Below are 109,451 nucleotides of genomic sequence, written 5' to 3' on the forward strand. Positions count from 1 at the left end.
AGAGGAAGGACAACCACAGCTCGACGATCAGCAGATGACTGAAGCTGGGGTTGGCCACCAGCCAGGACAGCGCCGGGTAAGCGGTGAAGATCGCCAGGATGGTTGCGCCCAGCAGCAGTGGCTTGCGGCCGATCTTGTCTGACAGCGAACCCATCACTGGCAGCCAGAAGAAGTTCGACAGGCCGATGCACACGGTCACCAGCAGCGCGTCGAAGTCCGACAGGTGCAGTTCGGCCTTGCCGAAAGTTGGGGTATAGGCGGTGATCAGATAGAAGGACACGGTGGTCATCACCACCAAGGCCATGCCGGCGATGACGATGCCAAAGTTCTGACCGATGGAACGGACAATTTCCTGCAATGTAGGGCGATGCTTGCGGGCCTGGAATTCCGGGGTTTCCTCCAGCGAGCGGCGGATGATGAAGATCGCCGGAACGATCATGCAGCCCACCAGGAACGGCACGCGCCAGCCCCATTCACCCATTTGCTCGGGGCTCAGCCAGTGGTTCAGGCCCACGCCCAGCAAGCCGGCGAACACCACCGCGGCCTGTTGACTGGCCGACTGCCAGCTGACGAAAAAGCCCTTGCGGCCCGGAGTCGAGATTTCGGCCAGGTACACCGATACGCCACCCAGTTCGACGCCTGCGGAGAAGCCTTGCAGCAGCCGTCCCAGCAATACCAGCAGGGGCGCGGCGACACCGAGGGTGGCGTAGCCTGGCACGCAGGCAATCAGTACCGTGCCTGCGGCCATCAGCGCCAGGGTGATGATCAGGCCCTGGCGACGACCGTGGCGGTCAATGTAGGCGCCGAGGAAGATCGCCCCCAGGGGACGCATCAGGAAGCCGGCGCCGAAGGTCGCCAGGGACAGCATCAACGAGGCGAAGGCACTGTCGGCAGGAAAGAAGGTCTTGGCGATTGCCGTGGCATAGAAGCCATAGACCATGAAGTCGAACATCTCGAGAAAGTTGCCGCTGACAACGCGAAAGATCGCCTTGCCTTTGCCCGTGGTCGTGGACATTTTTTTCACTCACTTTGGCTGTCTTATTAGCAATCCCTGGTCGTAAGGCGTCCCTTACTGCAAAGTCGGGGCACAGGCCTGCACGCTGAACAGTTTTGTAACGATATGTGTATGAAGGCTATCAGGCAACTAAATCTCTTGTTGGGACTGCGGGGGCTCTGGAATAGGGTTTTGACTGTGAGCGAGACAGGCTTCCAGGTGCGTGGGTGGGTGCCGTCTGTCACATAATGGCGTTTTGCATCACGAAGTGGCCCTTGTGGGGTACTTGATTGGGAGAACGAACTGTGTGGGCAAGCCATTTCTGGCGGGGTGTCGCGTTATGGGGCGCGACTGCGCTGTTGGCGGGTTGTGGGGGCGAGCGCATGGAGAGTATCTCCGGGCCGACCATGGGCAGTACCTATTCGGTGCAGTACGTGCGGCGCGCCAATGGCCCGGCGGCGTCTGTGGTCAAGAACGAAGTCGAGGCCATTCTCGCCGAGGTCGATCGGCAGATGTCCACCTATCGCAGTGACTCGGATATCGAGCGCTTCAACGATTTACCGGCCAACAGCTGTCAGTCGATGCCGGAGCCGGTGCTGCAGTTGGTGGGTGTGGCGGAGCAGTTGTCGCGTGACAGTGATGGCGCCTTTGACCTGACGGTGGAGCCGCTGCTCAATCTCTGGGGCTTTGGTCCCCAGGGGCGCGAGGAGAAAGTGCCGAGCGCGGTGGAGCTGGCGCAGGTGCAGCAGCGGGTCGGGCATGGTCACCTGCACATCGACGCTGGGCAGTTGTGCAAGGACGCGGCAGTGGAGGTGGATTTCAACAGTATTGCCGCCGGTTATGCCGTGGATCGTATCGCCGCCCGGCTCGTGCAGTTGGGTGTCGACAGTTTTCTGGCCGAGGCCACTGGCGAGCTCAAGGCGGTGGGGCGCAAGGCAGACGGTTCACCTTGGCGCATCGCCTTGGAAGAGCCTCGCGATGACCGGCAAGTGGCCCAGCGGGTGATCGCGCTGGATGGTTATGGTGTATCCACGTCCGGCGACTACCGTAACTACTTCGAGCAGGATGGACAGCGCTACTCCCACACCTTCGACGCTCGAATCGGCAGGCCCATCAATCACAGGCTGGCGTCGGTCACGGTAATTCATCCTTCGGCGCTGATGGCCGATGGCCTGTCGACGCTGTTGCTGATTCTCGGCCCCGAAGCCGGCTGGGACTACGCGGAAAAACACCGGATCGCCGCATTTTTTGTGATGCGTGCCGATACAGGCTTCGTCACACGCAGCAACCCGGCCTTCGATGCGTTGTCGGCGGGGGTAAAACAATAAACCGGCACGCTTCACGAACGCTGTAGTGCAGGCAAAAGTAGCCTACGACGCGACCAAGGGTTAATGTGCGCGGCGTTGACGCTTCTATAGACTGTGCCCGGGTTCGTAACCGAGCCAAATTGATCCTTCATGCCGCTGGCCGCGGCATGATTTAGCCGGAGATGCCAGAAGGGCATCTCGGCCTGTTCTGAGGAGTACGCATGGCTGTCTACAACTACGACGTAGTGGTGCTGGGCTCGGGCCCCGCTGGAGAAGGTGCGGCGATGAACGCCGCGAAAGCAGGACGCAAAGTGGCGATGGTCGATAGCCGTCGCCAGGTCGGCGGCAACTGCACCCACCTGGGTACCATTCCGTCCAAGGCCCTGCGTCACTCGGTCCGGCAGATCATGCAGTTCAACACCAACCCGATGTTCCGGGCCATTGGCGAACCGCGCTGGTTCTCCTTCCCGGACGTGCTCAAGAGCGCCGAGAAGGTCATCTCCAAGCAAGTGGCTTCGCGCACCGGCTACTACGCCCGCAACCGGGTCGACGTATTCTTCGGCACGGGCAGCTTCGCCGACGAGCAGACCGTGGAAGTGGTCTGCGCCAATGGCGTGGTGGAAAAGCTGGTCGCCAAGCACATCATCATCGCCACCGGCTCACGCCCTTATCGCCCGGCGGATATCGATTTCAGCCACCCGCGTATCTACGATAGCGACACCATCCTTAGCCTCGGCCACACCCCGCGCAAACTCATCGTCTACGGCGCCGGAGTCATCGGTTGCGAATACGCCTCGATCTTCAGTGGCCTTGGGGTGCTTGTGGAGCTGGTAGACAACCGTGGCCAGTTGCTGAGCTTCCTGGACTCGGAGATTTCCCAGGCCCTGAGCTACCACTTCAGCAACAACAACATCACCGTGCGCCACAACGAGGAATACGACCGCGTCGAGGGCGTCGACAATGGGGTGATCCTGCACTTGAAATCCGGCAAGAAGATCAAGGCCGACGCCTTGCTCTGGTGCAACGGCCGGACCGGCAACACCGACAAGCTGGGCATGGAGAACATCGGGGTCAAGGTCAACAGCCGCGGCCAGATCGAGGTCGACGAGAACTACCGCACCTGCGTGCCGAACATCTACGGCGCCGGTGACGTGATCGGCTGGCCAAGCCTGGCCAGTGCCGCCCATGACCAGGGTCGCTCCGCTGCCGGCAGCATTGTCGACAACGGCAGCTGGCGCTTCGTCAACGACGTGCCGACCGGGATCTACACCATTCCGGAGATCAGCTCGATCGGCAAGAACGAGCAGGAGCTGACCCAGGCCAAGGTGCCGTATGAAGTGGGCAAGGCGTTCTTCAAGGGCATGGCCCGCGCGCAGATCGCCGGTGAACCGCAAGGCATGCTGAAGATCCTGTTCCACCGGGAAACCCTGGAAGTTCTCGGCGTGCACTGCTTCGGCTACCAGGCTTCGGAAATTGTCCACATCGGTCAGGCGATCATGAACCAGCCGGGTGAACACAACACCCTGAAGTACTTCGTCAACACCACCTTCAACTACCCGACCATGGCCGAAGCCTATCGGGTAGCGGCATACGACGGCCTCAACCGGCTTTTTTGAGCGGCTCCGGCCGGTGGCCTGAGCCGGCCGGGGAGACCGATTTCAGTAATTCTCGAGGGTGGCGCTGGCCAAACCGGGAAAGTCTGTAATCAGGCTATCTACGCCGAAGTCGGCGAGCCTGCGCATCAGCGCGGGCTCGTTGACCGTCCACACCGACACATGCAAGCCCTGACGCTGCGCCCGTTGCAGACGCTCCGGGGTGCACAGGGTCCAGTTCAGCGCCAGAATCTCGCAGCCGTAGCTCTGGGCGACCTTCAACGGGTCGAGCCAGGCGTATTCGGCGACCAGTCCGCGAGACAGGTCCGGGGTCAGCTCGACCGCCGCTTTCAGCACTTCCCGCGAGCTTGAGGTCACGGTGACCTTGTCCAGCAGGCCGAAGCGCTGGGCCATTTCCCGAATCGCCAGTACGGTGGTGGCGGCGCGAGTGCGCGAGGCGCTCTTGACCTCCAGCTGCCAGTGCTCGAAGTCACACTTCTCGAACAGCTCTTCCAGGCGCGGAATAGGGCAGGGGCTGACCCAGCCCGGGCCGCCCTTGCGCGCGTCGTAGGTCACCAGTTCCGCGGCGGAATGCTCCACCACCTTGCCGCGCCGGTCGGTGGTGCGCTTGAGGGTCGGGTCGTGAATCACCATCAACTCGCCGTCCATTGACAGGTGCAGGTCGAGCTCGCAACGGCGCACGCCGTGCTTGAGACATTCCTGAAAACTGGTCAGGGTGTTTTCCGGTGCTTCGCCTTTAGCGCCGCGATGGCCATAGATCAGGGTCACAATTGCTCCTTCACGGATGTTGTTTCACAAGAGGTGGGGCGGGCGTATTGCTCAGCCGGCGGCGGGGTCGCTCTGCTCCCGGGCCAGGCGGCGTTGCTGGGCCTGTTTTTGCAGGATATAGCGTGCCAGCAGCTGGCGTTGGGCATCGGTCAATGCTTCGAACTCGGTGCCGATCTCGAAGGTGCCGAAGCTTTGTGGCTCGCAGTGAATGACCTTGGCCCGCAGCAGTAGGCCCAGGGCCTGGGGCATCAACAGCAGCTTCACGGCCAGATGGCTGCCCTTGGCGTAGCTCAAGTGGTGGTTGAACTCGATGCCACCTTCGGAAAGGATCACCCGCTGCGGTTCGCCGAACTTGCCGAACACGGTCTGCGCCACCACTTGGCTGAGCAGGTCGATGCGCTTGTTCATGGCCTTGAGGTAGCTGGCCAGGGTGCGATCGCGCTCGCTGACCTGGCGCAGCAGGTGCTGGGATTCGAATTCGCTCAGGTGCAGTTCGCTGAGCAGATTGAACAGCGGAGACTCATCCTGCAACACTTCCTTGCTCGCCGCGTCGTGGGCGGACAAGGGGCTAATTTCCAGTGCGATCGCGTCCTCGATACGGTAGTATTCGCGGCGATCTTCTTCATCTAATGTCGACATGGCGAACCCATGGTAGAGGCAGTGGTCTGAGTGTAAAGCTGCTTACCAGGCCCCGCCACAAGGACGTCTTCTTTTCCTCTGCACAAGCCCCGACATGTTCAGACCTCTGTTTGCTTTTATCGGCACGCGTTATACCCGTGCAAAGCGTCGCAATCATTTTGTGTCATTCATTTCCCTGACCTCGATGATCGGACTCGCCCTCGGCGTGATCGTGATGATCGTGGTGCTGTCGGTGATGAACGGCTTCGATCATGAGATGCGCACCCGCGTGCTGGGCATGGTGCCCCACGCCACCATCGAATCCGGCGAGCCCATCAGCGACTGGCAAAGCCTGGCCGACAAGGTCAGGCAGAATCCGAAAGTGCTGGCAGTGGCGCCGTTCACCCAGATGCAGGGCCTGCTGACCAACAATGGCCAGGTGCAGAAGGTGTTGCTCAACGCCATCGATCCGCAGCAGGAACGGCAGGTGTCGATCATCGACCACTTCATGCAGCAGGGGCAGTTGGACGCGCTGGCGCCCGGCAGCTTCGGCATCGTCATCGGTGACAAGGCGGCCGCCAAGCTGGGCGTCGGCCTGGGCGACAAGCTGACCTTCGTCGCGCCGGAAGTCACGGTGACCCCGGCCGGCATGTTTCCGCGCATGAAGCGCTTTACCGTGGTCGGCATCTTCCACGTCGGCGCCGGCGAGATCGACGGCTACCTGGGCCTGACCAATCTGGAAGACCTGGGCCGCCTGCATCGCTGGAAGCCGGATCAGGTCCAGGGCCTGCGGCTGAAGTTCGACGACCTGTTCCAGGCCCCGCGCACCGCTTGGGAAATTGCCCAGCAGTTGGGCGAAAACCATTTCTACGCCCGTGACTGGACCCGTACCCACGGCAACCTGTACCAGGCCATCCGCATGGAAAAAGCCATGATCGGCTTGCTGTTGCTGCTGATCGTCGCGGTGGCTGCGTTCAACATCATCTCGACCCTGGTGATGGTGGTGAACGACAAGAAAGGCGACATCGCCATTCTCCGTACCCTGGGCGCTACACCGGGCACCATCATGGCGATCTTCATGGTCCAGGGCACCGTCATTGGTGTGGTTGGCACCCTGATCGGCGCGGTGCTGGGGATGCTGGCGGCGTTGAATGTCAGTGCTGCGATCTCCGCCCTCGAAGGCCTGATCGGCCATAAATTCCTGAATGCCGACGTGTACTTCATCGACTACCTGCCGTCGCAACTGATGGCCGAGGACGTGTTGATGGTCTGCGGCGCGGCATTGGTCCTGAGTTTCCTCGCCACCCTGTATCCAGCCTGGCGTGCGGCGCGCACCCAGCCTGCGGAGGCGCTACGTTATGAGTGAGTTGGGCATGAGTGAAAAAGCAATCCTGAGCTGCCGTGACCTGGGCAAGTCCTACGAGGAAGGCCCGGAATCGGTGGTGGTCCTGTCCGGCCTGCAACTGGAACTGCATCCGGGGGAGCGAGTGGCCATCGTCGGTACCTCCGGCTCCGGCAAGAGTACCTTGCTCAACTTGCTGGGCGGCTTGGATACGCCGTCCAAGGGCAGCGTCTGGCTGGCCGGCGAGGAGCTCTCGGCGCTGGGCGAGAAGGCTCGCGGTCAGTTGCGCAATCGCGCCCTGGGCTTCGTCTACCAGTTCCACCACCTGCTGCCGGAGTTCACCGCGCTGGAGAACGTCTGCATGCCGCTGCTGATCGGTCGCACGCCGATCCCGGAAGCCCGTCAGCGTGCTACCGCGCTGCTGGAGCGGGTCGGCCTTGGCCATCGCCTGGAACACAAGCCGGCCGAACTGTCCGGCGGCGAGCGCCAGCGGGTGGCGATTGCCCGGGCCCTGGTGAACAAGCCGGGGTTGGTGATGCTCGACGAGCCCACCGGCAACCTCGATTCGCACACCGCCCAGGGCATTCAGGACCTGATGCTGGAGCTCAGCACGTCGATGCGCACCGCCTTCCTGGTGGTGACCCACGACATGAACCTGGCCCGGCAGATGGATCGCGTACTGCACCTGCAAGAAGGTCACCTGGTCGCCATCTGATGCGGCCGCACGCGGCGTTGGCGGCTGGCCCGCCGACGCCGGGTCATTAATTTTTCCAGGGTGCCTTGCCCATGTTCAGACCCTTATCGATCTTTATCGGCACGCGCTACACCCGCGCCAAACGGCGCAATCGCTTTGTCTCGTTCATTTCCATGACCTCGATGATCGGCCTCGCCCTGGGCGTGCTGGCGATGATCGTGGTGCTGTCGGTGATGAACGGCTTCCAGCGGGAGATGAGTTCGCGGATCCTCGGCATGGTGCCGCACGCCACCATCGTTGGAGTCAAGCCCATCGATGACTGGCAGCCGGTGGCCGCAGCGGCCCTGAAGAACCCGCAAGTCACTGCCGCGGTGCCCTTCACCGAGATGGAAGGCATGCTCTCCTACAAGGGTGCGATGCAGCCGATCCAGATCAGCGGCATCGACCCGGCTCAGGAGGGCAAGGTCTCCATCGTCACCCAGCACATTGTCCAGGGCAGCCTGCAGGACCTGAAGCCTGGTGAGTTCGGTGTGGTCATTGGCGAGATTACCGCCCGGCGCTTTCGCTTGAATGTCGGCGACAAGCTGACCCTGATCGTGCCCGAGGTGAGCAGCGCGCCAGGAGGCATCACCCCGCGCATGCAGCGTCTCAACGTTGTCGGTGTGTTCAAGGTCGGTGCTGAACTGGACGGTTCCATGGGCCTGATCCACGTGGCCGATGCCGCCGAGATGCAGCACTGGCAGCCGAACCAGGTGCAGAGCGTGCGCCTGGCGGTCAAGGATCTGTATGCCGCGCCGCAGGTTTCGGCGGATATCGCCAAGGGCCTGGGGGCGGACTTCCGCGCCGACGACTGGACCCACACCCAGGGCAGCCTGTTCAGCGCCATGAAGATGGAAAAGACCATGATCGGCCTGCTGTTGCTGATGATCGTCGCGGTGGCGGCGTTCAACATCATCGCCACCCTGATCATGGTGGTGAACGACAAGGGCGCGGATATCGCGATCCTGCGTACTATCGGCGCCACGCCGCGGCAGGTGATGGCGATCTTCATGGTCCAGGGTACTGTGATCGGGATTGTCGGCACTCTGATCGGCGGGGTGCTGGGGGTGATTGCGGCGTTGAACGTCAGCGAACTGGTGGGCTGGCTGGAGCGGATCAGCGGTCAGCAGATCTTCAGCTCCGATGTGTATTTCGTCAGCAACCTGCCTTCCGAGTTGCAGGGTGGCGATGTCGCCTTGATCTGCGGCGCGGGTTTTGTCCTGAGCTTCCTGGCCACCGTGTATCCGGCCTGGCGCGCATCCAAGGTCGAGCCGGCCCACGCCTTGCGCTACTCCTGATATCCGCTGTTGCCGGCAAGCCGGCTCCTGCCTGATTAGTGTAGGAGCCGGCTTGCCGGCGAACACAGCCTCAATCTCATTTCGGCAACTCGATCACAAAGCGGGTCCAGCCCGTCGCCGATTCGCAACGGATCTGCCCGCCATGGGCGCGAATGATCGACTGAGTGATTGCCAGCCCCAGCCCCGCATGTTCGCTACTGCCTTCGCGCCGCGCCGGGTCGGCCCTGTAGAAGCGATCGAACAGCCGTGGCAGCGCCTCCTGGGCAATGCCTTCGCCGCTGTTCTCGATGTTCAGGCTCAAGTGCTGGGCGCTGTCGTTGATCCGCACCTTGATCGAGCCTCCAGCCGGGGTGAAGCGCAGGGCGTTGTCCAGCAGATTGGACAGCGCGCGGCGCAGCATGCTGCGGTCGCCGGCAAAGCCGGCGTGGCCTTCGCGGGTCAGTTCGACCTGGGCGTCTTCGGCCAGCGGCGCATAGAACTCCAGCAGCATGTCGATTTCCTGAGCCAGCTCCAGCGCTTCGCGCTTGGGGTTCAGCAGGCCGTGGTCGGCCTTGGCCAGATAGAGCATGTCGTTGACCAATTGCGCCATCCACTGCAGCTCTTCGAGGTTGCTGTGCAGGGCTTCGCGGTAATCCTCAAGCGTCCTGGGCCGGGTCAGGGTGACCTGGGTGTGGGTTAGCAGGTTTGACAGCGGCGTGCGCAGTTCATGGGCAATGTCGGCGGAAAACGCCGAGAGGCGTTGGAACGACTCTTCAAGGCGCGCGAGCATGGCGTTGAAGGTGCTGGCCAGCTCCGCCAGTTCGGCGGGCATTTGCTCCTGGGGCAGGCGCTGGGTCAGGGAGCTGGCGGACACGCCGGCAGCCACCGCGCTCATGCGCCGCAACGGGCGCAAGCCGCTGCGGGCGGCCCAGGCGCCGAGCAAGGCGGTAGCCAGGGCCGACAGGCCCACGGTCAGCCAGATCAGATGCTGCATGCGTTGCAGAAAGTGCTGGTGATGGGTGATGTCGAGGATCAGGGTCAACTGCGCCGAATCGGGCTGGCCGGGATTCAGCGCGGCGCTGTAGATCCGGTAGGCGCTACCGGCCTGGTTCAGGCTGTGCAAGCTGGTGCTGTCGGGCAGCGAGGCGGGCAGGCTCGGGGCGCTGTCGAACCACAGCCGGCCGTTGGCGTCGCTGACGCGTAGCTGCAAGTCCGGCTGATGGCTCAGCTCGTCCTGCAACCTGGCCTGGTGCCGGGAGAATTCCGCGGCCTCGCTGACATCCTGCAGGACGCTGCGCAGGGCCAGCAGCTTGCCGTCCAGCAGCTGCTGATCCAGTTCGATGAAGTGGGCTTCGCTGGCACGGCTGAACAACACGCCTGCCAGCAGTGAGACGACCGCAGTGCATGCGGCGAACAGCAGAGCCAGGCGTCGGCTCAGGGACAGGCGGCGCATCAGGCCTGGCGCTCTTCGAGCACGTAGCCCATGCCGCGCACGGTATGGATCAGCTTGTTCGGGTACTCGTCATCGATCTTCAGGCGCAGGCGGCGGATCGCCACTTCGATGACGTTGGTGTCGCTGTCGAAATTCATGTCCCAGACCTGGGAGGCGATCAGCGATTTGGGCAGGACTTCGCCCTGGCGCCGCAGGAGCATTTCCAGCAGGGCGAACTCCTTGGCGGTGAGATCGATGCGCTGGCCGCTGCGCTCCACCCGACGGCGGATCAGGTCCAGGCGCAGGTCCGCCAGTTGCAGGCTGGTTTCCTGGGCGACGCTGCTACCGCGGCGCAGCAGGCTGCGCACCCGCGCCAGTAGTTCGGAGAAGGCGAAGGGTTTGACCAGGTAATCGTCGGCCCCCAGCTCCAGACCATGCACCCGGTCTTCCACGGCATCTCGGGCGGTCAGGAACAGCACCGGGATTTCCAGGCCGGCACCGCGTACCGCCTGGAGAATCTGCCAGCCGTCGCGCCCCGGGAGCATCACGTCGAGAATCAGCAGGGCGTAGTCCCCGGTCAGCGCGAGGTGTTGGCCAGTATTGCCATCAGCCACCAGTTCGGCATTGAAGCCGGCTTCGCTGAGGCCCTGGCGCAGGTAGTGGCCGGTTTTCGGTTGGTCTTCGACGATCAGCAGTTTCATGGTGCGACTCATGGCTTATGGAACCCGGGCTTTATACCGTGCAGGGAGGCAGGGCAGGTCAAGCTGACAAAGTTGTAATCTGGCTGTCAGCTGGCTGGCAGCGGTAGCTCGCTAGAGTGTGGCATATGCTCAAAACGGTTTTTGGAGCCTGATAATGAATGTGCAAAATCTGCTGTTGCGCAGCCGCTTGATGCTTGGCGGCTGTTTGATGTTGTTGAGTGCGCCGCTTTGGGCCTCGTCGGCGGGGTCCTATGATTTTGGTCGGCCGGCCCCGGCAGCCACGGCCACCCGTACTGTCGAGGTGGTGATGGGCGACATGTCGTTCAGCCCCAAGGCTCTGGCGGTCAAGGCGGGCGAAACCGTGCGTTTCGTGTTGATCAACAAGGGCCAGTTGCTGCACGAGTTCAACTTGGGCGATGCGGCAATGCATGCCGAGCACCAGCAGGAAATGCTCAAGATGCAGCAAGGCGGGATGCTCACGCCCACCGCGATGAAGTCGATGGATCACGCTGCCATGGGGCACGGCTCGATGGCGGGCATGGAGCATGGCATGCAGCATGACGATCCCAACAGCGTGCTGGTGGAGCCGGGCAAGCAGGCCGAGCTGACCTGGACCTTCACCAAGAGCGGCAGCCTGGAGTTCGCCTGCAACATTCCCGGGCACTATCAAGCCGGGATGGTGGGCAAGCTGACGGTCACTCCCTGAGGTTCGGGGCTCAAAGGCGGGAGCAAAGGCTGGTAGAATCCGCTGATTCTTCAGTCAGGTTTCCGCCATGCATCCCGCAGCCGAACATTCGCCGCTGGGCAAGTCCAGTGAATACATCTCCACATACACCCCGTCCCTGCTGTTCCCGATTCCTCGGGCGGCGAAATGGGCCGAGCTGGGCTTGAGCGCCGATACCCTGCCTTATAAAGGTGTGGATTTCTGGAATTGCTTCGAGTTGTCCTGGCTGCTGCCGTCGGGCAAACCGGTGGTGGCCATCGGTGAGTTCAGTATTCCTGCGGATTCGCCGAATATCATCGAGTCCAAGTCCTTCAAGCTCTACCTCAATTCGCTGAACCAGACGCCGTTCTCCGATCGGGCGGCGCTTGAAGCGACCTTGCGCGAGGACCTTTCCGCCGCGGCAGGCAAGCCGGTGGCTGTGCGTATCCGCAGCCTGGGCGAGGTCGAGGCGGAAGGTGTGGTGGCTCTGCCAGGGGTGTGCATCGATGACCTGGATATCAGCGTCGACAGCTATGCACATCCGCGCCCGGAGCTGCTGCGTTGTGATGCCTCGCGAGTGGTGGAGGAGAGCGTGCACAGCCATCTGCTCAAGTCCAACTGCCCGGTGACCAGCCAGCCGGACTGGGGCAGCGTCGTGGTGGAGTACCGGGGGGCGGCGCTGGATCACGCCAGCCTGCTGGCCTATCTGGTGAGCTTCCGTCAGCACTCGGATTTCCATGAGCAGTGCGTGGAGCGGATTTTCCTGGACCTGCAACGCCTGCTCAAGCCGGAAAAGCTTACTGTCTACGCGCGTTACGTGCGTCGTGGCGGGCTGGATATCAACCCGTACCGCAGCACTGAAACGGCGGACTTCGCCAATCAGCGACTGGTTCGTCAGTAAACAGAAGCCCCGCACACAGTGCGGGGCTTTGGTTTCAAGGGAAGGGTGTTATCGGGCGCTGCTCAGATGCCGATATTGCCCAGGGTCTGAACGATGTTGCGCAGGGTTCCGGCGATGGCCGGGTGCTCCAGTTCGAAGCGTTCCACCGCCAGATTGACGCCGTCAGCGAGGCTGGCGTCATGGGTGCTGGTTTCCAGCTTGAGTTGCAGTTCGATCTGCTGCATCAGGTCATGCAGGTTGGCGCGCTCGGCTTCCGAAAGCGGTGGGTTCTGCTCCAATTGCTCGCGCAGGGTGTCGAGTTGTTCTTGCAGTTCGCGGGCAGGCATGGCGTTCTCCCTTCAATGATAGGCACAGGGATGGACCGCGCGATTACAGCAAAGATCCATGCCCACGGCTTAGAGTAATCCACTACCAGGCACTGTGCATGATCCTGATCAACAGGCTTATGTCAGGGCTTTTCACCCTTGAGTCGACGTTGTTCGATGTCCGCCAGGCAGGTCTGCAATTCCCCCAGGTGGTCAATCACCGAGTGCACGCCCAGGCCGAACAGTTGCACGGTGGCCTTGCCCCGTTTGAGCTCGCGCTGCTGTTGGCTCAGCGCCTGCCATTCGCTGGGTGTCATGCCGCACAGCGAGCCGCAGGAGGCCAGGCCTATGGTCCAGAGGCCGGCGTTGAGCCCCGACTGCAGAAGCTGGGGTTCGCCGCTGACCAGCACGCAGCCATCAAGGCGCGACACCTTGAGCGACATCAGCGCCTGCCAGCAGGCATCGGGTGCGGGCCATTGAGCGGGGACGATAGGGGTGGGCTTGATCCATTCCGGCAGCGCTGCGGCTAGCTGGTGGGCGCTGGCAGGCGGTAGTTGCTCCAGCCATGCGCAGGGAATGCCTTGCTGTTGCAGGTGCTGCAGGGTTGCCAGGGCGCCCGGTGTGGCTTGGGCCTGTTCCGGGCCGGGTCTGGTGGAGCCGTGCTGGCGCGTACGCGCACCAAAATCCACCAGGCAGCCGCTGAGGCCGAAGAGTACGGCGGTCAAGGGCGTGGCAATCTGGGGTGAGGCGTCGGCTTGGGGCATATCAACGTCCTTGAAATACCCGGCGAGGCTAGCGGGAAAAGGTGACATGCAGGTGACAGTCGGGTGAAGGTGAGCTGCACTGGCGGTCCGGCGCGTTCAGCCTGATTGCAGTGATGCTGCCTAAACCGGCGTATCCGTTTTATACTCCCGAGCCTAACCTCAGGGCATAGCCCCAAGAGAGAACAACCCAAGGAGTTTCCTGCTATGCGCTGGAGCCGTTATCTAGTTCCGCTATGTATGAGTGCCGGTGTGACGCTGGCTCCCCTGGTCGTCCAGGCGGCTGAAGAGGATCCGTGGGAGAGCATCAACCGTCCCATCTTCACCTTCAACGATACCCTCGACACTTATGCCCTGAAGCCATTGGCCCAAGGCTACCAGGCGGTCACGCCTAAGTTTCTTGAAGATGGCATCCACAACATGTTTCGCAACCTCGGTGACGTCGGCAACCTGGCCAACGACATCCTTCAGGCCAAGCCGCGTGCAGCCGGTGTGGATACCGCGCGCCTGCTGATGAACACCACCCTGGGGGTCGCGGGTTTTTTTGACGTCGGCACCAAGATGGGCCTGCAGCGCAACGATGAAGATTTTGGCCAGACCCTCGGTTACTGGGGCTTGGGTAGCGGCCCTTACGTGATGCTGCCGTTTCTGGGCCCAAGCACCTTGCGTGACGCGCCGGCCAAGTATGTCGACAGCTACACCGAACCCTATCGCTACATGAATGATATTCCTGCGCGTAACACCACTATTGGCGTAGACATCATCGATACCCGTGCCAGCCTGCTGTCTGCGGACAAGCTGATACGGGGCGACAAATACACCTTCATTCGTAATGCCTACCTGCAGAATCGTGAATTCAAGGTGAAGGACGGTAAGGTCGAAGACGATTTCTGATCGAACAGCTGTCCGGTAGCAACTAAAAAAGGCGGCCATTGGGCCGCCTTTTTCATGGGGGGATTTTTACTTCATCTTAAGGATTGTAAGACCAAGTTTCTGACCGCCTCCGTCCAGCCCATTGACCCAGACCACTTCGGTCTCTGCTTCCAGCCCTTTCAAGGCTGCATGTTCGGAGTCGATACGCACGCTCAAGTGATCGCCGACCTGGAATGAGCGGGGTGCCTGAACCTGCATGCCGCTGCTGGAAAGGTCGATGCAGACCGCTTCTATCACCTGTCCTTGGTGGATCAGCGTGACCTCGGCATCCACCCGCATGCGGATGTAATCGCGCTTTTCGCTGTAGTCACGCTGGTTTTGATTCATGGGTTCCATCCTGCGATTGAGTTGCGGTTTTGGCGGTTTTTATAACTCCCGGTGATTTGCGATGTAAAGACGTCAGGCGACCATCGGCATGAGCTTGAAACGCCCCGCGGATGGGAGTACCGTCTGCGCCTTAGAAGGGCACCTCTGATAGGCGGGCGTGCAGGGCTGAAGGTCCTGGCTCCACTTCCAGAGTGGCTAGAAAGCGAATCCAGTAGCGTGCGCCAGGCCCCCGGCCAAGCCAGCTACGCCAACCTAATTCTGGCGCCGTTTGCCCACATGCAAAAAACCAGTGCCACGCTGCTGATAATCGATGACGACGAAGTAGTACGCGCAAGTCTCGCGGCCTATTTGGAAGACAGTGGCTTCAGCGTACTGCAGGCTGCTAACGGCCAGCAGGGTCTTCAGGTATTCCAGCACGACCATCCCGATCTGGTGATCTGCGATCTGCGCATGCCGCAGATGGGCGGTCTCGAATTGATCCGTCAAATAACCGAACAGTCGCCGCAAACCCCGGTGATTGTGGTTTCGGGTGCGGGCGTGATGAACGATGCGGTCGAAGCCCTTCGGCTGGGGGCGGCTGACTACTTGATCAAGCCGCTGGAAGATCTGGCCGTGCTCGAGCACTCCGTGCGCCGAGCCCTCGATCGAGCGCGCCTGCTCCTGGAAAACCAGCGTTATCGGGAAAAGCTCGAAGCCGCCAATCGCGAACTTGAAGCCAGCCTCAATTTGCTTCAGGAAGACCAGAATGCCGGTCGCCAGGTGCAGATGAACATGCTGCCCAGCAGTCCCTGGTCGATCGACGAATTCAATTTTGCGCACCAGATCATCCCGTCGTTGTACCTGTCGGGTGATTTCGTCGATTACTTCCGCGTCGATGAGCGTCGTGTCGCCTTCTACCTGGCGGATGTTTCTGGTCATGGCGCCTCATCAGCCTTTGTCACCGTGCTGTTGAAGTTCATGACCACGCGACTGTTGTTCGAATCCAAGCGCAACGGCACCTTGCCGGAATTCAAGCCTTCGGAAGTGCTAGGCCATATCAACCGTGGCCTGATCAGCTGTAAGCTGGGCAAACACGTCACGATGGTCGGTGGAGTCATCGACGAGGAGACTGGTTTGTTGACCTATAGCATTGGCGGGCATTTGCCGTTGCCGGTGTTGTACACCCCGGACAGTGTGCGTTACCTGGAAGGGCGTGGTTTGCCGGTGGGTCTGTTCAACGAGGCGACCTATGAGGACCATGTTCTGGAGTTGCCACCGGTGTTCAGCCTGACGCTGATGTCCGACGGGATTCTGGACCTTTTGTCCGAACCTACACTCAAAGAAAAAGAAGCGGCCTTGCCCGAGCGGGTGAGAGCGGCGGGCGGCAGCCTGGATGGCCTGCGGCAAGTTTTTGGATTGGCCACGCTAGGGGAGATGCCGGATGATATCGCCCTGTTAGTGTTGAGCAGGAACCTTTAATGAGTACCGGTAGAATCCAGTTCGCCGAGCAGGATGGCACCTTCGTCCTGAAGTTCATCGGTGAAGTGCGCCTGACCTTGTGTTCGGCGCTGGATGCGACTATTGAGCGGATTTTCACTGCGCTGAATTTTTCGGCGATCGTCATCGATCTCACCGAAACCCGTAGCATCGACAGCACCACCCTGGGCCTGTTGGCCAAGTTGTCGATCCTGTCACGGCAAAAAGTCGGTCTGTTGCCCACTGTCGTCACCACCCACGAAGACATTACCCGGCTATTGCAGTCCATGGGCTTCGATCAGGTGTTCAACATCGTCGATCGTCCAATACCTTGCCCGGAATGCCTGACCGACTTGCCGTCCCAGGATCAATCCGAGGAAGTGGTGCGGATCAAGGTCCTGGAGGCACACAAGATCCTCATGGGCCTCAATGATTCCAATCGCGAAGCGTTCCATGATCTGGTGAACGCTCTGGAGCGTCATTGATCGACTGAGGCGCTCGCGCATGAAAAAGGGCGAACCTGTGAGGGTTCGCCCTTTTTGCATTGCTGCAAAGCTATCAGAACTTGGCGGCCAGCAGGGCTTCGAGCTTTTCCTGGTCGCGGGCGAACTGGCGAATGCCCTCGGCCAGTTTTTCGGTGGCCATGGCGTCTTCGTTGGAAGCCCAGCGGAACTGCGCTTCGTTCAGGCTCTGACGGGCCTCACCGGTCTTGCCAGGACTCAATTTGCGTTCCAGCTTGCCGGTGTCGGTGGCCAGCTTCTCGATCAGGTCCGGACTGATGGTCAGGCGATCGCAGCCAGCCAGTTGCTCGATCTGGTTCAGGTTGCGGAAGCTGGCGCCCATGACCACGGTCTTGTAGTCATTGGCCTTGTAGTAGTTGTAGATGCGGGTTACCGACTGCACGCCAGGATCGTCGGCGCCGACGTAATCGTTGCCGGTGGCTTTCTTGTACCAGTCGTAGATCCGTCCCACGAATGGCGAGATCAGGAACACACCGGCTTCAGCGCAGGCGATGGCCTGGGCGAAGGAAAACAGCAAGGTCAGGTTGGTCTGGATACCTTCGCGTTCCAGTTGCTCGGCAGCGCGGATGCCCTCCCAGGTGGAGGCGATCTTGATCAGTACCCGGTCGCGACCCACGCCGGCCTTCTCATAGAGTTCGATCAGGCGATGGGCGCGCTTGAGCATGGCCTCGGTGTCGAACGACAGGCGGGCATCCACTTCGGTTGAAATGCGGCCGGGAATGACTTTGAGGATCTCTTGGCCAACCGCTACGCCAAAACGATCACTGGCCAGGCCGACATCGCCTTTGCAATCGCTGACGCAAGCGTTCAGCAGATCGGCATAACCGGGAATGGCCGCGGCCTTGAGCAGCAGCGATGGGTTGGTAGTGGCGTCCACCGGCTTGACCCGGGCGATGGCCTCGAAGTCGCCGGTATCGGCCACCACGGTGGTGATGTTCTTCAGTTGTTCCAGCTTGGAAGTCATGAGCGTGCTCTGTCCTATGGGTCTGATGACATTACCCGAGCGCCGGCAGGCGCTCAAGGGCGCGAAAGGCTTACGGCGCCGCTGGGGGCGGCGACCTGAAAACAGCTGTCTGAATGCGGGACAGATTTCAGGTTATTCAGATATCAAAAGCCGCATCAGGTTCAATCCGCTTGACGGTTAACGTCCTTCAAGCAGTTGCCCGGCCTGATCCAGCAATCCCAATGGGTCCTGGGTCTTATGGATATCCACCGACAACAACTGGCGGAACTTGCGTGCTCCGGGGAAGCCGGTCCCCAGTCCCAGTACATGGCGAGTGATGTGGTGCATGGCGCCGCCGCTTGCCAGATGCTCGGCGATATAGGGCCGCAGTTGCGCCAGCGCCTCGGCACGGGAAATCACCGGCGCGTCGCTGCCGAACAACTGCTGGTCCACCTGTGCCAGCAGGTAGGGATTGTGATAGGCCTCACGCCCCAGCATTACCCCGTCAAAGGTCTGTAGATGCTCATGGCAGGCCTCCAGGGTCTTGATGCCCCCATTGAGGATCACCTCCAACTGCGGGAAGTCCGCTTTCAATTGCGCAGCCACGTCGTAGCGCAGCGGCGGAATATCCCGATTCTCCTTGGGCGACAGCCCCTCAAGGATCGCAATGCGCGCATGTACGGTAAAACTGGTGCAACCCGCCTCATGCACCTGGCCGACGAAATCACACAGCTCGGCATAACTGTCGCGGCCATTGATGCCGATCCGATGCTTGACCGTCACTGGAATCGACACGGCATCGCGCATGGCCTTCACGCAATCGGCCACCAGTTCCGGGTGCCCCATCAGGCAGGCGCCGATCATATTGTTCTGCACCCGATCGCTAGGGCAGCCGACATTCAGGTTGACCTCGTCATAGCCATGTTCCTGAGCCATTCGTGCACAGGCCGCAAGATCCCCCGGAGTACTGCCGCCCAATTGCAGCGCCAACGGATGCTCGCTCTGGTGGTAGCGCAGAAATCGCTCATGATCACCGTTGAGCAACGCGCCGGTGGTGACCATTTCGGTATAGAGCAAGGTGTGTTTGGACAACAGACGCAAGAAGTAGCGGCAGTGGCGGTCCGTCCAATCCATCATAGGTGCAACGCTAAACCGCCGGGACAGCGTAGGGCTTGAGTTTACTGGGGTTGTAGCTGAATTCTGGACCATTTTGCTCTACGTGTTTAAGGCGTGTTCTAGGGGGTAAGTGTGCGTTTTCTGAAGGGCGTTGGCTCAAGCTGCAATCGCTTTGCGCTTGTATCACAAGGCGCTTGCCATGATCAGGGGCGCCAACGCACCGATCGCTGCATTGGCTATTCGGCATGGACAAGTGTGATTTGCAATGGGCGCGAGTTTACCAAGAGACTCAAACCTTCGCCCGAAAACCGGCCGTTATGGTTTTTTATGTCGGGGGCGCTTATGTGGCGCGGCGTGCAGATTGAGGTTGCTTGCTATCCGTCGTGCAGTGGCGAGTCACCCGTCCGTGGTTGGGCTCCAGGCATTCGAGCATGTCATGAGTCTCTGCCTTTTCTTCAGGCGGGCCTGTAGCGACATGCAAGGCTTCGTCGACGATGGTTGGCACTACCAGCTCTGCCGTGCATGCAGTGGTAATGCAGTTAAAAAGCAGCCGTGTATTTGTCGCCTGGCCTACGACTACATTCTTTTGCGGATGTTCGGCGCGGCTGGGGGCTAGGTCGTTATCAGGCATTACGGTGCTCCCGCGGCTAGCTGTGCTCTGTACACTGTTGCCCGAATACCGTTGCCAGAGTTCCCCGATGCTCGGTTTTGCGTGTTCAGTGGGGCTTGGGGCGGATCAGGTGCTGGTGGCAGCGCGGTGTCGGCGGATTGTCAAATGTGCTTGTAGTCGACGTTGCGCGCTTCAGGCATCGCCCTTTGCGGCCGATAACCCTGGCGTGGGGCAGGCCATGTGCAGGTACGTGAGAGCCTTGCCTGTGTTCAAACGTCACGCAAATGATGCTTCGCAGGGCGCTGGTCGTTGCGCCAGTCATGAAAACAACCAGGAATGTGCCTTGTTGCCCAGGCCTTTCCCGTCAGGAAGACCCTATTGCCTGTCCCCATCTACGATCCTCAGCATGCCCCCGGCGGCAACCTCAAGCGCCTGCCGCTGCTCAAGGCCGCGGTAGCCTTCATTGCCACGGTGTTCCTGTGCCTGTGTGGTTTGCTGTTCCTGCAGTTGGAGCAGTCCTGGCGACATGACCTGGCTCAGGCTGAGGTCAACTCCACCAACCTGACCCGGGCGATTGCCCAGCAGGCCGAAGACACCTTCATGGAGGCCGACCTGGTGTTGATGAGCCTGTCCGAGTGGATCCAGGCCCTGGGGGATGAGCCCCGGCAGCGCCCGCGCCTGCAGCAGATCTTTGCCCGACGGGTGCAGGCCCTGACCCAACTGAGCGGGGTCTTTCTCTACGACAAGCAAGGCCAGTGGCTGGTCAGTTCGTTCAACGAGTCGCCCCACGGCAAGGATGTCGCCGATCGCGACTACTTCCGCTTTCACCAGCAGAACGCCTCGCTGCAGGCCCATATCAGCCCGGCGATTCGCAGTCGCGCCAACGGTGAATGGATCATTCCCATCTCGCGCCGGATCAATGACCGGGACGGCAATTTCCAGGGCGTGCTGATGGCCGGTATCAAGCTGGCGTATTTCGATCAGTTCTTCAAAAGCTTCAATATCGATGAACAGGGCGCGATGTTCCTGGCCCTGTCCGATGGCACCCTGATTGCGCGACGGCCATTCGAGGAGCGGCAGATCGGCGCTTCCCTGTCCCGCGGCGAGATCTTCAGCAAGTACCTGCCCGAGGCCACTTCCGGCAATGCCATGATCACCTCGATTGTGGATGGGGTGACGCGCCTGTATGGCTATCGCCAGTTGCAGGCCTACCCGCTGGTGGTGGCCGCGGCAAACTCCAAGGATTCGATTCTCAAGGGCTGGTACGCCTCGGCTTATCAATCCTCGGCCATCGTCGCTCTGGTGCTGTTGGGGGTAGGGCTGTTCGGTTGGGTGTTCGTCAGTCAGGTGCGCAACAACGAGCGGATCGAGATGGACCTGCGCAATGCTCAGGAGGCGCTGGAGGTGATTGCCACCCATGACAGCCTCACCGGTCTGGCCAATCGACGTTTGTTCGAGCGTTCCCTGATGATCGAGTTCGGCCGTGGTGCCCGACAACACAGCCCGTTGAGCTTGATCATGGCCGATATCGATTATTTCAAGCGCTACAACGATACCTATGGCCATGTGGCGGGCGATCACTGCCTGACGGAAGTGGCCCAGGCCCTGAAGAACTGTTGCCAGCGCAAGGCCGATCTGGCTGTGCGCTACGGCGGCGAAGAGTTTGCGGTGTTGCTGCCTGATACCGATATCCACGGCGCGCTGGCCATGGCCGAACAGATTCGTTGCAGTGTCATGCAGCGTGACATTGCCCACTCCGGCTCCCCGGTGGGGTGCGTGACGGTCAGCCTGGGCTGCTATTCCTTCGTGCCCAGCGGACGCGACAGTATCGAGATGTTTATCGAGCGTGCGGACGAGGCGCTCTATCAGGCCAAGGCCATGGGTCGTAACCGAGTCATGGCCTTGCCAGCGGAGCGCACCGGGGAACCCTTGCAGCGTTCCGATCGTTGAGGTGCTAGCAACGCTTGCAGAACACCTGATTGGCATAGGCGTTGCCCCCAAATTCATACGCTGTGCGGCCGACGCAGGCATACCCCAGGGCTTGATAAAAGGCCTGTGCCCGGTGGTTCTCTGACCAGACGGCGAGCCACAGGCATGGGGTATCGCTGTTTTTCACCAGGCTTTCCACCTGTTGCAGAAGCGCCTGGCCAACGCCTTGCCGGTGAGCATGACGCTGCACGTACAGGCGCACCAGTTCCACGGCGTCGGATAACCCTGGCAGCGGCGCTCGGGCCTGACGGGCGAATTCCGCGAACCCCAGCAGGTGCCCGTTGCGTTCAGCCAGCAGGAGGGTTCTTGCGGGGTCTTCGAGGCGCTGGCGGAACTGCTCCGGGGCGTAGACGCTCAGGGCCTCCTCGGCCAGGTCGCTGCGCATGCCATCGGTGGCGTAGGTGTCGAGAAAGACCTGGGTGGCCAGGCCACTGATGCACAGCGCATCCCCGTGCTCAGCGTGGCGTAGAGTGAAATCGACCGGCATGGCTACATCCTTGTAAAGGGGTTGGATTGAAGGTTCAGGATCGGCTGGGGCGTTGTTGCAGGTACTGGTGGATCGCACGGAGGGAGGGCTATTACAGGGTCGTCCACGGCGCTTGGCAAGGTCCAATCCAGAGCCACCGCAATAAAAAATATCAACCGAATTCATTGTCTGGATTTCCCGTTTCTGGCTTATACATAAGCCCGACCTGCCAGGGTCGGTTGTGACCCTGGGCGACCCTCATTTCAAGGATTTGTGCATGAGCCAGCCGCACCTGATGGACTTCGACCTGTACCTGCAGCAACTCGGCTACTCACGCCCCCCAGCGCCGATCCTGGAAAACCTGCGGGAGCTGCAATGGCGTCATGTCTGTCGTTTTGCCTTCGAAAGCCTTTCGACCCTGTTACAGGTGCCAGTGCCCATCGATCTGGCGTCCGTGGAGCGCAAGATTCTCCACGAGGGTCGCGGCGGCTACTGCTACGAGCTCAACCAGAGCTTCCTGGCATTGCTGCAGCACCTGGGCTATGAGGCCCGGGGCATCACCGGGCGGGTAGTGATGGGAGGGCCGGAGGATGCGCTCACCGCTCGCAGCCATCGGCTGACCCTGTTGCATCTGGACGGCCAACGCTACATCGCCGACGTCGGCTTTGGCGGCATGGTGCCCACCACGCCTTTGCGGCTGGACACCGAAGAAGAGCAGGCCACGCCCCATGAGCCCTATCGCATTACCCGGCGCGAGGGCAGCTACACCTTGCGTGCCAAGGTCGCGGAGCAATGGCGGGCTCTCTATGTCTTCGATCTGCAGGTGCAGGGCGATGTGGATTACGAGATGGGCAACTGGTACGTCTCCACTCATCCGGATTCACCTTTCCTTGGCCAGTTGAAGGTGGCGCTGATAGGGCCGGGAGTGCGCCGCACGCTGAACAACGGCAGCTACGCCCTGCATCGGATGGGGCAACCCAGCGAGCGACGGGAGATCACCGAGGCCGGGGAGCTGATGCGCCTGCTGCAGGATGAGTTCGCCTTGCGCCTGCCCAATCATCCGGAGCTGCGGCGGGTGATCGGACAATTGCTTGAGTCCTGATTCTTTGGGCTTTGCAGTGCGCGCCAGGGCGGGGGCGGAATCGATTCCCGGTTAAATCTGCAGGCTCCTGCTCCTTAGACTTCACCGGCAAGCCGGTCATTTCTCAAGGAGAGAATCATGCACAAAACACCCCGTTCAAATCTGCTCGACAGCGCTGGTGCATCACTGAGGCGCTTCCGGGCAGGGCTGCTCGCAGCCCTGCTGATCGTGCTCGGCCTGTGTTCCAGCGCCAGCTACGCAGTGCCCAATCCCGACGGCAGCTACAACCTGAGCATGGACGCCCGTGCCGGCTCACCCTATCCGCCGTCGAACAACTACAACGCCGATCTCACGGCTTCCGGTGTCGGAGCGGCGTACACCGTCCCGGTCAGTCGTCATCACATCATTGCCTACAACCAACTGCGGGATTTCTACATGTCCGTGGTGCAGCGTGGGCATCTCAAGGAGCTGAAAGGGTTCTGGGACGGCTTCGGCGGGCGCTTCCTCAGCTATGGACGGGACAACCAGGTCAACGTCACCCCGGCGGTGCAGGCCGACTACGACCAGGCCAAGACCCTGCTCGAAGAGATCGGTCGGGGCGTGGTGCGGGCCAACGCCGGCGTGCCGCCACGGCCGTTGGGCTGGGACACCTTCCATGGCTTCTACACCTGGATGCCGTGGAACCTGTTCCTCGGGCCAAACGGTCGCAATGACGACCCGGGTGAGGAGTTCGAACGCAACGCCCAGTACATCGTCAACAACACCGACACCTGGAACACCATCGTCAATCTGCGGGACAACATGCTGAGCTATACCCGTGATGGCAACGTCAAGACCCTGGCCACCATCAACTCGCAACTGCTGCGTCTGTCGGCGCGGACCAAGGTCTATCCATTGGTCAGTGATCAGTGGGTTCGTGTCGCGCCCAATGTGTACAAGATCCGGGTTCCGGCCCAGTAATTGTTCCTCGGGTGCGAGGTGTGAGCCGATCCGGCAAGCGGATCGGCTTTTTTAATCCTGTTTTTCAATTCCTGGAACCGCGTGGAAAAACTCGCGCGAGGGCGCCGTTCCTGCCCGGTGCTGAGTTGAGCGACGGCTCTGGGACGGCTTTTCAGGCTGGGGCGGGGGCGATAGTCGAGGGCTTTGCACGGGTTGTCCGCACGCGGGGGCCGCAGAAATCCCGAGTGGAAAACTGTATACAATCCTATGGACAGTTGTCTTTGATGTTGCATACAGTGTGCGCATAACAAAAACAGGGAACCCCACACCATGAATACGCCCCAGGTTTCACAGCAACGGCCCGAAGATGAAAATTTGGGTATTGGCGCGAATATGGCTTATGGCCTGCAACACGTGCTGACCATGTACGGCGGTATCGTTGCAGTGCCCTTGATCATCGGCCAGGCGGCCGGCCTGTCGCCGGCGGAGATCGGCCTGTTGATTGCGGCCTCGCTGTTCGCGGGAGGGCTGGCGACCTTGCTGCAAACCCTCGGCGTGCCGTTTTTCGGCTGCAAGCTGCCGCTGGTGCAAGGGGTGTCCTTTGCGGGGGTTTCAACCATGGTGGCGATTGTCACCAGTACCGGGGAGGGGGGCTTCCAGTCGGTGCTCGGGGCCGTGATCGCCGCCTCGCTGATCGGCCTGCTGATCACCCCGGTGTTCTCGCGGATCACCAAGTTCTTTCCTCCCCTGGTCACCGGCATTGTCATCACCACCATCGGCTTGACGCTGATGCCGGTCGCGGCGCGCTGGGCCATGGGCGGCAACAGTCGCGCGGCGGACTTTGGCAGCATGTCGAACATCGGCCTGGCGGCCTTGACGCTGGCCCTGGTGCTACTGCTGAGCAAGATCGGCAGTGCGGCGATTTCCCGGCTGTCGATTCTCCTGGCCATGATCATCGGCACCGTGGTCGCGGTGTTCCTGGGCATGGCGGACTTTTCCGGCGTCAGCCAGGGGCCGATGTTCGGTCTGCCCACGCCTTTCCATTTCGGCATGCCGACCTTCCATGTCGCGGCGATCCTGTCGATGTGCATCGTGGTCATGGTGACGCTGGTGGAAACCTCGGCGGACATCCTTGCGGTGGGTGAGATCATCCACACCAAAGTCGACTCCAAGCGATTGGGCGACGGCCTGCGTGCCGACATGCTGTCGAGCATGATCGCGCCGATCTTCGGCTCCTTCACCCAGAGCGCCTTTGCCCAGAACGTCGGGCTGGTGGCGGTCACCGGGATCAAGAGTCGGTTCGTGGTCGCCACCGGCGGGCTGTTCCTGGTGATTCTCGGTCTGTTGCCATTCATGGGGCGGGTGATTGCCGCGGTGCCGACCTCGGTGCTCGGCGGGGCCGGTATCGTCCTGTTCGGCACCGTGGCTGCCAGTGGCATCCGCACCTTGTCCAAGGTCGACTACCGCAACAACATGAACCTGATCATCGTTGCCACCTCAATCGGCTTCGGCATGATCCCGATTGCCGCGCCGAGCTTCTACGACCATTTCCCCAGCTGGTTCGCGACGATCTTCCATTCGGGCATCAGTTCCTCGGCGATCATGGCGATCGTGCTGAACCTTGCGTTCAACCACTTCACTGCAGGCAACTCCGACCAGCAGTCGGTGTTCGTCGCCGGCACCGAACGCAGCCTGCGTTTCCAGGACATTGCTGCGCTGCGTGAAGGGGACTATTTCAGCGGTGGCAAGCTGCACGATGCCGAAGGCAATGAGGTGCCGCTGGTGGCTGAGGTTTCGGGTCAATCGTCGCCGCAGTCCGGGGACGGTGCTGCGCCAAGCCATGCCCGCGGCAGTGCCGAAGCCACGCATTGAGTGCAAGTGTCACGGCATGAAAAAACGGCGCCCTGAAGGCGCCGTTTTTTATCGAGCCGTGATTATTCGAGGTTTTCCAGGGGTTCCAGGGCCTGCAGGACCTCGGGGTTGTCCTGGTACTGGCTGCGCAGGGCGGCGAGCTGGCGATCGTGGCCGGCACAGGTTTGATTGACGGCTTTCTCCAGTTCGGCCCGGCGCTCTTCGTCGTAGGCCTCCTCGCCGGCAAAGTGCAGGCAATCCTCGTGGCGCTGGATAAAAGTCGTGACCTCGCCGGGAAGTTGTGGACCGCCGTAATGACTGCCCAGCTGCAGGCGCTTTTCCTCGACCCAGCCGCTGTAGTCCTCACCGTCCTTGGCGATGTACATGACCTGGGCCCAGCCACTGTCGCTGGAGGAGTACACCGTCAGGCCGTCGCCAGGGATCACATAGAGTTTCTTGTCGATGCAGGCGGCGTCTGGTCCGCTGTGGAAGTGCAACCGTCCTTCGCCGATGACCTTGGCCTCCAGGGGCGGACGGTATTGGCCGGCCTCCAGGGAGGCGTTGTCACTCAGGGCGGCGCAGTCCACCGGTGGGCTGGCCAGGGCCGGCAGGGGCAGCAGTGACAGCAGTCCACACAGAGGTAGGAGGCGCAGAGCTCGGTCCATTGCAGGGTTATCCGTTGGGGGGCTTCGAAGGGCGCGATGGTAATGACAAAAACGCGGCCTGTGAATGACCTGCGGCCGCGTCGGCAGGGGACGATCCTGCTATTGCGCAACGTTGTCCAGTTGCTCCTGGCGCACCAGGGACAAGGCAAACCCTACGACCACTGCGGCGGCCACCGCCAGGGTCAGTGGCAGGCCATAGCTGCCACCGCTCATGGCGGCGCCACTGAGTAGAGGGCCGAGCAGGCTACCGATACCCCAGAGCAGGCCGGCACTGGCATTGGCGGTGACCAGGTCCGCTCCGCTGAAGGATTGTCCGATCAGCACGATGGCCAGGGTGTAGATACCACCAGCCGCCGCCCCCAGGATGACCAGGCTCGGCCAGAGCAGGGTGGGAGCGGTCATCAGCAGCGGCAGGCACAGGCCGATCAGCAGGGCGATGCAACCGCAACCCAGGTAGATGCCGGGGCGTCCCAGCTTGTCCGAGAGCCAGCCCAGGGGAAACTGGAATGCCGTATCCCCCAGGAGAATGATGGTCACCATCAGCGCCGCCAGCTTGATGCTGTAGCCGTGGCCGGCTGCGTACACCGGAAACAGCGACAGCACCACGCTGTCGAAAAAGGCGAAAAACAGAATGCCCACGCACAAGGCCGGAGCGATGCGGATAAAGCCCAGAACCGAGAAGCTCCGGCTTTCCTCATGGAAGTCCGAGGCGTCTGCCTGTGGCAGGGTCAGCCAGACCACGGCAATCGCGATGGCGTAGCCGACGCTGACGATCGCCAGTACCGCCGGCCCCTCGGTGCCCAGCAAGGACACCAGCCCTGGGCCCAGCAACTGGAAGAAAGTGAAGCAGGTGGTGTAGACCGCCACCAGTCGTCCGCGGCTGGCGTCCTCGGCCATTTCATTGACCCAGGTTTCCCCGAGAATGATGATCAGCCCGGCCCCCAGGCCCATGGCGACCCGGGCCAGGCCGAGGCTGTAGAGACTGGCGTCGGGCAGTTCCAGAGCCGCCACGCTCAGCGCACAGAGGCTGAAGCACAGCAGATAGATCTGGCGCCGGGTCAGGCGCTGGCCCAGGGCATTGACCAGAAAGGCCGAGAGCATCATTCCCGCCGCAGGCAGTGCCGACATGATGCCGATCTGGTTGTTCGAAGCGCCGGCCTGATACAGGCGCAGGGCGAGGATCGGCACTGTGGAGCCTATGCTCAGGCCGACAATGGAAATGCCCAGGATCAGGGCGGCTAACAAGGCTTTGTTCATGGTCAAGGCTCGCGCCTGAGAGTTCAGGCGGCAAAAAATAGAGGTGTTGCACACGCTGCGTAACAACGTGCGCCGAGATACGGGCGATGGCCTGCGTGTGGCATTGGCCTGGGCGTCGGCTTGTCGGCGAAGCGCTCAATGAGTGCTGAGTGGCTCTTGAGGACGTCTTCGCTGGCGAGCCGATGCCGGGCTCAATCGCAGCTAGCGAGTGCCGCGATGCGGAGAGAAGGTGAAGGCAAACAGGACGCTACGACGCCGACGATTGATCGCGCAGTCATGCTGAGCAACGGCCAGTGTTGCCGAGGGGCTCATCGAGGGGGAGGGGCACGGTGACTGTGCTGGCAGAAACATCACATCGTCTGGCTGTTTGGATAAAGAGGCGCACAGCCTACGTCAGGCCTTTGCGGCAACGCAACAGGTCGGAGGGCTTGGATTTCTGCGGAGAAACGGCGATGCATCCGTAGGTCTGACTGGCAAGCGGATCATCTCGAAGTTGAGGGGCTTGAACTGATTGGACGCAAGAGTCGGGCGCTCTTTTGGAGATAAAGGCAAATCAGTGTAGGAATATGGCTCATGACCTGGAGTCGAATATAAGAATAACCTACTGTTTTTTAAGATAAATCATCCATGGCTCCAAAATTATTATCCCTGCGGCTATCCCAGTTAAGCCCGCATTTTATGTAAATTTTTTCGTTACTCAACGAGCCAGAATTGGCCGGTTTTTGCCCGGTGCGAAAGACGGTAACCGACCCCAAAGAAACCATGCTCACGGGCTAACCAAGGATTAGCCGTGTTCAGGTTTTCCAGCATTTTTAATCCAGCTATCAAGCTCTGTGACCATTTTGTTGACCTCGCTGTCCTCTCGTTCCGAGGGACGAACTATGGCGTTCCAGGCGATGTCGAGGCCGTCGTTCAGGGCGGCCCACGCAAGCTCCCCACGCTCGAGGCTGGGGGTCACCAGGTCCCGTTGCAATATGCTGATTCCGTAGCCTGAACGAACCAGTTCAACGATGGCTTCGATCAACTCCACCGTTATCATGCGGCGCGGCAGGATGCTGGCGGGAGCGAAGAACCTGTCGTATTCCCAGCCACTGGCGCGATCGGTTGAGTACGTCACCAGGTTGTAAGTCTTGAAGTCCTCCGCGTAGATGTTTTTCCTGCTTGCAAGAGGATGATCGGTCGCCATGATCGCAATCAGGTCGTCCCGAAACAGCGGCAGTCTTGCTACGCCACTGGGCACCATGCCGTCATCGATGATGGACACATCTAGCCGTCCTTGCATCAGGCTTGCGTAAACATCATCGCGGGGAACGGTCACCAGTGTGATTTCGATGTCAGGCCGAAGGTTGGAGTAGTGCTTGATAAATTTTGGAATCCAGCGAAACGGGCCGTAGGAGGTGACGCCCATGCGTACAAAGGCGGTGACGCCGCCGGCCAAGGATCGGGCTTCGGATTCTGCTTCATTGAGTATCGCGATGATGTCTTTGGCGGCTCGCTCCAGGCGCACCCCGGCAGGACTGAGTCGTAATTTTCCGCCTGATCGTTCCGTCAGGCTCACACCCAGTCGCCGCTCCGCTTCGCGTATGCGGTGACTGACGGCCGAAGGGGTCAGCCATAAACGTTCGGCCACTGCCGTAATCGAATCGACTTCCGACAGGGTTTTCAACATCACAAGGTGATCCAGCGTCAGTCTCATGGCAGGCGACCTGAAAATAATTCACAAAAACGCATAAAATTATGAGCGTGACTTGTTTTTGGTGCCGTTGCAATCTGAATCCAGCAGAGCCCACCGGAGACCAACAATAATGACTACCCTGCCTTTCACACCTGAGCTCATCCTGGGCGATATCATCGATCTCGAGCGTTATCCCATTACCGCTCGCACCAGCCCCGCTTATCTCGAACTGGTCACGTACAGTCAGTCTTTGCTGGGGCAAGAGGGTGTTGCGATCTTCCCGGGTTTTGTTCGTGATCCATCGGTTGTCGCCATGGCGCAGCAGACACTTGCACTGCACTCGCGCATGTTTCATTTTCGGGAAAACCACACGGTTTATTTCAAACCTCAGGACGAGAGCGTTGACCCGCAACATCCGCTACGACGGTTGATGAACACTGCAAAAGACACCGTTGCCTATGCCGATATTCCTGGCGACCATTTGATCCGGCAGATCTACGAATCGGACGAAGTCCTTGCTTTCATCAAGGATGTCCTGGACCTGGACGCGCTCTATCGTCATGCCGATCCACTGGCCGCCCTTAACCTGCAGGGCTTCACGGCTGGACAGGAGCTGGGGTGGCACTTTGATCGTTCCGACTTCAGCGTCACGCTGTCTCTTCAGGCGGCGAACGCTGGCGGGGATTTTGAGTACGTGCGCATGCTGCGCAATGAAAACGACGATTGTTATGACGCGGTCAGGGCGTTTCTCGATGACCCGCAAACTCAGCAGATAGAGGTGCTGCCTCAAGTACCCGGCACCCTGACATTGTTCCGTGGTCGCTATTCATTGCACCGGGTCACGCCGGTGGAAGGGGACAGGCTGAGGCTCAACGCGGTGTTTGCGTACGTTGACCGGCCGAATGTCGAGTTCAGCGCCTATGCCCGCCAATTGTTTTACGGGCGTACCTCCGTTGACCCTGCAGTCTGAGTTCCGCCCAGAACAATAAAAACAATTGATTCACGCCTTTGCCTCACGTGTTTGCGCGCCAACCTGTCCATGCTGAATCTGATGGGCCCGTTTGCTCCTGTGCCGCACACAACAGTTCGCTGCCCCCAATAACAACGATTTGGAGCGTCTGGTCATGAAAAACAGGAAGAGTTTGCTGGCCTCGTTACTCACCCTAGGCTTGCTCGTTGGCAGTGCCTCAAGCCAGGCTTCGGGCTGGTGTGAATCGGGCAAGCCGGTGAAGTTTGCCGGGTTGAACTGGGAGAGCGGGATGCTCCTCACCGACATCATGATGATCGTGCTCAAGGAAGGTTATGGCTGTGCAACGGATCAGTTGGTGGGTAACACCATCATTCTTGAGACCGCGCTGGCCGGCAACGACATTCAAGTGTTTGGTGAAGAGTGGATGGAGCGCAGCGAAGTCTGGAAGAAGGCTGCGGCAGCCGGGAAGGTCGTTGGGGTTGGCGCTCCGATCATCGGTGCGACTCAAGGCTGGTATGTGCCGCGTTATGTCGTGGAAGGGGACGCAAAACGCAACAGGCCGGCGCAAGCCCCCGACCTCAAGACAGTCGCCGATCTGCGCAAGTACCCGGGTGTTTTCAAAGACTCGGAGGAGCCGTCCAAAGGCCGCTTCTACAACTGTCCTGCGGGCTGGATCTGCGAAAAGGGCAATACCGAGATGTTGAAGGAATACGGTCTTGAAAGCACCTTCATCAACTTCCGTCCAGGCACTGGTGCGGCATTGGATGCAGCGGTTCTGTCCAGCTACAAACGCGGTGAACCGGTACTGTTCTACTACTGGTCACCGACACCGTTGATGGGACAGATCGATGCGATAAGACTGGAAGAAAAGGCTGGGACCAACAAAGACGTCGTCACCATGGTCGGGCTCTCCAAGGCGTTTCATGAACAGGCGCCCGAACTGGTCGCAGTGCTGGAAAAGGTCAACATCCCCATCGATCTGCTGAATCAGAATCTGGCCAGAATGACTCGAGAGCGCATCGAGTCGCCGAAGCTGGCCAGGATGTTCCTCAAGGAGCATCCGGAAGTCTGGCACGCCTGGGTCGATGAAGGCATAGCAAAAAAGATCGAGGCATCGCTCTGACAGGACTCCAGGGCAAGGACGCCCGTCTTCTGTAACGCCAAGACGACGGCCAGGTAATGCCATACACATCGACACGACGCCGCTGGACTAGATGGGTGCAGTAACAAGGTCGGGGTAAGCGTCCAGCAAACTCACCTTCCGAGCTCCAGCATCAAGGGCGATGGTGTCCGCGTGTTTTTAAAATGGCTGGTATCCACCGGAATCCGACAGAACGCCAAAACGAAAAAACCCGCCAGAAGGCGGGTTTTTTGGGTGTTCCAGAGACTTTGAAAGTCTTCTCTGGAACCTTGTCTGGCTCCACGACCTGGACTCGAACCAGGGACCCAGTGATTAACAGTCACTTGCTCTACCAACTGAGCTATCGCGGAATGCGCCGTATCTTACTGATTCAGAAAGGGAAGTCAACAGATGCGAATGCTTTTTTTCAATGCGCTGCTGAGGTGAGTCCGAGAGTTTCGTCCGTGAGCTGAAGTGAGAGGGCGGGCTGCTCAGCCGCCAAAGGTCAAGGTGCCGAGCATCAGCTTGGTCATTAGCGATGTGGCTGCCAGTTGCACCAGCCACAGGGCCAGGCCACCGAGGAACACGCCGAGGGCGATTTGCAATACCAGACTCTTTTCGCGTTTTTGCGAGCGGGGCCGGTAGTGCTCAAGTTCGTCGCGGTCGGCCCGCAGGTCATCGTTTTTCATCTGGATTCTCGATTGGCAGGGGAGGCGTGGCTTCAGTCTAGAGGATGCTGGGGGCTGGGCTGCGGAGTAGCGGCGCGCGCACAAAAAAGGGGAAGCACCCTGGCTTCCCCTTTTTGCGCAGCGGTGGTGGATCAGATCACCTGGAGGATGGCCTTGGTCACGACCTCGATGTTGCTCTGGTTCAACGCGGCGACGCAGATGCGACCGGTGTCCAGGGCATAGATGCCGAACTCGTTGCGCAGGCGGGTCACTTGCTCAACGGTCAGGCCGGAGTAGGAGAACATGCCGCATTGGCGACCGACAAAGCTGAAGTCGTGCTCAGGGGCGCCTTTGGCCAGCAGGTCGACCATCTGGGTGCGCATGCCACGAATCCGCAGGCGCATTTCCGCCAGTTCCTGCTCCCACTGGGCGCGCAGTTCCGGGTTGTTCAGCACTGCGGCGACGATGGTTGCACCGTGAGTCGGCGGGTTGGAGTAGTTGGTGCGGATCACGCGCTTGACCTGGGACAGCACGCGAGCGCTTTCCTCCTTGGAGCTGCTGACGATGGACAGGGCGCCAACGCGCTCGCCGTACAGCGAGAACGACTTGGAGAACGAGCTGGATACGAAGAAGGTCAGGCCCGACTCGGCAAACAGGCGCACAGCCGCGGCGTCTTCATCGATGCCGTCGCCGAAGCCCTGGTAGGCCATGTCGAGGAATGGCACGAGGTTTTTCGCCTTGACCACTTCCAGGACGTTTTTCCAGTCCTGCGGGCTCAGGTCGACACCGGTCGGGTTGTGGCAGCAGGCGTGCAGCACCACGATCGACTGGGCCGGCAGGGCATTGAGGTCTTCCAGCAGGCCGGCACGGTTCACATCGTGGGTGGCGGCGTCGTAGTAGCGGTAGTTCTGCACCGGGAAGCCGGCGGTTTCGAACAGCGCGCGATGGTTTTCCCAGCTTGGGTCACTGATGGCGACCACGGCGTTGGGCAGCAGTTGCTTGAGGAAGTCGGCGCCGATTTTCAGGGCGCCAGTACCGCCAACGGCCTGGGTGGTGACTACACGACCAGCGGCCAGCAGGGGCGAGTCGTTGCCGAACAGCAGCTTTTGTACCGCCTGGTCGTAGGCGGCAATGCCGTCGATCGGCAGGTAGCCGCGGGAAGCATGTTGAGCGGCGCGAATTGTCTCGGCTTCGACAACGGCGCGCAGGAGTGGAATGCGTCCCTCCTCGTTGCAGTACACGCCCACCCCAAGGTTGACCTTGTTGGTACGGGTGTCGGCGTTGAATGCTTCGTTGAGGCCCAGGATTGGATCGCGTGGTGCCATTTCGACAGCGGAGAACAGGCTCATTTTTACGGCGGCTCTGAATGGAGTGTGGAGGGACGTGTCGCGCTCCAGCCGAATGCACTAGAGCGGTGCACAAACGGGGAGCTAGTATAGAGGCCATCATCGCGGGGGGCGACAGCCGATTGACCTTTTGCGACAAGTTTTTCGCTTTATTTTCTGACCGTTAGTCTTATTGCAACATTCCGGGTGTTATCGAGTGTAAGACCTTTACCTTGAAAGCCGTGGTATCTGTCTCCACATCCAGCTCATTGCGTTTTTTTCTCGGCGACATCGGTCGTACGCGGTCTTTCTCGTTCCTGTACGGTATCGCCGCGCACGAATGATTCCAGAGGTAGGTTATGTCCGAATTCCAGCTAGTCACCCGCTTTCAGCCTGCCGGCGACCAGCCGGAAGCCATCCGCCTGCTGGTCGAAGGCATCGAGGCCGGGCTGGCCCACCAGACCCTGCTCGGCGTGACCGGCTCGGGCAAGACCTTCAGCATCGCCAACGTGATTGCCCAAGTGCAGCGCCCGACCCTGGTACTGGCGCCGAACAAGACCCTGGCCGCCCAGTTGTATGGTGAATTCAAGGCGTTCTTCCCGAATAACGCGGTGGAGTATTTCGTTTCCTATTACGACTACTACCAGCCCGAAGCCTATGTACCGTCGTCCGATACCTTTATCGAGAAGGACGCATCGATCAACGACCACATCGAGCAGATGCGCCTGTCCGCGACCAAGGCGCTGCTGGAGCGCAAGGACGCCATCATCGTTACCACGGTGTCCTGCATCTATGGCCTGGGCAGCCCGGAAACCTACCTGAAGATGGTCCTGCACGTGGACCGCGGCGACAAACTCGATCAGCGCGCCTTGCTGCGGCGCCTGGCGGACTTGCAATACACCCGCAACGACATGGACTTCGCCCGTGCCACCTTCCGCGTGCGCGGCGACGTGATCGACATCTACCCGGCGGAATCCGACTTGGAGGCGATCCGCATTGAGCTGTTCGACGACGAGGTGGAAAGCATCAGCGCCTTCGATCCGTTGACCGGTGAAGTGATCCGCAAGCTGCCGCGTTTCACCTTCTATCCCAAGAGCCACTACGTGACCCCGCGGGAAACCCTGCTGGATGCCATCGAGGGGATCAAGGTGGAGTTGCAGGAGCGCCTGGAATACCTGCGCGCCAACAACAAGCTGGTAGAAGCCCAGCGCCTGGAGCAACGCACCCGTTTCGATCTGGAGATGATCCTCGAACTGGGTTACTGCAACGGCATCGAGAACTACTCGCGCTACCTCTCCGGTCGTCCCGCCGGGGCCGCGCCACCCACCTTGTACGACTACCTGCCGGCGGATGCGCTGCTGGTGATCGACGAATCCCACGTCAGCGTGCCCCAGGTTGGCGCCATGTATAAGGGCGACCGTTCGCGCAAGGAAACCCTGGTGGAGTACGGCTTCCGCCTGCCGTCGGCGCTGGATAACCGGCCGATGCGCTTCGACGAGTGGGAAGGGGTCAGCCCACAGACCATCTTTGTCTCCGCCACACCGGGCAACTATGAGGCGGAACACGCCGGGCGCGTGGTGGAGCAGGTGGTGCGCCCCACCGGCCTGGTGGACCCGCAAGTGGAAGTGCGCCCGGCCCTGACCCAGGTGGACGACCTGCTGTCGGAAATCACCAAGCGCGTGGCGTTGGAAGAGCGGGTGCTGGTTACCACCCTGACCAAGCGCATGGCCGAGGACCTGACCGATTACCTGGCCGACCACGGCATACGGGTGCGCTACCTGCACTCGGACATCGATACGGTGGAACGGGTGGAAATCATCCGCGACCTGCGCCTGGGCACGTTCGACGTGCTGGTGGGGATCAACCTGCTGCGGGAAGGCCTGGACATGCCGGAAGTGTCCCTGGTGGCGATTCTGGATGCCGACAAGGAAGGTTTCCTGCGTTCCGAGCGCTCCTTGATCCAGACCATTGGTCGTGCCGCGCGTAACCTCAACGGCCGGGCGATTCTCTATGCCGACCGCATCACCGGCTCCATGGAGCGGGCGATTGGCGAAACCGAGCGTCGGCGTGACAAGCAGATCGCCTTCAACCTGGCCAACGGCATCACCCCCAAAGGGGTGTTCAAGGACGTTGCCGACATCATGGAAGGCGCCACTGTGCCGGGCTCGCGCAGCAAGAAGCGCAAGGGCATGGCCAAGGCGGCCGAGGAAAGTGCCCGCTACGAAAACGAGCTGCGTTCGCCGAGCGAAATCAGCAAGCGCATCCGTCAGCTCGAAGAGAAGATGTACCAATTGGCCCGCGACCTGGAGTTCGAGGCCGCGGCGCAGATGCGCGACGAAATCGCCAAGCTGCGCGAGCGCCTGCTCACCGTCTAACGCCACTCGATCCCTCGTAGGAGCCGGCTTGCCGGCGAAGAGGCCCTCAAATCCTGTGCAAGGGTTGGGGGGCGATTCGCTGGCAAGCCAGCTCCTACAGGCCATTTGTGGGTCAGTGGGCTTCGCCGGCCTTGAGGCCCTTGGGCAGGGCCTTGGTCAACAGCACTGCCAGCATGCTGATGCCCAGGGCAATGCCGACAAAATGGAAGGCGTCGTTGTAGGCCATGATCTGCGCTTGCTGGTGGGTGATCTCGCTGAGCTTGCCCAGGGCCGCGGATTCGCTGCCGAACTTGTCGGTGAGGGTCGCCAGGCGTTCCGCCACTTGCGGGTTGCTGGGCACCAGCGCTTCACGCAGGTAGTCGAAATAGGTCTTGGTCCTGGCATCCAGCAGGGTCGCCAGCAAGGCTATGCCGATGGCGCCGCCGAGGTTGCGCAGGATGTTGAACAGGCTCGAAGCCGAGCCCGCATCCTGGGGCTGTATGTAAGCCGTGGCGATCAGCGAAATGGTGACCATGATCAGCGGCTGGCCCAGGGCGCGGATGATCTGGATCTGGTTGAATTGCGGCCCGGCGAAGTCCGGATTGAGCACGCCTGAAGAGAAGCTTGCCAGCCCGAACAGGCCGAACCCCAGGGCGCATAGCCATTTGGGCGAGATGAACTGCATCAGCTTGGGCACCAGGGGAATCAGGAACAGCTGCGGTATGCCCATCCACATGATCACTTCGCCGATTTGCAGGGCGTTGTAATTCTGGATCTGCGCCAGGTACAGCGGCAGCAGGTAGATCGAGCCGTACAGGCCAACGCCCATGCCCAGGCTGGAAATGCTTGACAGGCCGAAGTTGCGATTGCGCAGGATGCCCAGGTTGATCAGTGGATTGGGCTTGGAAACCTGGACGATGACGAAGGTGATCAGGCTGACCAGGGCGATGCTGCCCAGGGTCACGATCAGGTTCGACTCCAGCCAGTCCTTGCGGTGGCCCTCTTCAAGAAACACCTGCAGGCAGCCCAGGCCCAGGCCGAGGGTCAGGATGCCGGTGTAGTCGGTGCTTTTGAGCAGTTCCCAGTGGGCTTCCTTTTTTTCCAGGCCGTACAGCAGGCCGGCGATCATCAGCAGGCCCGGCGGCACGTTGATGTAGAAGATGTATTCCCAGCCCCAGTTTTCCGTCAGCCAGCCACCCAGGGTCGGGCCGATGGAGGGGGCGAAGGTGGCGGTCATGGCGAACATGGCCATGCCCTTGGCCCGATGGTGCTCGGGGAGCTTGATCAGGGTCAGGGTGAACGCCAGGGGAATCAGCGCGCCGCCGGTAAAGCCCTGCAGGGCGCGGAACACGATCATGCTTTCCAGGCTCCAGGCCATGGAGCAGAGCAGGGAGGCGATCAGGAAACCCACCGAAACCCAGGTCGCCAGTCGCCGGGCCGAGAGCAACTGCACAAGCCAGGCAGTGAGGGGAATCATGATGATCTCCGCCACCAGGTAGGAGGTGGAGATCCACGAGCCTTCCTCAAGGGTGGCGGAGAGGGCACCCTGGATATCTTTCAGCGAGGAGTTGGTGATCTGGATGTCGAGCACCGCCATGAAGGCGCCGAGCATGGCGCTCATGACCGCTATCCAGTCGCGTCGGCTGGGTTCCGTCAGCGGACGCAGCAGTTGATCACCGGCCATCGACAGGGTCTTTGACGTTCACTTTGACCGTGACCGACATCCCCGGCCGGATCTTGCCCTGCAGGGGGTTGTCGGGAGCGAAGGTCAGTTTTACCGGAATGCGTTGTACCACCTTGGTGAAGTTGCCGGTGGCGTTGTCCGGTGGCAGCAGGCTGAACTGTGCGCCCGAGGCGGCGAACAGGCTGTCGACCCGGGCCTGGATCGGGGTGTCGCCGTAGGCGTCGAAGGTCAGCTCGGCCTGTTGCCCGGGTTGCATGTGACCGATCTGAGTCTCCTTGAAGTTGGCTTGAACCCAGATGTCCTGGTCCGGAACGATCGACAGCAGGTAGGCGCCGGCCTGTACCACCTGGCCGCTGCGCGCCGCACGCTGGCCGATGATGCCGCTGATGGGGGCGTGGATTTCGCTGCGGGTCAGGTTCAATTGCGCTTGGGCCAGGTCGGCCTGAGCATTGGCAATCTGAGCGTCGAGGCGCTTGATCTCGGCGTTCAGGGCGTTGACCTGTTGGCGCTGGCCTTGCAGGTCGGCTTCAGCCTTGGCCACCTGGGAGCGGGCGATGTGGTTGTCGGCGGAAAGGGTGGTGACCCGTTCCTCGGAGACATAGCCGGGCTTGCGCAGGGTCTGGGCTCGGGACAGGTCGATCTGCGAGCGGCCGAGGCTGGCCTGGCTCGATGCCACCTGAGCCTGGCTGGCGGCGATCAGGCTGGCTTGTTGGGTCAGTTTGCTCTGGGCCTGCAGGCGTTCGGCTTCACGGGTGGCGAGAGCGGCCTGGGCGCGGTCCACCGCCAGCTGGAAGTCCTGACCTTCCAGGCGTATCAGCAATTGGCCTTTCTCTACGTGCTGGTTGTCCTGCACTCGTACTTCTTCAATCCGTGCGCTCAGTTGGCTGGAAACCCGGGTGATTTCGCCCTGGACGTAGGCGTTATCGGTGGTTTCATAAAAACGGCCGTGGAACCACCAATGGGCGAACAGCCCCAGGGTGATCAGCAGGACCAGAGACAGGAAAACAAACAGGCGACGCTTGAGTTGGGCAGGCATGGGCAGACTGTAGTCGAGAAAAAGTGTAAGGAAATCTATCAGCCGGCGAATCTGGCATATAGCCACTGGGTGGTAAATGCCGCCTGTTGATTATTGGCCATTCAGCGGGCTGGTAGCGGCCTGTAGTCGCAACCTTGGCTTAAATGCCCTCCTCACTGGAGCGGTGCTGGTGTCGCCTGTTACCATTCGCCCCCTGTTTTATTCCTCGTTTTTCTATCTGTTCGAGACCAGCCATGACCACCGTTCGCACGCGCATCGCGCCATCGCCTACCGGGGACCCCCACGTAGGTACCGCTTACATCGCTTTGTTCAACTATTGCTTTGCCAAGCAGCATGGCGGTGAGTTCATTCTGCGTATCGAAGACACCGATCAGTTGCGCTCGACCCGCGAGTCCGAGCAGCAGATCTTCGACGCCTTGCGCTGGTTGGGCATCAATTGGAGCGAAGGGCCGGATGTCGGCGGTCCTCACGGCCCGTATCGCCAGAGCGAGCGCGGTGACATCTACCAGAAGTACGCCCAGCAATTGGTGGACCTGGGCCACGCCTTCCCGTGCTTCTGCACCGCTGAAGAGCTGGACCAGATGCGTGCCGAGCAGATGGCCCGTGGCGAAACCCCGCGTTACGACGGCCGTGCGCTGCTGCTGTCCAAGGAAGAAGTGGCCCGACGCCTGGCGGCCGGCGAGCCTCACGTGATCCGCATGAAGGTGCCGACCGAAGGCGTCTGCGTGGTGCCGGACATGTTGCGTGGCGACGTCGAGATCCCGTGGGATCGCATGGACATGCAAGTGCTGATGAAGACCGACGGCCTGCCAACCTACTTCCTGGCCAACGTGGTCGATGACCACTTGATGGGCATCACCCACGTACTGCGTGGCGAGGAATGGCTGCCTTCGGCGCCGAAACTGATCCTGCTCTACGAATACTTCGGTTGGGAGCAGCCGCAGCTGTGCTACATGCCGCTGCTGCGCAACCCGGACAAGAGCAAGCTGTCCAAGCGCAAGAACCCGACCTCGGTGACGTTCTACGAGCGCATGGGCTTCATGCCCGAGGCCATGCTCAACTACCTGGGGCGCATGGGCTGGTCGATGCCGGATGAGCGCGAGAAGTTCTCGTTGCAGGAAATGGTCGACAACTTCGATCTGTCGCGGGTATCCCTGGGGGGGCCGATCTTCGATATCGAGAAGCTGTCCTGGCTCAATGGCCAGTGGCTGCGGGATCTGCCGGTGGAAGAGTTCGCCAGCCGGGTCCAGACCTGGGCGCTGAACCCCGAATACCTGATGAAGATCGCGCCGCATGTGCAGGGCAGGGTCGAGACATTCAGCCAGATCGCGCCTTTGGCCGGCTTCTTCTTCGCTGGTGGCGTGACCCCGGATGCCAAGTTGTTCGAGTCCAAGAAGCTTTCTGGTGATCAGGTGCGGCAGCTGATGCAGTTGATCCTGTGGAAGCTCGAAAGCCTGCGTCAGTGGGAGAAAGACAGCATCACCGCGACCATTCAGGCGGTGGTTGAATCCCTGGAACTGAAGCTGCGCGACGCCATGCCGCTGATGTTCGCGGCCATCACTGGCCAGGCCAGTTCGGTATCGGTGCTTGATGCCATGGAGATTCTGGGGCCGGACCTGACCCGTTTCCGTCTGCGTCAGGCCATCGACCTGCTCGGTGGCGTGTCGAAGAAAGAGAACAAGGAATGGGAAAAACTGCTGGGCGCCATCGGCTAAGGCGCCTTTGCGGGACGGTTGCGCCAGGGGCGGCGATCTTTTCGGCTACGCTTGAAGTCCAGGCGCAGACGGTTTGATCGTCGCCCTTGGCGTTTTCTGTCGGCTTGTAATGGCCCTTTTGCGGGAGTTGATATGGGCCGGCAAGGCCGCAAAAGCCAGGTTTTTCGGGGCGGGGCGGTAAGTGGTTGTTATCCCGGCAAATTTTTTTTCAAAAAGCGGAAAAAAAATTGACAGCCTTCAGATCCCCCCTTAAGATTCGCCCCGTCCTCACCGACGAGGGGCTATAGCTCAGCTGGGAGAGCGCTTGCATGGCATGCAAGAGGTCGACGGTTCGATCCCGTCTAGCTCCACCAATTTACAGTTCAAGGCCTGGCCACACCGGCCTTGAATCGATCGGTACTCAGCGCCGATCAGTTGTATAGAAGGGTTTGCGTCCCCTTCGTCTAGTGGCCTAGGACACCGCCCTTTCACGGCGGTAACAGGGGTTCGAGTCCCCTAGGGGACGCCAGTTTTACACAAGCGATGTTGCAAGATATCGCTGCGCCGCGAGGCGAAAATCCGGGGCTATAGCTCAGCTGGGAGAGCGCTTGCATGGCATGCAAGAGGTCGACGGTTCGATCCCGTCTAGCTCCACCAATTTTACAGTTCAAGGTTTGGCCACACCGGCCTTGAATCGACCAGTACTCAGCGCTGGTCAGCTGTCAGAAGGTTTGTGTCCCCTTCGTCTAGTGGCCTAGGACACCGCCCTTTCACGGCGGTAACAGGGGTTCGAGTCCCCTAGGGGACGCCAGTTTCACACAAGCGATGTTGCAAGATATCGCTGCGCCGCGAGGCGAAAATCCGGGGCTATAGCTCAGCTGGGAGAGCGCTTGCATGGCATGCAAGAGGTCGACGGTTCGATCCCGTCTAGCTCCACCAATTTACAGTTCAAGGTCTGGCCACACCGGCCTTGAATCGACCAGTACTCAGCGCTGGTCAGCTGTCAGAAGGTTTGTGTCCCCTTCGTCTAGTGGCCTAGGACACCGCCCTTTCACGGCGGTAACAGGGGTTCGAGTCCCCTAGGGGACGCCACGATTACCCGCTCTGCGGGATTTTTAAGGGTCATTCAATCATTGAATGGCCCTTTTGTTTTTCTGGTGCCCAGCCAGCTCCCGCTCTCTCCCTGAACCTGTACTTCTGACCGATGGTCACACTGGCGACTTGCGGAAAATTATTATGAGCATAATATTCTTTCCGTAATATTCGGAGGCAACGATGAACGACAAAAAAGCTCAAACCCGCGAACGTATTCTCCAGGCCGCCAGTTCCGCGCTGATTCAGCGGGGTCCTGCGGAACCCAGCGTGGGTGAAGTAATGGGCGCGGCCGGGCTGACCGTGGGCGGCTTCTATGCGCACTTTGAGAGCAAGGATGCGTTGATGCTCGAAGCCTTTACCCAATTGCTCTCCCACCGCCGCGGCTTGCTCGACGAGATGGACTCAAGCCTCAGTGGCGAGGAGCGCAGGGCGCTGACGGCGGCTTTCTACCTGTCGCGCAAGCATCGCGACTCCACGGAGCAGGCCTGCCCGATTCCGGCGTCCGTGGGCGAATTTGGGCGGTTGCCCGAGAGTTTTCGCAAAGCCTTGAATGAACACATGGAGTTGATGGTGGCGCAGTTGGCCACTTGCCCGGAGGACACGGACAAGGCCCTTGCGGACATGGCGTTGATGGTGGGAGGGCTGTCCCTGGCGCGGGCCCTGGGCCCGGGGGAGTTGTCCGATCGTTTGTTGCGTGCCGCCAAGTCGGCAATTCAATGACCTGAAGTTCGGTTGCGAGGTGGTGAGAGATGAGCGGATTGAGCTGGATTCGTGGCGTCAATGGCACCCTTGGCTGGGTGGCTCCTCAATGGGTGGCGAACCGGATGCGCCAGCTGTTCATGACACCTCGCGAGCTGCCGCCGCGGGACTGGGAACTGCCGCTGCTGGCGCGCGCCGAGCGACTGACCCTGCGCTTTGGGCTTTCTGCCTTGCGTTGGGGGCAGGGGCCAACGGTGATGCTGATGCATGGCTGGGAAGGGCGACCCACCCAGTTCGCCAGTCTGATCGATGCGCTGGTGACGGCCGGTTATACCGCGGTGGCGCTGGAGGGGCCGGCCCATGGCCGTTCTCCGGGGGATGAGGCCAATGTGGTGCTGTTCGCCCGAGCGATGCTGGAGGCCGCCGCAGAGTTGCCGCCGTTGCGCGCGGTGATCGGCCATTCCATGGGCGGCGCCAGCGCCATGCTCGCCGTGCAATTGGGGCTGCGTAGTGAAACCCTGGTCAGCATTGCCGCACCCGCCCGCATCCTCGGCGTATTGCGCGGTTTCGCCCGTTACATGGGCTTGCCGCCCCGGGCGCGCTCGGCCTTTATTCGTCAGGTGGAGAAAGACGTCGGCATGCGCGCGGCAAGCCTGGATGTGGCCCAGTATCAGCTGGACATGCCGGGCCTGATCGTTCACGCGGAGGATGATCGCTTCGTGCCGGTCCAGGAGTCGGAGCTGATCCATCAGGCCTGGTTCGACAGTCGCCTGTTGCGCTTGAGCGAAGGTGGCCATCAGCGGGTGCTGGCCGATCCGCGGGTGGTCGAAGCGGTGCTTGCCCTGGTTACCGGGCGCCATCTGCAAGCGCGCCAATCTGCTTGAGCATCCGCTACACTGCCCCGGTCAAAAATCTGGCCGGGAGTAGGGCATGAGTTGGGATCTGGCAACGCCATTCGTCATCGATCTGCAGGTGGCGGCCGAGGATATCGATGGTCTGGGGCACGCCAACAATGCGGTTTATGTTTCTTGGCTGGAGCGTTGTGCCTGGCGGCACTCCCAGCGCCTGGGGCTGGATCTGGCGGAGTATCGCCGGCTGGATCGGGCGATGGCCGTGGTGCGACACGAGATCGACTACCTGGCTGCCGCATACGAAGGGGATGAGTTGCAACTGGCTACCTGGATCGTCGATTGGGACCAGCGTCTGAAGATGACCCGGCGTTTCCAGTTGGTTCGTCCGAGCGATGGCAGCACCCTGTTGCGGGCTCAGACCACCTTCGTCTGCATCGAGCTGTCCAGCGGTAAACCCAAGCGCATGCCCGCCGAGTTCCTCGAAGGCTATGGCCCGGCCCTGCAAGGCTCCTGACACCTGCTCGTGCCTGTGTCGGAAGCGGCTTGTCAGCGAAGGCGTCCACCCGGGCTTGTTCGCGGCTCACAAGTCCCTACAAAACTCCTGTTCAAGGGCGAAACCCAGTAAACTGGCGAACGTTTTTTCGCCCGTTTTTTCGTTGAGTGTGTTTCATGCAAATTGCCCTGGCGCCCATGGAAGGGTTGGTCGACAACATCCTGCGGGATGTATTGACCCGTGTTGGCGGGATCGACTGGTGTGTCACCGAGTTCATCCGCGTCAACGACCGTCTGTTGACGCCTGCCTATTTCCACAAGCTCGCGCCCGAGTTGCTGCACGGTGCGCATACCGCTGCCGGCGTGCCGTTGCGCGTGCAGTTGCTGGGTTCGGATCCGGTGTGCCTGGCCGAGAACGCCGCGCTGGCCTGTGAGCTGGGCAGTGAGGTCATCGATTTGAACTTCGGTTGCCCGGCCAAGACTGTCAACAAGTCCCGGGGCGGGGCGGTGCTGCTCAAGGAGCCCGAACTGCTGAACCAGATCGTCGAGCATGTGCGGCGCGCGGTGCCGGCGCACATTCCGGTGACGGCAAAAATGCGGCTGGGTTTCGACAGTCCGGACGGCTCGCTGGTGTGTGCGACCGCGTTGGCCGAGGGCGGTGCCGAGCATATCGTGGTTCACGCCCGGACCAAGGTCGATGGCTACAAGCCGCCGGCTCACTGGGAGTGGATTCCCCGGGTCCAGGAGGTGGTCAAGGTGCCGGTGTTCGCCAATGGCGATATCTGGAGCGTCGAGGATTGGCGGCGCTGCCGGGAGATCAGTGGTGTCGAGGACATCATGCTCGGCCGTGGCTTGGTGTCGCGTCCCGACCTGGCGCGACAGATCGCCGCTGCCCGGGCGGGCGAAGAGGTGGTGGCCATGTCCTGGGCTGATCTGCAGCCCCTGCTCCAGGAATTCTGGGCCCAGGTGGTGGTGCAATTGACGCCGCGTTCGGCGCCGGGGCGGCTCAAGCAGTGGCTGGCCATGCTGACCCGCAACTACCCGGAGGCGGTGGAATTGTTTACTGCTCTGCGCCGGGAAACCGATCTGGATCAGGTGGGGCGCCTGTTGGATGTGGCGCGCAGCGAGGCGGCGTAAAAAATTCAAAAAAGGGCTCTTGAAATGCCGGGGCCGATCCCTATCTCTTGGGTACGCGACGCCGAATTCGGGTCGCGGAGATAACCACTCGCTGAAATATCAGGAGATAGACCCATGAGTACTGCATTTTCCCTGGCTCCACTGTTCCGTTCCTCTGTTGGCTTCGACCGTTTCAACGACCTGTTCGAATCGGCGTTGCGCAATGAACCGGGCAGCAGCTATCCACCCTACAACGTTGAAAAACACGCCGACGACCAATACCGCATCGTCATCGCGGCAGCCGGTTTCCAGGAAGAAGACCTGGAACTGCAAGTGGAGAAAGGCGTGTTGACCGTGAGCGGTGGCAAGCGCGATGCCAATGAAAGTGTCACCTACCTGCACCAGGGCATTGCCCAGCGTGCATTCAAGCTGTCCTTCCGTCTGGCCGACCATATCGAGGTCAAGGCCGCGGCCCTGAGCAACGGTCTGTTGAACATCGACCTGCTGCGGGTCGTGCCGGAAGAGGCCAAGCCAAAGCGCATCCCGATCAACGGTGCGCAGCAGCCGGCTCTGCAACACTAAGACCGCTGCAAAAGAAGGGCGCCCTGGTGGCGCCCTTTTTCGTGCCTGTCATTTCAGCAGTTTCTTGAATTCGCCGAGGGGAAGCGGCTGGCTGTGCAGGTAGCCCTGGTACAGATGGCAGTCCAGCCCTTGGAGGAACTCCAGTTGCTGCGGGGTTTCCACGCCTTCGGCGATGACCTTCAGGTTCAGGCTGCGGGCCATGGCGACGATGGCGCGGATGATTTCCGCATCGTTGGGATCATGGGTGGCGTCGCGGACGAAGGACTGGTCGATCTTCAGGGTGTCCACCGGCAGGCGCTTGAGGTAGGTCAAGGACGAATAACCAGTGCCGAAGTCATCCATGGCGAAGCTGACGCCGAGCTTTTTCAGGCGGCGCATCTTGCTGATGGTGTCGTCCAGGTTCTGGATCACGATGCCCTCGGTGATTTCCAGCTTGAGCAGCGACGAGGGCAAGGCGTACTCGGTCAGGCTGTGTTCGATTTTCTCGACAAAATCGGCCTGGCGGAACTGGCGCGGACTGATATTCACGCACAGGCTGAAGTGATAAGGATCCACTAGGCCCTCTGCTATCAGTTGGCTGAAGGCCAGGCAGGCTTCATCGAGAATCCAGGTGCCGACTTCAAGGATCAGCCCGCTGTCCTCCAGTACCTTGATGAATTCGGTTGGTGATTGGGCACCCAGTTCTGGATGCTGCCAGCGCACCAGGGCCTCGGCGCCGACGATGCGGTTGTCGCGGGCGTCGACCTGGGGCTGGAAGTGCACGCTGAATTCGCCGCGGGACAGGGCCAGGCGCAGGTCGGTTTCCATGCGCAGGCGCTCGCTGGCGGCCTTCTGCATGGTGTTGTGATACATCTGCGTGGTGTTGCGTCCGGAGTCCTTGGCCCGGTAAAGGGCGATGTCGGCGCGCTTGAGCAGGTCGGTGGGGGTCGAGCCGTGATCGGGGATCAGCGCCACGCCGATACTGGGGGTGACCTGCAGCCGCTGGCCGTCGAGGAACATCGGTTCCGAGAGCAGTTCGCGCAGGGTTCCCGCCAGGTGCCGTACCTGCTCGCTGACCTCGTTGCGTGAGCCTTCCAGGCCGCTGAGCAGTACCACGAACTCGTCGCCGCCCAGGCGTGCCACGGTGTCCTCCATGCGTACGCTGGCTTCCAGCCTGGCGGTGATGATCTTCAGCACGGTGTCGCCCACCGGGTGGCCCAGGGAATCGTTGATGTGCTTGAAGTGGTCCAGGTCGAGGAACAGCAGGGCGCCCCGCAGGTTGTGGCGCTTGAGCAGGGCGATCTGCTGGCTCAGGCGGTCCATCAACAGGGCGCGGTTGGGCAGGTTGGTCAAAGGGTCGTGGTAGGCCAGGTGGCGGATCTGCGCCTGGGCGTTCTTCAGCAGGCTGACATCCCGGGCCGTGAGCAGCAGGCATGGGGTTTCATTGAGGATGATCGGCTCCACCGACACTTCGAGGGTGAGGATTTCCCCGCGCTTGTTGCGCCCGAGCATTTCCAGGTGATGCACGCGTCCCTTGAGTCTGAGTTCCGCCAGCAGCGTGGCGAGCTGGCCTTCTTCGGCCCAGATGCCGACCTGGTACATGGTGTGGCCGAGCACTTCATCGGTGCGGTAGCCGGTCAGGCGGCAGAAGCCGTCGTTGACCTCCAGATAGCGGCCGGTTTCGCGCTCGGTGATGGTGATAGCGTCGGGGCTGGAGTGGAAGGCCTTGGCGAATTTCTCCTCGCTGGCCTTGAGGGCGGCCTCGGAGCGCTGTTGCTGGGTGATGTCTCGCAGCGTGGTGACGATGCACGGCTGTTTGTCGACGGTAATCAGGCGGCTGGAAATGATGCAGGTCAGCGAATGGCCGTCCTTGTGGTTGACCATCACTGCCACGTTATTCAGCGCCTGTTCGCGAATCACCTGCTCGATCCGCCGCAGCCGCGGGGCCGGGTCTTCCCAGAAGCCGATCTGCTCGGCGCTGCGGTCGATCACGTCGTCCTGGGTCCAGCCAAAGGTCTGGGTAAAGCTTGAGTTGATCTCGATGAACTGGCCGGTTTCCAGCTGGGTCAGGCAGATGGGGTCCGGGCTGACCTGGAACAGGCTGGCGAACTTCTCCTCGGAGGTGATCAGGCGCTGTTCGCGCTCCACCTGCTCGGTAATGTCCAGCAGCGTCCCGGCCATGCGCAGGGGATTGCCCGACTCGTCGCGATAGAGGCGGGCGCGGCTTTCGAGGTAGCGCGAGCTACCGTCTGCCAGCTGCACTCGGTAGGTCAGTTGGTAGTTGCCCGCCGGGCCTTCCCGCAGGCTGCGATAGGCATCGCGCATGCTGTCGCGTTCTTCGGTGGGTACGCCCTCGAAAAAGGCCTCGAAGGATTCGTGGAAGGGCGCCGGGGCCAGGCCATGCAATTGCGCGGCGCGCGCAGAGCCGTACAGCATGCCACTGGGAATGTGCCAGTCCCAGGTGCCCAGTTGGGCCGAGTCCAGGGCCAGGTCGAGGCGCTCCTGGCTGTCCTTGAGCGCCTGTTCGGCTCTTTTGCGCTCGCTGGTGTCGAGAAAGGTGCTGAGCAGGTAGGGCTTGCCTTCCAGTTCGATCTTCTGTGCGCTGAGGATGCCGTCGTGGATCTGGCCGTTGCTGGCGCGGAACTGCACTTCGAGGCTGGCGGCCTGGCCTTTCTTCTGCACGGCCTTGATCAGTTGGGCGCGCTGCTCGGGATTGACCCACAGGCCGATTTCCAGGGTGGTACGGCCGATCACATGTGCGGCGGGCCAGCCGAACTGGCTTTCGAAGTACTGGTTGGCCTCGCTGATCAGGCCATCTTCCAGGCGAGTCAGTAGCACCGTATTGGGGCACAGGTGAAACAGGGTGGCGAAGCGCTTTTCCGAGTTGCTGAGGGCTTCCTCGCGTTGGCGCTGGTGGGTGATCTCGCGGATCACCCCGATCATGCGGGGTTTGCCGTGCTTGTCCGGCAGTACGCTGCCGTTGATTTCCAGCCAGTGCAGGCTGCCATCGGGCCAGCGAATGCGATGGTGCATGGCGTGTTCCAGCGGAGCGCCCGCCAGCACCGAATGAAAGGCGCGTATTGTCCGGGCCCGGTCTTCGATGGGCAGCAGGTCAAGGTATTCGAGGTTGGCCGGCAGCGGCTGGCGCGGGTCGAAGCCAAACAGTGCCTGGGTGCCCCGGGACCAACTGATCTGCCCGCTTTCAATATCCCAGTACCAGGCCCCCAGCCGAGCGCCATTCAGGGCGGCAAGCAGCTGTGGTGCGCTTTCCCAGCTTTGCTCCGACTCCTTTGGGTCGATGGCATGGATACGCGGCATGGGTGGAATACGGTCAGCGGGTTTTGGCATGGGGGTCAGGCCTTGAGCTGAGTCATTCGTTTCACGCGAGGTGCTCATGGCGGTGCGGCGAGGCACGGGCACTACCCGGAAAAGCTATGCCGGGTTCCCTGGCCAATCGACTTGTGCATCCAGTAGGGCCATGAAAGCCCGCGCAGCGTTCGACAGCGTCCGTTCGGTGTGCAGGATATAGCCTAGCTGGCGTCGCAGTTGTATGCCCGGTAAAGGGATGCGCGCCACCTGATCATCGAGCATGGTGCGTGGCAGTACGCTCCAGGCCAGGCCGATGGACACCATCATCTTTATAGTTTCCAGATAGTTAGTGCTCATTGCGATGTTCGGCGTCAGGCCCTGAGCCTCGAACAGACGTTGGACGATATGGTGAGTAAAGGTGTTGCCGCCGGGAAATACCGCCGGATGCAGGGCAATGTCCGCCAGGCTGATCTGGCCATTGCTGACCAGTGGATGCTCCGGGGCGGCGACGAAGTCCAGCGGGTCGTCCCACACGGCGCTTGCCCTGATCAGGCTGTGGGGTTCTGGTGCCAGGGTAATCACCGCCAGTTCGGCCCGGCCATGGAGAATTTCCTCGTAGGCCACCTCTGAGTCGAGGAATTGAATGTCCAGCGCCACTTGCGGATAGCGCCGGGTAAAGGCCCGCAGCAGCGGCGGCAGGCGATGCAGGCCGATGTGATGGCTGGTGGCCAGGGTCAAGCGGCCGCTGACTTCGCCGTTGAGGTTGGTCAGGGCGCGGCGGGTGTCGTCCAGCACGTTGATGATCTGGTAGGCCCGGGGCAGTAGGGCGCGTCCGGCCTCGGTCAGTCCGATTTCCCGGCCCAGGCGGTCGAACAGCCGCACATTGAGCTGCTGCTCCAGGCCGGCGATGCGTTTGCTGATGGCGGGCTGGGTCAGGTGCAGGCGTTCTCCGGCGCCGGAGAAACTGCCGGTTTCGGCAATGGCTATGAAGGCGTTGAGGTTGGCCAGGTCCATGGTTGTATTCCGGTTGGTTATCCAAAGCATGAAAAATATGAATTTGAGTTATTTAATCTAACGCCATAGCATCAGCCTCACAAGCCAAGGGGTTATTGATCGGCTCACGATCGGGGCCCGGGGCATAGAAACAAGCTGATGAGGAATGGTCCGATGGCCGGCAAGACGCTTTACGACAAGCTCTGGGATTCGCATTTGGTCAAGCAGCGCGACGATGGTTCGGCGCTGATCTATATCGATCGTCACATCATCCACGAAGTGACCTCGCCACAAGCTTTCGAAGGCCTGCGTCTGGCCGGGCGCAAGCCTTGGCGCATCGATGCCAACATCGCCACCCCGGACCACAACGTACCGACCACCCCCGAGCGCAAGGGCGGGATCGAAGCGATTGCCGACCAGGTTTCCCGTCTGCAGGTGCAGACCCTCGATGACAACTGTGACGAATACGGCATTGTCGAATTCAAGATGAACGACGTGCGCCAGGGCATCGTCCACGTGATCGGTCCGGAGCAGGGCGCCACCCTGCCGGGCATGACCGTGGTCTGCGGTGACTCCCATACCTCGACTCACGGTGCTTTCGGCGCCCTGGCCCACGGTATCGGTACCTCCGAGGTGGAGCACGTGCTCGCTACCCAGTGCCTGGTGGCCAAGAAGATGAAGAACATGCTGGTGCGCGTGGAAGGCACCTTGCCGTTCGGCGTGACCGCCAAGGACATCGTTCTGGCGGTTATCGGCAAGATCGGCACCGCCGGTGGCAACGGGCACGCCATCGAGTTCGCCGGCAGCGCGATCCGCGACCTGTCCATCGAAGGCCGCATGACCATCTGCAACATGTCCATCGAAGCCGGTGCCCGTGTCGGCCTGGTGGCGGCGGACGACAAGACCGTGGCCTACGTCAAGGGCCGTCCGTTCGCCCCTAAAGGCGCCGAATGGGACTTGGCCGTCGAGGCCTGGAAGGATCTGGTGTCGGATGCCGATGCCCGGTTCGACACCGTGGTCGAGCTCGACGCTGCGCAGATCAAGCCGCAGGTCAGCTGGGGCACCTCGCCGGAAATGGTCCTGGCCGTGGATCAGCGCGTGCCGGACCCGGCCAAGGAAATGGATCTGGTCAAGCGCGACTCCATCGTCCGTGCCTTGAAATACATGGGTTTGAGCGCCAATCAGGCAATCACCGACATCCAGTTGGACCGGGTCTTCATCGGCTCCTGTACCAACTCGCGGATCGAAGACTTGCGCGCCGCCGCGGTCATCGCCAAGGGCCGCAAAGTGGCTTCCACCATCAAGCAGGCGATCGTGGTGCCGGGTTCGGGCCTGGTGAAGGCCCAGGCCGAATCGGAAGGCCTGGACAAGATCTTCCTCGAAGCCGGTTTTGAATGGCGCGAACCGGGCTGCTCGATGTGCCTGGCGATGAACCCGGACCGCCTGGAGTCCGGCGAGCATTGCGCTTCCACCTCGAACCGCAACTTCGAAGGGCGCCAGGGCGCCGGTGGGCGCACCCACCTGGTGAGCCCGGCCATGGCCGCCGCCGCCGCTGTCAGCGGGCGTTTCGTCGACGTCCGTGAATTGATCTAAGGAGCGCAGCATGAAAGCTTTCACCCAGCACAATGGTTTGGTCGCGCCTTTGGATCGTGCCAACGTCGACACCGATCAGATCATCCCCAAACAGTTCCTCAAGTCGATCAAGCGCACCGGTTTCGGCCCCAACCTGTTCGACGAGTGGCGCTACCTGGATGTGGGGCAGCCTTACCAGGACAACTCCAAGCGCCCGCTGAACAAGGATTTCGTCCTCAACGCCGAGCGTTACCAAGGCGCCAGTGTGTTGCTGGCGCGGGAGAACTTCGGCTGCGGTTCCAGCCGCGAGCACGCGCCGTGGGCGCTGGAAGAGTACGGTTTTCGCAGCATCATCGCCCCGAGCTATGCCGACATCTTCTTCAACAACAGCTTCAAGAACGGCTTGTTGCCGATCATCCTCAGTGACGCGGAAGTGGATGAACTGTTTCAGCAGGTCGAAGCCACCCCGGGTTACCAGTTGCGTATCGACCTTGAGGCGCAGACCGTGACCCGTCCTGACGGCAAGGTGCTGAAATTCGAGATCGATGCCTTCCGCAAGCACTGCCTGCTCAACGGTCTTGACGATATCGGCCTGACCTTGCAGGACGGCGACGCCATCGCCGCCTTTGAAGCCAAGCACCGGGCCAGCCAGCCCTGGTTGTTTCGCGATGCCTGATCGCCAGCAAGTCGGTGCCTGCAGAATCCCGCAGGTGCCGGCCTTGCAGGAGCTGGCTTGCCAGCCAACGCTGTTCCCCTTGTCCAGAAGGATCGTGCCATGACCAGCAACGCCCACAGCCAGGTAGTACAGAAGCAATTTGGTGAGCAGGCTTCGGCCTACCTGAGCAGCGCTGTACACGCTCAAGGCACCGAATTCGCCCTGCTACAGGCCGAGGTGGCGGGCCAGGAGCAGGCGCGGGTCCTGGATCTTGGGTGCGGTGCCGGTCATGTCAGCTTCCATGTGGCGCCGCTGGTCAGGGAGGTGGTGGCCTACGACCTCTCCCAGCAGATGCTGGATGTGGTGTCGGCAGCTGCACAGGAGCGTAATCTGCACAACATTCGCAGTGTGAAAGGGGCCGCCGAACGCTTGCCATTTGCCGACGGTGAGTTCGATTTCGTCTTCAGTCGTTATTCTGCTCACCACTGGAGCGACCTGGGCCTGGCCCTGCGGGAAGTGCGCCGGGTGCTCAAGCCCGGTGGTGTGGCGGCATTCATCGATGTGTTGTCGCCGGGCAGCCCGCTGCTGGACACTTACCTGCAAAGCGTCGAAGTGCTGCGCGATACCAGCCATGTGCGCGATTATTCGGCGGGTGAATGGTTGCGCCAGGTCAGTGAAGCGGGGCTGCACACTCGCAGCACCACTCGGCAACGGCTGCGCCTGGAGTATCAGTCCTGGGTCGAGCGCATGCGCACCCCCGAGCCGCTGCGGGTGGCGATCCGCGAGCTGCAGCAGGCAATGGGCAACGAAGTGCGCGAATATTTTGAGATTGAGGCCGATGGTTCGTTCAGTACTGATGTACTGGTGCTGTGGGCCGAGCGATAGAACTTTTCCGGTTGCGCCTAGGGGCCGGCCGACAGAGCAAACGAGGAACGCATGAGCAAGCAGATTCTGATTCTCCCAGGTGATGGTATTGGTCCGGAAATCATGGCCGAGGCGGTCAAGGTGCTGGAGTTGGCCAATGACAAGTACAGCCTGGGCTTCGAGCTGAGCCACGACGTGATTGGTGGCGCCGCCATCGACAAGCACGGCGTGCCTCTGGCTGACGAAACCCTGGACCGCGCTCGTGCCGCCGATGCGGTGTTGCTGGGGGCGGTGGGCGGGCCGAAATGGGACAAGATCGAGCGCGACATTCGTCCTGAGCGCGGTCTGTTGAAGATCCGCGCGCAACTGGGCCTGTTCGGCAACCTGCGTCCGGCGATTCTCTACCCGCAACTGGCGGATGCCTCGAGCCTGAAACCGGAAATCGTTTCCGGCCTGGACATCCTCATCGTTCGCGAACTGACCGGCGGCATTTACTTCGGCGCCCCTCGTGGCACCCGCGAGCTGGAAAATGGCGAGCGCCAGTCCTACGACACCCTGCCTTACAGCGAAAGTGAAATCCGCCGCATTGCCCGGGTGGGTTTCGACATGGCTCGCGTGCGCGGCAAGAAACTGTGCTCGGTGGACAAGGCCAACGTCCTGGCCTCCAGCCAGCTGTGGCGTGAAGTGGTCGAGCAAGTCGCCCAGGACTATCCGGATGTCGAGCTGAGCCATATGTATGTCGACAACGCCGCCATGCAACTGGTGCGTGCGCCGAAGCAGTTCGACGTGATCGTCACCGACAACATGTTCGGCGACATTCTTTCCGACGAAGCCTCGATGCTCACCGGTTCCATCGGCATGCTGCCGTCGGCGTCCCTGGATGCCAACAACAAGGGCATGTACGAGCCGTGCCACGGTTCGGCGCCGGACATTGCCGGGCAGGGCATTGCCAACCCGCTGGCGACCATCCTCTCGGTGTCGATGATGCTGCGCTACAGCTTCAACCTGACCGACGCAGCGGACGCCATCGAACAGGCGGTGAGCCGGGTACTGGATCAGGGTTTGCGCACCGGCGATATCTGGTCGGCCGGTTGCACCAAAGTCGGTACGCAGGAAATGGGCGATGCAGTAGTCGCCGCGCTGCGGAATCTGTAATCTTTCGGGCCCACTGCGTAGACAGTGGCCCACTTTTGTAAAGGTGTAGTTGCGATGAAACGTGTAGGTCTGATCGGTTGGCGCGGTATGGTCGGTTCCGTGCTCATGCAGCGGATGCTGGAAGAGCAGGACTTCGATCTTATTGAACCGGTGTTTTTCACCACTTCCAATGTCGGTGGCCAAGGGCCGTCGGTGGGCAAGGATATTGCTCCGCTGAAGGACGCCTACAGCATTGAAGAGTTGAAAACCCTCGACGTGATTCTGACCTGCCAGGGTGGCGACTACACCAGTGAAGTCTTCCCCAAGCTGCGCGAAGCCGGCTGGCAGGGTTACTGGATCGACGCCGCATCCAGCCTGCGTATGCAGGATGACGCGGTGATCATCCTCGATCCGGTGAACCGCAAGGTCATCGACCAGCAACTGGATGCCGGGACCAAGAACTACATCGGCGGCAACTGCACCGTCAGCCTGATGCTGATGGGCCTGGGCGGCTTGTTCGAAGCCGGCCTGGTGGAGTGGATGAGCGCCATGACCTACCAGGCGGCCTCCGGTGCCGGCGCGCAGAACATGCGTGAGCTGATCAAGCAGATGGGCGCGACCCATGCGGCGGTTGCCGATGACCTGGCCAATCCGGCCAGCGCCATCCTCGATATCGATCGCAAGGTGGCCGAGGCCATGCGCAGCGATGCCTACCCGACCGAGAACTTTGGCGTGCCGCTGGCCGGCAGCCTGATTCCGTGGATCGACAAGGAACTGCCCAACGGCCAAAGCCGCGAAGAGTGGAAGGCCCAGGCCGAAACCAACAAGATCCTCGGCCGCTTCAAGAGCCCGATTCCGGTGGACGGCATCTGCGTGCGTATCGGCGCCATGCGCTGCCACAGCCAGGCGCTGACCATCAAGCTCAACAAAGACGTGCCGATCGCCGATATCGAAGGGCTGATCAGCCAGCACAATCCCTGGGTCAAGCTGGTGCCGAACCAGCGTGACATCAGCATGCAGGAGCTGAGCCCGACCAAGGTCACCGGCACCCTGAACATTCCGGTTGGTCGTCTGCGCAAGCTGAACATGGGTTCGCAGTTCCTCGGTGCCTTCACCGTGGGCGACCAGTTGCTGTGGGGCGCGGCCGAACCGCTGCGGCGCATGCTGCGGATCCTCCTGGAACGTTGATCCACTGAGGGGTTGAAAGAACCCGCGCCCGAATCAGGGCGCGGGTTTTTTTATGCTTGCCTTCGCAGGAGCAGGCTGCCCGGCTAAGTTGGCCGTCCCTGCCACCGGCCCCCGCGAATTGCCTCGTCACCCTGTGCCGGGTAAAGTGCCGCTCCCCCGTTTCACCTGAGGTAGCGCCATGACTCCATCCTTTGATATTGCCGTGATCGGTGCCACCGGTACCGTTGGCGAAACCCTGGTGCAGGTACTCGAAGAGCGCGATTTCCCGATTGCCAACCTGCACCTGCTGGCCAGCAGTGAGTCGGCCGGTCATTCGGTGCCGTTTCGCGGCAAGAACGTGCGTGTGCGTGAGGTCGACGAATTCGATTTCAGCAAGGTGCAACTGGCATTTTTTGCCGCAGGTCCAGCGGTAACCCTGAGCTTCGCGCCTCGTGCTACCGCGGCCAACTGCGCAGTGATCGACCTTGCCGGCGCCTTGCCGTCGACCCAGGCGCCCAATGTCGTGCCTGAGGCCAACGCCCAGGTGCTGGTCGGCCTGCCCAAGCCCGTGCAACTGAGCAGCCCTAGCGCCGCTGCGACCGCTTTGGCGGTGGCTCTGGCGCCTTTGCAGGACTTGCTGGACATTCAGCGGGTGAGCCTGACCGCCAGTCTGGCCATCTCCAGCCAGGGGCGTGAGGCAGTCAGCGAACTGGCTCGACAAACCGCCGAGCTGTTGAATGTACGCCCGCTGGAGCCGCGCTTCTTTGACCGCCAGGTGGCCTTCAATCTGCTGGCCCAGGTTGGCACGCCGGATGCCCAGGGTCATACCCTGTTGGAAAAGCGCCTGGTCAGGGAACTGCGCGAAGTGCTGGGGCAGCCTTTATTAAAGATTTCTGTCACTTGCATTCAAGCGCCGGTGTTTTTTGGCGATAGCTATAGCGTGACTCTGCAGTCGGGCGCCGATGTCGATCTGGCGGCGGTAAACGCGGCGCTGGAGGCCGCTCCGGGCCTGGAATTGGTGGAAGCCGGTGATTATCCCACCGCTGTGGGTGACGCCGTGGGCCAGGACGTAGTCTATGTGGGGCGGGTTCGTTCCGGCATCGATGATGCGGCGGAACTGAATCTGTGGCTGACCTCGGACAATGTCCGCAAAGGTGCGGCCTTGAACGCTGTGCAGCTGGCTGAATTGTTGATAAAAGACCTGCTGTAAAAGATACTTGGCAACAATTTGCAGAATGAATCTAGCTGGGCGCTATGCTTGGCAAGTTGCTGGAGGTGAGTGGCCGTCAGGTGCTCCCGGGGCATGCAGAAAATAATCCCGCGTGGTGGTCGTGGCCGCCACGCAGTGCCTTATGGCAGCCGCTACAAAACCTTCTCGCTGGCCGAGGAAAGTTCAAACAAAGGATGAGGCTATGGTTCAAGTTCGCAAACTGGTGTTAGCAATAGCGGCCGCCTCGGCGCTGTCCTCCGGTATGGCGCAGGCGCTTGGGCTTGGGGAGCTGACCCTGAAGTCGAGTCTGAACCAGCCTTTGGTAGCCGAAATCGAATTGCTCGATATCAAGGACCTGACTGCCGCTGAAGTGGTGCCCAGCCTGGCCCCGGCAGAAGAGTTCGCCAAGGCCGGCGTCGATCGTCAGGCCTTTCTCAATGACCTGAGTTTTACCCCCGTTCTCAATCCCGGCGGCAAGAGTGTGCTGCGGGTGACTTCGAGCCAGCCGCTGTCCGAGCCGATGGTCAAGTTCCTGGTGCAGGTGATGTGGCCCAACGGCCGCCTGCTGCGCGATTACAGCGTGCTGCTGGATCCTTCGAAATTTTCCCCGCAAGCCGCCGCTGCCGCCCAGGCTGCTCCGGTCGCAGGTCCGGCGGTGAATGCCCCGGTAACCCGGGGCAACAAAGTCAGCAAGCCCGTGCAATACACCACCGCAGCCCGCGACACGCTGTGGGAGATTGCCGCGAAGAATCGCAATGGCGCGTCGATCCAGCAAACCATGCTCGCAATCCAGGCGTTGAACCCGGATGCCTTTATCGACGGCAACATCAATCGATTGAAAGCTGGCAGGGTCCTGCGTCTGCCTGACGTAGTACAGAGCACGGCATTGGCGCAGCCCAAGGCCATTGCCGAGGTGGCTGCACAAAACGCGGCCTGGCGCCAGGGGCGTCGTGCCGGAGCCCGCAGTCAGCAGCAGGTGGACGCCACCCGTCGTGCCGGTGCTGACAAGGCACCCAAGCAGGTCAATACCAAGGACAACTTGAGCCTGGTCTCGGCAGAAAGCGGCAAGGCGCGAGGCAAGGGGGCGGCAGGTGACAGCAAGGCGCTGAACAACAAGCTGGCGGTGACTCAGGAAAGTCTCGACGCGACCCGTCGCGACAACGCCGAGCTCAAGGAGCGTATGGCGGATCTGCAGAGCCAGCTGGACAAGCTGCAGCGTCTGATCGAGTTGAAGAACAACCAGTTGGCCAAACTGCAGGCCGAGGGCGCGGCGCCGGCTGCTCAGCCTGTACCGGCGATGCCGGCCGAGCTGGTGGCCAAGCCTGAGGCTGCGGCCCCGGTAGTGGCGCCAGTGGTTCCTGCGGCGCCAGTCAGCGAACCGGCTGCCGCGCCGGCAGTGGATGAGGTGGCCAAGACCGACGAAGACAAATATGGCGACCTGCTGACCAACCCGATCCTGCTGGGACTGGTAGGCGGCGGTGCGGTAGTGGCGGTTCTGTTGCTGTTGCTGTTGCTTGCGCGTCGACGCAAGGCCCAGCAGGAAGCGGAAAAGCACCTGCGCATGGCGCGGGCCTTGTCCGAGGAAAGCAATGACTTCACCGAGGAGCTGGAATTGCCGGAAGGCAGTTTCGAAGGCCTTGAAGTTCCACCACCGAGCGTCAAGCTGGCTCCAGCTCCAGCTCCAGCTCCAGCTCCAGCTCCAGCTCCAGCTCCGGTGGTGGCACCCATCCCGGCGGCACCGCTGGAACGAGCCACGGACGTGCTGGGCCAGGCACAGAATCATATCGACGGTGGTCGTCTGAACCAGGCTGCTGCGCTGCTTGAAGAGGCGGTCAAGCTGGAGCCGCAGCGCAGTGATCTGCGCCTCAAGCTGATGGAGGTGTACGCGCATCAGGGTGATCGCAGCGCCTTTGTCGCCGAGGAGCGGCAACTGGTGGCCAATGGCGATAACCATGCCCAGGTCGAACAGCTCAAAAGCCGTTTCCCGGCGATGGTCGCAGTGGCTGCAGCTGCTGGTCTGGCGGCCGCCGCGGTGGCAGCGGAGCTGGATGCCCAGTACGTCAAGGAGCTGTTGGACGAGCCGCAATCCCCTGAGCCTGCTGCTCCTGTCGAAGGGCTGGATGCGGACTTCGATCTGAGCCTGGACGATCTGGAAGCTGCCTCGCCTGCGGTCGTGGTGTCCGAGCCTGCGATCGAGCTGGAAGACTTCCCGCTGGATGATGACCTGAGTTTTGGCTCGGTCCTGGAGCAGCAGACCGCCGCTCAGGAAAGCCTGGATGATCTTGGTGACTTCGATCTGGACCTGGGGGCCGATCTGCCCGCAGCGACCCAGAACGATGAGGATTTCCTGCTGAGCCTTGAGGATGATCTCAAGGATGTGCCGGCTGGCGATGTGCCTACCGTTACGGAAGCGGCGCTGGATGATCTGGACTTGTCGGCGGATTTCGATCTGTCCCTGGCCGATGAGATGGATGGAGCCACCGAGGCCAAGGATGCGTTCGCTTCCGAGCTGGATGATGTCAACGCCGAGCTGGATCGTCTGGCGCAGAGTCTGGATCAACCTGAGCCGGCGGTGCCGAGTTTCACGGCTGAAGATGCAGCGGCAGCGCCTGAAGAGGCTGACTTCGACTTCCTTTCCGGCAGCGATGAAGTGGCCACCAAGCTCGATCTGGCCCAGGCCTACATCGATATGGGTGACAACGACGGCGCGCGGGACATCCTTGGCGAAGTACTCAGCGAAGGCAGTGAAGGGCAGAAGAGTGAAGCCCAGGAAATGCTGGCGCGACTGGCCTGAAGCCGGATCCCGCTTGACCAGAACGGCAGCCGATGAGGCTGCCGTTTTTTGTTGGTGCCGTTTTTCCGGGAGGATGGATCGCAGTGCCTGGATCGGGCGGGGCATTGCTCTCTTTGCCCGGTCCCGAGCGAGGCATGGCAATGAAATGGCGGTCGATGCGCTCAATCTTCAACTAAACCATGGCGGTGCATGGCGTCTGCTCCCTGCGGCCTTATAATGAGCGCCTTTGCGCATATCAGCAGGCTGTAAGTTCTTGGCAAATATAGATAACCCGGCTGCCGAAATGGCCGCCGAAGGCTTTTCCCGCATTGCTCTGGGTGTTGAATACAAGGGGTCGCGCTATCGCGGTTGGCAGCGTCAGGCTACTGGTGTGCCCAGCGTCCAGGAAACTCTGGAGAAAGCCCTGTCCAGAGTCGCGGACTCTCCCGTGCTGGTGTCCTGTGCGGGGCGCACTGATGCTGGTGTGCATGCCTGCGGTCAGGTGGTGCATTTCGACACCCAGGCCGTGCGCTCGATGAAAGCATGGGTGATGGGGGCCAATATCAACCTGCCCCACGACATCAGTGTCAGCTGGGCTCAGGAAATGCCCGCGCATTTCCATGCGCGGTTCAAGGCCATAGCCCGGCGCTATCGCTATGTGATCTACAACGATCAGATCCGTCCGGCTCATCTCAATGAAGAGGTCACCTGGAATCACCGCCCCCTGGATACCGAGCGCATGGCCCAGGCCGCGCAGTTTCTGTTGGGTACCCATGATTTCAGCGCCTTTCGGGCGGGGCAGTGCCAGGCCAAGTCGCCGATCAAGGAGATTCATCACCTGCGGGTTACCCGGCACGGCAAGATGATCGTCCTGGATATTCGTGCCAGTGCCTTCCTGCACCACATGGTGCGCAACATTGCCGGGGTCTTGATGACCATTGGCGCCGGCGAGCGCCCGGTGGAGTGGGCGCGGGAAGTGTTGGAGAGTCGGGTTCGTCGCGCGGGAGGGGTCACCGCCCATCCTTTTGGCCTGTACCTGGTTCAGGTCGAGTACAAGGACGAGTTTGCGCTGCCGGAGCGCTACATCGGGCCACATTTCCTTACCGGTTGGCCTGAACTTGACGGCTGACGCCCGGAAAAGCATTTGCTACCATCCGGAACTTTCCGAATTTGCCCCCGAGGTTCACACGACATGTCAGCTGTTCGCAGCAAGATTTGCGGGATTACCCGCATAGAAGACGCGTTGGCGGCCGTGAAGGCGGGGGCTGACGCCATTGGCCTGGTGTTCTATGCCAAGAGTCCGCGGGCGGTGTCGGTGCAGCAGGCGCGGGCGATCATCGCCGCCTTGCCGCCGTTCGTGACCACGGTCGGGCTGTTCGTCAATGCCAGTCGTTGCGAGCTGGGGGAGATCCTCGATGCCGTACCGCTGGATCTGCTGCAGTTTCACGGCGATGAGTCGGCGGCCGATTGCGCCGGCTATCACCGTCCCTATATCAAGGCGCTGCGGGTCAAGGCCGGAGACGATATTGCCGCGGCTTGCCTGGCGTATCCGCAGGCCAGCGGAATTCTGCTGGATACCTATGTCGAGGGCGTGCCGGGGGGAACTGGCGAGGCTTTTGACTGGTCACTGGTTCCTCGGCAAGTGAGCAAGCCGATCATCCTGGCCGGCGGCCTCAGTGCGCAGAACGTTGCCCAGGCCATTGCCCAGGTTCGTCCTTATGCCGTGGATGTCAGTGGCGGAGTCGAGCAGAGCAAGGGCATCAAGGATCCGGCCAAGATCCGGGCATTTATGCAGGCTGTGCGTCGCAGCAGTGAGTCGATGTGACGGCTGGCAGTCTGCCGCCGTCCATAACACCACTGTACAAAACAGGCAGGCGTCGCCTTCAGGCGAGGCCGGAATCGAGTGGCAACCGCTCTATTGCGGGTTGTCGGGATGGCTGAGGAACGTTTCGTTGCAGGCAGGTCGAGCCCGGTGCTGACCGCGGTAGCGAAGTGAACATCGCCGCACACATGAATTTAGCTCAAGGGCATACGCGGGGTTGCGAACCAGAGCGTTCGGGCCGCCGGTACTGGAGAAAGAAAGCATGAGCAACTGGTTAGTAGACAAACTGATCCCTTCGATCATGCGTTCCGAGGTGAAGAAAAGCTCGGTGCCTGAAGGTCTGTGGCACAAGTGCCCATCCTGCGAGGCGGTGCTTTATCGCCCGGAGCTGGAAAAGACCCTGGATGTTTGCCCCAAGTGCAATCACCACATGCGTATCGGCGCGCGGGCGCGCATCGACATCTTCCTGGATGCCGAGGGGCGTGCCGAGCTGGGCGCCGATCTGGAGCCAGTGGATCGCCTGAAGTTTCGTGACGGCAAGAAGTACAAGGACCGCCTGATCGCGGCGCAGAAGCAGACTGGCGAGAAGGACGCGCTGATTTCCATGAGCGGCACCCTGCTGGGCATGCCGGTGGTGGTCTCGGCCTTTGAGTTCTCCTTCATGGGCGGCTCCATGGGGGCGATCGTCGGCGAGCGTTTTGTTCGTGCGGCCAACTACGCCCTGGAAAACCGTTGCCCGATGATCTGCTTCTCCGCCTCCGGTGGTGCACGGATGCAGGAAGCGCTGATTTCCCTGATGCAGATGGCCAAGACTTCCGCGGTACTGGCACGCCTGCGTGAAGAAGGTATTCCCTTCGTCTCCGTGCTGACCGACCCGGTCTACGGCGGGGTATCCGCCAGCCTGGCCATGCTGGGTGACGTAATTGTCGCCGAGCCCAAGGCTCTGGTGGGCTTTGCCGGTCCGCGGGTCATCGAGCAGACCGTGCGGGAAAAACTGCCTGAGGGCTTCCAGCGCAGTGAGTTCCTCCTGGAGCATGGGGCGATCGACATGATCATTTCCCGTCAGGAGTTGCGTCCGCGCCTGGGCAACCTGCTGGCCCAACTGATGGGCCTGCCGACGCCTGAATTTGTCGCGGCACCCGTTGAACCTATTGTGGTTCCGCCGGCTCCAGCAAACCTATGACCCAACGTACCCTGGGCGATTGGCTCGCCTACCTTGAGCAGTTGCACCCTTCGGCCATCGACATGGGGCTGGAGCGCTCGCAACAGGTAGTGGCCCGGATGGGGCTGGGCAAGCCGGCGCCTCGGGTGATCACGGTTACCGGAACCAACGGCAAGGGCTCTACCTGCGCCTTTGTCGCCTCCCTGCTGCGAGCCCAGGGCTTGCGGGTGGGGGTCTACAGCTCACCGCACCTGCTGCGTTACAACGAGCGGGTGCAGGTCAATGGCCTTGAGGCTTCCGATCAGCAGTTGTGTGAAGCCTTTGCGGCGGTAGAAGCGGGGCGCGGTGACACTTCCCTGACCTATTTCGAAATGGGCACGCTGGCGGCGTTCTGGCTGTTCCAGCGGGCGGCGCTGGATGCGGTGGTGCTGGAGGTCGGTCTGGGCGGGCGCCTGGATGCGGTCAATCTGGTGGATGCCGACCTGGCGCTGGTGACCAGCATTGGCGTCGATCATATCGAGTACCTGGGGGATTCCCGGGAGTCGGTGGCCTTTGAGAAGGCCGGGATCTTCCGTGCTGGTGCGCCCGCGTTGTGTGGCGACCTGAATCCGCCGCAGCCGCTGCTGGACAAGGCGCGGGAGCTGGGCTGTCCGTTTTTCCTCCGGGGGCGGGATTTCGATCTGGCACTTACCGAGAAGCATTGGCAGTGGCGCGGCCTGGATGCCCAGGGCCATCAGGTCGAGCTGCGGGACCTGCCGTTGCTTGATCTACCTATGGAGAACGCGGCGCTGGCCTTGCAGGCTTATCTGCTCACCGGGTTGCCCTGGCAGCCTGAGCAAATAGGCGCGGCGTTGCAGCGGACCCGGGTCACCGGACGCCTGGATCGTCGGCAGGTCGAATGGCAGGGCAAGCGCCTGAACCTGCTCCTGGATGTGGGGCACAACCCCCATGCCGCGCAGTACCTGGCCGAGCGCCTGGCACGTCGACCGCTGAACGGTCGGCGCTTGGCGGTATTTGGCCTGCTGGCGGACAAGGATCTGCCGGGGGTGGTGGGGTGTCTGCAGTCTTCGGTCCAGAGCTGGGCGGTAGCGCCGCTGGATTCGCCCAGGGCGCGTCCGGTGCGGGATCTTCAGGACGCACTGGAGAGTCTTGGCGCTTCGGTAGCGTCCTACGCCAGTGTTGCGGCGGCATTGGAAGCGCAATGCGCGCAAGCGACCGCGGATGATGAAATTCTGCTGTTCGGATCTTTTTATTGTGTCGCCGAGGCGCTTGAGTGGCTCGCCCGGCGCTCCACGGAGGAAGCTGCACATGGCAATGCTGGATAACGTCTACAAGCAGCGAATGGTTGGAGCACTGGTTCTGGTGGCGTTGGCGGTGATCTTCCTGCCGATGTTGTTCTCGCGCGAGGATGAGCAGCGCCACGTAGCGGTTGAAGCACCTCCTGTGCCGCAGGCCTCGGCCATGCCGCAGGTTCAGGTTGAGCCTGTGGTGGTTCCCGAGCCCAAAGCGTTGCCTCAGGAGCCGGTGCCTGTCGAGGAGCCGGTGGTGCAGCAGGTTGCGCCTTCCATGCCGATTGCCCCGAGTGCCCCGGCGGTTGCTCCGGCGCCTGCGGTGGCCAGTAAACCGGTGCCAAAGCCTGCGCCTGTTCCGGCCCCAGCCCCGGCCCAACCGATTGCCGCCGCCAAGCCCGACACCAGTCAGAGTCGGATCGACGCCAATGGCCTGTCTGTCAGCTGGTCGGTGCAGTTGGCCAGCCTGTCGAGCCGTGAAAGCGCCGAAAACCTGCAGAAGACCCTGCGCAGTCAAGGCTATAACGCCTATATCCGTTCTGCCGAAGGCAAGAACCGGGTATTTGTCGGACCGCTGATCGAGCGTGCCGAGGCTGATCGTCTGCGTGACTTGCTGGGTCGTCAGCACAACCTCAAGGGGTTTGTGGTGCGTTTCCAGCCGGAACGTGGCTGAGGCTATCTGGCTGATTTCAAAAGCACAGTGAATCGCAGCTTACCGACAGCCAAGCGCTCTGTTAAAATGCGCCGCCTTATCCGTCTGTAGGCTGCACTGTGCCATTTACCTGGGTTGACTGGGCGATCGTTGCAATAATCGCCATCTCCGCTTTGATCAGCTTGAGCCGCGGTTTCGTCAAAGAAGCCTTGTCGTTGCTTACCTGGATCATCGCAGGAGTCGTTGCCTGGATGTTTGGTGGCTCACTGTCCGAGTACCTCGGCGGTTATATCGAAACTCCCTCGGCTCGCGTGATCGCGGGCTGCGCAATCATGTTTGTCGCCACCTTGCTGGTGGGGGCAATGGTCAACTATCTCATCGGCGAATTGATTCGCGTCACCGGCCTTTCCGGGACCGATCGATTCCTCGGCATGGCCTTCGGCGCTGCGCGTGGCGCGCTGCTGGTGGTCGTGGCGGTCGGGCTCCTGAGCCTGGGGCCGGTACAGCAGGATTCCTGGTGGCAACAGTCGCGGCTGGTGCCACAATTTCTATTGGTCGCAGACTGGTCCAAGAACCTCATCCTGGGGTGGAGCAGTCAGTGGCTGGCCAGCGGTATCAGCGTACCCGCTGAAATACCGTTCAAGGAGCACCTCTTACCGGCCAAAACGCCTCAGTAAGATGGGTTCAGTTCAGTTTCATTAAGTAGGGGTTGCGTCGCATGTGTGGCATCGTCGGTATCGTCGGTAAGTCGAACGTCAATCAGGCGCTGTATGACGCGCTAACCGTCCTCCAGCACCGCGGCCAGGACGCTGCCGGTATCGTGACCAGCCATGATGGCCGGTTATTCCTGCGCAAGGACAATGGCCTGGTGCGTGATGTGTTCCAGCAACGGCACATGCAGCGCCTGGTGGGCCACATGGGCATTGGCCATGTGCGTTATCCAACCGCGGGCAGCTCGACCTCCGCCGAGGCTCAGCCGTTCTACGTCAACTCGCCTTATGGCATCACCCTGGCGCACAACGGCAACCTGACCAATGTTGAGCAGTTGGCCAAGGAGATCTACGAGTCCGACCTGCGCCACGTCAACACCAACTCCGACTCCGAAGTGTTGCTCAACGTGTTCGCTCACGAGCTGGCCCAGCGCGGCAAGCTGCAACCGACCGAGGAAGACGTGTTTGCTGCGGTGACTGATGTGCACAACCGCTGCGTCGGTGGTTACGCGGTGGTGGCCATGATCACCGGTTACGGCATTGTCGGTTTCCGTGATCCCCACGGCATCCGCCCGATCGTTTTTGGCCAGCGTCATACCGACGAAGGCGTGGAATACATGATCGCCTCGGAAAGCGTTTCTCTGGATGTATTGGGCTTTACCCTGATTCGCGACCTGGCTCCGGGCGAAGCGGTCTACATCACTGAAGAGGGCAAGCTCTACACCCGTCAGTGCGCAACCAACCCGCAGCTCACGCCGTGCATCTTCGAACACGTCTACCTGGCCCGTCCCGATTCGATCATCGACGGTGTCTCGGTGTACAAGGCGCGGCTGCGCATGGGCGAGAAGCTGGCCGAGAAGATCCTGCGCGAGCGTCCGCAGCACGATATCGATGTGGTGATTCCGATTCCCGACACCAGCCGTACCGCCGCGCTGGAGCTGGCCAACCACCTGGGGGTCAAGTTCCGTGAAGGTTTCGTCAAGAACCGCTACATCGGCCGGACCTTCATCATGCCGGGCCAGGCGGCGCGGAAAAAATCCGTACGCCAGAAGCTCAATGCCATCGAACTGGAGTTCCGCGGCAAGAACGTGATGCTGGTGGACGACTCCATCGTTCGCGGGACCACCTGCAAGCAGATCATCCAGATGGCCCGTGAAGCCGGCGCGAAGAACGTCTACTTCTGCTCGGCGGCTCCGGCGGTTCGTTACCCGAACGTCTACGGCATCGACATGCCAAGCGCCCATGAGTTGATTGCTCACAATCGTTCGACCCAGGACGTGGCTGACCTGATCGGCGCCGACTGGCTGATCTACCAGGATCTGCCGGACCTGATCGAGGCGGTCGGTGGCGGCAAGATCAAGATCGAGAACTTCGACTGCGCGGTGTTCGATGGCAAGTACGTCACCGGTGACGTCGACGAGGCCTATCTGAACAAGATCGAGAACGCTCGCAACGACGCGTCCAAGGCCAAGACCCAGGCGGTCAGCGCCATCATCGATCTGTACAACAACTGATTAGAGCATTTTAAGAAGACATTAGGAGTAGGCGGCATGAGTCAGGATTGGGATGCCGGTCGGCTGGACAGCGACCTTGAAGGCGTAGCGTTCGATACCCTGGCGGTGCGCGCCGGCCAACACCGTTCGCCGGAAGGCGAGCACGGTGATCCGATGTTCTTCACCTCCAGCTATGTGTTTCGTACAGCTGCCGACGCCGCTGCACGGTTCGCCGGCGAAGTGCCGGGCAACGTCTATTCGCGCTACACCAACCCTACGGTGCGCTCGTTCGAAGAGCGCATCGCGGCGCTGGAGGGTGCTGAGCAGGCGGTCGCCACGGCCACCGGCATGGCGGCCATTCTCTCGGTGGTCATGAGTCTGTGCAGCGCCGGCGATCATGTGCTGGTGTCGCGCAGCGTGTTCGGCTCGACCATCAGCCTGTTCGAGAAGTACTTCAAGCGTTTTGGTGTTGAAGTCGATTACGTGCCCCTGGCGGATCTGTCCGGCTGGGATGCGGCGATCAAGAGCAACACCAAGCTGCTGTTTGTCGAATCTCCCTCCAATCCGCTGGCCGAGCTGGTGGATATCGCCGCCTTGGCTGAACTGGCGCATGCCAAGGGCGCGATGCTGGTGGTCGACAACTGCTTCTGCACCCCGGCTTTGCAGCAACCCTTGAAGCTGGGCGCGGACGTGGTGGTGCATTCGGCCACCAAGTTCATCGACGGCCAGGGTCGTTGCATGGGGGGCGTGGTCGCTGGGCGCAGCGAGCAGATGAAAGAAGTGGTGGGCTTTCTGCGCACTGCGGGGCCGACCCTGAGTCCGTTCAATGCCTGGATCTTCCTCAAGGGGCTGGAAACCCTGAGCCTGCGGATGCGTGCTCACTGTGCCAATGCCCTGGCTCTGGCGCAGTGGCTTGAGCAGCAGGACGGTGTCGAGAAGGTGCACTACGCCGGTCTTGCCAGCCACCCGCAACACGAGCTGGCCAAGCGTCAGCAGCGTGGTTTCGGCGCGGTGGTGAGCTTCGAGGTCAAGGGCGGCAAAGAGGGCGCCTGGCGCTTTATCGATGCCACTCGCCTGATTTCGATCACGGCCAACCTGGGTGACAGCAAAACCACCATCACCCATCCGAGCACCACGTCCCACGGCCGCCTGGCGCCGCAGGAACGTGAAGCGGCCGGTATTCGCGACAGCCTGATCCGCATTGCGGTGGGCCTGGAGGATGTGGCTGATCTGCAGGCCGACCTGGCTCGTGGGTTGGCAGCCTTGTGATCGAGTTGTCCACGCCTCAGGGTGGCGGCAACGGACGTGTCGCGCTGGTTACCGGTGCGGCACGAGGCATTGGCCTGGGTATCGCTGCCTGGCTGATCAGCGAAGGCTGGCAGGTGGTGCTGACCGATGTGGATCGGGACCGTGGCTCCAAGGTGGCCAGGGTGCTGGGGGAAAGTGCCTGGTTCATCAGCATGGATGTGGCTGACGAGGCGCAAGTTGCCCAAGGTGTGGCTGAGGTTCTGGGGCAGTTCGGGCGCCTGGATGCCTTGGTCTGCAACGCCGCCGTGGCAGATCCTCACAACATCACCCTGGAAAGTCTGGATCTGGCCTACTGGAATCGCGTCATGGCGGTGAACCTGAGTGGGCCGATGTTGCTGGCCAAGCACTGTGCGCCGTATCTGCGCGCCCATGGCGGTGCGATCGTCAACCTGGCGTCCACCCGTGCCCGGCAATCCGAGCCTGACAGCGAAGCCTATGCGGCGAGCAAGGGTGGCTTGCTGGCTCTGACCCATGCCCTGGCAATCAGCTTGGGACCGGAGATTCGAGTCAATGCGGTAAGTCCGGGCTGGATTGATGCGCGTGATCCGGCGCAGCGCCGTGCCGAGCCTTTATCCGATGCCGATCATGCCCAGCATCCTGCGGGCAGGGTAGGGACGGTGGAGGATGTGGCGTCGATGGTGGCCTGGCTGCTGTCGCGCAATTCGGGTTTTGTCACCGGCCAGGAGTTCGTGGTGGATGGCGGCATGACCAAGAAAATGATTTATCAGGCCTAGGGCTGCATCAGGCTTTGAGTGGCAAGTGAGTAGTGCGGCTGCGTGTCAGCCGTTTTTTTCTTGTTGCTTGCAACTAGGCGCTTGCCACTGTTTTTGAAAAAAACTTCAAGCCTGCTATTGACTTAGCTTCGTTACCTGCGTAAATTTCGCGGCCTCAGCGAAGCAAAGGGTGATTAGCTCAGCCGGGAGAGCATCTGCCTTACAAGCAGAGGGTCGGCGGTTCGATCCCGTCATCACCCACCATTCCTGAGTGTCTTTTGCAAGAAAGACGGAAGCTTCCACGGAAGCATCCAACCGACGCGCAGCGGTAGTTCAGTCGGTTAGAATACCGGCCTGTCACGCCGGGGGTCGCGGGTTCGAGTCCCGTCCGCTGCGCCATATTTTCCAAGTCAGGCTCGCCTGGTTTGAGATCGAAAAGCCTCGAAACTCTTCTTTCAGACGATTTAAACGATTCACCTGGACGCAAGTCCAAGCGATACGCAGCGGTAGTTCAGTCGGTTAGAATACCGGCCTGTCACGCCGGGGGTCGCGGGTTCGAGTCCCGTCCGCTGCGCCATATCTGCCTCAAGGACCACTGAACGCCTTGAAGCAACGAAACAAGCCGCAGGCTTGATTCGCATCGATAGCAAAAGCCCTGGTCGCAAGACCGGGGTTTTTTGTTTTCGGAATTTGCCTTTTTGCAATGCCTGTTGTTTGAGCATAAAAAACCGCCTGTTCGGCGGTTTTTTTGTGTCTGCGAAAAGCTCGTGCTGTCAGAAGCCAAGCTTGTCGCGAAGGCTGTAGTACCAGGCGCCTAGGGCTGTGAAGGGCGTGCGCAGCAACTGGCCGCCAGGGAAGGGGTAGTGGGGCAGGTCGGCGAAGGCGTCAAAGCGCTCTGCCTGGCCGCGCAAGGCCTCGGCCAGTACTTTGCCCGCCAGGTGGGTATAGGTCACGCCGTGGCCGCTGCAGCCTTGGGAGTAGTAGATGTTGTCGCCCAGGCGGCCTACTTGGGGCAGGCGCGACAGGGTCAGCAGGAAGTTGCCGGTCCAGGCGTAGTCGATCTTGACGTTTTTCAGTTGTGGGAACGCCTTGAGCATCTTTGGTCGGATGATCGCTTCGATGTTGGCCGGGTCGCGAGCGCCGTAGACCACGCCGCCGCCGAAAATCAGGCGCTTGTCGCCGCTGAGGCGGTAATAGTCCAGCAGGTAGTTGCAGTCCTCGACGCAGTAGTCCTGGGGCAGCAGGCTGGCTGCCAGCTCGTCGCCCAGGGGCTCGGTAGTGATCACTTGAGTGCCGCAAGGCATGGATTTGGCGGCCAGTTCCGGGATCAGATTGCCCAGATAAGCGTTGCCGGCGACGATGATGAACTTGGCGCGAACTTTACCCTGTGGGGTATGTACAACGGGATTGGCCCCGCGCTCGATGCGCACTGCCGGGGATTGTTCATAGATGGTGCCGCCCAGGGATTCCACGGCCGCCGCTTCGCCCAGTGCCAGGTTCAGCGGATGGATGTGGCCGCCGCTCATGTCGAGCATGCCGCCCTTGTATTGGTCACAGGCCACGACTTCGCGAATCCGTCGCTCGTCCAGCAATTCCAGTTGCGTGTGGCCGTAGCGCTCCCACAGGCGCTTCTGCGACTCCAGGTGACCCATCTGCTTGCTGGTCAGCGCAGCGAACACGCCACCGTCTTTCAGGTCGCACTGGATCTGGTACTTGGCTACCCGCTCGCGAATGATCCGGCCGCCCTCGAACGCCATTTGCCCCAGCAGTTGTGCTTGCTTGGGGCCGACGCTGCGCTCGATCACATCGATGTCGCGGCTATAGCTGTTGACGATCTGTCCGCCATTGCGCCCGGAGGCGCCAAAGCCGACCTTGGCAGCTTCCAGTACCGTTACGCGAAAGCCGTTTTCCAATAGAAACAGGGCGCTGGACAGACCGGTATAACCCGCACCGATCACGCAGATATCGGTTTCCACTTCGCCTTGCAGCAGCGGGCGTTCCGGGGCTGCATTGGCGGATGCGGCGTAGTAGGACTGTGGGTAGGGAATGTGCGCCATCCTGCGACCTCATGTGTTTAATATATTTTACGAGTGCGCCGATGCTACCTGAGTTGTAAAAGCGCTACCAGACAGAAGGAAAAACTTCTTCCAGGTGCCGAAATTAAAAAATTCGCATATTCATAGGCTTAGCTGCAAAAAAGGTGTTGACACCCCTTTGGAATTCCGTAGAATGCCGCCTCACAGCAGGCACGTAGCTCAGTTGGTTAGAGCACCACCTTGACATGGTGGGGGTCGTTGGTTCGAGTCCAATCGCGCCTACCAAACAAAATCCGCTCTGCTGGGCGGTCTAGAAGGGGTTCACCGAGAGGTGAGCCCCTTTTTTGTTTTGTGCGTTTTTTACCGTGCTGCAAAACCCGTTCAGTCCTCGCTGCACTCCCTGTCTTCCTCTTATGGCGCTGCTGATCGTGAAGGCAGTTTGAGTGTGCAGGCTAGTTTGGCGATGAGGCGTCAGAGCGTTTGGCAGAACACTCGCCAATTCTCAATCAGCGGTTCGGCGTTGTCGCCGGCTGTTCGTCGCATCAGTTCCGTCGGTACATCCGAGGGTTCTTCCCATGCGTCCATCCTGGCGTTTGTGGATCGTCCTGTGGGTTGATCCACTGTCGCTATGCCGTTGATTGTCGGTCATTCTCTGCGCCGCTCTTGAAGCGATGGAGCTTGGGTTGCCGATGCTTGCGTTGATCCTCGTCTTCGAAGGTTCCGCTGTTTGTCGGTTGCGCTGTTGCGAGTGCCCGTACTGCTGCGGCGTCGGTTGTCGGGCGGGTTGAAGATCTTTTACGTGCGCACTGGTCTTTTCAAAACTGTGCTCGTCAGTTCTGCGGCAGGGAGTCGTGGTCAGGCACGACTCCCTGTGGGACGGATGATCAGTTCTGAGGGGTGAACCCGTCACCGTTGAAGCTGCGCACCGGGTTACCGCGCTCAACGCTGTGGTGGGCATCGCGGCGTTGCAGGCGCAGCGCCTCGGCAGATTGCTGTTGCCGATCTGCCAGGCGTTGCAGAATCAGTAGGCGCGCAACGCGCTTGTTGTCGTGCTGGCTGCGTTCTGACTGCACTTTCACGCTGATACCACTGGCCAGGTGCGTGGCGCGCACCGCAGAGTCCGTGGTGTTCACATGTTGCCCGCCCGGGCCTGATGCGCGCATGGCTTCAAAGCGGATGGTGCCGTCCATGCTGTCCTCTGGAGCCTTGAACAGTTGGCCGGCGAAATACCAGTTCTTGCGTTTGTATCCCGGGCGATAGGGGCTCTTGCAGGTCCATAGCAGGGTGCCGGTCCAGCGTTCGGCCAGTCGTGCAGCCTGTTCGCCGTCAAGGCTGACCAGTACCGATCTGTAGGTGCCCCGGCCTTGGCCAGCTACCTGCTCGACGAGGCTGGCGCGCACGCCTTGTGCCTCGGCTTCGCGATACAGGAGTTGCAGGGCCTTGGTCACCGCCAGTTCGCACTCGGCGGGCCCCTGGGCGCAAGACAGCTGTAACAGCAGCATCAGCAGCACCCCCGGCGTTTGTAGGTCAGTACCGGCTTGAGCCGCGCGATGATCTGCACCAGGCCGGCATCCCTCAGGCTGCCGACCACGCTGTCGATGTTCTTGTAGGCTTCGGGTGCTTCCTCGTACATCAATCCGCGGTCTTCGCAGATCACTCGGCTGCCCAACTGAGTGCGCTTGAGCTGGTCGAAGCTGAAGCGCGTCGCCAGCCTGTCCTTGCAGTCGCTGCGCAGCCATTTGCGTCCGGCGCCGTGGGCCAGGGAGTAGAGGCTGGCAGCTGCCGGTATTGGATGAACCAGATAGCTGTAGTCGCCCCGGGAGCCCGGGATGACCACCGGACCCTGGTCCGACGGCGTAGCGCCCTTGCGATGCAGCCAGCCTGTAACTCCAGCGACATTCGCTGGCGATACCAGGTTGTGGTTGATGTCCAGGATCGAGCGTCCCTTGGCCCGCAGGTTGTGCAGCAGGCGTTCGGCGATCAATCGCCGGTTGGCTTCGGCGAAACGCAGGGCCGCATCGTGCTCTTGCAAGTACTGAGTGCCGGCGGCGCTGGCCATTACCAGGCCGTTGTGCCCGTGCTGGTCCACATGGCGCCGCAGGATGGCCTCTCCCAGTCCCCTGGAGCCGCTGTGCACCAGCAGCAACAAGGCTTTGGGGTTCAGTTCCAGGGCCTGCAAGGCGCTGGCGTCGTACACCTGGTCGAGCTGTTGCAGCTCGGCGAAGTGATTGCCGCCACCAATGGTGCCCAGCGAGTGTTCATGACCGTTTACCGGCAGCCCCAGCTGCGCCCGTTCTTGATCCCACTGTTCATCCAGGGGGAGATCGATGTTGCCGATTTTCTTTTCCAGCTTGTCGAGGTTGAGGCGGCTGCTGGAAAGGTCGGTTTGCCACAGCGTCATGCCGCAGCCGATGTCGTTGCCCACCAGGGCCGGGTAGGCCATCTCGGTGGAAAAGAATGCTGCCCCCACCGGGTAGCCGCGGCCTGGGTGCAGGTCCGGCATGCCGACCACCTGGCGCATGCCGGGCAGTTGAGCGGTGGTTTGCAGTTGCTGGAGCGCTTTATCTTCGATCCAGGTGGTGTCTGAGGCGATCAGTGAGACGCCGTTCGACAAATGACGGATGCAAGTGTCCATGTCCAATTCCTGATTGGAAAAAAATAGTCAGGTAGTGGCAGGACGAAGCGGGATTAAGCGAAGGCGCTAGCGAGTAGCGGATACAGCGTTTAAACCAGGCACGTCCTGCAAGGGGTGATCAGCTGTTGCATGGTGGATCTCCTTGGCAAAAGTGTGGGAAGGGGCGCGAAGGTTAAACCTTCAGCTGGATCATGACAATGGGGAGTCCCGAATATACAACGCCGGTCCTTGTGGCAAGGCCCGTAAAGCCATGGCCTTGGGCGAGGCCGTTGCTGCGGGCTGTCAGAATGGCGCTTGCCTTGCAGTAGGTTTTTTCTGCGGTCTGACGCCTTTTTTCTGTCGCCTGAGCGATACTCTCGCGTTTTATGGATGAGGTGACGGCATGCGGGTGTTGATGGCGATGATGGTTGCGGTTTTGTTGGCCGGCTGTGCGGGTTCCACCATGGATGACGCTCGGGCCAGAACGCCCAACAAGACCCTGAGCTCGGCCAAGGCCGATCAACTGGTGGCGCAGTGCGTGCAGTTCGCCTGGCAGGATGAAGCGGTCTTTGGTGTTGACGCTGCGGCTTATCTGCAGCCGGGCAAGGGCGGTGGCTATACGGTGTATACCCGCGCCGCCGAATCCTTCGCGGACATCAAGATCGAGCCTTCCGGGACCACCATTCACTACTATGCGGTCGAGGACAACGCGGTCTCTAAGCGCCGCCTCGCGGCGTTGGCAACCTGCCTATAAGCAATGGATCGTTTCAGGCGTTTTCAGGACAAACCCGGCAATGGCCGGGTTTGTTTTTTCTGCTGGGTGCTTTTTCGCTGTTAGTTGGGCTGCCTGGGGCTTCTCATAAAGTTAAAGAGCAAGTCTTGCTGTAGAAAAGCGTGTAATACATTGACTCTTCAAGTTGTCAGTTCAAATCGGGAAGTCCAGGGTTTAATGGGGCTGGCGCCGACTTTTGAAAATTGTCCCGGGTGGTTAGTTTGCGAGCGCATGAAAAAAGTCGATAAAAGTGCGCTAAGTTAAAGGTGCTCAACGAGGAGCGAACTTAATTAATCAATGGAGTGAAATATATGAATAAGCCACAAGCTCAACTTAAACATGGCCGCATCGTGTCGCCTTCCAGTCGTGGCTCGGTCGCGGTGGAACTGGGTCTGCTGGGGACCTGGCAGGTGAATGAGATGGAAGGAGGAAAAAATTTCCCGTCTCTGGTTGCCGGCCCTTTTCCGAAGCCCTACGACAGCGATGTGGCAAGCGTCGTACCACCCGCAGACGGTCATATTCTCAGCGGTGGCAAGGTTGATGAGCGCGACTGCATCAACTTCACCAACGATGAGATGTCGAAGAAACTCAACCGTGCATTCAACTGGCCGCTGCTCAGTGTCGATCCGGGGCAAGTCTTTCGCGTGCAGTGGGAATACACCGCGCCTCACGTTACCCGTGGTTATAGCTGGTTCATCACCAAAGATGGCTGGGACCCGAAGCAGCGTATCAGTCGTGCACAATTGGAACCCAAGGCTTTTTATCAGGACTTTTATACTGAAGTTCCATTCGACAAGTTTGGCTCGGTGCTGAAGGCCAAGACCCATCATGAAGTTGTACTGCCGAAAAACAAGAAAGGCCATCATGTTGTGGTGTTGCTGTGGATCGTTGCCAATACCGGCAACGGGTTCTATCAGGCGTTCGATCTGGACTTCAAGTAAGTTGCAGGCTTAGAGCATTATTTATCCGTTCTGAAGGATTAGAGCATGAATAAAATTGACTTTACATCGATCAAGACTCAGCCCGCGGATGCCGCATCTCTGATGCCGAGCATTGCCGGCAAGAAGATCCTCATGGGCTTCTGGCACAACTGGGCCGCCGGTCCTGCTGATGGTTACCAGCAGGGGCAGTTCGCCAATCTCAATCTGCTGGATGTGCCCAAGGAATATAGCGTGGTGGCGGTGGCCTTCATGAAGGGGCACGGCATTCCTACGTTCAAGCCTTACAACCTGTCGGATGAAGAGTTCCGGCGTCAGGTGGGCGTGCTCAATAGCCAGGGGCGGGCGGTGCTGATCTCCCTGGGTGGTGCCGATGCGCATATCGAATTGCACAAGGGCAACGAGCAGCCCCTGGCCAGCGAGATCATCCGCTTGGTGGAGACCTACGGTTTCGATGGCCTGGATATCGATCTGGAGCAGAGCGCTATCGACTTCGCTGACAACAAGAGCGTGTTGCCGGCCGCGCTGAAGCTGGTGAAGGATCATTACGCCGGCCAGGGTAAGCACTTCATCATCAGCATGGCCCCCGAGTTTCCGTACCTGACCAGCAATGGCAAATACGTGGCGTATCTGCAGGCCCTGGAGGGCTACTACGACTTTGTCGCGCCGCAGTATTACAACCAGGGCGGCGATGGGCTCTGGGTGCAGGAGGTCAATGGCGGGCAGGGGGCGTGGATCGCCCAGAACAACGACGCCATGAAGGAGGACTTTCTGTTCTACCTGAGCGACAGCCTGGCCTCGGGTACGCGTGGTTTCACCCGGATTGCCGCGGACAAGCTGGTGATCGGTTTGCCGAGCAACGTCGATGCGGCAGCCACCGGATATGTCATCGAACCTGCTGCGTTGAACAATGCGTTCAGGCGCTTGCAGGAGAGTGGGCACGCCATCAAGGGCTTGATGACCTGGTCGGTGAACTGGGACGCCGGAGTCAATCGGCAGGGCGTGCATTACGACTGGGAATTCCGCAACCGTTACGCACCGTTGATCCATGGCAATGGCGGCGAGCCGGAGAGGCCCGGGGCGCCGGGCAATCTGCTGGTGCAGGGGACCACTCGCAGCAGCGTCAGCTTGAGTTGGGGGGCTTCCGGCGGCCGGCTGCCGGTGGAGTTCTATACCCTGTACCGCGATGGCAATGCGGTGGGCAAGACGGCGACTGCAGCCTATGAGGACAAGGGGCTGAATGCGGATACTCAGTACAGCTACTTTGTCACGGCTACTGACACTCAGGGCCGGGAATCCTTGCCCAGCCGCAGTTTGAGCGTCAGGACCGCGGGAGGTGTGGTCGATCCGAGCTTTCCCGAGTGGCATACCAGCCAGCGCTACATGAGGGAGGAGGGCGTGACTTATGAAGGCAATCGCTATCTCTGTCTTCAGGAGCACACCTCCAACCCGGGGTGGACGCCTTCCGTGGCATTCACGTTATGGAGCAAGGTGCTGCTGGAGCGTCATGCTTGAGGCCTAGAGGTCAGTACCCGAGGGCATGATCGGGCGGCCTGCGCGGATATTGTCGATCCGAATGCGGGCCGCTTTTTGCGTTTTTCCGGGGCTGTTCGGATTGCCTCATTCCTTGGTATCACGCCTGCGCAGACGCTGATACGGGTTACCGTCGCAGGCCGTTGCCTCGCGTGAGCTTGGCTCAGTTGTAATCATTGGTAAGCGATGCTGCTTTCGGGCTTGGCTTGGTGGTAGGTTCGCGGCTCGATTGAATGAGCAAGGAAAGCCCTCGATGTTTCAAATGAATAACCTGGTTCCGGAAATGCTGGTCAGCCATCTGGAACGCAGCCTGTCTTTTTACCGCGATACCCTGGGTTTCAAGGTGGAGTATCAGCGTCCCGAACATTTCTTTGCCTTTCTTTCATTCAACGGTGGGCAATTGATGCTGGAACAGGATGATCAGGAGGAGTCTGAGTGGCGCGTAGGCCCCTTGCAGGCACCCTTTGGTCGCGGCATGAACCTGTCCATCGAGTGCCCGGATATTCGCCAGTTGGCATTGGCACTGAAGCAGGCCGGTATCGCCTTGCGCAGGGACATCCAGGAATGCTGGTATCGCCATGATGAGTTGCTGCATGGTGAATTGAACCTGCTGGTGCAGGATCCTGATGGCTACCTGCTGCGGTTTACCGAGGACCTGGGGTTCAAGCCGGTGGAGCCGTCAGCAGGCGCCTGACCGCTGTGCCCGGGTGCGACGCCTGCATCGCTGCGGCGCCGCGGGCCGGGAGGCAGCGGCAGGGTGGGTTGCCAGAAAGGGGCGTTGTTCAGTGGTTGACGAAAATCCGCTGCGCGGGAGTCTGTTGTGGCCGCTGTCCGTAGAGGACAGGCGGTGTAGGTGAGGGAGAAGCTCAAGATGAACAAGGCACGCGCCGCACCAGCCTTGGATTGCAGGCGAGGAGCGGGTGCTCATTGAGTTCAAGGGGTTTCGCGCTTGTCCGGGGCAGTGAGTCCGGCCTGAATGCGTTGATAGATTTCTTCGCGGTGTACCGCGACATCTTTTGGCGCGTTGATTCCGATGCGGACCTGTTGGCCGCTGACGCCGAGGATGGTGATCGTAATGTCGTCACCGATGTTTATGCTTTCACCGACTTTGCGGGTGAGTATCAGCATGATCTTCTCCTTGATAGCTTTGTAGGGCACCAGATTCAAACAGTGCAGAGGTCGGTCTTAGGTATAGATTAGTGCGAAGTTCCACTGAGTGGGTGCCTCTTTCTGACGCGCAGGCGATCTATTAATTCCCCAGGCGCAACTATACATAGGCAATAAATATCATTCTTCCTGTTTCGGCCTGATTTTGTGACGAGGTCTCTGGTGGCTGGAGTGCTAAAATCGCCGCCTCAGACTTTCTAGGGGTAGGTTGTGCGCACAGTAGCGATGATGATGGCGGTGCTGGCCTTGGCCGGATGCGGCGAAGGCAAGCAGGTCGAAGCAAACAAGACTGCGGCGGCGCAGGTTCAACCGGTTCAGGCGTCCAACGCGCCGCAGTGGGATGTGCTGGTGGGCAGCGAGTTGCCTCAGGCGGTAAGCGATCTGACCGGCTGGCTGATCGAGCACGGGATCATTTCCAATGTGCTGACCGTTGGGGGCAAGCGCCTGGTGGTGGTCGGTCCGTTTGCTTCCCAGGCCGAAGCCGAGGCCAAGAAGAATGAAGTGATCGAAAAGCTGGTCAAGGCCAAGAAGCGCGATATCGACGTCACTGTCATCGAGCATCAAACCGCGCAATAAGCCTGTTTGCACAGGATCCAGAATCGCCCGCGTTCAGCGGGCGATCTGCTTTCAGCCACAGGCCTTGAGGTTGACCGCACCGACGAACTCATTGCCGCGCCCCATGACACAGGCCACGCTCTGATTGCGCTGGCGTTCCCAGTCTTGCACCGGATAGGTCTTGTTCCAGGCTTCGAAGAGCTGGAGGTCCTGCTTCGACAGGCGCAGGCCGTACTGCTTGCTCATGTAGAAGTAGGTGCGGGCAATCATGCCGCGAATCGACGGCCGTGGCATGACCTTCTTGGCCTTGAAGTCGACCTGGGTCAGGCACGAACCGTACTGGCCCGATTGCTCCGGCAGCCAGCCGAAGCTGAAGTTGCTGCGGTCGCCATTCACTTCGCCAATGCTCGGTACCAGGTTGTGCAGGTCGGCTTCGGCGCGCTGATAGACCGTATCGGTGCGCGTGCAGTTCTTGCGTCCGCCTTGCTGCCAGCACTGGCGCTGATGGCCGATCTGCCAGGCCGGCACTATGTGCTCCCACTCGATGCGTTCGGCGCGTTTGGCGTTCTTGCGCGGTACGTAGCCGCAGGCCGCCAGGTTCACCCGATTGCCGGTGTACTTGCAGCCGCAATAGAACTCGGTGGATTGTGGGGCATAGAGCTTCCAGGCGACCTTCTTGGCTTCGCTGAAGGTACGGGGCGCATCGGCTTGGGCGGTACAGGCGAGAAACAGCAACAGCAGGGCAAAACAACGAACACTCATCGACTCAGTCTTCCTTCGGCACAACCCAGAAAATCTGCACACCGCCGTCGTCGCGATAGGCGAGGGTGACGTTGTCGTTTTCGGCGATTTCTTCCAGCAGGCGCTCCCATTCGTCCTGGGGTTCGTCGGCGAGGCGGAAGATCAGCGCGGCCTTGGCTTTTTGTGCGGTGGGGGAGTTGATGATTTTCTGGATGCGTACACCCAGGCGTTCGTAGGAGCTGAGGGGCGTTTGGGTCGTGGCCACGGAACAATCCTTATTAAGCTGTACGCACATACAGTATTTAACTGTAGGAAATTTCGCAACTGCTTAAAATTCAAGAAGTTCTTCTGACCACGTTTTACGCATTTGTCTCACGAGGCGAGCAGATATTTTTACTGGGAGGGAGGAGGCGGTAGCGGGACCACCCGCCCGGGCGGGCGAGTGGTTGCAAGCGTGCTCGACCGGGGCCGGTCGAGCAGGGTTCTGTCAGTATTCCCAGAACATGCGTTGCAGTTCCTTGCTGTCCTGAGTCTTGGTCAGGGCGACCATGGCCAGGATGCGGGCTTTCTGCGGGTTCAGGTCATGAGCCACGACCCAGTCGTACTTGTCGTCAGGTTGTTCGGCGTTGCGCAGGACGAAGCCACCGGCATTGACGTGGGAAGAGCGGATGATCTGTACACCGTTCTTGCGCAGTTCCTGCAGGGCAGGGACTACACGGGAAGACACCGAACCGTTGCCGGTGCCGGCGTGGATGATGGCTTTGGCGCCGCCCTGGGCCAGGGCTTTGTAGGCTGTGTCGCTGACGTTGCCGTAGCCGTAGGCGATTTCTACGTCAGGCAGGCTCTTGATGTTCTTGATGTCGAATTCCGAATCCATGGTGTGGCGCTTGGCCGGCAGGCGGAACCAGTAGGATTTGCCTTCCACCACCATGCCCAACGGGCCCCATGGGCTCTTGAAGGCTTCGGTCTTGATGTTGATCATTTTGCTGACATCGCGACCGGACTGGATTTCGTCGTTCATGGTTACCAGTACGCCTTTGCCGCGAGCATTCTTGCTGCCGGCGACGGCCACGGCGTTGTACAGGTTGAGCATGCCGTCGGCGGACATGGCGGTGCCTGGGCGCATGGAGCCGACCACTACGATTGGCTTGTCGGTCTTTTCCACCAGGTTGAGGAAGTAGGCGGTTTCTTCCAGGGTGTCGGTACCGTGGGTGATGACGATGCCATCAACGTCCTTGCTGTCGGCCAGTTCGGCAACGCGGCGACCCAATTGCAGCAGGTTTTCGTTGGTGATGCTTTCCGAGGCGATCTGCATGACCTGCTCGCCACGCACGTTGGCCAGCTGGTTCAGTTCCGGGATACCGGCGATCAGTTGTTCGATACCGACCTTGGCCGCCTGATAGGTGGCGCTGTTGGCCGCGCTGGCGCCGGCGCCGGCGATAGTGCCGCCGGTGGCGAGGACTACGACGTTGGCGAGTTTCTGCTGGGTTTCAGCTTCTTTGGCCTGCAGAGCGGCAGGCAGAAGCAGGAGGAGGGCCAAAGCGCCCGGGGCGAAGGATTTGAAGGCAGATTTCATTATTTTCTCTCTAGTAGTGAGACGGTGCTGATGCAGGTTCATCTAGAAACACCTCGGCGGCAGATCTGTTTGCGCCGGGGCAGCGAGGATTGAGCAGGATCTGTACCAGCGCTACCTTGGTCGGTTAGGTATTTTAAGTTACTGATTCATATCAATTTTATTTCTGTTTGTGGTCGCGTTGAGTCAAGCGGTGTCCGGGTTTCCGAACATTTGTGCAGCGCTGTGTTCGGCTATCCGAAAATACTCGTCGTCAGCCCTGAAGCGACTTCTTGCATATTCATTAAAGAATGTTCTGCGGCGGTCGATGATCCTTCTAGGATTTTTCACCAGGAGTTCCCATGTCACTGTCAGTCGGATTTCCAGGGGCAGGAGCCATTCTGATCAATGGCAAGTCACCCGCGACCATCGCTGCATTGAACGATGCCACCGCCGAGCAGGCGTCTAGCGCGCTGGGCACCGACGAGTCGGGTAGCTTGCGAGTCGGTTCCAGCAAGCAGGCCGAACAGTCTGAAAGCAAAAGCTCAAGCTCAGACAATCACAGCATCGTGGTAAAGATGCTGCTCAAGCGCATGGAGGAACTGCAGCAGCAACTTCGAGAGCAGCAACAGCAGCTGGCTGCCGCCCAGGCCGCCAACTACCCAACCCCCGAGGCCAAGCAGACGACAGTCATGGCCATTCAAGGGCAGGTCGCCGCTACCAACGGTGCCCTGGCAGAGGTTTCGGGCAAACTGGTACAGGAGTTGGCCAAGGAGTCTTCCTCCTCCTCCGGTGGTCTGGTGAATACCTCCGCCTGAATCATCAGCCTGTCCGGGAGCATTTTTCGGACAGGTTCTTCTCCAAGCGGCCGGCTGCGAATGGCTGCTTAGGCTCTCTGATTGCAGATTGAACCGCGTTGACAAACTCTGGCGAGGTTCGCATAGTTCGTTTTACGCAAACGTTTGCGCGGTGCTCGGGAAACGCTGAACGTCTATCTTTCCGATGCATGGCGTCGGCCAGCGCCACCGCTAACCTGGTGGCCCCGCCGGGCGAACGCTGCTCACAATAATCATAAGATCGGAGTGAACCCATGAAGCTGCCCTTTGCTGGACGTCTACTCGCTGTCGCCGTTTTGGCCGCTGCATCCGCTGTCCTTCCTGTCTCTTCGGCTCTGGCCGACACCCCGCAGAAACCCAAGGTCGCCCTGGTCATGAAATCCCTGGCCAACGAGTTTTTCCTGACCATGGAAGACGGTGCCAAGGCTTATCAGAAAGAGCACTCCGGCGATTTCGACCTGGTGTCCAACGGCATCAAGGACGAAACCGATACCGCCAACCAGATCCGTATCGTCGAGCAGATGATCGTCTCCAAGGTTAATGCCCTGGTGATTGCTCCCGCCGACTCCAAGGCGATGGTGCCGGTGATCAAGAAGGCGGTGGACGCCGGGATCACGGTGATCAATATCGATAACCAACTCGATCCCGGGGTGCTCAAGAGCAAGAACATCAGCGTGCCTTTCGTCGGGCCGGACAACCGCAAGGGCGCACGCCTGGTGGGTGAGTACCTGGCCAAGCAACTCAAGGCTGGGGATGAAGTCGGGATCATCGAAGGTGTCTCCACCACCACCAACGCGCAACAGCGCACCGCCGGCTTCAAGGACGCAATGGAGGCCGCGCAGATCAAGGTGGTGTCGCTGCAATCGGGTGACTGGGAGATAGACGCCGGCAACCGCGTCGCCTCGGCCATGCTCAGCGAGTATCCGAATCTCAAGGCGTTGCTGGCCGGCAACGACAGCATGGCGGTAGGGGCGGTGTCCGCTGTGCGGGCCGCCGGCAAGGCGGGCAAGGTCCAGGTAGTGGGCTACGACAATATCAACGCCATCAAGCCGATGCTCAAGGATGGCCGGGTCCTGGCCACTGCCGATCAGTTCGCCGCCAAGCAGGCGGTGTTCGGTATCGAGACGGCGCTGAAGATCCTCAAGGGCGAGAAGGTCGACAGCGGTGCCAATGGCGTGATCGAAACTCCGGTTGAGCTGGTCACCAAATAGTCGTTGCGACGGCCCAACGGCGCTCGCCCGCAAGGGTGAGCGCATGGAGAGTTTCCTATGTCAGTTTCCGCTGCGAACGCTGTCCTTTCGGTCAGCGGTATCGGTAAGACCTATGCACAACCGGTACTGACCGGCATCGACCTGACGCTGCTGCGCGGCGAGGTGCTGGCCCTGACCGGGGAAAACGGTGCCGGCAAGAGTACCCTGTCGAAGATCATCGGTGGCCTGGTCAGTCCGACCATCGGGCACATGCAGTTCAATGGTCAGGACTATCGTCCCGCTAGCCGCACCCAGGCTGAGGAGCTGGGTATCCGCATGGTCATGCAGGAGCTCAACCTGCTGCCGACCCTGTCGGTGGCCGAGAACCTGTTTCTCGACAACCTGCCCAGCAATGGCGGTTGGATCAGCCGCAAGCAACTGCGCAAGGCGGCGATCGAAGCCATGGCCCAGGTCGGCCTGGACGCCATCGATCCTGACACCCTGGTGGGCGAGTTGGGCATCGGCCATCAGCAAATGGTGGAGATTGCCCGCAACCTGATCGGCGACTGCCATGTGCTGATTCTTGATGAGCCCACGGCCATGCTCACGGCTCGCGAGGTGGAGATGCTTTTCGAGCAGATCGCCCGTCTGCAGGCTCGGGGTGTATCGATCATCTATATCTCCCATCGCCTGGAAGAACTGTCCCGGATTGCCCAGCGCATTGCCGTATTGCGCGATGGTTGCCTGGTCTGTGTCGAGCCCATGGCCAACTACAACAGCGAGCAGTTGGTGAACCTGATGGTGGGGCGCGAGCTGGGCGAGCATATCGATCTGGGTGAGCGCAAGATCGGCGCCCCGGCGCTGACGGTGAGCAACCTTTGCCGTTCGGACAAGGTTCGCGATGTGTCGTTTACGGTGCGCAGCGGCGAGATCTTCGGGATTTCCGGGCTGATAGGCGCCGGGCGTACCGAGCTGTTGCGCCTGATCTTCGGCGCCGATGCTGCCGACAGTGGCAGCATTGCCCTGGGGACGCCGGCGCGGCCTGTGAGCATTCGTTCGCCGGTGGACGCCGTGGCCAACGGTATTGCCCTGATCACCGAGGACCGCAAGGGAGAGGGCCTGCTGCTGACCCAGTCGATCAGCGCCAATATCGCCCTGGGCAATATGCCGGCGATTTCCCGTCGTGGCCTGGTCAATGGCCAGGACGAGGAGCAGTTGGCTCGGCGGCAGATCGACGCCATGCGCATTCGCAGTTCCAGCCCGGCGCAACGGGTCAGTGAATTGTCCGGCGGCAACCAGCAGAAAGTAGTGATCGGTCGCTGGCTGGAGCGCGACTGCTCGGTGCTGCTGTTCGACGAACCCACTCGCGGCATCGATGTCGGCGCCAAGTTCGATATCTACGGCCTGCTGGGCGAGTTGACCCGCCAGGGCAAGGCTCTGGTGGTGGTGTCCAGCGACTTGCGCGAGTTGATGCTGATCTGCGACCGCATCGGCGTGCTGTCTGCCGGACGTCTGATCGACACCTTCGAGCGTGACAGCTGGACCCAGGACGAATTGCTTGCCGCCGCCTTTGCCGGCTATCAGAAACGAGATGCGCTGCTCAATGAAGTGGCGCCTAGGAATGCACCATGAATACTGCACCTGCAAGCGGCAAGCGAGGCGGCCATTACTACGGCCTCGGCACTTACCTGGGGCTGGCGGGGGCCTTGTTGGGGATGATTGTTCTGTTCTCCCTGCTCAGCAGCCACTTCCTCTCCTATGACACGTTCAGCACCCTGGCCAACCAGATTCCCGACCTGATGGTGCTGGCGGTGGGCATGACCTTTGTGCTGATCATCGGCGGCATCGATTTGTCCGTTGGCTCGGTGCTGGCCCTGGCCGCTTCGACGGTCAGCGTGGCGATCCTCGGCTGGGGCTGGAGCGTGGTACCTGCGGCGTTGCTGGGCATGGCGTGTGCGGCGCTGGCGGGAACCATCACCGGATCGATCACCGTGGCCTGGCGCATTCCGTCGTTCATCGTTTCCCTGGGGGTGCTGGAAATGGCCCGGGGCGTGGCCTACCAGATGACCGGCTCGCGCACCGCCTATATCGGCGACGCCTTTGCCTGGCTGTCGAATCCGATTGCCTTTGGCATTTCGCCGTCGTTTATCATTGCCCTGCTGATTATCTTTCTGGCCCAGGCGGTGCTGACGCGCACCGTGTTCGGCCGCTACCTGATCGGCATCGGTACCAACGAAGAAGCGGTGCGCCTGGCGGGGATCAACCCCAAACCCTACAAGATCCTGGTGTTCAGCCTGATGGGGTTGTTGGCGGGCATTGCGGCGCTGTTTCAAATTTCTCGCCTGGAAGCGGCAGACCCGAATGCGGGCTCCGGTCTGGAGTTGCAGGTCATCGCCGCGGTGGTGATCGGCGGCACCAGCCTGATGGGCGGACGCGGTTCGGTGATCAGTACCTTCTTTGGCGTCTTGATTATTTCCGTGCTGGCTGCGGGCCTGGCGCAAATCGGCGCATCCGAACCGACCAAGCGCATCATCACCGGTGCGGTCATTGTGATTGCCGTGGTGCTGGACACCTATCGCAGCCAGCGCGCCAATCGGCGGGTTTGATTCATGGCAACCATTAAGGATGTGGCGGCGCTGGCGGGGATTTCCTACACCACGGTGTCCCATGTACTGAACAAGACACGCCCGGTCAGCGAGGAGGTTCGGGTCAAGGTCGAAGCGGCGATCAAGCGCCTGGATTATGTACCCAGCGCGGTGGCGCGTTCGCTGAAGGCCAAGACCACGGCCACCATAGGTTTGCTGGTGCCCAACAGCCTCAACCCGTACTTTGCCGAGCTGGCGCGGGGGATCGAGGACTACTGCGAGCGCAACGGCTACTGCGTGATTCTCTGCAACTCCGACGACAACCCGCAGAAGCAGCGCAACTACTTGCGGGTGCTGCTGGAAAAACGCATCGACGGCTTGATCGTGACCTCCGCCGGAGGCGACAGCGGCCTGGCCCAGGGCCTGGCCGGGGTGCGCACGCCGATGGTGATCGTCGACCGCGGGCTGGAGGGCGTGGACGCCGACCTGGTGCGCATCGACCACCAGTACGGTGCCTACCTGGCGACCCGGCACCTGTTGGACCTGGGGCATCGCGACATTGCCTGCATTGGTGGGCCGGCCCAGACCAGCGTGGCGCAGTTGCGTCTGGCGGGCTTTCATCAGGCGTTGCACGAAGCAGGGGTTGCAGTACCGGCCTCGCGCCTTCTGGAAAGTGATTTCAGTAGCACCGGTGGTTATCTGGCGGCGGCACAGTTGCTCGATGGCCCCAGCCGGCCCAGCGCGATATTCGCTGGCAACGACATGATGGGTATCGGCGTGCTGCGGGCGGCTGCGGAACGCAATATCCGCGTGCCCGGCCAGCTCTCGGTGATTGGCTTCGACGACATTCTCATGAGTCGCTATGTCTACCCGGCGCTGACCACGGTCGGCCAGTCGATCCTGCAGCTGGGCGAGACTGCGGCAGAGTTGCTGCTGCGCAGGATCGCCTCGCGGGAGTTGCCGGTCGACCAGCGCATCGTGAAGCCGAATATTGTCTTGCGGGAATCCACGGCGCCGCTTGGCGGTGCCTTTGCCGAATACCGCTGAACCCAAATGATTGAGTATCGATGTATGCCAGCAAAAGTAGTGGTAGTGGGAAGCCTTAACATGGACCTGGTCACCCGGGCCGAGCGCCTGCCCCGCGGGGGCGAGACGCTGATTGGCAAGTCCTTCGCCACGGTATCCGGTGGCAAGGGGGCCAATCAGGCGGTAGCCGCGGCGCGGCTCGGGGCGCAGGTCTCGATGGTTGGCTGTGTCGGCGATGACGCCTATGGCGAGCAACTGCGTGGCGCCTTGCTCGCCGAGCAGATCGATTGCCAGGCTGTCAGCGTGGTCGAGGGCTCCAGCGGCGTGGCCCTGATCGTGGTGGATGACAGCAGTCAGAATGCGATTGTCATTGTCGCTGGCGGCAATGGTCTGCTCAGTCCCGAGAAGGTCGCAGGATTCGATCGGGTGCTGCAGGAGGCTGAGGTGATCATTTGCCAGCTGGAAGTGCCCACGGCGACGGTGGGCTACACCCTCAAGCGCGGGCGCGAGCTGGGCAAGACGGTGATTCTCAATCCGGCGCCGGCCAGCGCGCCGCTGCCGGGCCAGTGGTATGGCTCTATCGATTACCTGATTCCCAATGAAAGCGAGGCTTCGGCGCTCAGTGGGGTGACCGTGGACTCCCTGGAAAGCGCCGAGGTGGCGGCCGGTCGTTTGATCGCCGCTGGCGCCGGCAAGGTCATCATTACCCTGGGGGCGCAAGGCTCGCTGTTTGCTGATGGCCGCAGCTGTGAGTATTTCCCGGCACCCAAGGTCAAGGCCGTTGACACTACCGCGGCGGGAGACACCTTTGTCGGTGGTTTTGCCGCGGCTCTGGCTGCCGGCAAGAGCGAGGTCGAAGCGATCCGCTTTGGTCAGGTCGCCGCGGCGTTGTCGGTGACCCGGGCTGGCGCACAACCTTCCATTCCCACGCTGTCCGACGTTCAGGCGTTTGCACCCTCATGAAAAAGACCCCTTTGCTCAATATTGCCCTGTCACGCTTGATCGCCTCCCTGGGGCACGGCGACATCGTGGTGATTGGTGATGCCGGTCTGCCGGTGCCTGCGGGCGTCGAGTTGATCGACTTGGCCCTGACCCACGGCGTTCCCGATTTTCTCGGCACGCTGAAGGTGCTGCTCAGTGAGATGCAGGTGGAGAGTCATGTGCTGGCCGAGGAGATTCTGCGCAAGCGGCCGCAGCCTCTGTCGGGGCTCGATGAGCTGGACCTCAATGGCCAGCTGGGGGCGCGCAAACTGCTCAGTCACGAAAATTTCAAGGTGCTCTGTCGACAGGCCCGGGCGGTGGTCCGCACGGGAGAGTGCCAGCCCTATTGCAACATCGCCCTGGTTGCCGGGGTGACTTTCTAGGCCTTTTCATACCCTGCACAAGGAGTGCGCCATGCACCGCTATGCTCAGCTATTCAATCACTGGTTCCGGAGTCTGCTGCTTTTGTCTCTGCTCACTGCTACCGGCGCTCAGGCGGCGGAAAAAATCGATCTGATCATCGATACCGATCCGGGGGCCGACGATGTGGTGGCCCTGCTGTTCGCCCTGGCCTCGCCCGAAGAGCTGCACATCCGTGCCTTGACCACGGTGGCGGGCAACGTGCGCCTGGACAAGACCTCGCGCAATGCTCGGCTGGCTCGTGAGTGGGCGGGGCGCGATGAAGTGCCGGTCTATGCAGGGGCGCCCAAGCCACTGCTGCGCACGCCGATCTACGCCGAGAATATCCACGGCAAGGAGGGCATCTCCGGGGTGGCCGTGCATGAGCCCAAGGCGCCTCTGGCCAAGGGTAATGCGGTGAACTACCTGATCGACACCTTGCGTTCAGCCAAGCCCCACAGCATCACCATCGCCATGCTCGGTCCGCAGACCAACCTGGCGCTGGCGCTGATCCAGGCTCCGGATATCACCCAAGGCATCAAGGAGGTGGTGGTCATGGGCGGTGCGCATTTCAATGGCGGCAACATTACGCCGGTGGCCGAGTTCAACCTGTTCGCCGACCCACAGGCCGCGGAAGTGGTGCTCAAGAGTGGCGTCAAGTTGACCTACTTGCCCTTGGATGTGACGCACAAGGTGCTGACCAGTGACGCGCGTCTGCAGAAGATCGCGGCCCTGAACAACAATGCCAGCAAAGTGGTGGGGGATATCCTCAACGAGTACGTCAAGGGCGACATGGAGCACTACGGGATTCCCGGTGGTCCGGTGCATGACGCTACCGTGATCGCTTACCTCCTGAAGCCCGAGTTGTTCACCGGGCGCCAGGCCAACATGGTCGTCGACAGTCGCGAAGGGCCGACCTTCGGCCAGACCATCGTCGACTGGTACGACGGCCTGAAGCAGGAAAAGAACGTGTTCTGGGTTGAGAATGGCGATGCTCAGGGCTTCTTCGATCTGCTCACCGAGCGTCTGGCCCGTCTCAAGTAAGTCGCACCCCCGCAGGCACGACCTGCGGGGTGCTATTCCCGTTCCGGGTCCTGGGCGCCCAAGTGGTCGGCTGGGTATTTCTCGAATACCTGCTCGATGAATGCGCGGGCTGACTGGGTTCCCAGCTCCTTGACCAGCAGATCTATGCCAATGATTGCCAACTCTTCCGGGCTTCCTGGGCTGTAGGAGCACTGGCCCTGGGGCCATTTGGCTTTGATGTCGGCGTCAATACTCACGGTAGCCATGAAGGTCTCACGAATTCGGATAAGGCGGGCCTCAGGTCAGGCCTGGGCAGGTGTTTGCTACGGCGCAGAGTTAACCATGTTGCCGGGCATTTGGCACTGCGACTTAGGCATCAGGCAGGTGCTGTGCGACACTGGCGCCTTTCCTGCGCTCAAGGAAGCCACCGTGCAAATCGATTTGAACCAGCCTGATGCCCTGACCCTGGAGGCGGTGCGTCAGCTTCTGGCTTCGGCCAGTGATAGCGTGCATACCCAGTTACGTGTCACCAAGGGTGGAATGGCCTACATCTCTTCGGGAGTCGTGGGCGGTGCCGAGATCGAGGGCTTGTTGTTTCGCCTGGAAACCTGGGCGGCGGGATCCGGTTATGTCGGCAACGTGGCGGCCAGTGATGAGGTCTGGGTGATGCAGATTTTCAATGCGCTCAAGCAGAACTGGCCGAAGCCGGCGTTTGACTATATCGACATCTATTGATTGCCGTTCATATTCGGTGACGATTGTCCTGTGAAAGTGGATCGATGGCTGAGGCAGACTTGTCCGCCAGCTGTGGGGCAGGGCAAAAGGCCATTGGTTTTTGAAACCAAACGCAAAATCGACTGTCGCACGAACTCTGCTTAATTTTGAAAAGGAGGCTTCATGCCTTGGAAGCTCGCTTCATTCGGAACCTTGTTGGCCGCCGTTGTCCTCAGTGGATGCAGCACCGCCGGGTCGACAAAGGAACCCGTAGCCTCTGAGTCCGGGCACACGCGTTGTGAAGCATCGGCTGCTGAATTCGCCATCGGCAAGAAGGCTTCTCCAGAGCTGCTGGAGCAGGCTCGTAGTCGTTCTGGGGCGCAATATGCGCGCTTCCTCAAGCCTAACGACATGATCACCCTGGAATACCGTTCCGACCGCTTGAATCTCAACACGGACGCCAGCCTGGTGGTGAATCGAGTCAATTGTGGCTGAGTAGCTTTTTACCCGCCCACAAAAAACCCCGTCACATGTACGGGGTTTTTTTAGCTCGCTGAGAAATTACTCAGGACGAACTTGTGCAGCTTGCATACCCTTTTGGCCTTTCTCAGCCACGAAGGAAACGGTTTGGCCTTCTTTCAGGCTTTTGAAACCGTCGCTTTCAATAGCTTTGAAGTGTACGAACAGGTCGTCACCGCCACCTTGAGGAGTGATGAAGCCGAAGCCTTTTTCATCGTTGAACCATTTTACGGTGCCGGTTTGGCGATTAGACATGGTGTATCTCCAAGAAACATATATTTTCAGTAGTACTGTGCTGCTCAGGCCAACTGGGCACACCGAGCTATCATAGTCGAAATGTTCGACTTGGGAGCCCCCTGTAGGAGTTCTTTGCCTGGTGTGCCGTCGTATTTTGCTCTCCGAGTTGGCTGCAGGCCGCGGTTTAAGCGGCTTTTGCAGAAAACAAATGGCGATAAAAAAACCCGTAAAAGCTGTGTAAATTGTGAAAAAGGCCGCGTTTCAAGCTCGTTGAATGGTCTGGATACGGGCTATTCCCGGCGCGGGCGAGTTATTTGACCGCTCGGCAAGCAGCGATGGCGTCCAGTGCTCGGGTTCTGAGTTCTGCGCTGGGTTGCTTGGTTTTGCTCATCAGTTCCTTGATTTCTTCGGTGGTGAATTTTTCATTCAGCTTGTCTGCACCGCAGGCGCAGTGCTTTTCGGCGCTTTTGGCATCGATGTTTTGGCTGGCTGCGGCGGTGCAGTCCTTCATGTAGTCGGCGCGAGTTCCGGCAGGCCAGGCTGCTTGGGCGCTCAACGGCAGAAGAAGGGCGAGCGGGGCGGCAAGGGCGAACAGTTGGGTGAGGCGCATGGGGCGGGTTCTCCTGAGGTCGATGGCTAGGACGACGATTCTCGATGTATTTGAGGCTCGGCGTACATCGCAAGTTCACTTTCCTGCCAACAAAAGGCCGGAAAGTGGCGGGCGTGAAACATGCTGCGCGATGCTGGGATTTATCTGTGCTAGCATGCCCGGCTTGGGTGTTTTCAAGCTTTGGGTATCTCACTTCCCTCGCAGTCTATGCCTCATTAATTTTTGATGTGAACCCCAGTCACTCTGGTTCGGTTTCCCGGTTGGCCGCAAGGCTCTTGCCACTGTGAGGCAGGCGTTTGTTACAGAACGGCTGGACTGAATCGCGTACTGGCTCATCCCAACCCACGTGACCTTTGGTAGGGGTCACCACTAGGAGAGGAGGCGCCATGCCCACTATTACTCTTCCCGACGGCAGTCAACGTTCATTCGATCACCCGGTTTCCGTAGCTGAGGTCGCCGCATCCATCGGCGCCGGCTTGGCCAAGGCCACCTTGGCCGGTAAGGTCAACGGCAAGCTCGTCGACGCCTGTGATGTGATCGACGGCGATGCAACCTTGCAAATCATCACGCCAAAGGACGAAGAGGGGCTGGAGATCATTCGCCACTCTTGCGCTCACTTGGTGGGGCATGCCGTCAAGCAGTTGTATCCGACTGCCAAGATGGTCATCGGTCCGGTCATCGATGAAGGCTTCTATTACGACATTGCCTACGAGCGTCCTTTCACGCCCGAGGACATGGCCGCCATCGAACAGCGCATGCAGCAGTTGATCGAGAAAGACTACGACGTGATCAAGAAGGTTACGCCGCGAGCCGAAGTCATCGAAGTGTTCAAGTCCCGCGGCGAAGACTACAAGTTGCGCCTGGTGGAGGACATGCCGAATGAGCAGGCAATGGGCCTGTACTATCACGAAGAATATGTCGACATGTGCCGCGGTCCGCACGTGCCGAACACGCGCTTCCTGAAATCCTTCAAGTTGACCAAGCTTTCGGGCGCCTACTGGCGCGGTGACGCCAAGAACGAGCAGTTGCAACGGGTCTACGGTACTGCCTGGGCGGACAAGAAGCAGCTCGCCGCCTACATCCAGCGTATCGAGGAGGCCGAAAAGCGCGACCATCGCAAGATCGGCAAGCGTCTGGGTCTGTTCCATACCCAGGAAGAAGCACCAGGCATGGTGTTCTGGCATCCCAATGGCTGGACTCTGTATCAGGTGCTTGAGCAGTACATGCGTAAGGTGCAGCGTGAAAACGGCTACCTGGAAATCAAGACGCCACAAGTGGTCGATCGCAGTCTTTGGGAAAAGTCCGGGCACTGGGCCAACTATTCCGAGAACATGTTCACCACCGAGTCGGAAAGCCGCGACTACGCAATCAAGCCAATGAACTGCCCATGCCATGTGCAGGTGTTCAATCAAGGGTTGAAGAGCTACCGCGAACTGCCGATGCGCCTGGCCGAGTTCGGAGCTTGCCACCGTAACGAGCCGTCAGGTGCGTTGCACGGCATCATGCGCGTACGGGGCTTCACTCAGGACGATGCGCACATCTTCTGCACCGAAGATCAGATGCAGGCCGAGTCCGCTGCTTTCATCAAGCTGACCATGGATGTCTATGCCGACTTCGGCTTTAAAGACATCGAAATGAAGCTCTCCACTCGTCCTGAAAAACGCGTGGGTTCCGATGACTTGTGGGATCGCGCGGAAAATGCCTTGGCTGCCGCTTTGGATAGCGCTGGGTTGCCGTATGACCTGCAACCGGGCGAAGGTGCGTTCTACGGTCCGAAGATCGAGTTTTCGCTGAAGGACTGCTTGGGGCGTGTCTGGCAGTGCGGTACCTTGCAACTTGACTTCAACCTGCCTATTCGTTTGGGCGCTGAATACGTTTCCGAAGACAATAGCCGCAAGCATCCGGTGATGCTGCACCGGGCTATCCTTGGTTCCTTCGAGCGTTTTGTCGGGATTCTGATCGAGCATTACGAGGGAGCGTTCCCTGCGTGGCTGGCTCCGACTCAGGCCGTGGTGATGAATATCACTGATAAACAGGCAGATTTTGCCCTTGAAGTGGAAAAAACACTCAATCAAAGCGGATTTCGTGCCAAGTCCGACTTGAGAAATGAAAAGATCGGCTTTAAAATCCGCGAGCATACTTTGCTCAAGGTTCCCTATCTCTTGGTTATTGGAGATCGGGAGGTCGAGATGCAGACTGTCGCTGTGCGTACCCGTGAAGGTGAAGACCTGGGCTCGATGCCTGTGGACCAATTCTCGGCGTTCCTCGCACAAGCGGTTTCCCGGCGTGGTCGCCAAGATTCGGAGTAATTATTATTAAGCGTGATATGAGACAAGATAAACGAGCTGCACCGAAAGCCCCGATCAACGAGAATATCTCGGCACGCGAGGTTCGGTTAATTGGCGCTGACGGCGAGCAGATTGGCATCGTCTCGATTGATGAAGCGCTTCGTATAGCTGAAGAAGCCAAGCTGGATCTGGTGGAAATTTCCGCCGACGCAGTCCCGCCTGTTTGCCGGGTGATGGATTACGGCAAGTCGATCTTCGAGAAGAAGAAGCAGATTGCCGCTGCGAAGAAGAACCAGAAGCAGATTCAGGTTAAAGAAATCAAGTTTCGTCCAGGGACGGAGGAAGGGGATTACCAGGTAAAACTGCGCAACCTGGTACGTTTCCTGAGTGACGGGGACAGGGCCAAGGTATCCTTGCGATTCCGCGGCCGTGAGATGGCCCACCAGGAGCTGGGGATGGAACTCCTCAAGCGGGTTGAAGCTGACCTGCAAGAGTACGGTTCGGTCGAACAGCATCCTAAGATGGAAGGACGCCAGCTGATCATGGTCATCGCCCCGAAAAAGAAGAAGTAATCAACAGGGCACGGCAGGCCTTCTGATTATGTTTATCAACTGAATGCGGAGTATCCGAACATGCCAAAGATGAAAACCAAAAGTGGTGCTGCTAAGCGGTTTCTGAAAACTGCTAACGGTATCAAGCACAAGCACGCTTTCAAGAGCCACATCCTGACCAAAATGTCGACCAAGCGTAAGCGTCAACTGCGCGGTAGCAGCTTGCTGCATCCGTCTGACGTGGCAAAAGTCGAGCGCATGCTGCGCCTTCGTTAATTTTTGGATCAAGAATAGAGGAAGTAACTCATGGCTCGTGTAAAGCGTGGCGTCATTGCCCGTAAACGTCACAAAAAAATTCTGAAACTTGCTAAAGGCTACTACGGCGCTCGCTCGCGCGTATTCCGTGTTGCCAAGCAAGCGGTAATCAAGGCAGGCCAATACGCCTACCGTGACCGTCGTCAGAAAAAACGTCAGTTCCGCGCTCTGTGGATCGCTCGTATCAACGCTGGTGCTCGTACCAACGGTCTGTCTTACAGCCGTTTGATCGCTGGCCTGAAAAAGGCGTCCATCGAGATCGACCGTAAGGTTCTGGCTGATCTGGCAGTGAACGAAAAAGCGGCGTTTGCTGCGATTGTCGAGAAAGCTAAAGCCACCTTGGCTTAAGTACCCCCGACAGTCATCCGGGCTCACCTTTCGTGGGCTCTGGTGTTAAACGTCATAAATAGGGGAAGAGCCTTCAAGCTCTTCCCCTATTTTGTATCTGGAGTCTGTACATGGAAAACCTGGATGCGCTGGTTTCTCAAGCACTTGAGGCCGTGCAACACGCTGAAGACATCAATGCCCTGGAGCAGATCCGGGTTCACTTCCTTGGCAAGAAGGGCGAACTGACTCAGGTGATGAAGACCCTGGGCAATCTCCCTGCCGAAGAGCGCCCGCAAGTCGGTGCGCTGATCAACGTGGCCAAGGAGCGTGTGACAGAGGTTCTCAATGCGCGCAAAGCCGCTTTCGAGGAGGCGGAACTCAGCGCCAAGCTCGCAGCCGAATGCATTGATGTAACCCTGCCGGGCCGTGGCCAGACCTCTGGTGGTCTGCACCCGATTACACGGACCCTGGAACGTATCGAACAGTTCTTTACCCATATTGGCTATGGCATCGCCGAAGGCCCTGAGGTCGAAGACGACTATCACAACTTTGAGGCGCTCAACATCCCTGGCCATCACCCGGCCCGGTCGATGCATGACACCTTCTATTTCAATGCGAACATGTTGCTGCGCACCCATACCTCGCCGGTACAGGTCCGCACCATGGAATCGCAGCAGCCGCCGATTCGCATCGTCTGCCCGGGCCGTGTGTATCGTAGCGACTCCGATATCACCCACTCACCAATGTTCCACCAGGTCGAAGGCCTGCTGGTCGACCGCGATATCAACTTCGCTGACCTGAAAGGCACCATTGAAGAGTTCTTGCGGGTGTTCTTTGAAAAAGAACTGGCCGTACGTTTCCGTCCCTCCTACTTCCCGTTCACCGAGCCTTCCGCCGAAGTTGATATGGAATGTGTGATGTGCAGCGGCAAAGGCTGCCGTGTCTGCAAGCAGACTGGCTGGCTGGAGGTGATGGGTTGCGGCATGGTTCACCCGAACGTGCTGCGTATGTCCGGGATCGACCCGGAAGAGTTCCAGGGCTTTGCCTTCGGCATGGGCGCCGAGCGCTTGGCCATGCTGCGTTACGGTGTCAATGACTTGCGCCTGTTCTTCGACAACGACTTGCGGTTCCTTGCGCAATTTCGCTAGTCGCGCGTCCGTAACGAATCTACTAGGAGAGCAGGATGAAATTCAGTGAACAATGGTTGCGTGGCTGGGTTAGCCCGCAAGTAAGTCGCGACGAGTTGGTTGCTCGTCTGTCGATGGCCGGTCTTGAGGTTGATAGCGTAACGCCAGCCGCCGGTGTTTTCAGTGGGGTAGTGGTGGGTGAGGTGTTGAGCACCGAGCAGCACCCGGATGCCGACAAGTTGCGTGTGTGCCAGGTCAGTAATGGAGCGGAAACTTTCCAAGTGGTCTGCGGCGCACCCAACGTGCGCCCAGGGCTGAAAGTCCCATTTGCGATGATTGGCGCCGAGCTACCGGGCGACTTCAAGATCAAGAAAGCCAAACTGCGTGGTGTTGAGTCCAACGGCATGTTGTGTTCGCAGGCAGAGCTGCAGATCGGCGAAGGTAATGACGGTCTGATGGAGTTGCCGGTTGATGCCCCGGTGGGGGACGACATTCGTGCCTACCTGAATCTTGACGATGCCAGTATCGAGGTCGATCTGACGCCAAACCGCGGTGACTGCCTGTCCCTGGCCGGCTTGGCCCGAGAAGTTGGCGCGCTCTACGCGGCGAAGGTCCAGCGTCCAGAAGTGAAAGCAGTGGTTGCCGCCCATGAGGAAGTCCGCCCTGTGGAAGTCCTGGCTCCAGCCGCCTGTCCACGCTACTTGGGCCGGGTCATTCGTAACGTCGATCTTTCCAAGCCTACCCCGCTGTGGATGGTTGAGCGCCTGCGTCGCGCTGATGTACGCAGCATCGATGCTGCGGTGGACATCACCAACTATGTGATGCTTGAGCTGGGTCAGCCGCTGCATGCTTTTGATCTCGCGGAGATCAACGGTGGCATTCGCGTGCGCATGGCGGAAGAGGGCGAGAAGCTGGTACTTCTCGACGGCCAGGAAGTGACACTGCGTAGCGATACCCTGGTGATCGCTGACCATGCCCGCGCCCTGGCAATTGCTGGTGTGATGGGGGGTGAGCACAGTGGCGTAACCGCCAACACGCGTGATGTATTCCTGGAAAGCGCGTTCTTCGATCAGATCGCGGTTGCCGGGAAGGCCCGTTCCTATGGCCTGCACACTGATGCGTCCCATCGCTATGAGCGCGGTGTGGATTGGCAACTAGCCCGCGAAGCTATGGAGCGTGCGACCGGTCTGCTGCTGGAGATCACTGGCGGTGACGCGGGCCCGATCATTGAAACAGTCAGTGAGCAGCACTTGCCGTCTGTAGCGCCTGTAACCTTGCGCGCTGAACGCATTACCCAGATGTTGGGCATGGCGATGGATGGTTCTGAGGTTGAGCGTCTGCTCAGCGGGCTGGGCCTGGCAGTGACTGCCGACGGAGCAGGGCAATGGCGTGTTGAAGTGCCGAGCCATCGTTTCGATATCAGCCTCGAAGTCGATTTGATCGAAGAGTTGGCGCGTCTCTATGGTTACAACCGTCTGCCGGTTCGCTATCCACAGGCCCGTCTGGCCCCTCAGGCCAAGGCGGAAGCGCAAGGTGATCTCCCGGCATTGCGGCGTTTGTTGGTTGCACGTGGCTACCAGGAAGCAATCACTTACAGCTTCATCGATCCAAAACTCTTTGAGTTGTTCAATCCGGGTGTCGAACCGCTACTGCTGGCCAACCCGATTTCGGCCGACATGGCAGCCATGCGTTCGTCATTGTGGCCGGGGTTGGTCAAGGCGCTTCAGCACAACCTGAACCGTCAACAGGATCGTGTCCGCTTGTTTGAAAGCGGCTTGCGTTTCGTCGGCCAGCTGGAAGGGTTGAAGCAGCAGCCAATGCTTGCGGGCGTCGTTTGTGGCAGTCGCTTGCCTGAAGGCTGGGCACAAGGTCGCGATGTTGTGGACTTCTTTGACGTCAAGGCGGACGTTGAGGCTGTGTTGGGGATTGCAGGGGCTCTGGATGCATTCGCTTTCGTTCCGGGCAAGCACCCTGCGCTGCATCCTGGTCAGACTGCGCGTATCGAGCGCGATGGTCGCGAGATCGGCTATTTGGGAGCGATTCACCCAGAGTTGGCAAAGACCCTCGGCCTGGACCGTCCAGTTTATGTGTTTGAGCTGGTTCTGAGCGAAGTGGCTCAAGGTCGCTTGCCGAAATTCCACGAGTTGTCACGCTTCCCAGAAGTGCGTCGAGATCTGGCGTTGCTGGCAGATCGTGATGTTGCGGCGAGCGCCGTTCTGGACGTGATTCGTGAAAATGCAGGTGAATGGCTGACAGACCTCAGGCTATTTGACGTGTACCAGGGTAAAGGCATTGATCCGCATAGAAAAAGCCTTGCCGTCGGCTTGACCTGGCAGCATCCATCGCGCACTCTTAATGACGATGAGGTGAACTCCACGACGCAAAATATCCTCACCTCGCTCGAACAAAGGTTGAACGCCACGTTAAGGAAGTGACGTATGGGGGCTCTGACGAAAGCTGAAATGGCCGAACGTCTCTACGAAGAGCTAGGCCTGAATAAACGCGAGGCCAAGGAATTGGTCGAGCTGTTCTTTGAAGAAATCAGGCATGCTCTCGAAGATAACGAACAGGTCAAATTGTCCGGTTTCGGTAACTTCGACCTTCGGGATAAACGCCAGCGTCCTGGCCGCAACCCGAAAACGGGTGAAGAAATCCCAATCACGGCTCGCCGTGTGGTCACCTTTCGTCCAGGGCAGAAGTTGAAGGCCCGAGTTGAGGCATATGCTGGAACCAAGTCATAACGACGAGCTCCCGGTGATCCCGGGTAAACGCTACTTCACCATAGGTGAAGTCAGCGAGCTCTGTGCGGTCAAGCCGCATGTGCTGCGTTATTGGGAGCAGGAGTTTCCTCAACTCAACCCTGTCAAGCGCCGCGGAAATCGCCGGTATTATCAGCGTCAGGATGTGCTGATGATCCGGCAAATCCGCGCGCTGCTCTACGATCAGGGATTCACCATCGGTGGTGCACGCCTGCGCCTGTCCGGTGATGAGGCCAAAGACGATACCACCCAGTACAAGCAACTGATCCGTCAGATGATTTCCGAATTGGAAGATGTGCTTGTGGTGCTCAAGAAGTAATTCTCTGTTTTAAATACTTCCACTTTTCAAAAGCTTGCGGTATATTCCTCAACGTTTCCTGAGAAGTGAAACGGGTTTCACGCCTAGTCGGGGCGTAGCGCAGTCCGGTAGCGCACTAGCATGGGGTGCTAGGGGTCGAGTGTTCGAATCACTCCGTCCCGACCATATTTTATGAGTAAAATCAGACATTTAAGCCGATCATCTAGATCGGCTTTTTTGTGCCCGCGCAAAACCTGCGCAATACTCGCGCAAAACTATCCGGTGATTTCGCTGATATTCAGGTCTGGAATTGCTTCTGACCAGACGATTTCGGCGTGGTCTCGCTGGTAGTTTTTGGTCATGGTCTCACTGGCGTGCCCGGCGATCTTCTGCCCATCCTTACCGGCCTTCTGATACAAGTGCAGCGACAATGCCCGCACTTCGTGAAAGCCGGGCATTTCCTCCTCTTTCCATCCTTTGTAACAACCCGCCGCCTCCCGAGCTTCTTTGAAGGCTCGGGTCAAATACCGTTCCTCGACTTGCGTCCAGTGGTCCTTTGTTTGCGCCTGCTTTTGCTTCTTGCGGTCAGGCCGGCGGTGGATCAGGTAGGGCGAGACGATGTCATCCCGACACCGGCTGATCACAGCCTGTAGTTCTTCGGTCACCTTGAACCGGATCCATGCCGCGTCACTGGCCTTTGCTGTCTTCTGCTGCACTACATACAGAAATCCTTCCCGAACCCCGTCGAATCGCATGTTGAGGATGTCGGTGCGGCGCTGCGCCGTGATCAGCGCCAGGTCGATTGCGTTCTGCAGCCAGGCCGGCGACTTCTCCCGGATAGCTTTCAGGCCTTCGACGGTGTGCCGCTTGCGCTGCTTCTTCTCGATTCGGTTGATGGTGCTGGCTGCCGGGTTGTCCGGACACAGGCCTTTAGCCGCTGCGTGATTGAAGATGTCGATCAGCAGTGCGCGACACTGGTTTGCAGTTCGAGGCGTGAGTGCGTCCAGCATCTCCGCAATCATACGGATGGTGATCTGGTCGAGGGCCTGGCCTTCGAAGTGCTTTCGAAAGCGGCGAAAGTGGACGGCGTAAAGGCCCAGGGTGCCCTTGGCTAGCTCGCGTGGCGGCAGGACATCGCGCTCATAGATATCCAGGAAGCCGGCGAAAGATTCGGAGGCGTTGCCCATTACCGCACCCACCAGATCGGCGCCGCGCATGAACTCCAGGTTCAGTTGCTTCGCGGCGTCGATCGCTTTGATTCGGTCGGTGCCGAATTGGAACCACTTACCGTCGGTTGGCCGTCGGTAGCGATAGCTCGAGCGCCGCGAGTCGAAGTACAGGTTCTGCGGCAGGTTCTTGTTCGCCTTGTTGCGCGGCCTCGGGACCATCATGCCGCTCCTTTCAGAACCATTGCGACAAGTTCGTTGCCTGCCGACTTACTGAACGCTGTCCAGTCAACGTACCAGAGTTTGCCGATTTGCTCGCCGGGCAACTTGCCGTTACGGATGTAGTTGCGAATTGCCTGTGGGCACGGTGGTGTGCCGTTTTCGCCCCAGCGCCGACGCTGGAATTCACTGATCTTGATCAGCTCTTTTTTCATGGGGTTCTCCACGCCGCGCTTGGCGGCAGAAGGTGGTTAATCCCAGTCCTTGCTCAAGGCCGGACGGGTTGCGGGAATGGTTTCAAGGGTGTGCAGGTTGAGCAGCGTGAAATAGCCGCTATCAGGCATCCATCCGGCGGTGTCGATGTGGATGACGTTGCCGAGCGTGGCGGGATCGCGGATAGGGGTGTGGCCGACGACCAGAGCGCGGACGCCTTCGACGCCTTGTGTTTCCTGATGCTCGAAACGGCTGCGCGACCACATGCAACTGTTCTGCACCTGTTTGAGCCTCTTATTGCTTTCGGGCGACTCCAGTTCGGCGCACAACTGGCCCCAGGTGGGAAACGGGCAATCTGCGTGAACGATGCCGATCAGGCCTTCGGTCGTTTCAACCTCGATCGCAATCGGCAAGTCTTGGAACATAACCTGGTAGTTTTGCTGCTCTGTGAGTGGCAGACCAACGAACCAAACGCCGCCGTTGTACATCCAGTTGTCAACGTCGCAGGTATCGAACCGGCAGACGTAATCGTCATGATTTCCGCGCACCGGGTGAAACCATGGCTTATTCAGCCACTTGATTACGTCTTCGCACTCGGGCCCGCGGTCAACCAAGTCGCCAACGCTGAACAGTCGGTCAACAGCAGGGTCGAAACCGGCCGCGTCCAGCGCTTCCTGAAGTCGGGTGAAGTGCCCGTGAATGTCGCCAACCGCGAAATCCCGGCCAGCAGTGCTTGCGGCGAAGCGCTTCACGCGCGACACCTCGATATTTTCGAGCATGCGGAATACCTCGCCCGCCCGCCGGCTCCAATTGTTAAGTGGGTTTAGTTTCTGACTTGTTCTATCGCCGCCGGCATTGCGCCATGGCACTCTCTCTGCGTTCGCCCGGCCTATGCCCTTGCTTTCACGGATGATTAGGCCCGCTCTCGGGCCGGGCGGACTCTTCTGGACCAGTCCTGTCGGAGTGTGACCAGTCCGCCGAGTTTTACGACTCAGCTGGCTTGGACCGTGACGATTTTGTTGAACTTAGGTAACTTGGCATTTTCCCTTCACGGATGACGGATTCATGCCAAGAACGAATCGTATTGCAAAAAATGCTCTGAGCATCTCGCTGCTGGGCCTACTAGTCACTAGCACATTGGCCTTGGGGGAAACTCAAAAGGTGACCGATCTGTTAAGCAGTGGCTATGAGATCAAAGCTGCCTACCAGTCGCCAGCAAGAGTCGGCACGGTTCACTTTCTAATCTTGCAAAAAGGCTCGTCTGCGTTCCAATGTATGAGCTACGGTTCCGAATTAAGGCCGAAATTCTTCGACTATTCCAACACCTACTCTTGCGCAAAAGTTCAGGATCTGATTCCCGTCCAGCCTAACCTCGGGCAATGAACCAAAAGTGCATTTACGGTTATGGGTTACGCTGTATTTGGTCTAGGCCGCGCAGGTTCGGCAACGTCATTCATGGCCTTGGCCCCGTGTAGATGTTCCATGCCATGAAAAGCAGGGCGGCATACGGGAGGATCATGGCTGCACCCTCCGAAATTCGACGACCCAGACCCAGGGGTTGGCGTCCCAGTCGCCGCCGGTTGACTGCCAAAGCTTGGCAAAGGCTTTGGCTGCTGTGGTTTCGAGGACTGATTTTCCATCGTCAGGTCCGACCATGTAGCCGGTGCAGATGGGGAAACCATCATCCGGACGAAACGGTACGCCTACGATCCCCTCGGCCAGAGCCTGCTCCTCGCTGATGTCCTGTAACCGCTCGACACGCACGTCGGTGATCTCCAGCAGGATGCGGCTGGCCCATCGGGGCATGTGGATGGATGGGCGCGATTTACCCGGCGTGATCATGGCGCACCCAGTCTGTCGGGCAGCCCCATCTGCTGGGTACAGGATCGGCTCGCCTTGGCTCAGATCTCGCGGTGCTACCGCATTGACTTGAGCATCAGCTACCCACGTCTCGCGCACCCACAGCCGATCACCAGATCGCCCGTAGGAGCATAAATCGAGCGCAGGGGAGTAACCCTCGTCGCACTCCACGAAGGGGTAGCCAGTAGCCACTTCAACAGGCCCGCGCGGTTCATCGAAGCGGTTTGTCAGCTTGTCGCTGATTGCTCTGCGCGTGACCGTCTTCCTACCTTCCAGAATGGCGCGGACCATCGGCCCGCTGAACAGGATCGGGCGTTCTTTTATTTCAGGCATGACTTGTCCTTGCCGCTGCTACTGCGGCTGTCTTGAATTGAGTTAGGCGGGAGATGGCGTAGACCTGAGCGGCGGCATTGGTCAAACTTTGGGTAGATTCAATCTAAGGAAGATTGCGTGGTGAAGAAAATAGAAATTCCAGAAAATATAATACTGGCAAGCGTGTGGGTGGTTTGGGCTTTCCTTGCCGTCGGAGCCCTTGGCTGGGCGCTATTTGTTGTTTTGAAGGCTTTCGATGCGACCAAGGATGCAGCAGCCTGGGTTCAAGCTGTGGGATCAATCGCGGCAATCATTGCAGCTATTATTATTTCTTCCGCAGATAGATCTTTTACACGTGACCAAATTCGATCGAGAAATATTGTAGTTATTCGCGCAGCTGAGGAGCTTTGTTTTGAGGCGTACTGCGCGATTCTGCACCTTAACCGTTACATGGTAACGCACTACCAGCCAGTTACATCAGACTCGCCTCCAGGAATAAGACAGTCTCTTCAAAAAGTAGAGGCCGTTTTACGAGATTTAAGTGCTATCGATCTTATGTCTATGCCAACTCCTGCAGTTGTTGACTGTATTCTGGAGGCGAAAGGGATTGCTCAATATTGCCGGACAATGGCACTAGAAGGGTGGGACCCGGCGCTTGCTATTGATGTGCCAGAATTTGATCCTTTGGGATTAATGCTGATTCAGGTGGAGAAACAGATCAAACTATTGCGGTCCTATTCGTCGTTGGTTTAGTTGTTGGCACCCATTTCACGTACTCCGCAGAGCTTGGCAGGCTCTGCGCTGGCGGATAGGGCGTTGCGGGCAACCGTGCCATCCTCGATGAAGTCAGGCTTGTCACCACACCAAAGAATGTTTAGCGGCTCTCCGCTCACGGTGTCCCAGTCTCCGCTTTCGAAGTGATAATGCTCGCGGCCAGCGTAGAATTTCAGGGCCTTGCGCAGCTCTTCGACCTCCTTCTCCAGCCTCTGCGCTTCATCGAACCATGACCGCCTCGACAGCTCGCTGTCGTTGTCGCTGAAGGTCAGAGCGTCTATCTGCTCGTCCTTGGTGTTCAGGTCGGACTGAAGGGCAGCTACTCGCTGCTCCAGGTGTTGGGTTTCTGTGGGCATGGGGATACCTCGCGGCTATAGTACCGCCTCAAATTTTGAGGGTGCTGGGATGACATGGACTGAGTTTTGGGAATGGCTTCTAAAAGTTAACAGTGTTCTTGCGTTTATTTTGGCTCTAGGTGTTGCTGGTTGCGGTCTTTATCACTACATATCGATTAAACGCTCAGAAGAGAGAGGTAGAAGGTTTTCCAACTACCACGAGTTGGTCGAGGCTTTGAATGGAGACGGAAAAGGAGGGGCGCCATATATTGATCGCCAAATTACCGTTGTCTACGAAATGCGAAACTTTCCGGAATACTATCCGGTGACTTTGCGCCTTTTAAAGCGATCTCTGGAACGGTGGCGCATGCGTGATCGCGATGCTATGTACATCAATAGATGGCTTTGGAAGAAGCCTGTTAACAATGTTTTTCTTATTCAAGAAGCTGAGCTTACTATCAAATATATCGAGCGGGTTCGCAGCGAAAAAAGCTATCTCTGTATTCCTGAAGAAGATCGCTCCTAGGAATCTGTGGCCCTTGTGTGCAGGCGCGGCCCTCGCCAGCAAGGCGTTCGAAGTCGCGCAGGCCACCGGGTCAACGTCGACGCCCCCGATGCAATACCAGGTGCCCAGCATATTGCTGACTACAGGCCTGGCCCGGTTGAAACCCTTGGCGCCGCCGCTGAGGCCGCGGCAGAAGTGGAAGTGCTTAAAAACTCGCTTGTTCATTAGAAGGCTCCCAGGCTAGAGCCAACCTCCGACGAAAGTATCGGAATGGTGGCGTTTTGATTTGAATTAGTGTCTGATTAGCCCGCAATCAAAGGAGTGGTGATATGGCTGATTCAAAGGGCACAAGCGGTAGGGTTATTGAGCACGACGATGCTGTACAGAAACAGGCAGAGTCTGCTGTCGCTTATGCAGTTAATGACTATGAAGCTTGGAAGGATGTATTTGAACTCTGTGTTGAACTTCGTAACTTTGAGATAACTCAACTTGTTCAGCGCAACAATTTTTTATGACCTTTCAAGGGGTGTTGTTTGCCGGGATTTGCCAGTCGGCAGGCCAGATCCCCCTTGTTAGCTTTGTAGTCTGCTGTGTTGGATTACTTGTTTCGATGCTTCAAGCTGGAATGGCTTGTGGTTCAAAATATTGGCAGACCCATTGGGAAATAAATACGACAATTGCCGAACAATTTATGGTGAAATTGATAGAGGTTCACGGCCGCCTTGATTCTAAGTTGCGACACGACAATGTTTTTATTGATCCCGTATACGATACTAGGTTGCGGCGGCGACATTTTTTGGTTCATTTGTTTCGTGACGACTCAAACAGAAAGCGGATTAAGAAAAGCTTAAAAGGTAATGGCCGGCCACTTAGTCGCAGATTGAGTAATAAACTTATTCTTCAAAGATATTCAATTAGTCGTATTCCAATCTATGTTGGAATCGCTCTAGCGATTGGGTGGGCGGTTCTTCTACTTGGAACACTAAATTTCTCAGTGGTTACGGTAGATGTTGGACATCTTATCCAAGGTTTTCAAAAGGTTAATTGAAGTGGTCGCGGGGAGCTTCCGCCACGTGACGAGTTCTGGTTAACCGGCTTTTTGCAGCAGCTGGTCGCCGCCGGCAATGCCGTTCTCGGTCTAGACTGCATTGATTTCTGGCGGCAACTTGGCGGGCTTCTCTTTCACGGTGCCGCAGACAATGGCGCTATCGAGGGTGCCGACCTTGTTGGCCGCCATCAGCAGGTGGAACAGCTGACCGCGGGCTGTCAGGGGTGGAGGGTCCAGCACGTCGAAGCGGTTGAGGACTAGGTTGGTACACGTATTCGCAGTTGTAGTTGCTCATGGCTTTCTCTGTTTGTGAGCAGCCCTCGTTGGGGGGGCGCACGTCAAGAAGTGTGGACTACGCTACTTTGGCCAAATAGGCATATGGACTACTTCAGGGGAAATCATGGACGTGTTGAGAGCAGAGTTTGCGAGGGCAATCGAAGAGGCCATCCAGGAGTGCCATAGGATCAAGTACAACCCGATCATATGGGAAAGGATGAACAGAGAGCACGGGCCAGTCGAAGCGGCCATCAAGCTTGTAACCTCAGGCGATTTTCAGACTGGTCTCAAGCGATTGCTTGCAGAGAATCGACCCGAACTGACGGTTGAGTCGCACGTGCTGCAGTCAAGATTCTCGGCCCTATTTGATAACCGATTGAAAGAGCTTGCCCAGTGGCGCCTGGACAACGCACTTCGGTAGCGCTGGATGGTCAGGCCAAGTCTGCGAGAGGCAGCGTAACCTGGGTTTGATCGACCGCTCCGGCAGGGCGAATGGTGTTGAATCCTGCCTCTACCGCCGACAGGGCCTCGATCCAATGGCTTTCGCGCTGAGTGATGTAGGCCGCTCGGTTGGTGCAGTCTGCCGGGTAGACGATCACCTCGATCACGGAGAACTCCCAGTCGGTTATATCGGATCCGCCGAGCGCTGCGTGGAACTTGCAGCTGGTTGGGTAGCTCAGGTGCTGCCACCAGCGGAGAGTGAACGGCTGGGTGGTCTGGCCGACGTAGACGCGTCCAGTGGACTTCTGCCGCACCTGGTAGATTACCGCTGGCGCCCGACCTTCGTTGACCAAGCGGAACTCCTGAACATCCCGGAGTCGCGCCGCCTGCTTGCAGGCCTCCGTGCAGTAGTCATGGCTGGTGGTTTCGGTGTTTGGGTCGTTGTACTTGTCAATCAGTTTGAACACCGTGCCGCACTCTTTGCAGGCAGTGTCCTCGAAGCGGCGCAGCAGATAGGTGTCGTGCTCGTGCAGCTCCTGGATGTGCAGGAGGTATGCGTGATCGGTCATGTCTGTGCGCAACACCCTCTGCGGGAACTGGCGCTCGTACAGCTCCTCGATCTGCGCCTTTGCCAGCTTGCGGTTATCGGCCTCGACCATGCCGCTGAACACCGGCGGCCAGGCCCATTCTGCTTCGCGATTTGGTCCGGCCGGTTGGCGCCCCTTGATCTGGTAGTAGAACTTTGCCATGGCTCTCTCCATGCATGCGCCGCCCTCCGTGCTGGCGGCGGCATGGTGGCAATTTGGTTTTGGATGGGGTATTACGGGTGACCGGCATGGGGCCAATCAAAAGGACTAGAAGTGAAGCTTTCGATAAATCAGATTAAAAATGCCAATCTGGCCTGGATTCATCAGGTTTTTGTTGTTGCGGGTGACGCTAATCCTGTTGGAACGACCGAGTACTACAAGCTGCAAATCCGAGAGGTAAGCTCAGCGATCAAGGAATCTCGGATCGAGGACATAACTCTCAAAATTCAGGTCGACGTCATTAACGAGGATGTGCTTGATAGCATCAAGCAGCTTTTGGTCAACAACACGACCATATCGGAACCGGTAGAAGTAATCAGTGCAGCTGTGTGGCTTCCGGTCAAAATGACCATCACACCTCGCTGACCCATCTATTGGTGTGGCGGGGGAAATACTTCATCCCCTGGGGCCTGCTGAATCATCAGCATTCTCTTCCGTTGGAAGGCCTGATTAGGCGCGCTCTGCCAGCAGGATCAGGCCGGTATCGTCCGGGTCGTCGCCAAGCTCCAGGCCAGGGGCGCGCAGTTCGCGGCTCAGCCTGAACTGGTCAAGCTTGCGCACCACAGAACTCGAAAGCTTGATTTCGTGGCGCGGCGCACTGAGGAAATGGCGGGCCGCTTCAGGCCCTAATTCATGGATGCGGTGGATCAGCAGTGTCATGGCCTCGCCGTTTTCCTCGACTTCAGCCCATTGCATGATCTCGGCCAGGGCCTGGCGGGTTCCTTCGCCTGCCTTCATCCGCAGGTCTTCGAACTTGGACTTGGCATCCTTGGCCCTGCGCTTTGTGTCGCGCTCCTGCTGAGACATCGCCATACGGCACCTCCTTCAGTCCGCTGGGCGGAAGGTGTGTGTGCAACTGGCTTCGTCGCTGCTGCACGCGATTGTTGATCCGCTTCAAGCTCGCTTCTCCCAGCGCTTGGGGAAGCTGAACTCATAGGTGAGCTCCAGGCGGTGGAGGAGTGAGTCGGATATGCCAACCTTCCTGCAGGCAGCGATGCGTGAAAGGCCGTCATCCCGCAATGCTGTCAGACGCTCAATGAGCTTCAAGTCGTGCTCCCTGTCCACGATCTTGCTCTTGAACATGAAGCCACCCTCATGGGCTGCCCGACGCATTGCTGATTCCGACTTTCCAGTTTCGGCCATGGCCTGGTCGATGGTCATGGTCTTGGCGAGTTCGCGGATCGTGTCGACGTAGGCCTTGTGCTGGGCGAAGTGGTCTTCGTAGGTGCGCTTGGGCTGCGGGCGGGTGGCGCGTTTGCCATGCTGGCCACCCAGGTCCTTGCGTGGCCGGCGAGGCTGGAACCTGAAAGACTCCAGCACCTGGACCTTGTTCCCAGACATGAAGAAGGCAGCCTTAGCGGCCTCCAGTTCGGCCTGGCGCTCGGCGCCGACCAGTATGTAGTTGTTGGTCATGGGTACCTCACTTGATGCGAATCGAGCTCTCGCCGCGCTCCAGGTGAGCCCAGCTTGGCTCTTCCAGAAGTTCGGCTTCCGCGTCCTCGCCAGCGGCCATACGCTTACGCACCGCCTCGTTGTGATCGCGGATTTCTTTGAGCCGGACGGCGATGGTTTTCTTGTCCGGCGTTATCACGCTCTTCAACGACACAAACTCATCGGGCACGGCCTTCTCGTCATCGACGATCACCTTCTCTGGAGAAAGGGCGAGGGTGATGGTGAACAGCGGGCGCTTGATGGTTTTGATATCCGCGGCCTCCATGTTCCGGCGCAGGAAGTCGCTGAGCTGGCCCACGGTGTTCTTCTTGATGCGCTTGAGCTCGTTCAGGCGGTCGACTTCCTTGTCGATGGCATCGATGTCACCCTCGATGTTCCGGCGCAACATGACGATGCTTTCGGCCTTTACTTCGAACTCGCCTTTGATGCCGTCCATGGTGTCTTGAATGGCCTGGCGCAGCCCCTCATCGTCGGTGTCCGCCAGTGCCGCGAGCTCGGCCATCTGGCCAGTCAGCGCGTAGAGTTCGGTCATGCTGCACCTTCCATAGAGTCTTCAAGGTCCGCTTTGCGGGCGTCCTTGGCGCGGGTGAATTTGAGTTTGTGGGCTTCGCGTTCTGGGTCGGTCTTACGCAAATCCAACTTGCGCATGGCTGACTTGTAGAGCTGTTCCAACTCGTTGAGCGACTGCGCGGTACCGATCAGATGGAGCGTCTCAGCCAGCCATTCGCGGTACTCGGCGGCGAGGCGCTCCTTCGCTTCGATCTTGTCCTCGGCGCGCTCGATCTCGGCTTCACCCAGGCGCTCGTTGACGTAGTGAATGTCGTCGTACAGACCCAGGCGGAAGTCGGCGGAGAAGCCAAGCTGGCTCAGGCATTTGCCGATTGCATCGGTGAGGGACTTCTTCGGCGCGTCGAAGTCGGTACTGATGCCGAAGCGGTTCTGAGTGATGAAGGGCGTGTGCCCGTAGTGCGTGATCGTCTTGCGCTCACCGTCGCCCAGGTACCACAGGGCAACCTTGAGGGTGTGCACCTGGGCATGGGCCAGCACCACGCCTTCCTTGCTCAACAGCGGGCCGCCGATGTCGAAACGCTCCTCAATCACGTCATAACCCCAGCCGGTGCCGCAGGGGCCGAACTGTTCCGTAGCGCGTTTGGCCAGGTACTGGGCATTCACCGCGGTGCCCGTGAAGCCGCCAGGGCCGGTGTACTCCTTGGTGAACTTGGGGTCGGTCTTTTCGACCTCTTCCCAAAGGGCGAGGTTAGGTACCCGCAACAGTCTTCGATCTTCTGGCAGGGCGAGGAGTATTCGCCCTGGCCAATCAAGGCCGAGGGCTTCGAAATGACCGGGCAGGGCGCCCAGCCGATGCCGACCCTGTCTGTCGGCAACGTCGGTGGGTTCATCACAGCCCTGGTGCTGTACTTCGAAGATCTGGTCGGGGCCAAGCTGATTCGGCAGCGGACCCTGGGCAAGTACCTGGACGGCCAGCCAGAAGCCGACCCAGACGAAGAGCTGCCGCCGGACATCTGGTATGTCGAGCGCAAGGCCTCCGAGAACAACGAGACGGTGCAGTTCGAACTGGCCTCGGCCTTGGACTTCGCCGGCGTCCAGCTGCCACGCCGGCAGATCGTGGCCAACGTCTGCTGGTGGCTCAGTTGCGGCGGTTACCGCGGACCCTACTGCGGCTACAACGGCGGGCCGGTAGCCGATGAGAACGACGTGATTGTCACCGACGCTTCCAAGGACAAATGCGGCGGCCGCCTGAGCAGCTGCAAACTGCGTTTCGGCCAGAACAACCCTCTGCCTTACGGCTCATTCCCGGCCGCCGGCCTGCTTCGGAGCTGATCATGAACAAGTCCACCCGCGCCGCCATCGAGCGGCATGCGCTGGCAGAGTACCCGCGCGAGTGCTGCGGCCTGGTGATTCGTGAGGGGCGAAAGGAGGTCTATGTGCCTTGCCGAAACACGGCCTCGACGCCCAGCGAGCATTTTCGCCTGGCGCCCGAGGACTTCGCCGTAGCTGAGGATCGCGGCCAGGTGCTGGCTGTGGTGCACAGCCATCCAGACCACCCCGCTGCACCCAGCGAGGCGGATCGCGTCTCCTGCGAGGCCTCCGGGCTTCCCTGGCACATCCTTGAAGTCAGGAAGGGCGACGATGACGTCGCGCGCACTGGCGAACTGTGCAGCTTCGCGCCGGAGGGTTACCAGGCCCCGCTGATCGGCCGCAAGTTTGCCCATGGAGTGCACGACTGCTTGAGCATCATCCTCGACTTCTACTGCCGCGAAATGGGCATCGACCTGGGCCAGTACGAGCGGGAGGACGGGTGGTGGGAGAAGGGCGGGAACCTTTACCTGGAGAACCTACCCGCGGCCGGGTTCAGCCAGGTCAGTGCGCCGCAGCACGGCGATATCGTGCTGATGCAGATCCGCTCGAAGGTGCCGAACCACGCCGGGGTATACCTGGCCGAAGGTGTGCTGAAGACCGAGCCCCAACACTTCCCGGCGCCGGGGTCGATTCTGCATCACCTCTACAACCGGGACAGCAAGCGGGACACCTACGGCGGGTACTGGCGAGAGGTGA

The 109,451-nt window shown here is 60.0% G+C and carries 111 protein-coding genes, 12 tRNA genes and 1 pseudogene (2 of these 124 only partly in view); 80 read left to right on the forward strand and 44 right to left on the reverse strand.

Annotated features, from left to right (window positions below; translation table 11 throughout):
• Window positions 1-1,015, reverse strand: the 5' portion of a protein-coding gene (locus DNK59_RS09925) for an MFS transporter (protein WP_092316555.1). It extends 284 nt beyond the left edge of the window; the window shows 1,015 of its 1,299 coding nt (coding positions 1-1,015); the start codon lies at window positions 1,013-1,015; its stop codon lies beyond the left edge, outside the window.
• 362 nt (window positions 1,016-1,377) lie between these two features.
• Between DNK59_RS09925 and DNK59_RS09930 the strand changes: the two genes are divergently transcribed.
• Both DNK59_RS09930 and sthA read left to right on the forward strand, forming a co-directional pair.
• Window positions 1,378-2,322 (forward strand): FAD:protein FMN transferase, encoded by a 945-nt coding sequence (locus DNK59_RS09930; protein ID WP_110723082.1) that lies wholly within the window; start codon window positions 1,378-1,380, stop codon window positions 2,320-2,322.
• Window positions 2,323-2,522: 200 nt separating this feature from the next.
• Window positions 2,523-3,917 carry a Si-specific NAD(P)(+) transhydrogenase gene (sthA, locus tag DNK59_RS09935; protein WP_092316553.1) on the forward strand — a complete coding sequence of 465 codons (1,395 nt, stop codon included), beginning with the start codon at window positions 2,523-2,525 and terminating at the stop codon, window positions 3,915-3,917.
• A gap of 42 nt (window positions 3,918-3,959) precedes the next feature.
• On the opposite strand, the gene DNK59_RS09940 is transcribed toward sthA, so the two are convergent.
• Together DNK59_RS09940 and DNK59_RS09945 are read right to left on the reverse strand one after the other, a co-directional pair.
• A complete protein-coding gene (locus tag DNK59_RS09940; RefSeq protein ID WP_016967735.1) occupies window positions 3,960-4,682 on the reverse strand; it encodes a glycerophosphodiester phosphodiesterase family protein in 723 nt (240 codons plus the stop codon).
• Between the two features lie 51 nt (window positions 4,683-4,733).
• Entirely contained in the window at window positions 4,734-5,321 is a 588-nt protein-coding gene (locus DNK59_RS09945; protein ID WP_016967734.1) for a PilZ domain-containing protein, read from the reverse strand.
• Window positions 5,322-5,415: 94 nt separating this feature from the next.
• Here DNK59_RS09945 and DNK59_RS09950 point away from each other — a divergent pair, with 94 nt between their 5' ends.
• The 3 genes from DNK59_RS09950 (at window position 5,416) to DNK59_RS09960 (ending at window position 8,673) form a co-directional block, all read left to right on the forward strand.
• Entirely contained in the window at window positions 5,416-6,666 is a 1,251-nt protein-coding gene (locus DNK59_RS09950) for a lipoprotein-releasing ABC transporter permease subunit (RefSeq protein ID WP_092316550.1), read from the forward strand.
• A gap of 7 nt (window positions 6,667-6,673) precedes the next feature.
• The gene (gene lolD, locus DNK59_RS09955; protein WP_015634822.1) at window positions 6,674-7,357 is read left to right on the forward strand and encodes a lipoprotein-releasing ABC transporter ATP-binding protein LolD; all 684 of its coding nucleotides are present in this window, start codon (window positions 6,674-6,676) and stop codon (window positions 7,355-7,357) included.
• A gap of 71 nt (window positions 7,358-7,428) precedes the next feature.
• A complete protein-coding gene (locus DNK59_RS09960) occupies window positions 7,429-8,673 on the forward strand; it encodes a lipoprotein-releasing ABC transporter permease subunit (protein ID WP_092316548.1) in 1,245 nt (414 codons plus the stop codon).
• Window positions 8,674-8,749: 76 nt separating this feature from the next.
• Here DNK59_RS09960 and DNK59_RS09965 read toward each other — a convergent pair whose 3' ends face one another.
• On the reverse strand, window positions 8,750-10,105 hold the full coding sequence (locus DNK59_RS09965; RefSeq protein ID WP_110723083.1) for a heavy metal sensor histidine kinase: 1,356 nt from the start codon (window positions 10,103-10,105) through the stop codon (window positions 8,750-8,752).
• Complete coding sequence (locus DNK59_RS09970) at window positions 10,105-10,785, reverse strand: heavy metal response regulator transcription factor (protein WP_092316544.1); 681 nt, start codon at window positions 10,783-10,785, stop codon at window positions 10,105-10,107. The genes DNK59_RS09965 and DNK59_RS09970 overlap by 1 nt, the downstream gene beginning before the upstream one ends.
• 154 nt (window positions 10,786-10,939) lie before the next feature.
• On the opposite strand from DNK59_RS09970, the gene DNK59_RS09975 reads away from it, so the two are divergent.
• Both DNK59_RS09975 and queF read left to right on the forward strand, forming a co-directional pair.
• Window positions 10,940-11,491: a plastocyanin/azurin family copper-binding protein gene (locus DNK59_RS09975; RefSeq protein ID WP_110723084.1), complete on the forward strand. Its 552-nt coding sequence runs from the start codon at window positions 10,940-10,942 to the stop codon at window positions 11,489-11,491.
• 67 nt (window positions 11,492-11,558) lie between these two features.
• Complete coding sequence (gene queF / locus DNK59_RS09980; protein WP_110723085.1) at window positions 11,559-12,389, forward strand: NADPH-dependent 7-cyano-7-deazaguanine reductase QueF; 831 nt, start codon at window positions 11,559-11,561, stop codon at window positions 12,387-12,389.
• A 62-nt stretch (window positions 12,390-12,451) separates the two neighbouring features.
• Here queF and DNK59_RS09985 read toward each other — a convergent pair whose 3' ends face one another.
• The gene (locus DNK59_RS09985; RefSeq protein ID WP_016968042.1) at window positions 12,452-12,715 is read right to left on the reverse strand and encodes a DUF4404 family protein; all 264 of its coding nucleotides are present in this window, start codon (window positions 12,713-12,715) and stop codon (window positions 12,452-12,454) included.
• A 122-nt stretch (window positions 12,716-12,837) separates the two neighbouring features.
• Entirely contained in the window at window positions 12,838-13,458 is a 621-nt protein-coding gene (locus DNK59_RS09990) for an HAD family phosphatase (RefSeq protein WP_110723086.1), read from the reverse strand.
• A 204-nt stretch (window positions 13,459-13,662) separates the two neighbouring features.
• On the opposite strand from DNK59_RS09990, the gene DNK59_RS09995 reads away from it, so the two are divergent.
• Window positions 13,663-14,349: a VacJ family lipoprotein gene (locus tag DNK59_RS09995; protein ID WP_092316533.1), complete on the forward strand. Its 687-nt coding sequence runs from the start codon at window positions 13,663-13,665 to the stop codon at window positions 14,347-14,349.
• Window positions 14,350-14,415: 66 nt separating this feature from the next.
• On the opposite strand, the gene DNK59_RS10000 is transcribed toward DNK59_RS09995, so the two are convergent.
• Window positions 14,416-14,715, reverse strand: a complete 300-nt coding sequence (locus DNK59_RS10000) for a PilZ domain-containing protein (RefSeq protein WP_092316531.1) — start codon at window positions 14,713-14,715, stop codon at window positions 14,416-14,418.
• A gap of 276 nt (window positions 14,716-14,991) precedes the next feature.
• Here DNK59_RS10000 and rssB point away from each other — a divergent pair, with 276 nt between their 5' ends.
• Window positions 14,992-16,173 carry a two-component system response regulator RssB gene (rssB, locus tag DNK59_RS10005; RefSeq protein WP_110723087.1) on the forward strand — a complete coding sequence of 394 codons (1,182 nt, stop codon included), beginning with the start codon at window positions 14,992-14,994 and terminating at the stop codon, window positions 16,171-16,173.
• Window positions 16,173-16,655 carry an anti-sigma factor antagonist RssC gene (gene rssC / locus DNK59_RS10010; RefSeq protein WP_016968051.1) on the forward strand — a complete coding sequence of 161 codons (483 nt, stop codon included), beginning with the start codon at window positions 16,173-16,175 and terminating at the stop codon, window positions 16,653-16,655. The genes rssB and rssC overlap by 1 nt, the downstream gene beginning before the upstream one ends.
• 73 nt (window positions 16,656-16,728) lie before the next feature.
• Here rssC and tal read toward each other — a convergent pair whose 3' ends face one another.
• The 3 genes from tal to DNK59_RS31595 form a co-directional block, all read right to left on the reverse strand.
• On the reverse strand, window positions 16,729-17,655 hold the full coding sequence (gene tal, locus DNK59_RS10015; RefSeq protein WP_110723088.1) for a transaldolase: 927 nt from the start codon (window positions 17,653-17,655) through the stop codon (window positions 16,729-16,731).
• Window positions 17,656-17,832: 177 nt separating this feature from the next.
• The gene (gene dusA / locus DNK59_RS10020) at window positions 17,833-18,843 is read right to left on the reverse strand and encodes a tRNA dihydrouridine(20/20a) synthase DusA (RefSeq protein WP_092316527.1); all 1,011 of its coding nucleotides are present in this window, start codon (window positions 18,841-18,843) and stop codon (window positions 17,833-17,835) included.
• A gap of 247 nt (window positions 18,844-19,090) precedes the next feature.
• Window positions 19,091-19,381, reverse strand: a complete 291-nt coding sequence (locus tag DNK59_RS31595; protein ID WP_146249892.1) for a hypothetical protein — start codon at window positions 19,379-19,381, stop codon at window positions 19,091-19,093.
• A gap of 357 nt (window positions 19,382-19,738) precedes the next feature.
• On the opposite strand from DNK59_RS31595, the gene DNK59_RS10025 reads away from it, so the two are divergent.
• A complete protein-coding gene (locus tag DNK59_RS10025) occupies window positions 19,739-21,310 on the forward strand; it encodes a GGDEF domain-containing protein (protein ID WP_110723089.1) in 1,572 nt (523 codons plus the stop codon).
• Window positions 21,311-21,314: 4 nt separating this feature from the next.
• On the opposite strand, the gene DNK59_RS10030 is transcribed toward DNK59_RS10025, so the two are convergent.
• Window positions 21,315-21,836 (reverse strand): GNAT family N-acetyltransferase, encoded by a 522-nt coding sequence (locus DNK59_RS10030; RefSeq protein ID WP_110723090.1) that lies wholly within the window; start codon window positions 21,834-21,836, stop codon window positions 21,315-21,317.
• Window positions 21,837-22,092: 256 nt separating this feature from the next.
• Between DNK59_RS10030 and DNK59_RS10035 the strand changes: the two genes are divergently transcribed.
• From DNK59_RS10035 to DNK59_RS10045, 3 genes are all read left to right on the forward strand, one after another.
• Window positions 22,093-22,917, forward strand: coding sequence for an arylamine N-acetyltransferase (locus tag DNK59_RS10035; protein ID WP_110723091.1), 825 nt, complete (start codon window positions 22,093-22,095; stop codon window positions 22,915-22,917).
• 117 nt (window positions 22,918-23,034) lie between these two features.
• Window positions 23,035-23,856 carry a hypothetical protein gene (locus DNK59_RS10040; RefSeq protein WP_110723092.1) on the forward strand — a complete coding sequence of 274 codons (822 nt, stop codon included), beginning with the start codon at window positions 23,035-23,037 and terminating at the stop codon, window positions 23,854-23,856.
• Window positions 23,857-24,165: 309 nt separating this feature from the next.
• The gene (locus tag DNK59_RS10045) at window positions 24,166-25,707 is read left to right on the forward strand and encodes a nucleobase:cation symporter-2 family protein (protein WP_092316501.1); all 1,542 of its coding nucleotides are present in this window, start codon (window positions 24,166-24,168) and stop codon (window positions 25,705-25,707) included.
• Between the two features lie 62 nt (window positions 25,708-25,769).
• Here DNK59_RS10045 and DNK59_RS10050 read toward each other — a convergent pair whose 3' ends face one another.
• From DNK59_RS10050 to DNK59_RS10060, 3 genes are all read right to left on the reverse strand, one after another.
• Complete coding sequence (locus tag DNK59_RS10050; RefSeq protein WP_110723093.1) at window positions 25,770-26,351, reverse strand: SH3 domain-containing protein; 582 nt, start codon at window positions 26,349-26,351, stop codon at window positions 25,770-25,772.
• 99 nt (window positions 26,352-26,450) lie between these two features.
• The gene (locus tag DNK59_RS10055) at window positions 26,451-27,608 is read right to left on the reverse strand and encodes an MFS transporter (RefSeq protein ID WP_110723094.1); all 1,158 of its coding nucleotides are present in this window, start codon (window positions 27,606-27,608) and stop codon (window positions 26,451-26,453) included.
• 784 nt (window positions 27,609-28,392) lie between these two features.
• Window positions 28,393-29,304 (reverse strand): LysR family transcriptional regulator, encoded by a 912-nt coding sequence (locus DNK59_RS10060; protein WP_110723095.1) that lies wholly within the window; start codon window positions 29,302-29,304, stop codon window positions 28,393-28,395.
• 109 nt (window positions 29,305-29,413) lie between these two features.
• On the opposite strand from DNK59_RS10060, the gene DNK59_RS10065 reads away from it, so the two are divergent.
• Window positions 29,414-30,253 carry a hypothetical protein gene (locus DNK59_RS10065; protein ID WP_110723096.1) on the forward strand — a complete coding sequence of 280 codons (840 nt, stop codon included), beginning with the start codon at window positions 29,414-29,416 and terminating at the stop codon, window positions 30,251-30,253.
• 154 nt (window positions 30,254-30,407) lie between these two features.
• Window positions 30,408-31,376 carry an ABC transporter substrate-binding protein gene (locus DNK59_RS10070; protein WP_110723097.1) on the forward strand — a complete coding sequence of 323 codons (969 nt, stop codon included), beginning with the start codon at window positions 30,408-30,410 and terminating at the stop codon, window positions 31,374-31,376.
• 292 nt (window positions 31,377-31,668) lie between these two features.
• Here DNK59_RS10070 and DNK59_RS10075 read toward each other — a convergent pair.
• From DNK59_RS10075 to DNK59_RS10085, 3 genes are all read right to left on the reverse strand, one after another.
• A tRNA-Asn gene (locus DNK59_RS10075) sits at window positions 31,669-31,744 on the reverse strand.
• A 120-nt stretch (window positions 31,745-31,864) separates the two neighbouring features.
• Complete coding sequence (locus tag DNK59_RS10080) at window positions 31,865-32,062, reverse strand: hypothetical protein (RefSeq protein ID WP_110723098.1); 198 nt, start codon at window positions 32,060-32,062, stop codon at window positions 31,865-31,867.
• A gap of 131 nt (window positions 32,063-32,193) precedes the next feature.
• On the reverse strand, window positions 32,194-33,390 hold the full coding sequence (locus DNK59_RS10085; protein WP_110723099.1) for an amino acid aminotransferase: 1,197 nt from the start codon (window positions 33,388-33,390) through the stop codon (window positions 32,194-32,196).
• Between the two features lie 335 nt (window positions 33,391-33,725).
• Here DNK59_RS10085 and uvrB point away from each other — a divergent pair, with 335 nt between their 5' ends.
• On the forward strand, window positions 33,726-35,741 hold the full coding sequence (uvrB, locus tag DNK59_RS10090) for an excinuclease ABC subunit UvrB (RefSeq protein WP_092316493.1): 2,016 nt from the start codon (window positions 33,726-33,728) through the stop codon (window positions 35,739-35,741).
• 112 nt (window positions 35,742-35,853) lie between these two features.
• Here uvrB and DNK59_RS10095 read toward each other — a convergent pair whose 3' ends face one another.
• Together DNK59_RS10095 and DNK59_RS10100 are read right to left on the reverse strand one after the other, a co-directional pair.
• Entirely contained in the window at window positions 35,854-37,404 is a 1,551-nt protein-coding gene (locus DNK59_RS10095; RefSeq protein WP_110723100.1) for an MDR family MFS transporter, read from the reverse strand.
• Window positions 37,394-38,440, reverse strand: coding sequence for an HlyD family secretion protein (locus DNK59_RS10100; protein ID WP_092316489.1), 1,047 nt, complete (start codon window positions 38,438-38,440; stop codon window positions 37,394-37,396). The genes DNK59_RS10095 and DNK59_RS10100 overlap by 11 nt, the downstream gene beginning before the upstream one ends.
• 233 nt (window positions 38,441-38,673) lie before the next feature.
• Here DNK59_RS10100 and gltX point away from each other — a divergent pair, with 233 nt between their 5' ends.
• From gltX to DNK59_RS10160, 12 genes are all read left to right on the forward strand, one after another.
• Window positions 38,674-40,155, forward strand: coding sequence for a glutamate--tRNA ligase (gene gltX / locus DNK59_RS10105; protein ID WP_016965547.1), 1,482 nt, complete (start codon window positions 38,674-38,676; stop codon window positions 40,153-40,155).
• Between the two features lie 277 nt (window positions 40,156-40,432).
• Window positions 40,433-40,508: transfer RNA gene (locus tag DNK59_RS10110), tRNA-Ala, on the forward strand.
• Window positions 40,509-40,587: 79 nt separating this feature from the next.
• Window positions 40,588-40,663, forward strand: a tRNA-Glu gene (locus DNK59_RS10115).
• A 52-nt stretch (window positions 40,664-40,715) separates the two neighbouring features.
• Window positions 40,716-40,791, forward strand: a tRNA-Ala gene (locus DNK59_RS10120).
• Between the two features lie 78 nt (window positions 40,792-40,869).
• A tRNA-Glu gene (locus DNK59_RS10125) sits at window positions 40,870-40,945 on the forward strand.
• A 52-nt stretch (window positions 40,946-40,997) separates the two neighbouring features.
• A tRNA-Ala gene (locus DNK59_RS10130) sits at window positions 40,998-41,073 on the forward strand.
• 77 nt (window positions 41,074-41,150) lie between these two features.
• Window positions 41,151-41,226, forward strand: a tRNA-Glu gene (locus DNK59_RS10135).
• A gap of 183 nt (window positions 41,227-41,409) precedes the next feature.
• Window positions 41,410-41,949 carry a TetR/AcrR family transcriptional regulator gene (locus tag DNK59_RS10140; protein ID WP_092316487.1) on the forward strand — a complete coding sequence of 180 codons (540 nt, stop codon included), beginning with the start codon at window positions 41,410-41,412 and terminating at the stop codon, window positions 41,947-41,949.
• Window positions 41,950-41,978: 29 nt separating this feature from the next.
• Window positions 41,979-42,812: an alpha/beta fold hydrolase gene (locus DNK59_RS10145; protein WP_110723101.1), complete on the forward strand. Its 834-nt coding sequence runs from the start codon at window positions 41,979-41,981 to the stop codon at window positions 42,810-42,812.
• A gap of 46 nt (window positions 42,813-42,858) precedes the next feature.
• Window positions 42,859-43,293, forward strand: a complete 435-nt coding sequence (locus DNK59_RS10150; RefSeq protein ID WP_016967972.1) for a thioesterase family protein — start codon at window positions 42,859-42,861, stop codon at window positions 43,291-43,293.
• A gap of 155 nt (window positions 43,294-43,448) precedes the next feature.
• Window positions 43,449-44,408 carry a tRNA-dihydrouridine synthase gene (locus tag DNK59_RS10155; protein ID WP_110723102.1) on the forward strand — a complete coding sequence of 320 codons (960 nt, stop codon included), beginning with the start codon at window positions 43,449-43,451 and terminating at the stop codon, window positions 44,406-44,408.
• Window positions 44,409-44,522: 114 nt separating this feature from the next.
• Complete coding sequence (locus tag DNK59_RS10160; RefSeq protein ID WP_060838399.1) at window positions 44,523-44,969, forward strand: Hsp20 family protein; 447 nt, start codon at window positions 44,523-44,525, stop codon at window positions 44,967-44,969.
• 48 nt (window positions 44,970-45,017) lie between these two features.
• Here the strand turns inward: DNK59_RS10160 and DNK59_RS10165 are convergent, their stop codons facing one another.
• Both DNK59_RS10165 and DNK59_RS10170 read right to left on the reverse strand, forming a co-directional pair.
• Window positions 45,018-48,296, reverse strand: coding sequence for an EAL domain-containing protein (locus tag DNK59_RS10165; protein WP_110723103.1), 3,279 nt, complete (start codon window positions 48,294-48,296; stop codon window positions 45,018-45,020).
• Window positions 48,297-48,380: 84 nt separating this feature from the next.
• Complete coding sequence (locus DNK59_RS10170) at window positions 48,381-49,271, reverse strand: LysR family transcriptional regulator (RefSeq protein WP_110723104.1); 891 nt, start codon at window positions 49,269-49,271, stop codon at window positions 48,381-48,383.
• A gap of 153 nt (window positions 49,272-49,424) precedes the next feature.
• Here DNK59_RS10170 and leuC point away from each other — a divergent pair, with 153 nt between their 5' ends.
• From leuC to DNK59_RS10265, 19 genes are all read left to right on the forward strand, one after another.
• A complete protein-coding gene (leuC, locus tag DNK59_RS10175) occupies window positions 49,425-50,843 on the forward strand; it encodes a 3-isopropylmalate dehydratase large subunit (protein ID WP_110723105.1) in 1,419 nt (472 codons plus the stop codon).
• A 10-nt stretch (window positions 50,844-50,853) separates the two neighbouring features.
• On the forward strand, window positions 50,854-51,498 hold the full coding sequence (leuD, locus tag DNK59_RS10180; RefSeq protein ID WP_092316473.1) for a 3-isopropylmalate dehydratase small subunit: 645 nt from the start codon (window positions 50,854-50,856) through the stop codon (window positions 51,496-51,498).
• 99 nt (window positions 51,499-51,597) lie between these two features.
• Entirely contained in the window at window positions 51,598-52,362 is a 765-nt protein-coding gene (locus tag DNK59_RS10185) for a class I SAM-dependent methyltransferase (RefSeq protein ID WP_110723106.1), read from the forward strand.
• A gap of 51 nt (window positions 52,363-52,413) precedes the next feature.
• Entirely contained in the window at window positions 52,414-53,496 is a 1,083-nt protein-coding gene (leuB, locus tag DNK59_RS10190; RefSeq protein WP_110723107.1) for a 3-isopropylmalate dehydrogenase, read from the forward strand.
• Window positions 53,497-53,550: 54 nt separating this feature from the next.
• On the forward strand, window positions 53,551-54,663 hold the full coding sequence (gene asd, locus DNK59_RS10195; protein WP_110723108.1) for an aspartate-semialdehyde dehydrogenase: 1,113 nt from the start codon (window positions 53,551-53,553) through the stop codon (window positions 54,661-54,663).
• A gap of 178 nt (window positions 54,664-54,841) precedes the next feature.
• Window positions 54,842-55,852: an aspartate-semialdehyde dehydrogenase gene (locus DNK59_RS10200; RefSeq protein WP_092316464.1), complete on the forward strand. Its 1,011-nt coding sequence runs from the start codon at window positions 54,842-54,844 to the stop codon at window positions 55,850-55,852.
• A gap of 202 nt (window positions 55,853-56,054) precedes the next feature.
• Entirely contained in the window at window positions 56,055-58,646 is a 2,592-nt protein-coding gene (locus tag DNK59_RS10205; RefSeq protein ID WP_110723109.1) for a FimV/HubP family polar landmark protein, read from the forward strand.
• A gap of 283 nt (window positions 58,647-58,929) precedes the next feature.
• Window positions 58,930-59,754 (forward strand): tRNA pseudouridine(38-40) synthase TruA, encoded by an 825-nt coding sequence (gene truA, locus DNK59_RS10210; protein WP_060838408.1) that lies wholly within the window; start codon window positions 58,930-58,932, stop codon window positions 59,752-59,754.
• 63 nt (window positions 59,755-59,817) lie between these two features.
• Window positions 59,818-60,450 carry a phosphoribosylanthranilate isomerase gene (locus tag DNK59_RS10215; protein ID WP_092316458.1) on the forward strand — a complete coding sequence of 211 codons (633 nt, stop codon included), beginning with the start codon at window positions 59,818-59,820 and terminating at the stop codon, window positions 60,448-60,450.
• A gap of 259 nt (window positions 60,451-60,709) precedes the next feature.
• A complete protein-coding gene (accD, locus tag DNK59_RS10220) occupies window positions 60,710-61,630 on the forward strand; it encodes an acetyl-CoA carboxylase, carboxyltransferase subunit beta (RefSeq protein ID WP_110723110.1) in 921 nt (306 codons plus the stop codon).
• Entirely contained in the window at window positions 61,627-62,934 is a 1,308-nt protein-coding gene (folC, locus tag DNK59_RS10225; RefSeq protein ID WP_110723111.1) for a bifunctional tetrahydrofolate synthase/dihydrofolate synthase, read from the forward strand. The genes accD and folC overlap by 4 nt, the downstream gene beginning before the upstream one ends.
• The gene (locus DNK59_RS10230; RefSeq protein ID WP_110723112.1) at window positions 62,918-63,571 is read left to right on the forward strand and encodes an SPOR domain-containing protein; all 654 of its coding nucleotides are present in this window, start codon (window positions 62,918-62,920) and stop codon (window positions 63,569-63,571) included. The genes folC and DNK59_RS10230 overlap by 17 nt, the downstream gene beginning before the upstream one ends.
• A 98-nt stretch (window positions 63,572-63,669) precedes the next feature.
• Window positions 63,670-64,227 carry a CvpA family protein gene (locus DNK59_RS10235; protein ID WP_016968003.1) on the forward strand — a complete coding sequence of 186 codons (558 nt, stop codon included), beginning with the start codon at window positions 63,670-63,672 and terminating at the stop codon, window positions 64,225-64,227.
• Window positions 64,228-64,268: 41 nt separating this feature from the next.
• On the forward strand, window positions 64,269-65,774 hold the full coding sequence (purF, locus tag DNK59_RS10240; protein WP_060838413.1) for an amidophosphoribosyltransferase: 1,506 nt from the start codon (window positions 64,269-64,271) through the stop codon (window positions 65,772-65,774).
• A gap of 36 nt (window positions 65,775-65,810) precedes the next feature.
• On the forward strand, window positions 65,811-67,022 hold the full coding sequence (locus tag DNK59_RS10245; protein WP_016968005.1) for an O-succinylhomoserine sulfhydrylase: 1,212 nt from the start codon (window positions 65,811-65,813) through the stop codon (window positions 67,020-67,022).
• The gene (locus DNK59_RS10250) at window positions 67,019-67,795 is read left to right on the forward strand and encodes an SDR family oxidoreductase (RefSeq protein WP_110723113.1); all 777 of its coding nucleotides are present in this window, start codon (window positions 67,019-67,021) and stop codon (window positions 67,793-67,795) included. The genes DNK59_RS10245 and DNK59_RS10250 overlap by 4 nt, the downstream gene beginning before the upstream one ends.
• A 167-nt stretch (window positions 67,796-67,962) precedes the next feature.
• Window positions 67,963-68,038 (forward strand) — tRNA-Val (locus tag DNK59_RS10255).
• A gap of 58 nt (window positions 68,039-68,096) precedes the next feature.
• Window positions 68,097-68,173 (forward strand) — tRNA-Asp (locus DNK59_RS10260).
• 101 nt (window positions 68,174-68,274) lie between these two features.
• A tRNA-Asp gene (locus DNK59_RS10265) sits at window positions 68,275-68,351 on the forward strand.
• Window positions 68,352-68,547: 196 nt separating this feature from the next.
• Here the strand turns inward: DNK59_RS10265 and DNK59_RS10270 are convergent.
• Complete coding sequence (locus tag DNK59_RS10270; protein WP_060838416.1) at window positions 68,548-69,831, reverse strand: FAD-binding oxidoreductase; 1,284 nt, start codon at window positions 69,829-69,831, stop codon at window positions 68,548-68,550.
• Between the two features lie 187 nt (window positions 69,832-70,018).
• Here DNK59_RS10270 and DNK59_RS10275 point away from each other — a divergent pair.
• Window positions 70,019-70,095, forward strand: a tRNA-Val gene (locus DNK59_RS10275).
• 599 nt (window positions 70,096-70,694) lie between these two features.
• Here the strand turns inward: DNK59_RS10275 and prfH are convergent.
• On the reverse strand, window positions 70,695-71,312 hold the full coding sequence (prfH, locus tag DNK59_RS10280) for a peptide chain release factor H (protein ID WP_110723166.1): 618 nt from the start codon (window positions 71,310-71,312) through the stop codon (window positions 70,695-70,697).
• On the reverse strand, window positions 71,312-72,445 hold the full coding sequence (locus DNK59_RS10285) for an RNA ligase RtcB family protein (RefSeq protein ID WP_110723114.1): 1,134 nt from the start codon (window positions 72,443-72,445) through the stop codon (window positions 71,312-71,314). The genes prfH and DNK59_RS10285 overlap by 1 nt, the downstream gene beginning before the upstream one ends.
• A gap of 382 nt (window positions 72,446-72,827) precedes the next feature.
• Here DNK59_RS10285 and DNK59_RS10290 point away from each other — a divergent pair, with 382 nt between their 5' ends.
• The 4 genes from DNK59_RS10290 to DNK59_RS10305 all read left to right on the forward strand — a co-directional run bounded on the left by DNK59_RS10290 (window position 72,828) and on the right by DNK59_RS10305 (window position 76,361).
• Entirely contained in the window at window positions 72,828-73,178 is a 351-nt protein-coding gene (locus DNK59_RS10290) for a hypothetical protein (protein WP_092316448.1), read from the forward strand.
• Between the two features lie 329 nt (window positions 73,179-73,507).
• The gene (locus tag DNK59_RS10295; RefSeq protein WP_092316446.1) at window positions 73,508-74,137 is read left to right on the forward strand and encodes a lytic polysaccharide monooxygenase auxiliary activity family 9 protein; all 630 of its coding nucleotides are present in this window, start codon (window positions 73,508-73,510) and stop codon (window positions 74,135-74,137) included.
• Between the two features lie 45 nt (window positions 74,138-74,182).
• Entirely contained in the window at window positions 74,183-75,649 is a 1,467-nt protein-coding gene (locus DNK59_RS10300; RefSeq protein ID WP_110723115.1) for a carbohydrate-binding protein, read from the forward strand.
• A gap of 271 nt (window positions 75,650-75,920) precedes the next feature.
• Window positions 75,921-76,361, forward strand: a complete 441-nt coding sequence (locus tag DNK59_RS10305) for a VOC family protein (RefSeq protein WP_110723116.1) — start codon at window positions 75,921-75,923, stop codon at window positions 76,359-76,361.
• Window positions 76,362-76,600: 239 nt separating this feature from the next.
• Here the strand turns inward: DNK59_RS10305 and csrA are convergent, their stop codons facing one another.
• Window positions 76,601-76,795: a carbon storage regulator CsrA gene (gene csrA, locus DNK59_RS10310; RefSeq protein WP_007920550.1), complete on the reverse strand. Its 195-nt coding sequence runs from the start codon at window positions 76,793-76,795 to the stop codon at window positions 76,601-76,603.
• 264 nt (window positions 76,796-77,059) lie between these two features.
• On the opposite strand from csrA, the gene DNK59_RS10315 reads away from it, so the two are divergent.
• Window positions 77,060-77,410 carry a penicillin-binding protein activator LpoB gene (locus tag DNK59_RS10315; RefSeq protein WP_092316440.1) on the forward strand — a complete coding sequence of 117 codons (351 nt, stop codon included), beginning with the start codon at window positions 77,060-77,062 and terminating at the stop codon, window positions 77,408-77,410.
• Window positions 77,411-77,461: 51 nt separating this feature from the next.
• Here the strand turns inward: DNK59_RS10315 and DNK59_RS10320 are convergent, their stop codons facing one another.
• The 3 genes from DNK59_RS10320 to DNK59_RS10330 all read right to left on the reverse strand — a co-directional run bounded on the left by DNK59_RS10320 (window position 77,462) and on the right by DNK59_RS10330 (window position 79,706).
• Complete coding sequence (locus DNK59_RS10320) at window positions 77,462-78,151, reverse strand: endonuclease (RefSeq protein ID WP_092316438.1); 690 nt, start codon at window positions 78,149-78,151, stop codon at window positions 77,462-77,464.
• A gap of 4 nt (window positions 78,152-78,155) precedes the next feature.
• On the reverse strand, window positions 78,156-78,425 hold the full coding sequence (locus tag DNK59_RS10325; RefSeq protein ID WP_110723117.1) for a DUF1654 domain-containing protein: 270 nt from the start codon (window positions 78,423-78,425) through the stop codon (window positions 78,156-78,158).
• Window positions 78,426-78,617: 192 nt separating this feature from the next.
• Window positions 78,618-79,706, reverse strand: coding sequence for an asparaginase (locus tag DNK59_RS10330; RefSeq protein ID WP_047303134.1), 1,089 nt, complete (start codon window positions 79,704-79,706; stop codon window positions 78,618-78,620).
• A 338-nt stretch (window positions 79,707-80,044) separates the two neighbouring features.
• Here DNK59_RS10330 and DNK59_RS10335 point away from each other — a divergent pair, with 338 nt between their 5' ends.
• The 8 genes from DNK59_RS10335 (at window position 80,045) to DNK59_RS10370 (ending at window position 87,743) form a co-directional block, all read left to right on the forward strand.
• Window positions 80,045-80,500 (forward strand): hypothetical protein, encoded by a 456-nt coding sequence (locus DNK59_RS10335; protein WP_110723118.1) that lies wholly within the window; start codon window positions 80,045-80,047, stop codon window positions 80,498-80,500.
• A 272-nt stretch (window positions 80,501-80,772) separates the two neighbouring features.
• On the forward strand, window positions 80,773-81,729 hold the full coding sequence (locus tag DNK59_RS10340; protein WP_110723119.1) for a sugar ABC transporter substrate-binding protein: 957 nt from the start codon (window positions 80,773-80,775) through the stop codon (window positions 81,727-81,729).
• A gap of 57 nt (window positions 81,730-81,786) precedes the next feature.
• Entirely contained in the window at window positions 81,787-83,340 is a 1,554-nt protein-coding gene (locus tag DNK59_RS10345) for a sugar ABC transporter ATP-binding protein (protein WP_110723120.1), read from the forward strand.
• Window positions 83,337-84,314, forward strand: coding sequence for an ABC transporter permease (locus DNK59_RS10350; RefSeq protein ID WP_092316427.1), 978 nt, complete (start codon window positions 83,337-83,339; stop codon window positions 84,312-84,314). Before DNK59_RS10345 ends, DNK59_RS10350 begins: the two co-directional genes overlap by 4 nt.
• A 3-nt stretch (window positions 84,315-84,317) precedes the next feature.
• The gene (locus DNK59_RS10355; RefSeq protein WP_092316425.1) at window positions 84,318-85,340 is read left to right on the forward strand and encodes a LacI family DNA-binding transcriptional regulator; all 1,023 of its coding nucleotides are present in this window, start codon (window positions 84,318-84,320) and stop codon (window positions 85,338-85,340) included.
• A 24-nt stretch (window positions 85,341-85,364) separates the two neighbouring features.
• Window positions 85,365-86,282, forward strand: a complete 918-nt coding sequence (gene rbsK, locus DNK59_RS10360; RefSeq protein WP_110723121.1) for a ribokinase — start codon at window positions 85,365-85,367, stop codon at window positions 86,280-86,282.
• Window positions 86,279-86,683, forward strand: coding sequence for a D-ribose pyranase (gene rbsD, locus DNK59_RS10365; RefSeq protein ID WP_110723122.1), 405 nt, complete (start codon window positions 86,279-86,281; stop codon window positions 86,681-86,683). The genes rbsK and rbsD overlap by 4 nt, the downstream gene beginning before the upstream one ends.
• A 31-nt stretch (window positions 86,684-86,714) precedes the next feature.
• Window positions 86,715-87,743 carry a nucleoside hydrolase gene (locus DNK59_RS10370; RefSeq protein ID WP_110723123.1) on the forward strand — a complete coding sequence of 343 codons (1,029 nt, stop codon included), beginning with the start codon at window positions 86,715-86,717 and terminating at the stop codon, window positions 87,741-87,743.
• 32 nt (window positions 87,744-87,775) lie between these two features.
• Here DNK59_RS10370 and DNK59_RS10375 read toward each other — a convergent pair whose 3' ends face one another.
• Window positions 87,776-87,988, reverse strand: coding sequence for a hypothetical protein (locus DNK59_RS10375; protein ID WP_092316417.1), 213 nt, complete (start codon window positions 87,986-87,988; stop codon window positions 87,776-87,778).
• A 163-nt stretch (window positions 87,989-88,151) separates the two neighbouring features.
• Between DNK59_RS10375 and DNK59_RS10380 the strand changes: the two genes are divergently transcribed.
• Entirely contained in the window at window positions 88,152-88,457 is a 306-nt protein-coding gene (locus DNK59_RS10380) for a hypothetical protein (RefSeq protein WP_042940719.1), read from the forward strand.
• A gap of 162 nt (window positions 88,458-88,619) precedes the next feature.
• Window positions 88,620-88,931 carry an I78 family peptidase inhibitor gene (locus DNK59_RS10385; RefSeq protein WP_060838435.1) on the forward strand — a complete coding sequence of 104 codons (312 nt, stop codon included), beginning with the start codon at window positions 88,620-88,622 and terminating at the stop codon, window positions 88,929-88,931.
• Window positions 88,932-88,997: 66 nt separating this feature from the next.
• Here DNK59_RS10385 and DNK59_RS10390 read toward each other — a convergent pair whose 3' ends face one another.
• Both DNK59_RS10390 and DNK59_RS10395 read right to left on the reverse strand, forming a co-directional pair.
• On the reverse strand, window positions 88,998-89,210 hold the full coding sequence (locus DNK59_RS10390) for a cold-shock protein (protein ID WP_003179963.1): 213 nt from the start codon (window positions 89,208-89,210) through the stop codon (window positions 88,998-89,000).
• A 292-nt stretch (window positions 89,211-89,502) separates the two neighbouring features.
• Window positions 89,503-89,802 (reverse strand): hypothetical protein, encoded by a 300-nt coding sequence (locus tag DNK59_RS10395; RefSeq protein ID WP_110723124.1) that lies wholly within the window; start codon window positions 89,800-89,802, stop codon window positions 89,503-89,505.
• A gap of 386 nt (window positions 89,803-90,188) precedes the next feature.
• Here DNK59_RS10395 and thrS point away from each other — a divergent pair, with 386 nt between their 5' ends.
• The 9 genes from thrS to DNK59_RS10440 all read left to right on the forward strand — a co-directional run bounded on the left by thrS (window position 90,189) and on the right by DNK59_RS10440 (window position 97,653).
• Window positions 90,189-92,111: a threonine--tRNA ligase gene (gene thrS / locus DNK59_RS10400; RefSeq protein WP_092316413.1), complete on the forward strand. Its 1,923-nt coding sequence runs from the start codon at window positions 90,189-90,191 to the stop codon at window positions 92,109-92,111.
• Window positions 92,111-92,662: a translation initiation factor IF-3 gene (infC, locus tag DNK59_RS10405; protein ID WP_169893379.1), complete on the forward strand. Its 552-nt coding sequence runs from the start codon at window positions 92,111-92,113 to the stop codon at window positions 92,660-92,662. Before thrS ends, infC begins: the two co-directional genes overlap by 1 nt.
• Before the next feature lie 60 nt (window positions 92,663-92,722).
• Complete coding sequence (gene rpmI, locus DNK59_RS10410) at window positions 92,723-92,917, forward strand: 50S ribosomal protein L35 (protein WP_002553160.1); 195 nt, start codon at window positions 92,723-92,725, stop codon at window positions 92,915-92,917.
• A 30-nt stretch (window positions 92,918-92,947) separates the two neighbouring features.
• The gene (gene rplT / locus DNK59_RS10415) at window positions 92,948-93,304 is read left to right on the forward strand and encodes a 50S ribosomal protein L20 (RefSeq protein ID WP_016963673.1); all 357 of its coding nucleotides are present in this window, start codon (window positions 92,948-92,950) and stop codon (window positions 93,302-93,304) included.
• A gap of 110 nt (window positions 93,305-93,414) precedes the next feature.
• The gene (gene pheS, locus DNK59_RS10420) at window positions 93,415-94,431 is read left to right on the forward strand and encodes a phenylalanine--tRNA ligase subunit alpha (RefSeq protein WP_011060419.1); all 1,017 of its coding nucleotides are present in this window, start codon (window positions 93,415-93,417) and stop codon (window positions 94,429-94,431) included.
• A gap of 35 nt (window positions 94,432-94,466) precedes the next feature.
• On the forward strand, window positions 94,467-96,845 hold the full coding sequence (pheT, locus tag DNK59_RS10425) for a phenylalanine--tRNA ligase subunit beta (protein WP_110723125.1): 2,379 nt from the start codon (window positions 94,467-94,469) through the stop codon (window positions 96,843-96,845).
• Window positions 96,846-96,848: 3 nt separating this feature from the next.
• Window positions 96,849-97,151, forward strand: a complete 303-nt coding sequence (gene ihfA, locus DNK59_RS10430; RefSeq protein ID WP_002553164.1) for an integration host factor subunit alpha — start codon at window positions 96,849-96,851, stop codon at window positions 97,149-97,151.
• Complete coding sequence (locus DNK59_RS10435; RefSeq protein WP_007920509.1) at window positions 97,132-97,488, forward strand: MerR family transcriptional regulator; 357 nt, start codon at window positions 97,132-97,134, stop codon at window positions 97,486-97,488. Before ihfA ends, DNK59_RS10435 begins: the two co-directional genes overlap by 20 nt.
• Window positions 97,489-97,576: 88 nt before the next feature.
• Window positions 97,577-97,653 (forward strand) — tRNA-Pro (locus DNK59_RS10440).
• Between the two features lie 89 nt (window positions 97,654-97,742).
• On the opposite strand, the gene DNK59_RS10445 is transcribed toward DNK59_RS10440, so the two are convergent.
• The 4 genes from DNK59_RS10445 to DNK59_RS10465 all read right to left on the reverse strand — a co-directional run bounded on the left by DNK59_RS10445 (window position 97,743) and on the right by DNK59_RS10465 (window position 101,258).
• Complete coding sequence (locus DNK59_RS10445; protein WP_110723126.1) at window positions 97,743-98,855, reverse strand: tyrosine-type recombinase/integrase; 1,113 nt, start codon at window positions 98,853-98,855, stop codon at window positions 97,743-97,745.
• Window positions 98,855-99,067, reverse strand: coding sequence for a hypothetical protein (locus DNK59_RS10450; protein WP_110723127.1), 213 nt, complete (start codon window positions 99,065-99,067; stop codon window positions 98,855-98,857). The genes DNK59_RS10445 and DNK59_RS10450 overlap by 1 nt, the downstream gene beginning before the upstream one ends.
• A 36-nt stretch (window positions 99,068-99,103) precedes the next feature.
• Complete coding sequence (locus tag DNK59_RS10455) at window positions 99,104-99,844, reverse strand: metallophosphoesterase (protein WP_110723128.1); 741 nt, start codon at window positions 99,842-99,844, stop codon at window positions 99,104-99,106.
• A gap of 736 nt (window positions 99,845-100,580) precedes the next feature.
• The gene (locus DNK59_RS10465) at window positions 100,581-101,258 is read right to left on the reverse strand and encodes a hypothetical protein (RefSeq protein WP_110723130.1); all 678 of its coding nucleotides are present in this window, start codon (window positions 101,256-101,258) and stop codon (window positions 100,581-100,583) included.
• Between the two features lie 120 nt (window positions 101,259-101,378).
• Between DNK59_RS10465 and DNK59_RS31600 the strand changes: the two genes are divergently transcribed.
• The gene (locus DNK59_RS31600) at window positions 101,379-101,990 is read left to right on the forward strand and encodes a hypothetical protein (protein WP_146249893.1); all 612 of its coding nucleotides are present in this window, start codon (window positions 101,379-101,381) and stop codon (window positions 101,988-101,990) included.
• Here DNK59_RS31600 and DNK59_RS32085 read toward each other — a convergent pair.
• The gene (locus DNK59_RS32085; protein WP_256596324.1) at window positions 101,987-102,367 is read right to left on the reverse strand and encodes a hypothetical protein; all 381 of its coding nucleotides are present in this window, start codon (window positions 102,365-102,367) and stop codon (window positions 101,987-101,989) included. The two genes, DNK59_RS31600 and DNK59_RS32085, sit on opposite strands and share 4 nt — an antisense overlap.
• 49 nt (window positions 102,368-102,416) lie before the next feature.
• On the opposite strand from DNK59_RS32085, the gene DNK59_RS10475 reads away from it, so the two are divergent.
• Window positions 102,417-102,872, forward strand: a complete 456-nt coding sequence (locus tag DNK59_RS10475; protein WP_110723131.1) for a hypothetical protein — start codon at window positions 102,417-102,419, stop codon at window positions 102,870-102,872.
• A gap of 34 nt (window positions 102,873-102,906) precedes the next feature.
• Here DNK59_RS10475 and DNK59_RS32090 read toward each other — a convergent pair.
• A pseudogene (locus DNK59_RS32090) lies at window positions 102,907-103,076 on the reverse strand (DNA cytosine methyltransferase); the annotation flags it as partial.
• Window positions 103,077-103,180: 104 nt separating this feature from the next.
• On the opposite strand from DNK59_RS32090, the gene DNK59_RS31605 reads away from it, so the two are divergent.
• Both DNK59_RS31605 and DNK59_RS31610 read left to right on the forward strand, forming a co-directional pair.
• The gene (locus DNK59_RS31605) at window positions 103,181-103,366 is read left to right on the forward strand and encodes a hypothetical protein (RefSeq protein ID WP_146249894.1); all 186 of its coding nucleotides are present in this window, start codon (window positions 103,181-103,183) and stop codon (window positions 103,364-103,366) included.
• On the forward strand, window positions 103,363-103,899 hold the full coding sequence (locus tag DNK59_RS31610) for a hypothetical protein (protein ID WP_146249895.1): 537 nt from the start codon (window positions 103,363-103,365) through the stop codon (window positions 103,897-103,899). The genes DNK59_RS31605 and DNK59_RS31610 overlap by 4 nt, the downstream gene beginning before the upstream one ends.
• Before the next feature lie 90 nt (window positions 103,900-103,989).
• Here DNK59_RS31610 and DNK59_RS31800 read toward each other — a convergent pair whose 3' ends face one another.
• Window positions 103,990-104,139: a hypothetical protein gene (locus DNK59_RS31800; protein ID WP_158288747.1), complete on the reverse strand. Its 150-nt coding sequence runs from the start codon at window positions 104,137-104,139 to the stop codon at window positions 103,990-103,992.
• Between the two features lie 467 nt (window positions 104,140-104,606).
• Window positions 104,607-105,365: a GIY-YIG nuclease family protein gene (locus DNK59_RS10490; RefSeq protein WP_110723134.1), complete on the reverse strand. Its 759-nt coding sequence runs from the start codon at window positions 105,363-105,365 to the stop codon at window positions 104,607-104,609.
• Window positions 105,366-105,476: 111 nt separating this feature from the next.
• On the opposite strand from DNK59_RS10490, the gene DNK59_RS10495 reads away from it, so the two are divergent.
• A complete protein-coding gene (locus DNK59_RS10495) occupies window positions 105,477-105,788 on the forward strand; it encodes a hypothetical protein (RefSeq protein ID WP_110723135.1) in 312 nt (103 codons plus the stop codon).
• A gap of 84 nt (window positions 105,789-105,872) precedes the next feature.
• Here DNK59_RS10495 and DNK59_RS10500 read toward each other — a convergent pair whose 3' ends face one another.
• The 4 genes from DNK59_RS10500 to DNK59_RS10515 form a co-directional block, all read right to left on the reverse strand.
• Window positions 105,873-106,235, reverse strand: coding sequence for a hypothetical protein (locus DNK59_RS10500; protein ID WP_110723136.1), 363 nt, complete (start codon window positions 106,233-106,235; stop codon window positions 105,873-105,875).
• Between the two features lie 81 nt (window positions 106,236-106,316).
• Entirely contained in the window at window positions 106,317-106,835 is a 519-nt protein-coding gene (locus tag DNK59_RS10505) for a hypothetical protein (protein ID WP_110723137.1), read from the reverse strand.
• A gap of 7 nt (window positions 106,836-106,842) precedes the next feature.
• On the reverse strand, window positions 106,843-107,406 hold the full coding sequence (locus DNK59_RS10510) for a siphovirus Gp157 family protein (RefSeq protein ID WP_110723138.1): 564 nt from the start codon (window positions 107,404-107,406) through the stop codon (window positions 106,843-106,845).
• Window positions 107,403-108,146 carry a hypothetical protein gene (locus DNK59_RS10515; protein WP_110723139.1) on the reverse strand — a complete coding sequence of 248 codons (744 nt, stop codon included), beginning with the start codon at window positions 108,144-108,146 and terminating at the stop codon, window positions 107,403-107,405. The genes DNK59_RS10510 and DNK59_RS10515 overlap by 4 nt, the downstream gene beginning before the upstream one ends.
• A gap of 45 nt (window positions 108,147-108,191) precedes the next feature.
• Between DNK59_RS10515 and DNK59_RS10520 the strand changes: the two genes are divergently transcribed.
• Both DNK59_RS10520 and DNK59_RS10525 read left to right on the forward strand, forming a co-directional pair.
• The gene (locus DNK59_RS10520) at window positions 108,192-108,716 is read left to right on the forward strand and encodes a phage minor tail protein L (RefSeq protein ID WP_256596331.1); all 525 of its coding nucleotides are present in this window, start codon (window positions 108,192-108,194) and stop codon (window positions 108,714-108,716) included.
• Window positions 108,717-108,718: 2 nt separating this feature from the next.
• Window positions 108,719-109,451, forward strand: the 5' portion of a protein-coding gene (locus tag DNK59_RS10525) for a C40 family peptidase (protein ID WP_110723140.1). 50 nt of this gene lie beyond the right edge of the window; the window shows 733 of its 783 coding nt (coding positions 1-733); its start codon is at window positions 108,719-108,721; its stop codon lies off the right edge, out of view.

This window comes from Pseudomonas sp. TKO26, assembly GCF_003225665.1.
Taxonomy (GTDB): Bacteria; Pseudomonadota; Gammaproteobacteria; order Pseudomonadales; family Pseudomonadaceae; genus Aquipseudomonas; species Aquipseudomonas saponiphila.

Excerpts from the sequence above, each read along its gene's own strand:
- DNK59_RS09930 (WP_110723082.1), top strand. The coding sequence starts at position 1,378 with ATGGAGAGTATCTCCGGGCCGACCATGGGCAGTACCTATTCGGTGCAG.
- sthA (WP_092316553.1), top strand. The coding sequence starts at position 2,523 with ATGGCTGTCTACAACTACGACGTAGTGGTGCTGGGCTCGGGCCCCGCT.
- DNK59_RS09945 (WP_016967734.1), bottom strand. The coding sequence starts at position 5,321 with ATGTCGACATTAGATGAAGAAGATCGCCGCGAATACTACCGTATCGAG.
- DNK59_RS09950 (WP_092316550.1), top strand. The coding sequence starts at position 5,416 with ATGTTCAGACCTCTGTTTGCTTTTATCGGCACGCGTTATACCCGTGCA.
- lolD (WP_015634822.1), top strand. The coding sequence starts at position 6,674 with ATGAGTGAAAAAGCAATCCTGAGCTGCCGTGACCTGGGCAAGTCCTAC.
- DNK59_RS09960 (WP_092316548.1), top strand. The coding sequence starts at position 7,429 with ATGTTCAGACCCTTATCGATCTTTATCGGCACGCGCTACACCCGCGCC.
- DNK59_RS09965 (WP_110723083.1), bottom strand. The coding sequence starts at position 10,105 with ATGCGCCGCCTGTCCCTGAGCCGACGCCTGGCTCTGCTGTTCGCCGCA.
- DNK59_RS09970 (WP_092316544.1), bottom strand. The coding sequence starts at position 10,785 with ATGAAACTGCTGATCGTCGAAGACCAACCGAAAACCGGCCACTACCTG.
- DNK59_RS09975 (WP_110723084.1), top strand. The coding sequence starts at position 10,940 with ATGAATGTGCAAAATCTGCTGTTGCGCAGCCGCTTGATGCTTGGCGGC.
- queF (WP_110723085.1), top strand. The coding sequence starts at position 11,559 with ATGCATCCCGCAGCCGAACATTCGCCGCTGGGCAAGTCCAGTGAATAC.
- DNK59_RS09985 (WP_016968042.1), bottom strand. The coding sequence starts at position 12,715 with ATGCCTGCCCGCGAACTGCAAGAACAACTCGACACCCTGCGCGAGCAA.
- DNK59_RS09990 (WP_110723086.1), bottom strand. The coding sequence starts at position 13,458 with ATGCCCCAAGCCGACGCCTCACCCCAGATTGCCACGCCCTTGACCGCC.
- DNK59_RS09995 (WP_092316533.1), top strand. The coding sequence starts at position 13,663 with ATGCGCTGGAGCCGTTATCTAGTTCCGCTATGTATGAGTGCCGGTGTG.
- DNK59_RS10000 (WP_092316531.1), bottom strand. The coding sequence starts at position 14,715 with ATGAATCAAAACCAGCGTGACTACAGCGAAAAGCGCGATTACATCCGC.
- rssB (WP_110723087.1), top strand. The coding sequence starts at position 14,992 with ATGCAAAAAACCAGTGCCACGCTGCTGATAATCGATGACGACGAAGTA.
- rssC (WP_016968051.1), top strand. The coding sequence starts at position 16,173 with ATGAGTACCGGTAGAATCCAGTTCGCCGAGCAGGATGGCACCTTCGTC.
- tal (WP_110723088.1), bottom strand. The coding sequence starts at position 17,655 with ATGACTTCCAAGCTGGAACAACTGAAGAACATCACCACCGTGGTGGCC.
- dusA (WP_092316527.1), bottom strand. The coding sequence starts at position 18,843 with ATGGTCCAGAATTCAGCTACAACCCCAGTAAACTCAAGCCCTACGCTG.
- DNK59_RS31595 (WP_146249892.1), bottom strand. The coding sequence starts at position 19,381 with ATGCCTGATAACGACCTAGCCCCCAGCCGCGCCGAACATCCGCAAAAG.
- DNK59_RS10030 (WP_110723090.1), bottom strand. The coding sequence starts at position 21,836 with ATGCCGGTCGATTTCACTCTACGCCACGCTGAGCACGGGGATGCGCTG.
- DNK59_RS10035 (WP_110723091.1), top strand. The coding sequence starts at position 22,093 with ATGAGCCAGCCGCACCTGATGGACTTCGACCTGTACCTGCAGCAACTC.
- DNK59_RS10040 (WP_110723092.1), top strand. The coding sequence starts at position 23,035 with ATGCACAAAACACCCCGTTCAAATCTGCTCGACAGCGCTGGTGCATCA.
- DNK59_RS10045 (WP_092316501.1), top strand. The coding sequence starts at position 24,166 with ATGAATACGCCCCAGGTTTCACAGCAACGGCCCGAAGATGAAAATTTG.
- DNK59_RS10050 (WP_110723093.1), bottom strand. The coding sequence starts at position 26,351 with ATGGACCGAGCTCTGCGCCTCCTACCTCTGTGTGGACTGCTGTCACTG.
- DNK59_RS10055 (WP_110723094.1), bottom strand. The coding sequence starts at position 27,608 with ATGAACAAAGCCTTGTTAGCCGCCCTGATCCTGGGCATTTCCATTGTC.
- DNK59_RS10060 (WP_110723095.1), bottom strand. The coding sequence starts at position 29,304 with ATGAGACTGACGCTGGATCACCTTGTGATGTTGAAAACCCTGTCGGAA.
- DNK59_RS10065 (WP_110723096.1), top strand. The coding sequence starts at position 29,414 with ATGACTACCCTGCCTTTCACACCTGAGCTCATCCTGGGCGATATCATC.
- DNK59_RS10070 (WP_110723097.1), top strand. The coding sequence starts at position 30,408 with ATGAAAAACAGGAAGAGTTTGCTGGCCTCGTTACTCACCCTAGGCTTG.
- DNK59_RS10080 (WP_110723098.1), bottom strand. The coding sequence starts at position 32,062 with ATGAAAAACGATGACCTGCGGGCCGACCGCGACGAACTTGAGCACTAC.
- DNK59_RS10085 (WP_110723099.1), bottom strand. The coding sequence starts at position 33,390 with ATGAGCCTGTTCTCCGCTGTCGAAATGGCACCACGCGATCCAATCCTG.
- uvrB (WP_092316493.1), top strand. The coding sequence starts at position 33,726 with ATGTCCGAATTCCAGCTAGTCACCCGCTTTCAGCCTGCCGGCGACCAG.
- DNK59_RS10095 (WP_110723100.1), bottom strand. The coding sequence starts at position 37,404 with ATGGCCGGTGATCAACTGCTGCGTCCGCTGACGGAACCCAGCCGACGC.
- DNK59_RS10100 (WP_092316489.1), bottom strand. The coding sequence starts at position 38,440 with ATGCCTGCCCAACTCAAGCGTCGCCTGTTTGTTTTCCTGTCTCTGGTC.
- gltX (WP_016965547.1), top strand. The coding sequence starts at position 38,674 with ATGACCACCGTTCGCACGCGCATCGCGCCATCGCCTACCGGGGACCCC.
- DNK59_RS10140 (WP_092316487.1), top strand. The coding sequence starts at position 41,410 with ATGAACGACAAAAAAGCTCAAACCCGCGAACGTATTCTCCAGGCCGCC.
- DNK59_RS10145 (WP_110723101.1), top strand. The coding sequence starts at position 41,979 with ATGAGCGGATTGAGCTGGATTCGTGGCGTCAATGGCACCCTTGGCTGG.
- DNK59_RS10150 (WP_016967972.1), top strand. The coding sequence starts at position 42,859 with ATGAGTTGGGATCTGGCAACGCCATTCGTCATCGATCTGCAGGTGGCG.
- DNK59_RS10155 (WP_110723102.1), top strand. The coding sequence starts at position 43,449 with ATGCAAATTGCCCTGGCGCCCATGGAAGGGTTGGTCGACAACATCCTG.
- DNK59_RS10160 (WP_060838399.1), top strand. The coding sequence starts at position 44,523 with ATGAGTACTGCATTTTCCCTGGCTCCACTGTTCCGTTCCTCTGTTGGC.
- DNK59_RS10165 (WP_110723103.1), bottom strand. The coding sequence starts at position 48,296 with ATGCCAAAACCCGCTGACCGTATTCCACCCATGCCGCGTATCCATGCC.
- DNK59_RS10170 (WP_110723104.1), bottom strand. The coding sequence starts at position 49,271 with ATGGACCTGGCCAACCTCAACGCCTTCATAGCCATTGCCGAAACCGGC.
- leuC (WP_110723105.1), top strand. The coding sequence starts at position 49,425 with ATGGCCGGCAAGACGCTTTACGACAAGCTCTGGGATTCGCATTTGGTC.
- leuD (WP_092316473.1), top strand. The coding sequence starts at position 50,854 with ATGAAAGCTTTCACCCAGCACAATGGTTTGGTCGCGCCTTTGGATCGT.
- DNK59_RS10185 (WP_110723106.1), top strand. The coding sequence starts at position 51,598 with ATGACCAGCAACGCCCACAGCCAGGTAGTACAGAAGCAATTTGGTGAG.
- leuB (WP_110723107.1), top strand. The coding sequence starts at position 52,414 with ATGAGCAAGCAGATTCTGATTCTCCCAGGTGATGGTATTGGTCCGGAA.
- asd (WP_110723108.1), top strand. The coding sequence starts at position 53,551 with ATGAAACGTGTAGGTCTGATCGGTTGGCGCGGTATGGTCGGTTCCGTG.
- DNK59_RS10200 (WP_092316464.1), top strand. The coding sequence starts at position 54,842 with ATGACTCCATCCTTTGATATTGCCGTGATCGGTGCCACCGGTACCGTT.
- DNK59_RS10205 (WP_110723109.1), top strand. The coding sequence starts at position 56,055 with ATGGTTCAAGTTCGCAAACTGGTGTTAGCAATAGCGGCCGCCTCGGCG.
- truA (WP_060838408.1), top strand. The coding sequence starts at position 58,930 with ATGGCCGCCGAAGGCTTTTCCCGCATTGCTCTGGGTGTTGAATACAAG.
- DNK59_RS10215 (WP_092316458.1), top strand. The coding sequence starts at position 59,818 with ATGTCAGCTGTTCGCAGCAAGATTTGCGGGATTACCCGCATAGAAGAC.
- accD (WP_110723110.1), top strand. The coding sequence starts at position 60,710 with ATGAGCAACTGGTTAGTAGACAAACTGATCCCTTCGATCATGCGTTCC.
- folC (WP_110723111.1), top strand. The coding sequence starts at position 61,627 with ATGACCCAACGTACCCTGGGCGATTGGCTCGCCTACCTTGAGCAGTTG.
- DNK59_RS10230 (WP_110723112.1), top strand. The coding sequence starts at position 62,918 with ATGGCAATGCTGGATAACGTCTACAAGCAGCGAATGGTTGGAGCACTG.
- purF (WP_060838413.1), top strand. The coding sequence starts at position 64,269 with ATGTGTGGCATCGTCGGTATCGTCGGTAAGTCGAACGTCAATCAGGCG.
- DNK59_RS10245 (WP_016968005.1), top strand. The coding sequence starts at position 65,811 with ATGAGTCAGGATTGGGATGCCGGTCGGCTGGACAGCGACCTTGAAGGC.
- DNK59_RS10270 (WP_060838416.1), bottom strand. The coding sequence starts at position 69,831 with ATGGCGCACATTCCCTACCCACAGTCCTACTACGCCGCATCCGCCAAT.
- prfH (WP_110723166.1), bottom strand. The coding sequence starts at position 71,312 with ATGCTGCTGTTACAGCTGTCTTGCGCCCAGGGGCCCGCCGAGTGCGAA.
- DNK59_RS10285 (WP_110723114.1), bottom strand. The coding sequence starts at position 72,445 with ATGGACACTTGCATCCGTCATTTGTCGAACGGCGTCTCACTGATCGCC.
- DNK59_RS10290 (WP_092316448.1), top strand. The coding sequence starts at position 72,828 with ATGCGGGTGTTGATGGCGATGATGGTTGCGGTTTTGTTGGCCGGCTGT.
- DNK59_RS10295 (WP_092316446.1), top strand. The coding sequence starts at position 73,508 with ATGAATAAGCCACAAGCTCAACTTAAACATGGCCGCATCGTGTCGCCT.
- DNK59_RS10300 (WP_110723115.1), top strand. The coding sequence starts at position 74,183 with ATGAATAAAATTGACTTTACATCGATCAAGACTCAGCCCGCGGATGCC.
- DNK59_RS10305 (WP_110723116.1), top strand. The coding sequence starts at position 75,921 with ATGTTTCAAATGAATAACCTGGTTCCGGAAATGCTGGTCAGCCATCTG.
- csrA (WP_007920550.1), bottom strand. The coding sequence starts at position 76,795 with ATGCTGATACTCACCCGCAAAGTCGGTGAAAGCATAAACATCGGTGAC.
- DNK59_RS10315 (WP_092316440.1), top strand. The coding sequence starts at position 77,060 with ATGATGATGGCGGTGCTGGCCTTGGCCGGATGCGGCGAAGGCAAGCAG.
- DNK59_RS10320 (WP_092316438.1), bottom strand. The coding sequence starts at position 78,151 with ATGAGTGTTCGTTGTTTTGCCCTGCTGTTGCTGTTTCTCGCCTGTACC.
- DNK59_RS10325 (WP_110723117.1), bottom strand. The coding sequence starts at position 78,425 with ATGTGCGTACAGCTTAATAAGGATTGTTCCGTGGCCACGACCCAAACG.
- DNK59_RS10330 (WP_047303134.1), bottom strand. The coding sequence starts at position 79,706 with ATGAAATCTGCCTTCAAATCCTTCGCCCCGGGCGCTTTGGCCCTCCTC.
- DNK59_RS10335 (WP_110723118.1), top strand. The coding sequence starts at position 80,045 with ATGTCACTGTCAGTCGGATTTCCAGGGGCAGGAGCCATTCTGATCAAT.
- DNK59_RS10340 (WP_110723119.1), top strand. The coding sequence starts at position 80,773 with ATGAAGCTGCCCTTTGCTGGACGTCTACTCGCTGTCGCCGTTTTGGCC.
- DNK59_RS10345 (WP_110723120.1), top strand. The coding sequence starts at position 81,787 with ATGTCAGTTTCCGCTGCGAACGCTGTCCTTTCGGTCAGCGGTATCGGT.
- DNK59_RS10350 (WP_092316427.1), top strand. The coding sequence starts at position 83,337 with ATGAATACTGCACCTGCAAGCGGCAAGCGAGGCGGCCATTACTACGGC.
- DNK59_RS10355 (WP_092316425.1), top strand. The coding sequence starts at position 84,318 with ATGGCAACCATTAAGGATGTGGCGGCGCTGGCGGGGATTTCCTACACC.
- rbsK (WP_110723121.1), top strand. The coding sequence starts at position 85,365 with ATGCCAGCAAAAGTAGTGGTAGTGGGAAGCCTTAACATGGACCTGGTC.
- rbsD (WP_110723122.1), top strand. The coding sequence starts at position 86,279 with ATGAAAAAGACCCCTTTGCTCAATATTGCCCTGTCACGCTTGATCGCC.
- DNK59_RS10370 (WP_110723123.1), top strand. The coding sequence starts at position 86,715 with ATGCACCGCTATGCTCAGCTATTCAATCACTGGTTCCGGAGTCTGCTG.
- DNK59_RS10375 (WP_092316417.1), bottom strand. The coding sequence starts at position 87,988 with ATGGCTACCGTGAGTATTGACGCCGACATCAAAGCCAAATGGCCCCAG.
- DNK59_RS10385 (WP_060838435.1), top strand. The coding sequence starts at position 88,620 with ATGCCTTGGAAGCTCGCTTCATTCGGAACCTTGTTGGCCGCCGTTGTC.
- DNK59_RS10390 (WP_003179963.1), bottom strand. The coding sequence starts at position 89,210 with ATGTCTAATCGCCAAACCGGCACCGTAAAATGGTTCAACGATGAAAAA.
- DNK59_RS10395 (WP_110723124.1), bottom strand. The coding sequence starts at position 89,802 with ATGCGCCTCACCCAACTGTTCGCCCTTGCCGCCCCGCTCGCCCTTCTT.
- thrS (WP_092316413.1), top strand. The coding sequence starts at position 90,189 with ATGCCCACTATTACTCTTCCCGACGGCAGTCAACGTTCATTCGATCAC.
- rpmI (WP_002553160.1), top strand. The coding sequence starts at position 92,723 with ATGCCAAAGATGAAAACCAAAAGTGGTGCTGCTAAGCGGTTTCTGAAA.
- rplT (WP_016963673.1), top strand. The coding sequence starts at position 92,948 with ATGGCTCGTGTAAAGCGTGGCGTCATTGCCCGTAAACGTCACAAAAAA.
- pheS (WP_011060419.1), top strand. The coding sequence starts at position 93,415 with ATGGAAAACCTGGATGCGCTGGTTTCTCAAGCACTTGAGGCCGTGCAA.
- pheT (WP_110723125.1), top strand. The coding sequence starts at position 94,467 with ATGAAATTCAGTGAACAATGGTTGCGTGGCTGGGTTAGCCCGCAAGTA.
- ihfA (WP_002553164.1), top strand. The coding sequence starts at position 96,849 with ATGGGGGCTCTGACGAAAGCTGAAATGGCCGAACGTCTCTACGAAGAG.
- DNK59_RS10435 (WP_007920509.1), top strand. The coding sequence starts at position 97,132 with ATGCTGGAACCAAGTCATAACGACGAGCTCCCGGTGATCCCGGGTAAA.
- DNK59_RS10445 (WP_110723126.1), bottom strand. The coding sequence starts at position 98,855 with ATGGTCCCGAGGCCGCGCAACAAGGCGAACAAGAACCTGCCGCAGAAC.
- DNK59_RS10450 (WP_110723127.1), bottom strand. The coding sequence starts at position 99,067 with ATGAAAAAAGAGCTGATCAAGATCAGTGAATTCCAGCGTCGGCGCTGG.
- DNK59_RS10455 (WP_110723128.1), bottom strand. The coding sequence starts at position 99,844 with ATGCTCGAAAATATCGAGGTGTCGCGCGTGAAGCGCTTCGCCGCAAGC.
- DNK59_RS10465 (WP_110723130.1), bottom strand. The coding sequence starts at position 101,258 with ATGCCTGAAATAAAAGAACGCCCGATCCTGTTCAGCGGGCCGATGGTC.
- DNK59_RS32085 (WP_256596324.1), bottom strand. The coding sequence starts at position 102,367 with ATGCCCACAGAAACCCAACACCTGGAGCAGCGAGTAGCTGCCCTTCAG.
- DNK59_RS10475 (WP_110723131.1), top strand. The coding sequence starts at position 102,417 with ATGACATGGACTGAGTTTTGGGAATGGCTTCTAAAAGTTAACAGTGTT.
- DNK59_RS31605 (WP_146249894.1), top strand. The coding sequence starts at position 103,181 with ATGGCTGATTCAAAGGGCACAAGCGGTAGGGTTATTGAGCACGACGAT.
- DNK59_RS31610 (WP_146249895.1), top strand. The coding sequence starts at position 103,363 with ATGACCTTTCAAGGGGTGTTGTTTGCCGGGATTTGCCAGTCGGCAGGC.
- DNK59_RS10490 (WP_110723134.1), bottom strand. The coding sequence starts at position 105,365 with ATGGCAAAGTTCTACTACCAGATCAAGGGGCGCCAACCGGCCGGACCA.
- DNK59_RS10500 (WP_110723136.1), bottom strand. The coding sequence starts at position 106,235 with ATGGCGATGTCTCAGCAGGAGCGCGACACAAAGCGCAGGGCCAAGGAT.
- DNK59_RS10505 (WP_110723137.1), bottom strand. The coding sequence starts at position 106,835 with ATGACCAACAACTACATACTGGTCGGCGCCGAGCGCCAGGCCGAACTG.
- DNK59_RS10510 (WP_110723138.1), bottom strand. The coding sequence starts at position 107,406 with ATGACCGAACTCTACGCGCTGACTGGCCAGATGGCCGAGCTCGCGGCA.